23 protein-coding genes (1 of these 23 cut by a window edge) are annotated in these 89,803 nt (G+C 75.0%); 8 read left to right on the top strand and 15 right to left on the bottom strand.

Going from position 1 to position 89,803, the window contains the following annotated elements; translation table 11 throughout:
• Positions 1 to 545: hypothetical protein (locus tag ACFVXH_RS23620; protein ID WP_387826918.1), on the top strand; the 545-nt coding region annotated here is incomplete at its 5' end.
• A 40-nt stretch (positions 546 to 585) separates the two neighbouring features.
• Positions 586 to 2,256, top strand: a complete 1,671-nt coding sequence (locus ACFVXH_RS23615; RefSeq protein WP_387826916.1) for a trypsin-like serine protease — start codon at positions 586 to 588, stop codon at positions 2,254 to 2,256.
• Positions 2,257 to 2,381: 125 nt separating this feature from the next.
• Here the strand turns inward: ACFVXH_RS23615 and ACFVXH_RS23610 are convergent, their stop codons facing one another.
• Entirely contained in the window at positions 2,382 to 2,720 is a 339-nt protein-coding gene (locus tag ACFVXH_RS23610) for a hypothetical protein (protein ID WP_143204776.1), read from the bottom strand.
• Between the two features lie 359 nt (positions 2,721 to 3,079).
• Between ACFVXH_RS23610 and ACFVXH_RS23605 the strand changes: the two genes are divergently transcribed.
• The 6 genes from ACFVXH_RS23605 (at position 3,080) to ACFVXH_RS23580 (ending at position 10,481) form a co-directional block, all read left to right on the top strand.
• A complete protein-coding gene (locus ACFVXH_RS23605) occupies positions 3,080 to 4,921 on the top strand; it encodes an ABC transporter transmembrane domain-containing protein (RefSeq protein WP_387826912.1) in 1,842 nt (613 codons plus the stop codon).
• Entirely contained in the window at positions 4,918 to 6,681 is a 1,764-nt protein-coding gene (locus tag ACFVXH_RS23600; protein ID WP_387826910.1) for an ABC transporter ATP-binding protein, read from the top strand. The genes ACFVXH_RS23605 and ACFVXH_RS23600 overlap by 4 nt, the downstream gene beginning before the upstream one ends.
• Positions 6,682 to 6,912: 231 nt before the next feature.
• Entirely contained in the window at positions 6,913 to 7,821 is a 909-nt protein-coding gene (locus ACFVXH_RS23595) for an ABC transporter ATP-binding protein (protein ID WP_049652929.1), read from the top strand.
• An 11-nt stretch (positions 7,822 to 7,832) separates the two neighbouring features.
• Complete coding sequence (locus tag ACFVXH_RS23590) at positions 7,833 to 8,573, top strand: ABC transporter permease (RefSeq protein WP_049652927.1); 741 nt, start codon at positions 7,833 to 7,835, stop codon at positions 8,571 to 8,573.
• Between the two features lie 4 nt (positions 8,574 to 8,577).
• Positions 8,578 to 9,861, top strand: a complete 1,284-nt coding sequence (locus ACFVXH_RS23585; protein ID WP_380780533.1) for a sensor histidine kinase — start codon at positions 8,578 to 8,580, stop codon at positions 9,859 to 9,861.
• Entirely contained in the window at positions 9,858 to 10,481 is a 624-nt protein-coding gene (locus tag ACFVXH_RS23580) for a response regulator (protein WP_387826905.1), read from the top strand. Before ACFVXH_RS23585 ends, ACFVXH_RS23580 begins: the two co-directional genes overlap by 4 nt.
• Here the strand turns inward: ACFVXH_RS23580 and ACFVXH_RS23575 are convergent.
• The 14 genes from ACFVXH_RS23575 to ACFVXH_RS23510 form a co-directional block, all read right to left on the bottom strand.
• A complete protein-coding gene (locus ACFVXH_RS23575; protein ID WP_387826902.1) occupies positions 10,466 to 11,296 on the bottom strand; it encodes a thioesterase II family protein in 831 nt (276 codons plus the stop codon). The genes ACFVXH_RS23580 and ACFVXH_RS23575 overlap by 16 nt on opposite strands.
• A 10-nt stretch (positions 11,297 to 11,306) precedes the next feature.
• Complete coding sequence (locus tag ACFVXH_RS23570; protein ID WP_387826900.1) at positions 11,307 to 14,468, bottom strand: type I polyketide synthase; 3,162 nt, start codon at positions 14,466 to 14,468, stop codon at positions 11,307 to 11,309.
• Positions 14,465 to 15,625, bottom strand: coding sequence for an HAD-IIIC family phosphatase (locus ACFVXH_RS23565; protein WP_387826897.1), 1,161 nt, complete (start codon positions 15,623 to 15,625; stop codon positions 14,465 to 14,467). Before ACFVXH_RS23565 ends, ACFVXH_RS23570 begins: the two co-directional genes overlap by 4 nt.
• Positions 15,626 to 15,723: 98 nt before the next feature.
• Positions 15,724 to 16,878, bottom strand: coding sequence for an acyl-CoA dehydrogenase family protein (locus tag ACFVXH_RS23560; RefSeq protein ID WP_387826894.1), 1,155 nt, complete (start codon positions 16,876 to 16,878; stop codon positions 15,724 to 15,726).
• Positions 16,875 to 17,147, bottom strand: coding sequence for a methoxymalonate biosynthesis protein (locus ACFVXH_RS23555; RefSeq protein ID WP_049658118.1), 273 nt, complete (start codon positions 17,145 to 17,147; stop codon positions 16,875 to 16,877). Before ACFVXH_RS23555 ends, ACFVXH_RS23560 begins: the two co-directional genes overlap by 4 nt.
• 52 nt (positions 17,148 to 17,199) lie before the next feature.
• On the bottom strand, positions 17,200 to 18,054 hold the full coding sequence (locus tag ACFVXH_RS23550) for a 3-hydroxyacyl-CoA dehydrogenase family protein (protein WP_049658117.1): 855 nt from the start codon (positions 18,052 to 18,054) through the stop codon (positions 17,200 to 17,202).
• Positions 18,047 to 23,707, bottom strand: a complete 5,661-nt coding sequence (locus ACFVXH_RS23545) for an SDR family NAD(P)-dependent oxidoreductase (RefSeq protein ID WP_387826921.1) — start codon at positions 23,705 to 23,707, stop codon at positions 18,047 to 18,049. Before ACFVXH_RS23545 ends, ACFVXH_RS23550 begins: the two co-directional genes overlap by 8 nt.
• 61 nt (positions 23,708 to 23,768) lie before the next feature.
• Positions 23,769 to 37,496, bottom strand: coding sequence for a type I polyketide synthase (locus ACFVXH_RS23540; RefSeq protein WP_387826890.1), 13,728 nt, complete (start codon positions 37,494 to 37,496; stop codon positions 23,769 to 23,771).
• A gap of 9 nt (positions 37,497 to 37,505) precedes the next feature.
• The gene (locus ACFVXH_RS23535; RefSeq protein WP_387826887.1) at positions 37,506 to 46,784 is read right to left on the bottom strand and encodes a type I polyketide synthase; all 9,279 of its coding nucleotides are present in this window, start codon (positions 46,782 to 46,784) and stop codon (positions 37,506 to 37,508) included.
• A 28-nt stretch (positions 46,785 to 46,812) separates the two neighbouring features.
• Entirely contained in the window at positions 46,813 to 65,109 is an 18,297-nt protein-coding gene (locus ACFVXH_RS23530) for a type I polyketide synthase (protein WP_387826884.1), read from the bottom strand.
• The gene (locus tag ACFVXH_RS23525) at positions 65,106 to 74,513 is read right to left on the bottom strand and encodes a type I polyketide synthase (protein ID WP_387826881.1); all 9,408 of its coding nucleotides are present in this window, start codon (positions 74,511 to 74,513) and stop codon (positions 65,106 to 65,108) included. The genes ACFVXH_RS23530 and ACFVXH_RS23525 overlap by 4 nt, the downstream gene beginning before the upstream one ends.
• Positions 74,514 to 74,595: 82 nt before the next feature.
• A complete protein-coding gene (locus ACFVXH_RS23520) occupies positions 74,596 to 88,503 on the bottom strand; it encodes an SDR family NAD(P)-dependent oxidoreductase (RefSeq protein ID WP_387826879.1) in 13,908 nt (4,635 codons plus the stop codon).
• A 352-nt stretch (positions 88,504 to 88,855) separates the two neighbouring features.
• On the bottom strand, positions 88,856 to 89,131 hold the full coding sequence (locus ACFVXH_RS23515) for a hypothetical protein (RefSeq protein ID WP_198959456.1): 276 nt from the start codon (positions 89,129 to 89,131) through the stop codon (positions 88,856 to 88,858).
• 190 nt (positions 89,132 to 89,321) lie between these two features.
• Positions 89,322 to 89,803, bottom strand: the 3' portion of a protein-coding gene (locus ACFVXH_RS23510) for a hypothetical protein (protein ID WP_387826876.1). 58 nt of this gene lie beyond the right edge of the window; the window shows 482 of its 540 coding nt (coding positions 59–540); its start codon lies beyond the right edge, outside the window; it ends in the stop codon at positions 89,322 to 89,324.

Raw genomic sequence — 89,803 nt, 5'->3', positions numbered from 1 at the left:
TCGCTCACCTCTCGATGGAGCCCCAGGTGACCCACACCCCCCTCCGCGACACCAGGAGGACCGGCCGCGCCACCGCGGGCCGGTGGCTGGCCGCCTCCGCCGTGACCGCCACGGCGCTCGTCGGCGCCACCGCGATCGCCGCCGCCGACACCACCCCCGCCGACAACTCCGCCGCACCGCCCGCGGTCGAGGACTTCGCCTACCCGGGCGCCGCCGCGATCACCAAGGTGAAGCTGCTGCGCGGCGACGGCCACATCCTGCTCGGCGACTGCGCCAAGCCCACCCAGATCCAGGTCTGGACCCTGGCCCCGGGCAACCCGGACAACCAGATCTGCTTCACCGTCTCCGGCACCACCGGGTCGCTCTCCCTCCAACTGCCCGAGGTCTTCGCGATCCAGACCGCCGGCGGCCGCGCGGTCCGGGCCGGCCTCACCACCGGCACCACCCAGCAGACCCTCGACGTCCCCAAGGACGGCTTCAAATCGGTCGGCGAAGGCAACAACGGCGCCTCGACCAGCCTCGTCGAACTGACCGTCACCGGCTGACAGCCACCCACTCATCCACCTCTCACATCCGGGAACGCACATGTCTCGCAACTCCTCGCCCCGCAACCTGCGGGCGGGCGCCCTGGCCACCGTCCTCGCCGCCGGCGCCCTGACCACCCTCGCCACGCCCCCGGCCGGCGCCGTGGTCGGCGACGCGGCCGCCAACGGCACCTACGCCTACACCGCGCTCCTGACGATCGGCGACAACCTGCGGGCCTGCACCGGCACGCTGGTCGACCGCAGCTGGGTGCTCACCGCCGCCTCCTGCTTCTCCGACGACCCGGCGCAGCCGCAGGCGCTGGCGGCGGGTGCGCCGAAGTGGAAGACCACCGCGACCATCGGCCGCACCGATCTGACCACCGGCGCCGGCAAGACCGCCGAGATCGCCGAGCTGGTGCCGCGCGCCGACCGTGACCTGGTGATGGCCCGTCTGGCCACGCCCGTGGACGGCATAGCCCCGCTGCGGGTCGCCACCGCCGCGCCCGCCACCGGGCAGACCCTGCGGGTGCCCGGGTACGGGCGTACCAAGGACGAGTGGGCGCCGCTGAAGCTGCACAGCGGTGCGTTCTCGCTGGACACGGTGAGCGCGACCGGGATCGGCACCACCGGTGCGGGCGGTGCGGCGGTCTGCAAGGGCGACACCGGCGCCCCCGTGGTCCGCGAGGTCAACGGCAAGGCCGAACTGGTCGCGGTGGCCTCCCGCTCCTGGCAGGGTGGCTGCCTGGGCGTGCCCGCCACCGAGACCCGCACCGGCGCCTTCAACTCCCGTGTCGACAACATCGCCGGCTGGGTGCAGCAGGTGCGGGCGAAGGCCATCGGTTGGAAGACCCAGGCCCTGGTGCGCAGCGACGCCAACCTGTATCTGGCGTCGCGTCTGTACGACGGTTCGTGGACGCCGTACGAGGATGTTCAGGCGGCGGCGGGGAACATCGGCGGTGTGCGGGCGGTCTCCTCGGCCGGTATCAACGGTGACACCCACGTCATCGCGCTCGGTGGTGACGGGCACCTGCACCACGCCGTGCACAACCTGGACGGCGGCTGGGGCCAGAAGTTCGTCGACATCAACACCACGGTCGCCGACCTCGGCAACATCACCCAGGTCACCATCGCGCCGGTCGGCAACGACCTGCACGTCGTGGTCGTCGCGGACGGCATCCTGTTCCACAGCATGCGGTCCGGCAACGGCCAGTGGAGCTCGTTCAAGGTGGTCACCGAGGTCACCGGTCCGCTCAACGGGATCACCTCCATCTCCGCCGGTGGGGCCGCCGGAGGGGAGCTGCACATCGCCGCCGTGTCGGGCGGGAAGGTCTACCACACCCGCCGCAACGCCGCCGGGAGCTGGTCCCCGTGGGGGTCGGTCGCCGAGGCCGCCGGCGCCACCGCGCCCGTGAGCGCCGTCGCCGTCACCCGCCAGGGCGACGACCTCAACCTCGCCGTGATCGCCAGCGACGGCCAGTACCACACCCTGCGCCACGCCAGCGGCAGCTGGCAGCCGGTCAACTCCCTCGGAAGCGTCCTCGGGAACGTCACCGGCACCGGCATCAGCGCCGCCACCGTCGACACCGACGCCGTCTTCGCCGTCACCACCAACGACAACAAGATCCTGCTGACCAACCGTCACGCCGACGGCAACTGGACCGCCCCCGAGAGCCTCGACCTCACCGCCATCCCCGGCAACCACACCGGCACCGTGATCACCAGCTCCCTCTGACCCCAGGCCTGTCGGTCGGCAGGCCGGCGGGGCACACCTGCTCAGGAGTATGCGAAGCGCCCGGCCGGGAAACCCCGGCCGGGCGCTTCGCGCAGGCGGGTCACCGACGGCCCGCGGTCAGGCGGTCAGGCGGTCAGTGACCGGGCGAGCTCGTCTCCCGCGCCGGTGTTGGAGATCCAGGCACGACTGCCCAGCCTCGGGTCCCAGTCGAGGCGTTCGAGGTCGTCGACGACCAGCTGGACGATCTCCTCCGTCCCCCCGTTCCACGCCTCGAATCCCTCCTCGGCGAGTTCGCCGATCCGGATCGAGCCGTTGCCCACCAGGAAGTGGAGCAGTTCGACGAAGAACGCCTGCCACGGGCGCCCCGCCGCTCCTTCCTTCGCGGCCCAGAGGAGCCGATCGATGGGGACCCAGTCGTCCAGGCCCTCGATCAGCACGTCAGCGAAAACACGGTTCTCAATCACTCGGCAAGTGAACCTTCAAGTCCCGCCCGCTGCCACCGGGGCGCCCGCGTGCCGGTGTCCGACGGACCGTCATACCTCGGTCCGCTGAGGATGGTCGGGCAGTCCGATTTCCGGACAATCCTCCTCGGCCCGTTCACGTGCGGACTTCTTCGAGTACGGTGGCATCCCGGCAGCTCGGCGGCCGAATGCTCCGGCGGCGCCGGCGCGCGGGCGGCGCCGTGACCGCTTCCGGGCGCCACCCCGCCGTCGGTGTGCGGCAGTTCGCTTCCGGGGCCGGCCGTCTCCGCCGGAGTCCGACAGGGCAGCGCCGCCAGGACGTCGTCCCGGGGCCCGGCGAACCTGCCCACGGACGGAGCGCGATGACCGACGGACCGGACCTGCCCACGGGTACCCGCCGGGTCCCGTACACCGACCCCGGAACGCCCGACCACCGGAGCCCGCTGCGGTACCTCTGGTGGCTCGTGTCGATGCAGCGCAGGCGGGTGCTGCTCGGCGCGACCTGGGGGAGCCTGTGGATGTGCGCGCTGATGCTGCCGCCGTACCTGATGTCGCGGACGATCGACGACGGGCTGCGCGCGCGGGACACCGGGGCGCTGGTCGGCTGGGTGGCGGTGGTCCTCGCGGTCGGGGCGCTCATCGCGGTCCTCGGCATGCTGCGGCACCGCACGATGACGTTCATCCGGGCCGACGCCGCCTTCCGGACGGTCCAGGCCGTCACCCGCCACGTGAACCGGCTGGGGACGACGCTGCCGCGCCAGGTGTCGGCCGGCGAGCTGACGCACCTCCAGGCCGGCGACACCGGCCGGATCGCCCAGACGCTGACCATCACCGGGCCCGGCGTCGGAGCGGTGCTCGCGTACCTCGCCGCCGCCGTCCTGCTGGTCCGGATCTCCCCCGTCCTGGCCGCGGTGGTCCTGCTCGGCGTCCCGCTGCTGGCCGTGGTCATCGGCCCGCTGATGGGGAGGCTGCACGGCGCCGAGGGCCGCTACCGCGAGGAGCAGGGGGCGCTGACCGCCCTGGCCGGCGACCTGGTGGCCGGGCTCGGGGTGCTGAACGGCATCGGCGGCAAGCCGATGTTCGCCGGGCGCTACCGGCAGCGCTCCCGGGCGCTGGTGCCGCTCGGCTACCGGGTGGCCTCGCTCACCAGCTGGGTGCAGGCGGTGGGCGCCTGCCTGCCCGTCGTCTTCCTGGCCGTGGTGACCTGGCTCGGCGCGCGGATGGCGGCGGCCGGCGACATCACGGTCGGCGAACTGGTCGCCGTCTACGGGTACGTGGCGGCCCTCCTGGCACCCGTCTCGTTCTTCGTCGAGGGCGCCGACGACCTCCCGCGCGGCCTCGTCGCCGCCCGCCGCGTCATCGACATCCTGGCGCTGCGGCCCGAGTCCTCCGGCGAGCGCACCCGCACGGCGCCGCCCGGCGGTCCGGCGGAGCTGCACGACCCGGAGTCGGGCCTGGTGCTGCGCCCCGGGCAGGTCACGGCCCTGGTCTCCGCACGGGCCGACGAGGCCCGCGCCGTGGTGGACCGGCTGGCCGGCTACACCCCGTCCGGCGCCACCTGGGGCGGTGTCGAGGTCTCCGCGTGGGAGACGGCCGCGCTGCGCCGGCACGTCCTGGTGTCCGACAACGAGTCCTACGTGTTCGGCGGCACCCTGGGCTCCGCGGTGGCGGTCCACGGCGGGCGCACGGCGGCGGAGATCGGGCGCGCGCTGCACGCGGCGGCGGCCGAGGACCTCGTCGGCCTCCTGCCCGGCGGCCTGGACGCACCGCTCCAGGACCGCGGCCGCAACGTCTCGGGCGGCCAGCTCCAGCGGCTGCGGCTGGCCCGGGCCCTGCTCGCCGACCCCGAGGTGCTGCTGCTCGTCGAGCCCACCTCGGCCCTGGACGCGCTCACCGAGGCCGCCGTCGCCGCACGGCTCGGCGCCTTCCGCGCCGGCCGCACCACCCTGGTCGTCGGCACCTCCCCGCTGGTCCTCGGCCGGGCCGACCGGGTCTGCCACCTCGTGGACGGCAGGGTCCGCGCCGCGGGCACCCACGGCGAACTGCTCGCCACCGAGCCCGCCTACGCGGCACTGGTCCTCCGCGGCGACCCCGACGCCCGCCCGGGCCCCGACGCCCGCCCGGACCCCGGCGCCCGCCCCGATGCCGAAGCCCGCCCCGAGGCCGACGCCACCGCAGAGCCCCGGGAAGGAGCATCCCGATGAGCCACGACCACGACGACCCCCACCGGCTCCCCGTCGCCGACCGGGCGACCGTACGGCGGGCCGTCCGGCGCCTGCTCGTCGACGACGGCCGGGCGATGTGCGGGGTCCTCCTCCTCACCTGCCTCGCCGCCCTGGCCGGGGTCGCCGCGCCGTGGTACCTCGGCCGCATCGTCACCCGGGTCGAGAACGGCGAGCTGACGGTCGGCCAGGTCGACGGGCTGGCGGCGGCGGTGCTCGGCTTCGCCCTCGCCCAGCTGCTGCTGACCCGCTTCGCGCGCTACTTCTCGCACCGGTTCGGGGAGCGCGCCCTGGCCCGGCTGCGGGAGGAGGTCGTCGACCGGACGCTGGCGCTGCCCGGCCGGTACGCGGAGCGGGTGGGCACCGGCGACCTGGTGACCCGCTCCTCCCTCGACGTGGGCACGGTGGCCGCCACCCTGCGCAACGCGGCCCCGGACGTCTTCATCGCCGCGGTCCAGGTGCTGTTCGTCCTCGGCGCCGCGTTCCTGCTCGACCCGCTGATCGGGCTGTGCGCGCTGGTGAGCCTGCCGGTCGTCTGGGCGGTGGGCCGCTGGTACCTGCGCCGGGCCCGGGACGCCTACCTCGCCGAGGGCGCCGCCTACGGCGGTGTCGCCGAGGCGCTCAACGCGACCGCCCACGGCGCCCGCACCGTCGAGGCGTTCGGGCTCGGCGCCCGCCAGGACCTCGCCGTGGACCGGGCGGTCGACACCGCCTACCGGGCCGGCGTGCGCACCCTGTTCCTGCGCACCGTACTGTTCCCCGTCACCGAGTTCGCCCACGCGCTGCCCACGGCGCTCGTCCTGCTGGTCGGCGGCCTCGGCTACCTCGACGGCGCGGTGGGCCTGGGCACGGTGGTGGCCGGCAGCCTGTACATGTGGCAGCTGGTCGACCCGCTCGACCGCGCCCTCAACTGGATGGAGCAACTGCAGCGCAGCGGCGCCTCGTTCGCCCGCATCAAGGGCGTCGGCCTGGTGTCGGAGGATCCGCCGGTGCTCGACCGGCGGCCGTCCGACGACCGGATCGAGGTCCGCGGCGTCCGGTACGCCTACCCGGGCTCGCCGGACGTGCTCAAGGGCATCGACCTGGTGGTCCGCCCGGGCGAGCGGCTCGCGGTCGTCGGCCCGTCCGGCGCGGGGAAGTCCACCCTCGGCAGGCTGCTGTCCGGGGTCGACGCCCCGGACGCGGGACACGTCCGGGTCGGCGGCGTGCCGGTCGCCGACCTGGCGGCGGCGGGCGGCCTGGGCGACCGCATCGTCCTCATCACCCAGCAGCACCACGTGTTCATGGGCACCCTCCGGGACAACATGACCATGGCGGCCCCGGACGCCGGTGACGAGGAGATCCTCGCCGCGCTCGCCCTGGTCGAGGCCGGCTGGGTGCACGACCTGCCGGGCCGGCTGGACTGCGCGCTCGGGGCCGGCGGCGTCGAACTCGACGCGGCGCAGGCCCAGCAGCTCACCCTCGCCCGGGTCCACCTGGCCGACCCCCACACCCTGATCCTCGACGAGGCGACCTCCCTGCTGGACCCGACCACGGCGCGGCAGGCCGAGCGGGCGATGGCCGCCGTGCGCTCGGACCGGACGGTCGTCTCCATCGCCCACCGGCTGCAGACCGCCCACGACGCGGACCGCGTCGCCGTCATGGAGTCCGGCCGCATCGTCGAGCTGGGCACCCATGACGAACTGGTCGCCGCCGGCGGGTCCTACGCGGCGCTGTGGCGGTCGTGGAACGGCGAGGGCTGAACTCCCTCCGGCGGTAACAGGAGGACGGTTCACGGGGGTTCCGCCGGACCGGCCCGCGTGGCACCCTGGAGGATCCGGCGGCCGGGCCCGCTGAGCAGCAGCGGGCCCCGCCTCAGGCCCCGCCGAGCAGCCATCAACCGATCGGTTGATGCCGGGCATCCACCGCCGCCCGCCCCAGGTCTGGCCGTCCAGTCGATCCGGCGGACCGGGGCCGACTGCCAGGCTGATGCCATGGCAATCATCGAGGTGGACAGCCTCGTCAAGCGCTACGGCGACAACTCCGTGCTGAACGGGGTCAGCTTCGCCGTCGAGCAGGGCGAGATCTTCGGCATCCTGGGGCCCAACGGGGCCGGCAAGACCACGACCGTCGAGTGCATCGAGGGGCTGCGCACCCCGGACGGCGGCACCATCAGCGTCTGCGGCATCGACCCTCAGCGCGACACCGGCGAGCTGCGGCAGCTGCTCGGCGCGCAGCTGCAGGAGAGCGAGCTGCCCGACAAGCTCAAGGTCGGCGAGGCGCTGGAGCTGTACAGCTCCTTCTACCGCCAGCCGGCCGACTGGCGCGAGCTGGCCGAGATCCTGAACCTCACCGGCAAGCTCGGCACCCAGTTCCGGCGGCTGTCCGGCGGGCAGAAGCAGCGGCTGTCGATCGCGCTCGCGCTGCTCGGCACCCCGAAGGTGGCGGTGCTCGACGAGCTCACCACCGGCCTCGACCCGCAGGCGCGCCGCGACGTGTGGGGCCTGATCGAGCGCATCCGCGACCGGGGCGTGACGATCCTGCTGGTCACGCACTTCATGGAGGAGGCGGAGCGGCTCTGCGACCGGCTCGCCGTGATCGACACCGGGCGGGTCATCGCGATCGACACCCCGGGCGGCCTGGTGTCGCGGGTCGACAAGGGGCAGCGGATCCGGTTCCGGCCGTCCGGGCCGCTGGACGAGACCCGGCTGACCGCACTGGACGAGGTCACCTCCGTCGAGTGGGCCGGCCCGCAGATCGTCGTGACCGGCAGGGGGGACCTGCTGCTCGCGGTGACCACCCTGCTCGCCGGCCAGCGGATCACCGCACTCGACCTGCGGGTCGAGCAGAACTCGCTGGAGGACGCGTTCGTCGCGCTCACCGGCCGCCCCGTCGAATCCTGAGGAGTCCCACCGTGTCCCCCCTGCTCCGGCTCACCGCCACCGAGACCAAGCTGTTCCTCCGCGAGCCGATCGTCGTGTTCTTCGCGCTCGCGTTCGCCCCGATCCTGCTCGTCGTGCTCGGCCTGATCCCCTCGATGCGGGCGAACAGCCCCGAGCTCGGCAACGTGCGGCCGATCACCCTGTACCTGCCGATCGTCGTGTCGATGGGCATCGCCCTGTTCGCGCTCAGCGGCCTGTCCCAACTGTTCGCCTCGTACCGGGAGAAGGGTGTGCTGCGGCGCATGCGGACCACCCCGGTCAAGCCGGGCGTGATGCTCGGCGCGCAGCTGCTGATGGCCACCGTGCTGTCCGTGGTGACGATGCTGGTCATGCTGACCATCGGCAAGCTGGCGTTCGACGTCGACCTGCCCCGCAAGCTCCCCGCCTACCTGCTCAGCTACCTGCTGGTGGCGCTGGCGATGTTCGCGGTCGGCCTGCTCGTCGCCGCGCTCGCGCCGACCGGCCGGAGCGCCAGCGCGATGGGTTCGCTGGTCTTCTTCCCGCTGGTGTTCTTCGCCGGCCTGTGGCTGCCGCGCGCCAAGATGAACGATGTCCTGCTGACCATCAGCGACTTGACTCCGCTCGGCGCCGGCGTGCAATCATTGCAGGACACCACCGCCGGGCACTGGCCGCAGCTGATCCACCTCGCCGCCATGCTGGGGTGGACGATCGTGGCCGGCGGACTGGCCGCGCGATACTTCCGCTGGGAGTAGTGGGTTGAGCATCGAGGCCGAGCTGCGCGCGGAGTTCGATCACTGGGAGCGTACGAAGATCGCGGCCTTCAAGGCGCTCCCGTACGTCCTCCTGGCGATCAGCACCGTGATCACCCTGCTCCAGCTGGTCTGGCGGGTGCCGATGCACTTCACCCTGGTACTCGGGCTCTCCGCCGCCGCCGCGCTCTGGATGCTCTGCTTCCGCACGCTGCGCCCGGAACGGCGGCAGAACCGCCGGCTGATGGGCGTGTACTACACCGGGTTGATGCTGCTGGCCGCCGCCCTGGTGGGCGTCGCGCCCTGGTACGGACTCTTCACCTTCGTCGGCTACCCCCAGGCGTTCGAGTACCTGCGGGGTCGCCGGCGGTACGTCGGCGCCGCCGTCACCGCGATGATCTCGGCGGCGGCGTTCATGGGGGGCGTGGCCGGCATCAACGCCGCCCACATGTGGTGGGCGTGGCTGGCCGTCGGCCTGATCTCCGCGGTGCTGGCCGGGGCGCTGTTCTACTTCGTCGAGATGGCGGACCACCGCAACGACAAGCAGAAGCAGGCCCTCGTCGAGCTGCACGAGGCCAACGCCAAGCTGGAGGCCGCGCTGGCGGAGAACGCCGCCCTCCACGCCCGGCTGATGGTCCAGGCCCGCGAGGCGGGCGTCCTGGACGAGCGGCAGCGGATGGCGCGGGAGATCCACGACACCCTCGCCCAGGGGCTGGCGGGCATACTGACCCAGCTCCAGGCCGCCGAGCAGACCCTGGACGAGCCCCCGACGCTGCGCCAGCACCTGGCGAACGCGACGAACCTGGCCCGCGAGAGCCTCGTCGAGGCCCGCCGGACGGTCCACGCGGTGGAGCCGGCGGTGCTCGCCGAGGCCCGGCTCCCGGACGCGATCGGCGACGTGGCCCGGCGCTGGTCGGAGATCAACCACATCGACGCGGTGCTGACCACCACCGGCGACGCCCGGCCGATGCACACCGAGGTCGAGGTGACGCTGCTGCGCACCGCGCAGGAGGCGCTGGCCAACGTGGCCAAGCACGCGCGGGCCGGCCGGGTCGGCCTGACCCTGTCGTACATGGAGGACCTGGTCACCCTCGACGTGCGGGACGACGGCGTGGGCTTCGATCCGAGCGCCAAGCGGGTCAACGGGTCCACCAGCGGCGGGTTCGGGCTCCTCGGCATGCGCCAGCGGGTGCAGCGGCTCGCCGGGCGGCTGGCCATCGAGTCGGAACCGGGGGGCGGGACGGCGATCTCGGCGGCCGTCCCCGCCATCCCCGCGGGAGGTGCGGAATGATCACCCTGCTGATCGTCGACGATCATCCGGTGGTGCGGGACGGGCTGCGGGGCATGTTCCGGGCCGATCCCCGCTTCGAGGTGCTCGGCGAGGCCGGTGACGGCGCGGAGGCCATCACCGCCGCGGAGGAGCTGCGGCCCGACGTGGTCCTGATGGACCTGCGGATGCCGAGGACCGACGGGGTCACCGCCATCAAGGAGCTGACCGAGCGCGGTGTGCCCTCGCGGGTGCTGGTGCTCACCACGTACGACACGGACAGCGACGTGGTGCCCGCCATCGAGGCCGGCGCCACCGGCTACCTGCTGAAGGACGCGCCGCGGGAGGAGCTGTTCCGCGCGGTGGAGGCCGCCGCGCAGGGGCAGGCGGTGCTCTCCCCCTCGATCGCGACCCGGCTCATGGGCCAGGTCCGACGGCCGGCGCCCGCGCCGCTGTCGGCGCGCGAGCTGGAGATCCTCGAACTGGTCGCCCAGGGGACGACGAACCGCGAGGCCGCGCGGAAGCTCTTCATCAGCGAGGCGACGGTCAAGACCCATCTCCTGCACATGTACGCCAAGCTCGGGGTCAGCGACCGGGCGGCGGCGGTGGCCGCCGGGTTCTCGCACGGCTACCTGACGCCCTGACGACCTGACCGGCGCTCCCGCCGGAGTGCCCGCGGGGCGTCGACGGCCTCGGCCAGGTGGCCGTCCAGCAGGCCGATGACCCGCGGCATCTCCTCGGTGAGGAAGAAGTGCCCGCCGGGGAAGACCTGGAGGTCGAACCCGCCGGTGGTGTGGGCCCGCCAGTCCTCCGCCTCGGCGACCGAGGTCTTGGGGTCGCGGTCGCCCGTCAGGGAGGTGATCGGGCAGCTGACGACGGCGTCCGCGCCGGCCCGGTAGGTCTCGATCGCGCGGTAGTCGGCGCGCAGCGCCGGCATCGCGGCCGCCATCAGGTCCGGGTCGTCGAGGACGACGGACGAGGACCCGTCCAGGCGGCGGATCTCGTCGGTGATCGCGTCGTCGCCGAGCAGGTGCACCCCCTCGGTCGGGCCCAGCCCGATCGCCGGGCCGCGCCGGCCGGAGACGACCAGGCGGGCGGCGGGCCGGCCGGCGGCCTCGCAGCGGCGGGCCACCTCGAAGGCGACGACGGCTCCCATGCTGTGGCCGAACAGCACCAGGGGCAGCTCGGGCTGCCGGGCCAGCACCTCGTGGATCCGGTCGGCCAGGACGTTCAGGTCGGCGATCGGCTGCTCCCGGCGGCGGTCCTGACGGCCCGGGTACTGGACGGCCAGGACCTCGACGCGGTCGGCGGCGGCCAGCGCGTACGGCACCGGGCGGTAGAACGGGGCGGTGCCCCCCGCGTGCGGGAAGCACACCAGGCGGGCGGCGGGCGCCTCCGTCTTCCGGTAGCAGCGCAGCCAGAGGTCGTCGTCGGCGGTGGGGTCGGGTCGGGCGGACATGGTTCTCCGTTCAGTGATCACGGTCGGGGCCGAGCTCGGCCTCGATGAGGGCGAGGAGTTCGTCGTCGGTGGTGTCGGACAGCGCGTCCGCGCCGGTCCCCCGGCCGGGCCCGGCAGCGGACCCGCCGCCGGTCCGGCCGACCAGCGACTCCAGCCGGGCCAGCGCCCGTTCCCGGGCCGCCGGGTCCTCGGCGGCGGCGAGCAGCGCTTCGAGGGCGTCGAGCGCGGCGGGCAGCGGATCGGGGTTCAGGGCGGCGTGCAGGTGGGACGCCAGGACGGCGGGTGACGGGTGGTCGTACACCAGGCCCGGCGGGAGCGCGAGACCGGTGGCGGACGCGAGGCGGTTGCGCAGCTCGACGGCCAGGACGGAACCGAGGCCCTGGGACTTGAAGGTGCGGGTCGGGTGCACGCCCCCGGCACCGTCATGGCCGAGGACGGCCGCGGCGTGGGCACGGACCAGGTCCAGTACGGCGCGCTCGGTGCCCAGCGCCGCGGGGGTCACGGCGGCCGGGGCCGGGGCGCCGGTGTCCGGGTCGGGACGTGCCGGGGCCTGCTGCCCGGCGGCCAGCCAGTAGCGGGTGCGCTGGAAGGCGTACGTGGGCAGGTCCACGGTGCGGCCGGCCGCCGGCAGCACCATGTCCCAGTCGACGGGCACCCCCCGGACGTGGGCCTCGGCCAGCGAGGCCAGCAGGCGGTCCGGGCCGCCGTCCTCGCGCCGCAGGGTGCCGACGGCCGCCTCGGCGGCGATGCCGCCGACCAGCAGCGGGTGCGGGGACACCTCGACGAAGGCGCCGTGGCCGGCGGCGGTGAGCACCCCGACGGCCCGGTCGAACTCGACGGTCTCGCGCAGGCTCGCGTACCAGTACTCCGGGCCCGCCTCGGGGCCGGCCAGCCACTCCCCGGTCAGCGCGGAGACCATCGGGACCAGGGCCGGGCCCGGCTCGATCCCCTTCAGGACGGCGAGGACCTCCTCGCGCAGCTCGTCCACGTGGGCGCTGTGCGAGGCGTAGTCGACGGGGATCAGCCGGGTGCGCACCGCCTCACCGTACGCGTCCGCCAACTCCCGCAGGGCGTCGGGCTCACCGGAGACCACCGTCGCCGAGGGGCCGTTGACGGCCGCGACCGAAAGCCGCTCCCCGAACGGCGCGATCCGCTCCCGGACGGCGTCCACCGCGTCGGCGACGGAGAGCATCCCGCCGCGCCCGGCCAGCGCCGTCAGCGCCCGGCTGCGCAGGGCCACCACCTGGGCGGCGTCGTCGAGGGAGAGGATTCCCGCGACGGCGGCCGCCGCGATCTCGCCCTGGGAGTGGCCCACCACCGCGTCGGGAGCGACACCGGCCGCCTGCCACACGGCGGCCAGCGAGACCATCACCGCCCAGAGCGCCGGCTGCACGACGTCGGCGGCCTCGAAACCGTGAAGGCCCGCCAGGACATCGTCCAACTGCCAGTCCACGTACGGCGCGAGGGCCTCGGCGCACTCCGCCAGCCGCGCCGCGAACACCGGCGAGGCCTCCGCCAGCTCACGGCCCATCCCCACCCACTGGCCGCCCTGGCCGGGGAAGACGAACACCGTCTGCCCGGGGCCCTCGGGGCCGACCGCGCCGGTGACGACGGCGGCGGAGGGACGGCCGGCCGCGAGGTCCGCCAGGGCGTCCAGCGGCCGCGGGCCGAGCAGGACGGCCCGGTGGTCGAGCGCCGCCCGCGTCGTGGCGAGGGACCGGGCGACCTCCCCGGCCGACGCCTCCGGCCGGGCCGCCAGGTGCTCCCGCAGCCGCTCGGCCTGGGCGGCCAGCGCGGCGGGCGTCCGGGCGGAGAGCAGCCAGACGGGGTCGGCGCCGTCCACCACGGACGCGGCGGGCGGGGACGCAGTGGTTGCGGCGGGCGCCGGTTCGGCGGGGGCGGCCTCCAGGACGACATGGGCGTTGGTGCCGCCGATGCCGAAGCCCGACACGCCCGCGCGGGGCGGGTGCGCGGTCTCCGGCCACGGGGTCGGCTCCGTCAGCAGCCGCACCGCGCCGTCCCCCCAGTCGACGGCCGGCGTGGGCTCGGTGATGTGCAGCGACTCGGGGAGCGTGCGGTGCCGCAGGGCGAGGACCGTCTTGATGACGCCCGCGACGCCCGCCGCCGCGAGGGTGTGGCCGAGGTTGGACTTCACCGAGCCGACCAGCAGCGGGCGTCCGTGCGCCCGGTCCGCGCCGTAGGCGGCGAGCAGGGCCCCCGCCTCGACGCGGTCGCCCAGCCGGGTTCCGGTGCCGTGCGCCTCGACGGCGTCGATGTCCGCGGGGGCCAGCTCCGCGTCGGCGAGCGCGGCGTGGATGACCGCGCGCTGGGCCTCGCCGTTCGGGGCCGTCAGGCTGTGGCTGGCGCCGTCGGAGTTGACGGCCGAGCCGCGGACCACCGCCAGCACCCGGTGGCCCAGGCGCCGCGCCCGCTCCAGCCGTTCCAGCACGAGCACGCCGGCCCCCTCGGACCAGGCCACGCCGTCCGCGTCCGCGGAGAAGGGCTTGCAGCGGGCGTCCGGGGCCAGACCGCCCAGCGCGCTGAACGCGACGTGGTAGCCGGGCGTCGTCATCACCGTCACCCCGCCCGCCAGCGCCAGTTCGCACTCGCCGCCGCGCAGCCCCTCGGCGGCGAGGTGCAGCGCCACCAGCGAGCTGGAGGCCGAGGTGTCGACGGTGAGGACGGGGCCGTTGAGGCCGAGGGTGTGGGCCAGCCGCCCGCTGATGACGCTCGGGGCGGTGCCGGTGAACAGCACGCCGGCGAGGTCGGCGGGCGCCTCGTGCAGCGCGGGCCCGTACGGCCGGGCCTCGGCGCCGAGGAACACCCCGGTGCGGGAGCCCCGCAGGGTGGTCGGGTCGATGCGGGCGTGCTCCAGGGCCTCCCAGCCCACCTCCAGGGCGAGCCGCTGCTGCGGGTCCATGGCGTCGGCCTCGCGCGGGGAGAGGTCGAAGAACGCGGCGTCGAAGCGGGTCGCGCTGTCGAGGAACCCGCCGCGGTCGGTGGCGCAGCGCCCGTCGCGGCGCAGCGCGTCGAGGTCCCAGCCGCGGTCGGTGGGGAACGGGCCCGCGACGGTGCGGCGGGCGACGAGGGCCTGCCACAGGTCCTCGGGCGAGTCGATGCCGCCGGGGTAGCGGCAGGCCATGCCGATGACGGCCAGGGGCTCGGCGGTCATGCGCCGGCTCCGCTCGTGGAACCCGTGGAGGCCACGGGGCCGAGGGCGGGAGCCTCGACGCGCACGGTGGTGGGGGCCGGACGGCGGTCCGCCACCAGGTGCCGGAACTCGATGCCCGCACGCCCGGAGCCGGCCGCCCCGGCGTCGGCATCGGCCTCGGCATCGGCATCGGCATCGGCAGAGCGCAGTTCGGCGAGGCAGTCGCACGCCGCGTCGGTGAACCCGGCGAACCGGTAGGCGATCTCCATCATCCGGTTGCGGTCGGTGCGGCGGAAGTCGGCGGCCAGGTGGACCCCGGCCGCCGCCGCCTCGCCGATCAGCCAGTCCAGCAGGACGGCGCCCGCGCCGAAGGACACCACCCGGCAGGAGGTGGCCAGCAGCTTCAGGTGCCAGACCCGCTCGTGGTAGCCGACGAGCAGCACGCCGACGGCGCCGTGCGGGCCGAAGCGGTCGGTGAGGGAGACGGTGAGGACCTCGTGCTCCGGATCGGCGATCAGGGCCCGCAGGTCGGCGTCGGAGTAGTAGACGCCGGTGGCGTTCATCTGGCTGGTGCGGAGGGTGAGTTCCTCGACCCGGGAGAGGTCGGCGTCGTCGGCCCGCTTGATCTCCATGACCAGGTCCAGCGAGCGGAGGAAGGCCTCGTCGGGGCCGGTGAACTCCTCGCGCTCGGCGGTCCGGCGGAAGCCCGCCTGGTACATGCTGCGGCGGCGGGCGGCGTCGACGGTGACGACGGCCGGGCTGAACTCGGGGAGGCCGGTCAGCTCCGCGGCCAGCGCCGCGTCGAAGCAGCGGACCTCGGGGTGGTGGTGGGCGACCTCGGCGCGCTCGGCCGGCTGGTCGTCGATGAAGGCGACCGTCTTCAGGGCGAAGTTCAGCCCGTCCGCGATCTCCTTGACCGACCGGGACTTGGGGTGCCAGCCGATCCGCGGCAGGACGAAGTACTCGGCGACGCCGAGGGCCTCCAGCTGCTGCCAGGCGTGGTCGTGGTCGTTCTTGCTGGCCACGGCCTGGAGGATGCCCCGGGCGTCGAGTTCGACGATGGTGCGGCGGATCTCCTCGGGCAGCACCACCTCGTGGTCCTCCAGGAGGGTGCCCCGCCACAGGGTGTTGTCCAGGTCCCAGACCAGGCACTTGACGAGGGTGGGTGCGTCGGACACGGGGCGCTCCTTCGATTTCCGTTCGTTGCCGTGTTCGTGGTGCGTGTGGTGCGTTCAGTGCTCGTGGTACGTCGTGCCCGTGCGGGGCGGCGGGCGGCTCAGAGCCGGTCGAGGGCGTGCCGGGCGAGGATCAACTGCGAGATCTCGGTGCTGCCTTCGATCAGTTCCATCGCCTTGGCGTCCCGGTAGGCCCGGGCCACCACGTGGCCGTCGGTGAAGCCCCGCGAGGCGAGCACCTGGACGGCCGTCGCGGCGCCGCGAGTCGCGTGGGTGGCGGCGACCTGCTTGGCCAGCACCGCCGTCACCGCCGCGTCCGGGGCGGTGCGGTCCCACTGCTCGGCGGCGTGCCGGCAGACCTGGGTGGCGATCCGCTCCGAGGTGTAGAGCTCGGCGATGTGCCGGGCCACCAGCTGGTGCTCGCCGATCGGGCCGCCGCCCTGCTCGCGGGTGCGGGCGTCCCCGACGGCGGCCGTGAGGCAGGCGCGCAGGATGCCGACGCAGCCCCAGGCCACCGACATCCGGCCGTAGGACAGGCCGACCGTGAACAGCAGCGCGAGCGGCTGGCGCCCGCCGCCGAGCACGGCGTCGGCCGGGATCCGGACGTCGTCGAGCACGATGCGGCAGTGCGTGGCGGCGCGGCAGCCGAGCGGGGCCGCGACGGGCTCGATGCGGACGCCGGGCGCGTCCGTCGGCACCATCGCGGCGGCGCCGTCCGGACCGTCGCCGTAGCGGCCGACGACCATGACGAGGTCGGCGTAGGCGGCCCCGGTGATCCACATCTTCTCGCCGGAGACGATCAGGTCGCCGCTGCCGTCCTCGGCCGGACGGATGCGGGTGGTCATGCCGCTGAGGTCGGAGCCCGCGCCCGGCTCGCTGAAGCCCACGCAGGCGAGCCGGCCGCTCGTCAGCTGCCCGAGGTAGCGCCGGCGCTGCTCGCGGTCGCCGAAGCGGCGGACGACCGCCGCGGCGATCCCCTGGACCGTCATCACGCTGCGCAGCGAGCTGCACAGGGCGCCGACGTGGGCGGTGAGTTCGCCATTCTCCTGGCCGGTGCGGCCGGGCCCGCCGAAGCGGGCCGGCACCTCGGCGCACAGCACCCCCATCGCGCCGAGCTCGCGCAGCAGCTCGACGGGGATCCGGCCGGCCGCGTCCCAGGCGGCCGGCCCGTCGCCGACCAGGGCGTCGATCGCGGCGGTGTCGAAGCCCGTCACGCCCGTACCCGTGGCGGCCGTACCCGTGGCCCCGCCGCTCATGCGTCCCCGGTCTCGCGCAGGCGCAGCACCATGGCCGCCATGGCGCGGATGCTGCGGAAGTTGTCCCGGTTCAGCTCGGCGCCGACGATCTCGATGTCGTACTCGTCCTCCAGGAACACCACCAGTTCCATGGCGAACATCGAGGAGATCGCGCCGGTGGCGAAGAGGTCCTGCTCGACCTCGGGTTCGGCGCCGGTGTGTCCGACGAGGAAGGCGCTCAGCGCCTGCTCGACGGCGGTCGTCCCGGCAGCGGCGTTCGCGGTGGTCATGTGTCCGTACCTTTCGTAGTTCCGTGCTGGCCGTTCGGGGGGAGCCCGGTGCTCAGCCGTACGTGTAGAAGCCCCGGCCGGACTTGCGGCCGTGGTGCCCGTCGCGGACCTTCCGGAGCATCAGCTCGCAGGGGTCGCACTCGGGGTCGCCGGTGCGCTCGTGCAGGACCCGCAGGGAGTCGACGAGGTTGTCGATGCCGATCAGGTCGGCGGTGCGCAGCGGTCCGGTGGTGTGGCCGAGGCAGCCTTCCAGCAGCCCGTCCACCGTCTCGGCGGAGGCGACGCCCTCCTGGACGAGCATCGCCGCCCGGTTGATCAGCGGGTGCAGCAGCCGGTTGACGACGAAACCCGGTGCGTCGTTGACCACCAGCGCCGTGCGGCCGAGCGCGGTCAGCAGCGAGGTGACGGCGGTCATCGTGGCGTCGCCGGTGGCCCGGCCGCGGATCACCTCGACCATGGTGATCAGGTAGGCGGGGTTCATGAAGTGCACGCCGACGAGTTCGTCGCCGCGCGCCACCCAGCCCGCCATCTCGTCGATGGGGATGCACGAGGTGTTGGAGATCAGCAGGGTGCCGGGGGCGACCAGCCCGGAGACCTCGGTCAGCACCTCGCGCTTGACCTCGGCGACCTCCACGACGGCCTCGACGACGGCGGTCGCGTCGGCGATGTCGGCCGGCGCGGTGGTGGTGGCCAGCGTGCCGTGGGCGCGGCCCGCGGGGAGGGCCTCCAGCAGCTGGGCGTGCTTCAGCTTGCGGCGGATCGCCGTCCGGGCCGTGGCCAGGGTCGGCTCGTCGACGTCGACGAGGGTGACGTCGACGCCGTGGCCGAGGGCGAGGGCGGCGATGTTGGTGCCCATGACGCCGCCGCCGATGACGGCGAGGCGGTGCTGTTCGTGACGGTCAGTCATCGTGTCCCTCCCGGGTGGTGGTGAAGTGCTCGTCGAGCCAGGAGTCGACGGCCCGCGCGGTGGTCCCGGCGTGGGCGCCGATCATGGTGAAGTGGTCGCCCGGAACGGTCACCGGGGTGAGGTCGCCGGAGAGGTCCCACGGGAGGCGGACGGCGCCGTCCCCGCCCTCGGGGCCGCCCGGCTCGCCGCCGTGGCGGAGCAGCAGGGTCGGCAGGTCCGCGGTGTACGGGACGTGGCCGCGCCAGTCCTGGACGTAGTAGTGGGCGAGCGCGGTCAGCCAGTCGTCCCCGCCGATGCCGCCCGCGTCGACGCCCCCGGGGTTGCCCAGGAGCACGGCGGCCGGCAGGGTGCCGATGATCTCGTCGGGGGCACCGGCCGACTGCGGGGCGAAGCTGTCCAGCAGCACCAGCGCGGCGGGGCCCCGGCCCAGTTCGGCGAGGCGGGCGGCGAGGGCCTGCGCGACCAGCCCGCCGGAGGAGTAGCCGACGAGGACGAACGGGCCGGCCTCCGGGGCGGTCTCCGGGGCGGCGAGCACCGTCCGGACGCACAGGTCGAGCAGCGCGTCCGGGTCGGCGGCCAGCGGCTCCCCCGCCGTGTAGCCGGGGATCACCGCGGAGAGGACGTGCCGGGGGCGGCGGAGGCCCTGCACCACCCGGACGAACTCCTGGGCGTCGCCCGCGCCGAACGACGGCAGGCAGACGAGCGTCGGCCCGACCGTGTCCGCGGACCGGCGGGTGAGCGGGACCAGGGGCGGGACGCCCGCCAGCTCGTCCGCACCGGCGAAGCGGGGCCGGAACCGGGCCAGCCCGGCGATCATCCGTACGGCGTCGGCCCCCTGGCCGAGGCTGTTCGCCCGCAGGTACAGGGCGGCCAGCGTCTCGGCGGCCGGTGTCCCGGCGGCTCCGGCCCGCTCCGTACCGTCCGTGGATTCCGGCGCGGCGGCCAGCGCGAAGCGGGGCGCGGCCCGCTGCGGTCCGCCGTCCTGGCGCACCGGTCCGTCGGCGAGCCGCTCCCGCAGGTACGCGGCCGTCAGGGCGGGGGTGGGGTGGTCGAAGACCAGCGGACCGCTCAGCCGCAGACCGGTGGCCCCGGCGAGCCGCTTGCGCAGCTCCAGGGCGCTCAGCGAGGTGAACCCCTGCTCCAGGAACGTGGCGTCCGGGTCGACGGCCGCCGCGTCCGGGTGGCCGAGCGCGGCGGCGGCGTGCTCCCGGACCAGCTCCAGCAGGACCGCCTCCCGCTCCCGCGCCGACCGCGCCCCGCCGAGCCGGGCGGACAGCCGGACGGCGGCGGACGACCGCCGCGCACCGGCGCCGTCGTCGCCCGCGAACCCGTCCCCGTCCTCGTCCCCCTGCTCCAGGACCCGGAGGGCGTCGGGAAGCGCGGACAGCAGCGGGCTCGGCCGGTGCAGCGTGTACAGCGGCACGAACCGCGCCCAGTCGACGTCGGCGACGACGAGCAGCGTCTCGTCGTCGTCCAGCGCCTGGGCGAGGCCCTCGATGCCGCGCTCGGGAGCCATCGTCCGCAGCCCGTAGGCGCTCAGCTGCTCACCCGCCTCCCCCGCGCCCATGCCGCCGCCGCCCCACAGGCCCCAGGCCACCGAGGTGGCCGCCAGCCCGGCCGCGCGCCGCCGCTCGGCCAGGGCGTCCAGCGCCGCGTTGGCGGCGCCGTACCCGGCCAGCAGCCCGCTGCCCCAGGTGGCGGCGCCGGAGGAGAACAGCACGAAGGCGTCCAGCTCCAGTCCGCGCTCGGCCGACAGCTCGTGCAGGTGCACGGCGCCACCGACCTTCACCTCGGAGACCTCCTGCAGCCCGGCGTCGGTCAGCGCGGCGACCGGCGCCCCGTGGCCGGTGCCCGCCGAGTGCACCACAGCCGACAGCGCGGGGCCGGTGGCGGCGACGCGGTCCAGCAGCGCGCCGACCGCGGGCCGCTCGGCGACGTCACAGGCGACCACCTCGACGGCGCTGCCGAGAGCCGCCAGTCCGGCCGCCAGCTCGGGCACCCCGGGCGCGGCCGGGCCGGAGCGGCCGGCCAGCACCACGCGCGGGGTGCCGCGCTCGGCCAGCAGCCGCGCCGTCCGGCCGCCGATCAGGCCGGTACCGCCGGTGACCAGCGCCGTCCCGGCGGTCCGCCACGGCTCGGCGGGTCCAGCTTCCGGGCGCGGGGCGCGCACCAGGCGGCGCGCGAACGCCCCCGTGCCGCGCAACGCGACCTGGTCCTCGCCCTCCGGCCCCGCGGCGAGCAGCCCGGCCAGGCGGTCCCCGACCGAGGCGTCGGACCCGACCGGGGTGTCGGACCCGGCCGACGCGTCCGACCCGGCCGGGAGGTCGACCAGGCCGCCCCACTGCTTGGCCTGCTCCAGACCCGCCGTCTGCCCCCACGCCCACACCTGGGCCTGCGCCAGACTGGGCACCTCGCCCGGCAGCGCCGCCACCGCGCCGCGGGTCAGCACCCACAGCGGCACCACCGACCCCGCGTCGAGCAGCGCCTGCAGCAGCGCGCTGGAGGCCGCCAGACCGGCGGGCACCCGGGGCCGACCGGGCAGCGGCGTCTCGTCCAGCGCCAGCAGGGACACCACACCCGCGAACTCGCCGACGCCGCGCAGGACGTCACCGAGGGTCCCGCGATCGGCGGCGCCGGTCTCCAGCACCCGGACCTCGACGCCGCCGGCCCGCAGCGCGCCGGCCACCTCGGCGGCCGTCCCGGCCCCGGCCGGGCCGGCGACCACGAGCCACGTGCCGGACGGCACCGAGGCCGCCGGTGCCGAGCCCGACAGCGCCGAGCCCGCCGGTGCCGCACCCGACGGCCCGTCGAGGGGCTGCCACTCGACGCGGTACCGCCAGCCGGCCACCGCGTCCCGGGCCACCGGCTCCGGGAACACCGGCCAGTAGCGGCGGTACTGGAAGGCGTAGGTCGGCAGGTCGACGGTGCCGCTCCCGGTCCCGGCGGGCAGCAGGGCGGTCCAGTCCACGGGCAGGCCGCGGACGTACGCCTGGGCCAGCGAGAGCAGGAGGCGCCCGGCGCCGCCGTCGTCGCGGCGCAGGGTGTCGGCCACGACCGGGCCGTACGACTCCAGGCTGTCCGCGATGGCCGGGGCCAGCACCGGGTGCGGGGACACCTCGACGAAGGCGCCGTGGCCGGTTCCGGCGAGGGTGTGCACGGCCCGGTCGAACTCGACGGTCTCGCGCAGACTGGCGTACCAGTAGTCCGGCACCAGTTCCGGCCCGGAGACCGTGGCGCCGGTGCTGGAGGAGACCATCGGAATCCGCGCCTCGCGGGGGGCGATGCCCTGGAGGGCGGCGAGGATCTCCTCGCGCAGCTCGTCCACGTGGGCGCTGTGCGAGGCGTAGTCGACCGGGATCATCCGGGCACGCGGCGAATCCCCGCAGGCGTCGGCCAGTTCACGCAGCGCGTCGGCGTCACCGGAGACGACCGTCGCCGACGGGCCGTTCACCGCCGCGATGGACAGGCGGGAACCGTACGGGGCGATCCGCGCCCGCACACCCGCCGCCGGCTCGGCGATCGACAGCATCCCGCCACGACCGGCAAGGGCCTTCAGGGTCCGGCTGCGCAGAGCGACCACCTTCGCCGCGTCCTCCAGCGAGAGGATCCCGGCCACGGCCGCCGCCGCGATCTCGCCCTGGGAGTGGCCCACCACCGCGTCGGGAGCGACACCGGCCGCCTCCCAGACCGCAGCCAGAGACACCATCACCGCCCACAGCGCCGGCTGCACCACATCGGCGGCCTCGAAACCGTGCCGACCAGCCAAGACATCATCCAACTGCCAGTCCACATAAGGCGCGAGAGCCTCGGCGCACTCCGCCAACTTCGCAGCGAACACCGGGGACGATTTGGCCAGCTCACGCCCCATACCGACCCACTGGCTCCCCTGCCCCGGGAAGACGAACACCGTCCGCCCGACCCCGGCCGACGGCACCTCGCCCGTCAGCACCCCGGCCCCGGGCCGGTCCGCGGCCACGGCCTCCAGTTTCGCCGCCAGCTCGGCACGGTCGGCGCCCAGCACCACCGCCCGCCGCTTGAACGCCGTCCGCGTGGTGGCGAGCGACCGGGCCACCTCCGGCAGCGGCAGCTCGGGGCGCGCCAGGAGGTGGTCCCGCAGCCGCCGCGCCTGGTCCGCCAGGGCCTCCTCGGACCGTCCGGAGACGGTGACCGGGAGCACGACGGGCTCCGCGACCAGCACCGGCGGCGCGGCGGGCGCCGACACCGCGGCCGGCTCCGGCGTCCCGTCCGGCTCCGGCGCGGCCGGCCCTCCGGCGGGCGCCTCCTCCAGGATCACGTGCGCGTTGGTGCCGCTGATCCCGAACGCCGAGACGCCCGCCCGACGCGGCTGTTCGCCCGCCGGCCACGCCACGCGCTCCTGGAGCAGGCTCACGTGCCCCGCCGACCAGTCGACGTGCGGGGTCGGCTCCGCCGCGTGCAGCGTCGCCGGCAGCTCCTCGTGCCGCAGCGCCAGCACCATCTTGATCACACCGGCGATGCCGGCCGCCTGCTGGGCGTGCCCGATGTTCGACTTCACCGACCCCAGCCAGAGCGGCCGTTCGGCCGGATGCCCCTGCCCGTACGTCGCCAGCAGCGCCTGCGCCTCGATCGGGTCGCCCAGTGTGGTGCCGGTGCCGTGCGCCTCGACGACGTCCACGTCCCCCGTCGCCAGCCGGGCGTTGGCCAGCGCCGCGCGGATCACCCGTTGCTGAGCGGGGCCGTTGGGCGCGGACAGGCCGTTGGAGGCGCCGTCCTGGTTGACGGCGCTCCCCCGGACCACGGCCAGCACCCGGTGCCCGTTGCGCCGGGCGTCCGACAGCCGCTCCAGCACCACCACACCCGCACCCTCGGCGAGGCCCATGCCGTCCGCGCCCGCCCCGAAGGCCTTGCAACGGCCGTCCCGGGCAAGGGCGTTCTGCTGCGAGAAGCCCACGAACTCGCCCGGGCTGACGATCACGGTCACCCCGCCGGCCAGCGCCAGCGTGCACTCCCCCGCCCGCAGCGACTGCACGGCGAGGTGCAGCGCGACCAGCGAGGAGGAGCAGGCGGTGTCCACCGACACCGCCGGCCCGGTCAGGCCCAGCGTGTACGACACCCGGCCGGACAGCACGCTCATCGCCGTACCGGTGATCAGGTGCGCCTCCGAGCCCGAGAGGTCGCCGCCGGCGGTCGCGTACCCGGAGGGCGCGGCGCCCGCGAACACGCCGGTGGCCGACTCGCGCAGGCTCGCCGGGTCGATCCCGGCCCGCTCGACCGCCTCCCAGGCCGTCTCCAGCAGCAGCCGCTGCTGCGGGTCCATCGCCAGGGCCTCGCGCGGACTGATCCCGAAGAACCCGCCGTCGAAGTCCGCGGCCCCGGAGACGAACCCGGCCTGGACGGTGCTGCTCGTGCCGTCCGCGCCCGGGGCGGCGTCGAAGAGCGCGCCGAGGTCCCAGCCGCGGTCGGTGGGGAACCCGCCGACCGCGTCCCCGCCCGCCACCAGGAGGTCCCACAGGTCCTCGGGGGTGCGCACACCGCCCGGGTAGCGGCAGGCCATCCCGACGATCGCGATCGGCTCCCGCTCCCGCTCGGTCACCTCGCGCAGCCGGGCCCGCGTGGTGCGGAGCTTGGCGGTGGTCTGCTTGAGGAAATCGAGCAGTTTCTCTTCGTTCTGCATGGTGCTGTCGCTCACATTCGACCTCGTTCGGGAGGAGTTGGCGCCGACGGTCCCGGCATGGTCAGTCGAAGTCCGGGTCGTCGAGCTCGTCCTCCAGGAGGGCGAACAGCTCGTCGGCGGTGGCCTCCTGGAGAGCGCGCTCGTCGGCCTCGCCCGTCCCGTCCGCCCCGGTCTCGCGGACGGCGCGGAAGCGCTGGGTCAGCGCCTCCAGGCGGGCGACGATCTCCGCGCGGGTCTCGTCGTCCGACGGGGTGAGCCCGGCGGCCAGCCGCTCGAACTCGTCCAGCACGGCCGTGTGGCCGACCAGTTCCCTCCCGGTCAGCTCGGTGATCAGGAAGTCCGCCACCGCCTCCGGGGTCGGGTGGTCGAAGACCAGCGTCGACGGCACCCGCACCCCGCACGCGCTGTTCAGGCGGTTGCGGAGCTCGACAGCGGTCAGCGAGTCGAAGCCCAGCTCGCGGAACGCCCGGCTCGCCATGATCTCGTCCGCCGAGTCGTGGCCGAGGACCGCGGCGGCGTGCGTCCGCACCAGCTCCACGACGGTCCGGCGCCGCTCGGCGGCCGACAGGCCCGCCAGGCGGGCGGCGAACTCGTTGCGCTGGTCGTCCTCCGGACGGCCGGAGGAGGTGTCCTCCTGCGCCTCCGGGATGGTGTCCAGCAGCGGGCGCGGGCGGGCGGCCGTGAAGACCGGAGCGAACTTCTCCCACTCGACGTCCGCCAGGGCGATGAACGTCTCGTCGTCGGCCAGGATCTCGCCGAGCGCCGTCAGGGCCCGGTCGGTGTCCAGGAAGTTCATGCCCTGCCGCAGCAGCCGGTGCGGGGTGACGCGACCGGGAGCCTGGTCCATCGCCGCGTCGACCGCGTTCCAGTCGCGGGTGTTCCAGACACCCCAGGCGATCGACGTCCCGGGCAGGCCCCGGCCGCGACGGTCCTCGGCGAGGCCGTCCAGGAAGGAGTTGCCCGCCGCGTAGGCGCCGTGGTCGTTGCTGCCCCAGGTCGCCGAGATCGACGAGAACATCACGAACTCGTCGATGCCCAGGTGCGCCGTCGCCTCGTCCAGGTGGACGGCGCCGGCCGCCTTCGCGCCCAGTGCCGCCGCCAGGCCTTCCCGGCTGGTGTCCTCGAGTCGGGCCAGGTACGGCGTGTTCGCCGAGTGCAGGACGGTGGACAGGCCGGGGCCGGAGTCCTCGATCCACGAGACCATCGCCGTGACCTGCGCACGCTCCGTCAGGTCGCACGACACGACCTCGACGGCGGTGCCCGCAGCCGCGACAGTGGCGGCCAGCGCCGCCACCCCGGGCGCCGCCGGACCCGAACGGGAGGTCAGAACGACCCTCGGCGTGCCGTGCTCAGCCAGCCACGGGCCGACACAGACACCGATCGAGCCCGTACCGCCGGTCAGCAGGACCGTCCCCTTCGGGCTCCAGGCCCCGGCCTTGGGCCGGTGCTCTTCGGCCCGCACCAGGCGGCGCAGGAACACACCCGACGGCCGCACCGCGACCTGGTCCTCCCGGCCGTGCGCGAGCACGCCGGCCAGCCGGGCGGCCGCCTCGACGTCCACCACCGGCGGCAGGTCGACCAGACCGCCCCAGCGGTCCGCGTGCTCCAGGCCCACGGCCCGGCCCAGACCCCAGACCTGGGTCTGGATCGGACTGGTCGTCACCTCGCCGGCGGCCACCTGCACCGCGCCGCGGGTCAGCACCCAGAGGGGAGCGGCGATCCCGGCCCGGCCCAGCCTCTGCACCAGGTCGAGGGTGTCGGCGCTGCCGCGCGGAACCCACCCGAACTCGGCGTCCGGCGTCTCGTCCAGGGCCAGGAGGGACACCACGCCCTGGACATCCGCACCGGCACCGGCGATGGCCGCGTCGAGGCCCGCCAGCGTCGTCCGCACGACCTCGGCGCCACGACCCGCCAGCCCGTCGGCCACCGCACCGGCGTCCGGCGCGTCCCCGACCAGCAGCCAGGGCCCGGACAGGACCGCCGAACCGCTGATGGCGGACGGCTGCCAGGTGATCCGGTAGCGCCAGTCGTCCACCGACAGCTTCGTACGCTCCACCGCCGGGGCCTCGGGCCAGTAGCGGCGCCGCTGGAACGCGTAGGTCGGCAGCGCGACGGTCGACCCGTCGCCGAGCACCGCCGCCCAGTCGACGGGGGCGCCCTGGACGTACGCCTCGGCGAGCGAGGTCAACAGGCGCTGGGCGCCGCCCTCCTCGCGGCGCAGCGTGCCTGCGACCACCGGAGAGCGGTCCTCCAGGCTGTCACCGATCGCCGGAGTCAGCACCGGGTGCGGCGAGACCTCCAGGAACACACCGTGGCCCGCGTCGCCGAGGATCCGCACGGCGCGGTCGAACTCCACGGTCTCGCGCAGGGACGCGTACCAGTAGGCGGGGTCCAGCTCCGGGCCGGACAGCCACTCGCCGGTCAGCGCGGAGATCATCGGGACCTGCGCCTCACGAGGCCGGATCCCGTCGAGGACGGTCAGGATCTCCTCGCGCAGCTCGTCCACGTGGGCGCTGTGCGAGGCGTAGTCCACCGGAATCATCCGGGCACGAGGCGAATCCCCGCACGCCTCGGCGAGTTCGCGCAGCGCGTCGGCGTCACCGGAGACGACCGTCGCCGACGGGCCGTTCACCGCCGCGATGGAAAGGCGGGTGCCGTACGACGCGATCCTCGCCCAAACACCCTCCACCGGCTCGGCGATCGACAGCATCCCACCACGACCAGCAAGGGCCTTCAGGGTCTTGCTCCGCAGAGCGACAACCTTGGCGGCGTCATCGAGGGAGATAATCCCCGCGACGGCGGCGGCGGCGATCTCGCCCTGCGAGTGACCCAGCACCGCGTCCGGAGCGACACCGGCCGCCTCCCAGACGGCGGCGAGCGAGACCATCACGGCCCACAGCGCCGGCTGCACCACATCAGCGGCTTCAAAACCATGAAGGCCCGCCAGCACATCGTCCAACTGCCAGTCCACATAAGGCGCGAGAGCTTCGGCACACTCCGCCAGCCGCGCCGCGAACACCGGCGAGGCCTCCGCCAGCTCGCGCCCCATCCCGACCCACTGGCTCCCCTGACCGGGGAAGACGAATACCGTCCGCCCCACCCCGCCAGGAGCCACCGAACCGGTCACCACACCGGACGCGGGCTGCTTCGTCGCCACCGCCGCCAGACGCTCAGCGAGCTCGCTCCGCTCGCCACCGAGCACCACGGCCCGGTGCTCCAGCGCCGCACGCGTCGTCGCGAGCGACCACGCGACGTCGCCGACCGGCAACTCCGGCCGCGCCAGCACGTGTTCACGCAGTCGACCCGCCTGACCCGCGAGCGCCGCAGCGCTCTGGCCGGAGACCGGCCAGGCCGACGCCCCACCCGCGAGCACCGGAAGCACCTCGGCTTCCAGCTCCTCGGCTTCGACGTCGGGCGCCTCCTCCAGGATGAGGTGGACGTTGGTGCCGCTCACACCGAACGCCGACACACCCGCCCGGCGCGGCCGCTCGCCCGCCGGCCACCGCACCGCGTCCTGGAGCAGCCGGACGTTGCCCGTCTCCCAGTCCACGTGGGTCGACGGCTGGTCCGCGTGCAGGGTCTTCGGCAGCATGCCGTTTCGCAGCGCCATCACCATCTTGATCACGCCGGTGACGCCGGCGGCGCACTGGGTGTGGCCGATGTTGGACTTCACCGATCCCAGCCACAACGGCCGGTCCTCGTAACGCTCCTGGCCGTACGTCGCCAGCAGCGCGCCTGCCTCGATCGGGTCGCCGAGCGAGGTGCCGGTGCCGTGGGCCTCGACCGCGTCGACGTCGGAGGGCGACAGCTGCGCGTTCGCCAGCGCCGCGCGGATCACCCGCCGCTGCGAGGGGCCGTTGGGCGCCGCCAGGCCGTTGGACGCGCCGTCCTGGTTCGCCGCGCTCCCGCGGATCACCGCCAGCACCTGGTGGCCGTTGCGCCGGGCGTCCGAGAGACGCTCCAGCAGGACCATGCCCGCGCCCTCGCCCCAGCCGATGCCGTCGGCCTCGTCCGAGAACGCCTTCGACCGGCCGCTGGAGGCCATGCCGCCCTGGCTGCCGAACTCCATGAACGCGCCGGGCGAGACCATCACCGCCACGCCGCCGGCCAGCGCCATCGAGCACTCGCCCGAGCGCAGGGCGAGCATCGCCTGGTGCATCGCCACCAGGGAGGAGGAGCAGGCCGTGTCCACCGTGATGGCGGGGCCGGTCAGGCCCAGGCAGTACGAGATCCGGCCCGAGGCCACGGCGGACACCGTACCGATCAGCCGGTAGCCGTCCAGGCTCCGGTCGTCGGCCGGCAGGCTCGCGTCGTAACCGGCGTGGCTCGCACCGACGAAGACGCCGGTCGCCGAGCCGTGCAGCGACTTCGGGTCGATCCCCGCGCGCTCGATCGCCTCCCAGGACGTCTCCAGCAGCAGCCGCTGCTGCGGGTCCATCGCCAGCGCCTCACGCGGGCTGATCCCGAAGAACCCCGCGTCGAAGTCGGCCACGTCGTAGATGAATCCGCCCTGTCGGCGGTACGCCTGCCGCTGGCCGAACCCCTCCTCGACGGCTTCCCAGCCTCGGTCGGTCGGGAATTCGCTGATCGTGTCGGTCCCCGCGACGAGCAGGTCCCAGAACTGGTCGGGCCCCGTCACACCGCCCGGGTACCGGCAGCCCATGCCGACGATCGCGATCGGCTCGCCGATCGCCGCGGCCACGACCTGGACCGCGCCGTCGGCCTGGGCCGTCTGGCCGCCGGTGCCGACGAGTTCGCCCCGCAGGTAGTCCGCGAGGGCGGTGGCGTTCGGGTGGTCGAAGACCATCGTGGAGGCCAGCTTGACACCGACCTCCTTGGAGAGGCGGTTCCGCAGCTCGACGGCTCCGACGGAGTCGAAGCCCAGCTCCTTGAACGCGCGTTGCGGCAGCACGTCGTCCGCCGAGTCGTGGCCGAGGACCGCGGCCGCGTGGCCTCGCACCAGGTCGGTCAGGACCTGGCGCTGCTCAGCGGCCGGCATTCCGGCCAACCGGCTTGCCCACGCGCCGACTTCCTCGGTGGTGGACTCGACGGCGGCCTCGGCGGCCAGGACCGCACGGACCTCGGGCAGATCCGCCAGCAGGCGGCTCGGCCGGTGCAGGGTGTAGGTCGGCACGAACTGCGGCCAGTCGAAGCCGGCCACCACCATCGCACCCTCACCGGCGTCCAGGACCTGGCCCAGCGCCAGCATGCCCCGACGCCCGTCGATGCCCTCCATGCCGAACTCGCGCAACCGCTCGCCACCCGAACCGGCCGCCATGCCAACGCCGGCCCACAGGCCCCACGCGACCGAAGAAGCCACCAGGCCACGGGAGCGGCGGTCCTCCACCAACGCGTCCAGGTGCGCGTTCGCCGCCGCATAGCCAGCCAGGCCACCGCTGCCCCAGACGCCCGCGCCCGACGAGAACAGCACGAACGCGTCCAGATCCCGACCCGCCGTCAACTCGTCCAGCACCATGGCGCCGCCGACCTTCGCCGACAGCAGCCGCGACAGCTCGGCCACCGACAGCTGCTCCACCGGTGTCCGCCCGCCCGTTCCGGCCGAGTGGACCACCGACGACAGCGCCGGACCCGTCGCATCGATACGGTCCAGGATCTCCGCCACGGAGGCGCGGTCGGCGACGTCACACGACACCACCTCAACTGCCGCACCGCGAGCCGCGATCGAGGCAACCAACTCCGCCACACCGGCGGCACCAGGACCCGAACGGGACGTCAGCACGACCCGCGCCGCGCCACGATCCGCCACCCACTGGGCGGTGATCGCACCCACGCCACTCGTACCGCCCGTCACCAGGACCGACCCACGCGGCGACCACGCCTCGCGCACGACCGGACGGCCGGCACGCACCAACCGCCGCGCCACCACTCCGCCCGCACGCACCGCCACCTGGTCCTCGACACCCGCGAGAACCGACACCAGCCGCGCACCCGTACGCGCGTCCACCGTTGTCGGCAGGTCAATCAACCCGCCCCAGCGACCCGCCAACTCCAGCGCCGCGACGGCACCCAGACCCCACAGCTGCGCCTGCACCGGCCGCACCGCATCACCCGCGACCGCACGCACCGCGCCCCGCGTGACCACCCACAGCGGGGCGGACACACCGAGCCGGCCAAGCTCCTGGACCAGCGCGAGCGTGTCAGCGCCACCACGCGACACCCACGGACCCGCCTCCTCCGGCGACTCGTCCAGCGCCAGCAGCGACACCACACCCCGCAGATCGGAGCACGCGGCCACCGCAGCGGCGACGCCGTCCGGAGCCGAGCGGACCACGGTTGCCCCGTGGTGCTCCAGCGACTCCGCGACGGCAGCGGCATCCGGGGACTCCCCCACCAGCAGCCACGTTCCGGCCAGGACCCCGTTGGACTCGCTCACCGGCGCCCACGACACCCGGTACCGCCAATCGGCAACCGCCGAGCCGGCCCGCTCGCGGCGCCGCCAGTCGGTCAGCGCACCCAGCGCGGCATCCGCCGGGTCCACCCCGAGCAGATCGGCGAGCGCGGTGACATCACCACTCTCCACGGCGGTCCAGAAACCCGCCTCCGCACCGGTGGCCTCGCCCGCTTCGGAACGGCGACCGTCCAAGGCGGGCCAGTAGTGGCGGTGCTGGAACGCGTAGGTCGGCAGCGCGACGGTCGTACCGCCGGCCGTCACCGCCGCCCAGTCGACGGGGGCGCCCTGGACGTACGCCTCGGCGAGCGAGGTCAACAGGCGCTGAGCACCGCCCTCCTCGCGCCGCAGCGTGCCGACCACGACCGGGGACAACGCCTCCAGGGCGTCGCCGATCGCCGGGGTCAGCACCGGATGCGGCGAGACCTCCAGGAACACGCCGTGTCCCGCGTCGCCGAGAATCCGCACGGCGCGGTCGAACTCCACCGTTTCGCGCAGGGACGCGTACCAGTAGGCGGGGTCCAGCTCGGGGCCCGCCAGCCACGCGCCGGTCAGCGCCGACACCATGGGGATACGAGCCTCGGTCGGCGCGATGCCCTGGAGCACGGCGAGGATCTCCTCGCGCAGCTCGTCCACGTGCGCGCTGTGCGAGGCGTAGTCCACCGGGATCATCCGGGCGCGCGGCGAATCCCCGCACGCCTCGGCGAGTTCACGCAGCGCGTCAGCGTCACCGGAAACCACCGTCGCCGACGGACCATTCACCGCCGCGATGGAAAGGCGGGTGCCGTACGAAGCGATCCGCGCGCGCACGCCGTCCACCGGCTCGGCGATCGACAGCATCCCGCCGCGACCAGCAAGGGCCTTCAGGGTCTTGCTCCGCAGAGCCACGACCTTCGCGGCATCGTCGAGGGAGAGAATCCCGGCCACAGCGGCGGCAGCGATCTCACCCTGCGAGTGACCCACCACCGCGTCCGGAGCAACACCCGCCGCCTCCCACACCGCCGCGAGCGAGACCATCACCGCCCACAGCGCCGGCTGCACCACATCAGCAGCCTCGAAACCGTGAAGCCCGGCCAGAACGTCGTCCAACTGCCAGTCCACGTAAGGCGCCAGGGCCGCAGCACACTCCGCCAGCCGCGCCGCGAACACTGGCGACGACGTGACCAGCTCACGCCCCATCCCGACCCACTGGCTCCCCTGACCGGGGAAGACGAACACCGTCCGCCCCACCCCGGCGGCCGCCACCGACCCGGTCACCACACCTGCCGCCGGCTGCCCCGTGGCCACCGCCGCGAGACCCGCCGCAAGCTCGCCCCGCTCGCCGCCCAGCACGACCGCACGCTGCTCGAACACCGATCGCGTCGTGGCCAGCGACCACGCGACGTCGCCCACCGGCAGCTCCGGCCGCGCCAGCACGTACTCGCGCAGCCGACCCGCCTGGCCCGCCAGCGCGGTCGCGCCACGACCGGAGACCGGCCAGGCCACGCCTGCCGCCCCGGTGAGTACCGGGTTCTCCTGGCCCGCCGGCTCAGCCGCCGCCTCGACGGCCGCCGGGGCCTCCTCCACGATCAGGTGGACGTTGGTGCCGCTGATACCGAAGGCGGACACACCCGCCCGACGCGGCCGCTCACCCGCTGGCCACGCCACCGCGTCCTGGAGCAGCCGGACATTGCCCGTCTCCCAATCGACGTGCGAGGACGGCTCATCGGCGTGCAGGGTCTTCGGCAGCACCCCGGCCCGCAACGCCAGCACCATCTTGATCACACCGGCCACACCGGCGGCCTGCTGCGCGTGCCCGATGTTCGACTTCACCGACCCCAGCCACAACGGCCGGTCCTCGAACCGCTCCTGGCCGTACGTCGCCAGCAGCGCACCCGCCTCGATCGGGTCACCCAGCTCCGTGCCCGTCCCGTGCGCCTCGACCACGTCGACATCCGCAGCCGACAGCTGCGCACTCGCCAACGCCGCGCGAATGACCCGCCGTTGGGCCGGGCCGTTGGGCGCGGACAGGCCGTTGGAGGCGCCGTCCTGGTTGACGGCGCTCCCCCGGAGCACGCCGAGCACCTGGTGCCCGTTGCGGCGGGCGTCCGAGAGGCGCTCCAGCACGAGCATGCCCGCGCCCTCGCCGATGCCCATGCCGTCGGCGCCCTCGCCGAAGGCCTTACAGCGGCCGTCGGAGGCCAGCGCCCGCAGGCGCGAGAAGCCGACGAACTCGGCCGGGTCGGCGATCACCGTCACACCGCCCGCCAGCGCCATCGAGCACTCGCCCGACCGCAGGGCCTGGCCCGCCTGGTGCAGCGCGACCAGGGACGACGAGCATGCCGTGTCGACGGTCACCGCGGGCCCGTTCAGGCCCAGCGTGTACGACACCCGGCCGGAGAGCACGCTCAGCGCGTTGCCGGTGATCAGGTGCGCCTCGGCGCCCGGGACGGTGGCACCCGTCGCGATGTAGCCCGACGACGCCGCGCCGATGAACACGCCGGTCGCGGAGCCGTGCAGCGACTTCGGGTCGATGCCGGCCCGCTCGACGGCCTCCCAGGAGGTCTCCAGCAGGAGGCGCTGCTGCGGGTCCATCGCCATCGCCTCGCGCGGGCTGATCCCGAAGAACCCGGCGTCGAACTCCGCGGCCCCGCTGAGGAATCCGCCCTCCACGACGTAGGTCGAGCCCTCGGCGTCGGGGTCGGGGTCGAACAGCGCCTCGATGTCCCAGCCGCGGTCGGCCGGGAACGCGCCGATCGCGTCCCCGCCCGCGACCAGGAGGTCCCACAGCTCCTCGGGTGTCCGGACGCCGCCCGGGTAGCGGCAGGCCATGCCGACGATCGCGATCGGGTCGGTCGACACCGCCGCCGCCGTCACGGCCTGGCTCTCGTCCGCGTCCGTGCCGAACAGCGCGGCCAGGATCTCGTCCGCCAGCGCGGAGGCGCTCGGGTGGTCGAAGATCACCGTGGACGGCAGCCGCAGGCCGCACGCGGTGTTCAGGCGGTTGCGGAGCTCGACGGCGGTCAGCGAGTCGAAGCCCAGCTCCCGGAACGCCCGGCTCGCCACGATCTCGTCCACCGACTCGTGGCCCAGCACCGCGGCCGCGTGCGTCCGCACCAGTTCGGTGACCGTCCGGCGCCGCTCGGCCGCCGACAGGCCGGCCAGCTGGAGCTCGAAGTCACCACGCCCGTCCTCGTCACGACGGACCGTCGTGTCCTCCTGGGCCTCCGGAATGGTGTCCAGCAGCGGGCGAGGCCGCGCGGCCGTGAAGACCGGCGCGAACTTCTCCCACTCGACGTCCGCGAGGGCGATGAAGGTCTCGTCGTCGGCCAGGATCTCGCCGAGCGCAGTCAGCGCCCGCTGGGTGTCGAGGAAGTTCATGCCCTGCCGCAGCAGGCGGTGCGGGGTGACGCGACCGGGAGCCTGGTCCATCGCCGCGTCGACGGCGTCCCAGTCGCGGGTGTTCCACACGCCCCAGGCGATCGAGGTCCCGGGCAGGCCACGGGCGCGACGGTCCTCGGCGAGGCCGTCCAGGAAGGAGTTGCCGGCCGCGTAGGCGGCGTGGTCGTTGCTGCCCCAGGTCGCCGAGATCGACGAGAAGAGGACGAACTCGTCGATGCCCAGGTCCGCCGTCGCCTCGTCCAGGTGGACGGCGCCGGCCGCCTTCGCGCCGACCGCGACGGCCAGCTCCTCCCGGCTGGTGTCCTCCACCCGGGCCAGGATCGGCGCGTTGGCGGAGTGCAGGACGGTGGACAGGCCGGGGCCGGTGTCCTCGATCCACGACACCATCGCCGTGACCTGCGCACGCTCCGTCAGGTCGCAGCTGACGACCTCGACGGCCGAGCCGCCGTTCGCCACGGCGGCGGCGAGCGCCGCCACGCCGTGCGCCGACGGGCCGGACCGGGAGGTCAGAACCACCCTCGGCGCGCGGTGCTCGGCAAGCCAGGGGCCGATGCAGACGCCGATCGAGCCGGTGCCACCGGTCAGCAGGACGGTGCCGCGCGGCGACCAGTCCTCCGACTCGACGCGCCGGGCCTCGGCCCGCACCAGGCGGCGCAGGAACACACCCGACGGCCGCACCGCGACCTGGTCCTCCCGGCCGTCGGCGAAGACGCCGACCAGACGAGCGGCGGCATCGGCGTCCACCACCGGCGGCAGGTCGACCAGACCGCCCCAGCGGTCCGCGTGCTCCAGACCGACCGTGCGGCCGAGACCCCAGACCTGGGTCTGCACCGGGCTGGTCGTCACCTCGTCGGCGGCGACCTGCACCGCGCCACGGGTCAGCACCCAGAGCGGAGCGGTGATCCCGGCCCGGCCCAACCTCTGGACCAGGTCGAGGGTGTCGGCGCTGCCCCGGGACAGCCACGCGAACTCGGCGTCCGGCGACTCGTCGAGCGCCAGGAGCGACACCACACCGCGCACGTCCCCGCCCGCTCCTGCGATGGCCTCGTCGAGGCCCGCGAGCGTCGTCCGCACCGCCTCGGCGCCACGCGCCGTCAGCGCCTCGGCGATCGTGGCCGCGTCGGGGGCGTCGCCGACGACCAGCCAGGTGCCGGACAGGTCCGCCGGGCCGCTCGCGGCAGAGGGCCGCCAGGTGATGCGGTAGCGCCAGTCGTCCACCGACAGCTTCGCGCGCTCCACTGCCGGGGCCTCGGGCCAGTAGCGGCGCCGCTGGAACGCGTAGGTCGGCAGCGCGACGGTCGTCCCGGCGCCGAGCACCGACGCCCAGTCGACGGGGGCGCCCTGGACGTACGCCTCGGCGAGCGAGGTCAGCAGGCGCTGAGCACCGCCCTCGTCGCGCCGCAGGGTGCCTGCGACCACCGGGGAACGGTCCTCCAGGCTGTCACCGATCGCCGGAGTCAGCACCGGGTGCGGCGAGACCTCCAGGAACACACCGTGGCCCGCGTCGCCGAGGATCCGCACGGCGCGGTCGAACTCCACGGTCTCCCGGAGCGACGCGTACCAGTAGGCGGGGTCCAGCTCCGGGCCCGCGAGCCATGCACCGGTCAGCGCGGAGACCATCGGGACCTGCGCCTCACGAGGCCGGATCCCGTCGAGGACGGTCAGGATCTCCTCGCGCAGCTCGTCCACGTGGGCGCTGTGGGACGCGTAGTCCACCGGGATCATCCGGGCACGCGGCGAATCCCCGCATGCCTCGGCGAGTTCACGCAGCGCGTCGGCGTCACCGGAGACGACCGTCGCCGACGGGCCGTTCACCGCCGCGACGGAAAGGCGGGTGCCGTACGGGGCGATCCGGGCGCGGACACCGTCCACCGACTCCGCGATCGACAGCATCCCACCACGACCGGCCAGCACCTTCAGGGTCTTGCTCCGCAGAGCCACCACCTTGGCGGCGTCATCGAGGGACAGGATCCCCGCGACGGCCGCAGCGGCGATCTCACCCTGCGAGTGACCCAGCACCGCGTCCGGAGCGACACCAGCCGCCTGCCAGACGGCGGCGAGCGAGACCATCACGGCCCACAGTGCCGGCTGCACGACGTCAGCGGCTTCGAAACCGTGCCGGCCCGCCAGAACGTCGTCCAACTGCCAGTCCACGTACGGCGCGAGGGCCTCGGCGCACTCCGCCAGCCGCGCCGCGAACACCGGCGAGGCCTCCGCCAGCTCACGCCCCATCCCGACCCACTGGCTGCCCTGACCGGGGAAGACGAACACCGTCCGCCCCACCCCGGCGGCCGCCACCGACCCCGTGACCACACCCGCCGCCGGCTGCCCGGTGGCGACAGCCGTCAGCCCCGCCGCCAGCTCGTTCCGCTCGCCACCGAGCACGACCGCCCGGTGCTCCAGCGCCGCACGCGCCGTCGCGAGCGACCACGCCACATCGCGGACCGGCAACTCCGGCCGCTCCGCCACGTGTTCACGCAGCCGACCCGCCTGACCGGCCAGCGCCGCCACGCTGCGACCGGAGACCGGCCAGGCCACACCCGCCGCCCCGGTGAGCACCGGGCTCTCCTGGCCCGCCGGCTCAGCCGCCGCCTCGACGGCCGCCGGGGCCTCCTCCACGATCAGGTGGACGTTCGTCCCGCTCACACCGAACGCCGACACACCCGCCCGACGCGGCCGCTCGCCCGCCGGCCACGCCACCGGTTCCTGGAGCAGCCGCACGTTCCCGGACGTCCAGTCCACGTGCGAGGACGGTTCCTCGGCGAACAGCGTCTTCGGCAGCACCTCGTGCCGCAGCGCCATCACCATCTTGATCACACCGGCCACACCGGCCGCGCACTGCGAGTGCCCGATGTTGGACTTCACCGACCCCAGCCACAACGGCCGGTCCTCGTAACGCTCCTGGCCGTACGTGGCCAGCAGCGCGCCGGCCTCGATCGGGTCACCGAGCGTCGTACCCGTGCCGTGGGCCTCCACCGCGTCGACGTCGGAGGGCGACAGCTGGGCGTTGGCCAACGCCGCGCGGATCACCCGCCGCTGCGAGGGACCGTTCGGCGCGGACAGGCCGTTCGACGCACCGTCCTGGTTGGCCGCGCTGCCACGGATCACCGCCAGCACCTGGTGCCCGTTGCGCCGGGCATCGGACAGGCGCTCCAACAGCACCATGCCCGCGCCCTCACCCCAGCCGATCCCGTCGGCCTCCTCCGAGAACGCCTTCGACCGACCGCTCGACGCCATACCGCCCTGACGCCCGAACTCCATGAACGCACCCGGCGACACCATCACCGCCACGCCACCGGCCAGCGCCATCGAGCACTCGCCCGACCGCAGCGCCAGGATCGCCTGGTGCATCGCCACCAGCGACGACGAGCACGCCGTGTCCACCGTCACCGCCGGACCGGTCAGACCCAGGCAGTACGAGATCCGGCCCGACGCCACGGACGACACCGTACCGATCAGCCGGTAGCCGTCCAGGCTGGCGTCCTCGACGGGCAGGCTGGCCTCGTACCCGGCGTGGCTCGCACCGACGAAGACGCCGGTCGCCGAGCCGTGCAGCGACCGCGGGTCGATCCCCGCGCGCTCGATCGCCTCCCACGAGGTCTCCAGCAGCAACCGCTGCTGCGGGTCCATCGCCATCGCCTCACGCGGACTGATCCCGAAGAACCCCGCGTCGAAGTCGGCCACGTCGTAGACGAATCCGCCCTGCCGGCGGTATCCGCCCTGGTTGTCGAACGCCTCCCAGCCGCGGTCGGACGGGAACCCACCCACCGCGTCGACGCCGTCGGCCACCAGGTTCCAGAACTCTTCGGGACCGACCGCCCCGCCCGGGTACCGGCACCCCATGCCCACGATCGCGATCGGCTCGCGGGCGCCGGACTCCAGCTCCTTGACCCGCTCACGGGTTTCGAAGTGCTCGGCGGCCAGCTTCCTCAAAGCGTCGAGCAGCTGCTTCTCATCGGCCATCGTGGGTCCTCCTCGACGTCGTCTTGATCTGAGCACCGGAGATCATCACGACGCCCCCAGTTCCTTGTTGATGAAGTCCAGAACCTCGTCGGCCGAGGCTTCGTTGAGCTGTCCGGCCACGGTCTGCCGGGTGGCGGCGGCGCCACCGTCCTCCGCGCCGGCGCCGGGGGCGCCGCGCCGCATCCACCGGGACAGCAGGGTCTGCATGCGCTCGGTGATGTCCTGGCGCGCGTCGGCTCCCCCGTCGACGGAGTCCAGTTCGGCGGCCAGCCGCTCCAGGGTCTCCAGCACCGGATCGCCGTCGTCCGCTCCGCCGGTGCCGACCAGCTCACCTCGTACGTAGTCCGCGAGGGCGGTGGCGTTCGGGTGGTCGAAGACCATCGTGGAGGCCAGTTTGACACCGACCTCCTTGGAGAGGCGGTTCCGCAGCTCGACGGCTCCGACGGAGTCGAAGCCCAGCTCCTTGAAAGCGCGTTGCGGCAGCACGTCGTCTGCCGAGTCATGGCCGAGGACCGCGGCCGCGTGGCCCCGGACCAGGTCGGTCAGGACCTGGCGCTGCTCAGCGACCGGCATCCCGGCCAACCGGCTTGCCCACGCGCCGACTTCCTCGGTGGTGGACTCGACGGCGGCCTCGGCGGCCAGGACCGCACGGACCTCGGGAAGGTCCGCCAGCAGACGGCTGGCCCGGTGCAGGGTGTAGGTCGGCACGAACTGCGGCCAGTCGAAGCCGGCCACCACCATCGCACCCTCACCGGCGTCCAGGACCTGGCCCAGCGCCAGCATGCCCCGACGCCCGTCGATGCCCTCCATACCGAACTCACGCAACCGCTCGCCACCCGAACCGGCCGCCATGCCGACGCCGGCCCACAGGCCCCACGCGACCGAAGAAGCCACCAGACTACGGGAACGGCGATCCTCCACCAACGCGTCCAGATGCGCGTTCGCCGCCGCATAGCCAGCCAGAGCGCCGCTGCCCCAGACACCCGCACCCGACGAGAACAGCACGAACGCGTCCAGATCCCGACCCGCCGTCAACTCGTCCAGCACCACAGCGCCGCCGACCTTCGCCGACAGCAGCCGCGACAGCTCGGCCACCGACAGCTGCTCCACCGGTGTCCGCCCGCCCGTCCCGGCCGAGTGGACCACCGACGACAGCGCCGGACCCGTCGCGTCGATACGGTCCAGGATCTCCGCCACGGAGGCGCGGTCGGCGACGTCACACGACACCACCTCAACTGCCGCACCGCGAGCCGCGATCGAGGCCGCCAACTCCGCCACACCGGCGGCACCCGGACCCGAACGGGACGTCAGCACGACCCGCGAGGCACCACGATCCGCCACCCACTGGGCAGTGATCGCACCCACGCCGCTCGTGCCACCCGTCACCAGGACCGAGCCACGCGGCGACCACGCCTCACGCACGACCGGACGTCCAGCGCGCACCAACCGCCGCGCCACCACACCGCCCGCACGCACCGCCACCTGGTCCTCATCGCCGACCAGGACGGACGCCAGCCGCGCACCCGTACGCGCATCTACGGCAGCCGGAAGGTCGATCAGCCCGCCCCAACGGCCCGCCAACTCCAGCGCCGCGACAGCGCCCAGACCCCACAGCTGCGCCTGCACCGGCCGCACCACATCACCCGCGACCGCCCGCACCGCACCCCGCGTGACCACCCACAGCGGAGCGGACACACCGAGCCGCCCAAGCTCCTGGACCAGCGCAAGCGTGTCAGCACCACCACGCGACACCCACGGACCCGCCTCCTCCGGCGACTCGTCCAGCGCCAGCAGCGACACCACACCCCGCAGATCGGAGCACGCGGCCACGGTCTGACCGATCCGGTCAGGACGGTCCGCAGTGACGACATCGGCACCGTGATCCGCCAACGCCTTCGCCACGACGCCTGCGTCGGTGCCGTCCCCGACCAGCAGCCACGTCCCGGCCAGGACCCCATTGGACTCGCTCACCGGCGCCCACGACACCCGGTACCGCCAGTCCGCGACCGCCGAGCCGGCCCGCTCACGGCGCCGGTAGTCGGCCAGCGCCGGCAGCACCTCACCCAGCCGGTCACCGTCGATGTTCAACGCCGCAGCCAGGCCGTCGGCGTCCCCGCCCTCGACCGCCGCCCAGAACTCGGCGTCGACAGCGGAGACCTCGGCAACCTCGGCCACCGCCTCGGGCCAGTAGTGACGGTGCTGGAACGCGTTCGTCGGCAGATCCACCGTCGAACCACCGCCCAGGAGCCCGGCCCAGTCGACGGGGAGCCCCCGCACATAGGCCTCGGCGAGCGAGGTCAGCAACCGCTGCGCGCCGCCCTCGTCGCGTCGCAGGGTGCCCACGACGACCGGGGAACGGTCCTCCAGGGCGTCGCCGATCGCCGGGGTCAGCACCGGGTGCGGCGAGACCTCCAGGAACACACCGTGGCCCGCGTCGCCAAGGATCCGCACGGCACGGTCGAACTCCACGGTCTCGCGCAGGGACGCGTACCAGTAGGCAGGGTCCAGCTCGGGGCCGGACAGCCACTCGCCGGTCAGCGCGGAGACCATGGGGATGCGGGCCTCGGTCGGCACGATGCCCTGGAGAACAGCGAGGATCTCCTCGCGCAGCTCGTCCACGTGGGCGCTGTGCGAGGCGTAGTCCACCGGAATCACCCGGGCACGCGGCGAATCCCCGCAGGAGTCCGCCAGTTCACGCAGCGCGTCCGCATCACCGGACACCACCGTCGCCGACGGGCCGTTCACCGCCGCGACCGACAACCGGGAACCGTACGGGGCGATCCGCGCCCGGACACCGTCCACCGGCTCGGCGATCGACAGCATTCCGCCGCGACCAGCCAGCGCCTTCAGAGTCTTGCTCCGCAGAACGACGACCTTCGCCGCGTCCTCCAGCGACAGGATCCCGGCGACCGCAGCGGCAGCGATCTCACCCTGCGAGTGACCCACCACCGCATCGGGAGCGACACCCGCCGCCTCCCACACAGCGGCGAGCGACACCATCACGGCCCACAGCGCCGGCTGCACGACGTCGGCGGCCTCAAAGCCGTGAATGCCGGCCAGCACATCGTCCAACTGCCAATCCACGTAAGGCGCCAGGGCCGCAGCACACTCCGCCAGCCGCGCCGCGAACACCGGCGACGACGTGACCAGCTCACGCCCCATCCCGACCCACTGACTGCCCTGGCCGGGGAAGACGAACACCGTCCGCCCCACACCAGCGGCCGCCACCGACCCGGTCACCACACCCGCCGCCGGCTGCTCGGTGGCCACCGCCACGAGACCCGCCGCGAGCTCACTCCGCTCGCCGCCGAGCACGACGGCCCGGTGTTCCAGCGCCGCACGCGTCGTCGCCAGCGACCACGCGACGTCGCCCACCGACAACTCCGGCCGCGCCAGCACGTGTTCACGCAGCCGACCGGCCTGACCGGCCAGCGCGGTCGCGCTACGACCGGACACCACCCACGCCTGGACCCCACTCTCCACCGCCGGGGCGGGAGCCGGGTCGCTCGCGTCGATCGCGGCCGGGGCCTCTTCGATGATCACGTGCGCGTTGGTGCCGCTGATGCCGAACGCCGACACACCCGCCCGGCGCGGCCGCTCGCCAGCCGGCCACTCCACCTGCTCCTGGAGCAGACGGACGTTGCCCGTCTCCCAATCGACGTGCGAGGACGGCTCATCGGCGTGCAGCGTCTTCGGCAGCACACCGGCTTGCAGCGCCAGCACAATCTTGATCACACCGGCCACACCGGCGGCCTGCTGGGCGTGCCCGATGTTCGACTTCACCGACCCCAGCCACAACGGCCGGTCCTCGAACCGCTCCTGACCATAGGTCGCCAGCAGCGCACCCGCCTCGATCGGGTCACCCAGCTCCGTACCCGTCCCGTGCGCCTCGACCACGTCCACGTCCGCCGCCGAGATCCGGGCGTTGGCCAACGCCGCCCGGATGACCCGCCGTTGAGCAGGACCGTTCGGCGCCGTGAGACCGTTCGACGCGCCGTCCTGGTTGATCGCGCAGCCGCGCACCAGGCCCAGGACCCGACGGCCCTTGCGCTGCGCCTCGGAGAGCCGCTCCAGCACGAGCATGCCGGCGCCTTCGCCGATGCCCATGCCGTCCGCGCCCTCGCCGAAGGCCTTGCAGCGGCCGTCGGAGGCGAGCGCCCGCAGGCGCGAGAAGCCGACGAACTCGCCGGGGTCGGCCATCACTGTCACACCGCCGGCGAGGGCGACGTCGCACTCGCCAGACCGCAGCGCCTGCACCGCCTGGTGCAGCGCGACCAGGGACGAAGAGCACGCCGTGTCGACCGTCACCGCCGGGCCCACCAGGCCCAGGGAGTACGAGATCCGGCCGGAGAGCACGCTCAGCGCGTTCCCGGTGATCAGGTGGGCCTGGGCTCCCGCCTCGCCGCTCGCGGCGCCGATGTAGCCGGAGGAAGCCGCGCCGACGAAGACTCCGGTCGCGGAGCCGTGCAGCGACTTCGGGTCGATGCCGGCCCGCTCGACGGCCTCCCAGGAGGTCTCCAGCAGGAGGCGCTGCTGCGGGTCCATGGCGAGGGCCTCGCGCGGGCTGATGCCGAAGAACCCGGCGTCGAACTCCGCTGCCCCGCTGAGGAATCCGCCCTCGACCACGTAGGTCGAGCCCTCGGCGTCCGGGTCCGGGTCGAAGAGCGCGTCGACGTCCCAGCCGCGGTCGGCCGGGAAGGCGCCGATCGCGTCCCCGCCCGCCGCCAGGAGGTCCCACAGCTCCTCGGGCGTCCGGACACCGCCCGGGTAACGGCAGGCCATGCCGACGATAGCGATCGGGTCGGTCGACACCGCCGCCGCCGTCACGGTCTGGCCCTCGTCCGCGTCCGTGCCGAACAGCGCGGCCAGGATCTCGTCGGCCAGCGCCGAGGCGCTCGGGTGGTCGAAGATCACCGTGGACGGCAGCCGGACGCCCACGGCCGCGTTGAGACGGTTGCGGAGCTCGACGGCGGTCAGCGAGTCGAAGCCCAGCTCCCGGAACGCCCGGCTGGCCACGATCTCGTCCACGGAGTCGTGCCCCAGCACCGCGGCGGCCTGGGCCCGGACCAGTTCCACGACGGTCCGGCGCCGCTCGGCCACCGACAGGCCCGCCAGGCGCGCGGCGAACTCGCCGCGCTGCTCGTCGACCGTACGAGGGGCGGTGTCCTCCTGGGCCTCGGGGATGGTGTCCAGCAGCGGGCGCGGGCGGGCGGCCGTGAAGACCGGCGCGAACTTCTCCCACTCGACGTCCGCGAGGGCGATGAAGGTCTCGTCGTCCGCGAGGACCTCGGCGAGCGCGGTCAGCGCCCGCTGGGTGTCGAGGAAGTTCATGCCCTGCCGCAGGAGGCGGTGCGGGGTGACGCGACCGGGAGCCTGGTCCATCGCCGCGTCCACGGCGTCCCAGTCGCGGGTGTTCCAGACACCCCAGGCGATCGAGGTCCCGGGCAGGCCACGGGCGCGACGGTCCTCGGCGAGGCCGTCCAGGAAGGAGTTGCCGGCCGCGTACGCTGCGTGGTCGTTGCTGCCCCACGTGGCGGAGATCGAGGAGAACATCACGAACTCGTCGATGTCCAGGTCGGCCGTCGCCTCGTCCAGGTGGACGGCGCCGGCCGCCTTCGCACCGACCGCCAGGGCGAGCCCGTCGCGGTCGGTGTCCTCCAGCCGTGCGAGGAACGGGGTGTTCGCCGAGTGCAGGACGGTGGACAGGCCGGGGCCGGAGGCCTCGATCCACGTCACCATGCCGGTCACCTGCTCGCGCACCGACAGGTCGCACGACACGACCTCGACGGCCGAACCAGCCTGCGCCAGCGTGGCCGCGAGCGCCGCCACCCCGGGCGCCGACGGGCCGGACCGGGAGGTCAGAACCACCCTCGGCGCACGGTGCTCGGCAAGCCACGGACCGAGGACGACGCCGATCGCACCCGAGCCGCCGGTCAGCAGGACGGTGCCGCGCGGCGACCAGTCCTCCGACTCCACGCGCCGGGCCTCCGCCCGCACCAGCCGGCGCAGGAACACCCCGGACGGCCGCACCGCGACCTGGTCCTCACTGCCATCGGCGAAGACGCCGACCAGACGAGCGGCCGCATCGGCGTCCACCACCGGCGGCAGGTCGACCAGACCGCCCCAACGGTCCGCGTGCTCCAGACCGACCGTACGGCCGAGACCCCAGACCTGGGTCTGCACCGGGCTCGTCGTCACCTCGTCCGGGCCGACGGCCACCGCGCCGCGGGTCAGCACCCACAGCGGAGCCGTGACCCCGGCCCGGCCCAACGCCTGCACCAGCTCGACGGTCTCCGCCAGCCCGCGCTGAACCAACGGGTGCTCGGCGAGCGGCGTCTCGTCCAGGGCCAGCAGCGACACCACACCGGCCACGCCCTCGGCCGGCACCGCGCCAAGCTGCTCCGGGCCAACGGCCGTCACGACCTCGGCACCCTGACCGGCCAACGCCTCGGCGACCGTCGCCGCGTCGGGGCCGTCGCCGACGACCAGCCAGGTGCCGGACAGGTCCGCCGGGCCGCTCGCGGCGGCCGGCTGCCAGGTGATGCGGTAGCGCCAGTCGTCCACCGACAGCTTCGTACGCTCCAGCACCGGGGCCTCGGGCCAGTAGCGGCGCCGCTGGAACGCGTAGGTCGGCAGCTCGACCGCCGTGCCGCCGCCGAGCACCGACGCCCAGTCGACGGGGGCGCCGCCCGTGTACGCCTCGGCGAGCGAGGTCAGCAGGCGCTGAGCACCGCCCTCGTCGCGGCGCAGGGTGCCTGCGACCACCGGGGAGCGGTCCTCCAGGCTGTCGGCGATCGCCGGGGTCAGCACCGGGTGCGGGGAGACCTCCAGGAACACTCCGTGGCCCGCGTCGCCGAGAATCCGCACGGCACGGTCGAACTCGACGGTCTCCCGGAGGGACGCGTACCAGTACGCCGGATCCAGCTCGGGGCCCGACAGCCACGCGCCGGTCAGCGCCGACACCATCGGGATCCGGGCCTCGGTCGGAGCGATGCCCTGGAGAACCGAGAGGATCTCCTCGCGCAGCTCGTCCACGTGGGCGCTGTGGGACGCGTAGTCCACCGGAATCATCCGGGCACGTGGCGAATCCCCACAGGCGTCCGCCAGTTCACGCAGCGCGTCCGCGTCACCGGAAACCACCGTCGCCGACGGACCATTCACCGCCGCAACCGACAGGCGGGAACCGTACGGAGCGATCCTCGCCCGGACGCCCTCCACCGGCTCGGCGATCGACAGCATCCCGCCACGACCAGCCAGCGCCTTCAGGGTCTTGCTCCGCAGAGCGACAACCTTGGCAGCGTCGTCCAGGGAGAGAATCCCGGCGACAGCGGCCGCCGCGATCTCACCCTGCGAGTGACCGACCACAGCGTCCGGTGCGACGCCCGCCGCCTCCCAGACGGCGGCGAGCGAGACCATCACGGCCCACAGCGCCGGCTGCACCACATCGGCGGCCTCGAAGCCGTGCCGGCCCGCCAGAACGTCGTCCAACTGCCAGTCCACGTACGGCGCGAGAGCCTCGGCGCACTCCGCCAGCTTGGCCGCGAACACCGGGGACGACTCGGCCAACTCGCGCCCCATCCCGACCCACTGGCTGCCCTGCCCCGGGAAGACGAACACCGTCCGCCCCACCCCGGCGGCCGCCACCGACCCCGTGACCACGCCCGCCGCCGGCTGCCCGGTGGCGACGGCCGTCAGCCCCGCCGCCAGTTCATCCCGGTCCGCGCCGAGCACGACGGCCCGGCGCTCCAGCGCCGCACGCGTCATCGCGAGCGACCACGCGACATCGCCAACCGACAACTCCGGCCGCTCCGCGACGTGTTCACGCAGTCGGCCCGCCTGACCGGCGAGCGCCGCAGCGCTCTGACCGGAGACCGGCCAGGCCGACGCCCCACCGGCGAACACCGGAAGCACCCGGGCCTCCCGCGCCTCGGGTTCGACGGCCGCCGGGGCCTCCTCCACGATCAGGTGGACGTTCGTCCCGCTCACACCGAACGCCGACACACCCGCCCGACGCGGCCGCTCGCCCGCCGGCCACGCCACCGGTTCCTGGAGCAGCCGCACGTTCCCGGACGTCCAGTCCACGTGCGAGGACGGCTCCTCGGCGAACAGCGTCCTCGGCAGCACCTCGTGCCGCAGCGCCATCACCATCTTGATCACACCGGCCACACCGGCCGCGCACTGCGAGTGCCCGATGTTGGACTTCACCGACCCCAGCCAGAGCGGCCGGTCGGCGGCGCGGTCCTCGGCCTGCCCGTAGGTGGCCAGCAGCGCCTGCGCCTCGATCGGGTCGCCCAGCGTCGTGCCCGTCCCGTGCGCCTCGACCACGTCCACGTCCGCCGCCGACAGCTGCGCGTTCGCCAGCGCCGCACGGATCACCCGCCGCTGCGAAGGCCCGTTCGGCGCCGCCAGACCGTTCGACGCGCCGTCCTGGTTGGCCGCGCTCCCACGGATCACCGCCAGCACCTGGTGCCCGTTGCGCCGGGCGTCCGACAGGCGCTCCAGCAGCACCATGCCCGCACCCTCACCCCAGCCGATCCCGTCGGCCTCCTCCGAGAACGCCTTCGACCGGCCACTGGACGCCATACCGCCCTGACGCCCGAACTCCATGAACGCACCCGGCGACACCATCACCGCCACGCCACCGGCCAGCGCCATCGAGCACTCGCCGGCCCGCAGCGCCAGGATCGCCTGGTGCATCGCCACCAGCGACGACGAGCACGCCGTGTCCACCGTCACCGCCGGACCGGTCAGACCCAGGCAGTACGAGATCCGGCCCGAGGCGACCGCCGACACCGCGCCGATCAGCCGGTAGCCGTCCAGGCTCTCGTCCTCGACGGGCAGCACCGAGCTGTACCCCGACGTGTTCGCTCCGATGAACACACCGGTCATCGACCCGTGCAGCGACTTCGGGTCGATCCCGCCGTGCTCGATCGCCTCCCAGGAGGTCTCCAGCAGCAGCCGCTGCTGCGGATCCATGGCCAGCGCCTCGCGCGGGCTGATCCCGAAGAACCCCGCGTCGAACTCGGTCGCGTCGTAGACGAATCCGCCCTGTCGCCGGTACGTCTGCCCTCGGCCGAACGCCTCCTCGAAGGCCTCCCAGCCGCGATCGGCGGGGAAGGCGCCCACCGCGTCGACACCGCCGGCCACCAGGTCCCAGAACTCCTCGGGACCCGTCACACCGCCCGGGAACCGGCAGCCCGCACCCACGATCGCGATCGGCTCGCTCGACGCCGCAAGGAGCGCGCTGTTCTGCTGCCGGAGCCGCTCGGCTTCCTTGAGGGAGGTGCGAAGTGCTTCGACGAGCCTGTCGTTGGTCGTTTCCATGATCATGTGCTCCGAATCAACGAGGGCGTCAGGAGTCTTTGCCATCGAGGGCTATGCGAATGAGGTCTTCGGCGTCCATGCCGTCGATGGACTCCGTGTCCGTTCGACTGTCCGCGCCGTTGTCCTGGGCCGGGTCGGCGAGTTGCAGCAGCAGGTCCAGCAGGCCGGCCTGCCGGATGCGGGCCAGCGGGATCGCCGAGATGGCCTCCCTGAGGGCCAGCTCGTCCGCGTCACCCTCCGGAGCGGCCTGCTCCGGCATGAACTCGCGCAGGATCTGCTCCGCGAGGGCGGTGGCGTTCGGGTGGTCGAAGACCATCGTGGAAGCCAGCCGGATACCGAGCGCCTTCGAGAGGCGGTTCCGCAGCTCGACCGCTCCGACGGAGTCGAAGCCCAGCTCCTTGAAGGCGCGTTGCGGCAGCACGTCGTCTGCCGAGTCGTAGCCGAGGACCGCGGCCGCGTGGCCCCGGACCAGGTCGGTCAGGACCTGGCGCTGCTCAGCGACCGGCATTCCGGCCAACCGGCCCGCCCACTCGCTGACTTCCTCGGTCGTGGTGGTGCCGGCCTCGGCGGCCAGCACCTCCCGAACCTCGGGGAGGTCCGTCAGCAGACGGCTGGCCCGGTGCAGGGTGTAGGTCGGCACGAACTGCGGCCAGTCGAAGCCGGCCACCACCATCGCACCCTCACCGGCGTCCAGGACCTGGCCCAGCGCCAGCATGCCCCGGCGCCCGTCGATGCCCTCCATACCGAACTCGCGCAACCGCTCACCACCAGAGCTCGCGGCCATCCCGACGCCCGCCCACAGGCCCCACGCGACCGAAGAAGCCACCAGACCACGGGAACGGCGATCCTCGACCAACGCGTCCAGGTGCGCGTTCGCCGCCGCGTAACCGCTCAGGCCACCGCTGCCCCACACACCCGCGCCCGACGAGAACAGCACGAACGCGTCCAGATCCCGACCCGCCGTCAACTCGTCCAGCACCACAGCACCGCCGACCTTCGCCGACAGCAGCCAGGACAGGTCCGAAGGCTCGATCTCCTCGACCGGCCTACGGTCACCGACACCCGCCGAATGGACCACCGACGACAACACCGGGCCCGCCGCATCGATACGGTCCAGGACCTCCGCCACGGAAGCACGGTCGGCGATGTCACACGCCACCACGTCGACTGCCGCACCGCGAGCCGCGATCGAGGCCGCCAACTCCGCCACACCGGCGGCACCCGGACCCGAACGGGACGTCAGCACGACCCGCGAGGCACCACGATCCGCCACCCACTGGGCGGTGATCGCACCGACGCCGCTCGTGCCACCCGTCACCAGGACCGAACCGCGCGGCGACCACGCCTCGCGGACGACCGGACGGCCGGCACGCACCAACCGCCGCGCCAGCACACCGCCCGCACGCACCGCGACCTGGTCCTCATCCCCGACCAGGACGGACGCCAGCCGCGCACCGACGCGGGCGTCCACGGCGGCCGGCAAGTCGATCAGCCCGCCCCAGCGGCCCGCCAACTCCAGTGCCGCCACGGCTCCCAGACCCCAGACCTGCGCCTGCACCGGCCGCACCGCATCACCCGCGACCGCACCCACCGCACCCCGCGTGACCACCCACAGCGGGGCGGACACACCGAGCCGGCCAAGCTCCTGAACCAGTGCGACCGTCGCGGCCAGACCGCCCGGAACCAGCGGGAACGCTTCCTCCGGCGTCTCCTCCAGGGCCAGCAGCGAGACCACACCCCGCAGGTCGGAGTGCGCGGCCACCGCAGCGGCGACACCGTCCGGAGTCGAGCGGACGACCCGCGCACCCGGAAGGTCCAGCGCCTCCGCGACCGCAGCCGCGTCGGTGCCGTCCCCGACCAGCAGCCAGGTCCCGGTCAGCACCCCGCCGGACTCGCTCACCGGCGCCCACGACACCCGGTACCGCCAGTCCGCGACCGCCGAGCCGGCCCGCTCACGGCGCCGCCAGTCGGTCAGCGCACCCAGCGCGGCATCCGCCGGGTCCACCCCGAGCAGATCGGCGAGAGCCGTGACATCACCACTCTCCACGGCGCTCCAGAAACCCGCCTCCGCACCGGTGGCCACCGTGACGTCCGCGCGCTTGCGGTCCGCCTCCGGCCAGTAGTGGCGGTGCCGGAAGGCGTAGGTGGGCAGGTCCACCGTCGAACCGCGGCCGAGTACGGCGGCCCAGTCGACCGGGAGACCCTGCGCGTACACCTCGGCGAACGAGGTCAGCAGACGCTGGGCGCCGCCTTCCTCCCGTCGCAGCGTGCCCGCGACGACCGGGGACAGCGCCTCCAGGGCGTCACCGATCGCCGGCGTCAGCACCGGATGCGGCGACACCTCCAGGAAGACACCGTGCCCGGACTCACCCAGCAGACGAACCGCCCGCTCGAACTCGACGGTCTCCCGCAGCGACGCGTACCAGTACGCCGGGTCCAACTCGGAGCCCGCGAGCCACTCGCCGGTCAGCGCCGAGACCATGGGGATGCGGGCCTCGGTCGGCGCGATGCCCTGGAGAGCCGAGAGGATCTCCTCGCGCAGCTCGTCCACGTGCGCGCTGTGGGACGCGTAGTCCACCGGGATCATCCGAGCGCGCGGCGAATCCCCACAGGAGTCAGCCAGTTCACGCAGCGCGTCCGCGTCACCGGAGACGACCGTCGCCGAAGGACCGTTCACCGCCGCAACCGACAGACGGGAACCGTACGGAGCGATCCGGGCCCGAACACCCTCCACCGGCTCCGCGATCGACAGCATCCCACCGCGACCAGCAAGGGCCTTCAGAGTCTTGCTCCGCAGAGCCACGACCTTCGCCGCGTCCTCCAGCGACAGGATCCCGGCCACAGCGGCAGCCGCAATCTCGCCCTGCGAGTGACCGACCACGGCATCGGGAGCGACACCCGCCGCCTCCCACACAGCGGCCAGCGACACCATCACGGCCCACAGCGCCGGCTGCACCACGTCAGCGGCCTCGAAACCGTGCCGGCCCGCCAGAACGTCATCCAACTGCCAGTCCACGTACGGCGTGAGAGCCGCAGCACACTCCGCCAGCTTCGCCGCGAACACCGGCGACGAAGCGGCCAGCTCACGCCCCATGCCGACCCACTGGCTCCCCTGCCCCGGGAAGACGAACACCGTCCGCCCCACCCCACCGGGAGCCACCGAACCGGTCACCACGCCCGCCGCCGGCTGCCCCGTGGCCACCGCCGCCAGACGCTCCGCGAACTCGCCCCGCTCCCCGCCGAGCACGACGGCCCGGTGCTCCAGCGCCGCACGCGTCGTCGCGAGCGACCACGCCACATCGCCGACCGACAACTCCGGCCGTGCCAGCACGTGTTCACGCAGTCGACCCGCCTGACCGGCCAGCGCCTCGGTGTCCCGTCCGGACAGCACCCACGCCGGGACACCGCCCGACAGCACCGGCACCACGCTCCCGCCGTCACTGTCGACGGGCGTCTCCGCCTCGGCCGGCGCCTCTTCGATGATCACGTGCGCGTTGGTGCCGCTGATGCCGAACGCCGAGACACCCGCCCGACGCGGCCGCTCGCCCGCCGGCCACGCCACCTCGTCCTGCAGCAGCCGGACGTTGCCCGTCTCCCAATCCACGTGCGAGGACGGCTCATCCGCGTGCAGCGTCTTCGGCAGCACACCGGCTTGCAGGGCCAGCACCATCTTGATCACACCGGCCACGCCCGCGGCCTGCTGGGCGTGCCCGATGTTGGACTTCACCGACCCCAGCCACAACGGCCGGTCCTCGAACCGCTCCTGGCCATAGGTCGCCAGCAGCGCACCCGCCTCGATCGGGTCGCCCAGCTCCGTACCCGTCCCGTGCGCCTCGACCACGTCCACGTCCGCGGCCGACAGCTGCGCACTCGCCAACGCCGCCCGGATGACCCGCCGTTGGGCCGGGCCGTTCGGCGCCGTGAGACCGTTCGACGCACCGTCCTGGTTGATCGCGCTGCCGCGCACCACACCGAGCACCCGGTGCCCGTTGCGGCGGGCGTCCGACAGCCGCTCCAGTACCAGCATTCCGACGCCCTCGCCCATGCCCATGCCGTCGGCGCCCTCACCGAAGGCCTTGCAGCGGCCGTCGGCCGACAGCGCGCGCAGCCGCGAGAAGCTCACGAACTCGCCCGGGTCGGCCATCACCGTCACACCGCCGGCCAGCGCCACCGTGCACTCGCCCGACCGCAGCGCCTGCACCGCCTGGTGCATCGCCACCAGCGAGGAGGAGCACGCCGTGTCGACGGTCACCGCGGGCCCGTTCAGGCCCAGCGTGTACGACACCCGGCCGGAGAGGACGCTCAGCGCGTTCCCGGTGATCAGGTGCGCCTGGGCCTCCGCTTCGTCGCCCAGCACCCCGATGTAGCCGGAGGCGGCCGCGCCGATGAACACGCCGGTCGCGGAGCCGTGCAGCGACTTCGGGTCGATGCCGGCCCGCTCGACGGCCTCCCAGGAGGTCTCCAGCAGCAGCCGCTGCTGCGGGTCCATCGCCATCGCCTCACGCGGGCTGATCCCGAAGAAGCCGGCGTCGAACTCCCCGGCGCCGCCGAGGAATCCGCCCTCGATCACATAGGTCGAGCCCTCGGCGTCCGGGTCCGGGTCGAACAGGCCGTCGACGTCCCAGCCGCGGTCGGCCGGGAAGCCGCTGATCGCGTCGCCGCCCGCTGCCAGGAGGTCCCACAGCTCCTCGGGCGTCCGGACGCCACCGGGGTAGCGGCAGGCCATGCCGACGATCGCGATCGGATCGGTCGAGGCCGGTTGCACCACCACCGGGGCGGTCTCCTCCGAGACGCTCCCGAACAGCGCGGCCAGGATCTCGTCCGCCAGCGCGGACGCGCTCGGGTGGTCGAAGATCACCGTGGACGGCAGCCGGACGCCCACGGCCGCGTTCAGGCGGTTGCGCAAGTCCACGGCGGTCAGCGAGTCGAAGCCCAGCTCCCGGAACGCCCGGCTGGCGACGATCTCGTCCGCCGACTCGTGGCCCAGCACCGCGGCCGCCTGTGTCCGCACCAGCTCCACGACGGTCCGGCGCCGCTCGGCCACCGACAGACCCGTCAGGCGCGCGGCGAACTCGCTGCGCTGGTCGTCGACCGGACGGCCGGGGGCGGTGTCCTCCTGCGCCTCCGGAATGGTGTCCAGCAGCGGGCGAGGCCGCGCGGCCGTGAACACCGGCGCGAACTTCTCCCACTCCACGTCCGCGACCGCGATGAACGTCTCGTCGTCGGCCAGGACCTCACCCAGCGCGGTCAGCGCTCGCTGGGTGTCGAGGAAGTTCATGCCCTGCCGCAGCAGCCGGTGCGGGGTCACCCGGCCCGGCGCCTGGTCCATCACCGCGTCCACGGCGTCCCAGTCGCGGGTGTTCCACACACCCCACGCGATCGAGGTACCCGGCAGGCCCCGGCCGCGCCGGTCCTCCGCGAGCCCGTCCAGGAAGGAGTTCCCGGCGGCGTACGCGGCGTGGTCGTTGCTGCCCCAGGTCGCCGAGATCGACGAGAACATCACGAACTCGTCGATGCCCAGGTCCGCCGTCGCCTCGTCCAGGTAGGTGGCGCCGGCCGCCTTCGCGCCCAGTGCCGCCGCCAGGCCTTCGTGATCCGTGTGCTCGACCCGCGAGAGGTACGGGGTGTTCGCCGAGTGCAGGACGGTCGACAGGCCGGGACCGGAGTCCTCGATCCACGCCACCATCGCCGCAACCTGCGCACGCTCCGTCAAGTCGCAGCTGACGACCTCGACAGCCGATCCGCCGTTCGCCACGGCGGCGGCCAGCGCCGCCACACCGTGCGCCGACGGGCCGGACCGGGAGGTCAGAACCACCCTCGGCGCGCGGTGCTCGGCAAGCCAGGGGCCGATGCAGACGCCGATCGAGCCGGTGCCGCCGGTCAGCAGGACGGTGCCGCGCGGCGACCAGCCCGCCGACTCCACACGGCGGGCCTCCGCCCGCACCAGGCGGCGCAGGAGGACACCCGACGGCCGCACCGCGACCTGGTCCTCACTGCCATCGGCGAACACGCCGACCAGCCGGGCCGCGGCATCGGCGTCCACCACCGGCGGCAGGTCGACCAGACCGCCCCAACGGTCCGCGTGCTCCAGGCCGACGGCCCGACCCAGACCCCAGACCTGCGTCTGGATCGGGTTGGTCGTCACCTCGCCGGCTACGGCCTGCACCGCGCCGCGGGTCAGCACCCACAGCGGAGCGGTGACCCCGGCCCGGCCCAGCGCCTGCACCAGGTCGAGGGTGTCGGCACTGCCGCGCGGGACCCACCCGAACTCGGCGTCCAGCGACTCGTCCAGGGCCAGCAGCGACACCACGCCCTGGACATCCGCACCGGCGACGGCCTCGTCGAGGCCCGCCAACGTCGTCCGCACGACCTCGGCGCCACAACTCGCCAGCGCCTCGGCCATCACACCGGCGTCCGCCGCGTCCCCGACCAGCAGCCAGGTACCGGACAGGACCGCCGGGCCGCTCCCGGTCGCCGGCTGCCAGGTGATCCGGTAGCGCCAGTCGTCCACCGACGCCCTGGCCCGCTGCGGGGTGCGCGGCTCCGGCCAGAACCGCTGGCGCTGGAAGGCGTACGTCGGCAGGCCGACGCTCTCACCACCACCGAGCACCGTCGCCCAGTCCACCGGAGCGCCCTGGACGTAGGCCTCGGCGAAGGACGACAGCAGGCGCCCGGCGCCGCCGTCCTCGCGGCGCAGGGTGCCGACCACCACCGAACCGTCGACGTCCTCGACCACGTCGCCCACCGCGCCGGTCAGCACCGCGTGCGGGGACACCTCCACGAACACCCCGTGCCCGGAGGCGCCCAGGATCCGGACCGCCCGCTCGAACTCGACGGTCTCGCGGAGCGAGGCGTACCAGTAGTCGGGGTCCATCTCCGGGCCCGACAACCATGCGCCCGTCAGCGCGGACACCATGGGGATGCGGGCGTCGGTCGGCGTGATGCCCTGGAGAACCGAGAGGATCTCCTCGCGCAGCTCGTCCACGTGGGCGCTGTGCGAGGCGTAGTCCACCGGGATCATCCGGGCACGCGGCGAATCCCCGCACGCCTCGGCGAGTTCACGCAGCGCGTCGGCGTCACCGGAGACGACCGTCGCCGACGGGCCGTTCACCGCCGCCACCGACAACCGGGAACCGTACGAAGCGATCCGCGCGCGGACACCCGCCACTGGCTCGGCAATCGACAGCATCCCACCACGACCAGCAAGGGCCTTCAGGGTCTTGCTCCGCAGAGCGACGACCTTCGCGGCATCGTCGAGGGAGAGAATCCCGGCCACAGCGGCGGCGGCAATCTCGCCCTGCGAGTGACCGACCACGGCATCGGGAGCGACACCGGCCGCCTCCCACACCGCAGCGAGCGAGACCATCACCGCCCACAGCGCCGGCTGCACGACGTCAGCGGCCTCAAAGCCGTGCCGGCCCGCCAGAACATCGTCCAACTGCCAGTCCACATACGGCGCGAGAGCCTCGGCGCACTCCGCCAACTTCGCGGCGAAGACCGGCGAGGCCTCCGCCAACTCGCGCCCCATGCCGACCCACTGGCTCCCCTGACCGGGGAAGACGAACACCGTCCGCCCCACACCGCCAGGAGCCACCGAACCGGTCACCACACCGGACGCCGGCTGCCCCGTGGCCACCGCCACGAGACCCGCCGCGAGCTCACTCCGCTCGCCACCGAGCACGACCGCCCGGTGCTCCAGCGCCGCACGCGTCGTCGCCAGCGACCACGCCACATCGCCGACCGACAACTCCGGCCGCGCCAGCACGTGTTCACGCAGCCGACCGGCCTGACCGGCCAGCGCCGCGACGCTCTGGCCCGACACCGTCCACACCGAAGGCGCGGTCCCGAGGACCTCCGGCGCCGGCTGCTCCGCCGGGCGCTCGGCCTCGACCGCCGCGACCGGTGCTTCCTCGACGATCAGGTGGACGTTCGTACCACTCACACCGAACGCCGACACACCCGCCCGGCGCGGGCGCCCACCCGCCGGCCACTCCACCGCCTCCTGGAGCAGACGGACGTTGCCCGTCTCCCAGTCCACGTGCGAGGACGGCTCGTCCGCGTGCAGCGTCTTCGGCAGCACCTCGTGCCGCAGCGCCATCACCATCTTGATCACACCGGCCACACCGGCCGCGCACTGCGAGTGCCCGATGTTGGACTTCACCGACCCCAGCCAGAGCGGCCGGTCGGCGGCGCGGTCCTCGGCCTGCCCATAGGTGGCCAGCAGCGCCTGCGCCTCGATCGGGTCACCGAGCGTCGTGCCGGTGCCGTGCGCCTCGACCACGTCCACGTCCGCCGCCGACAGCTGCGCGTTGGCCAGCGCCGCACGGATCACCCGCCGCTGCGAGGGACCGTTCGGCGCCGCCAGACCGTTCGACGCACCGTCCTGGTTCGCCGCACTGCCACGGATCACCGCCAGCACCTGGTGCCCGTTGCGGCGGGCATCGGACAGGCGCTCCAGCAGCACCATGCCCGCGCCCTCGCCCCAGCCGATGCCGTCGGCCTCGTCCGAGAACGCCTTCGACCGGCCGCTGGAGGCCATGCCGCCCTGCTGGGCGAACTCCATGAAGGCGGCCGGGGAGACCATCACCGCCACGCCGCCGGCCAGCGCCATCGAGCACTCGCCGGCCCGCAGCGCCTGCACCGCCTGGTGCATCGCCACCAGCGAGGACGAGCACGCCGTGTCCACCGTCAGAGCAGGGCCGGTCAGGCCCAGGCAGTACGAGATCCGGCCGGAGTGGACAGCGGTCACGTTCCCGATCAGCCGGTAGCCGTCCAGGCTGGTGTCCTCGACGGGCAGGACCGAGCTGTACCCCGAGAAGTTGGCGCCGACGAAGACGCCGGTCGCCGAGCCGTGCAGCGACTTCGGGTCGATCCCGCCGTGCTCGATCGCCTCCCAGGAGGTCTCCAGCAGCAACCGCTGCTGCGGGTCCATCGCCAGCGCCTCGCGCGGGCTGATCCCGAAGAACCCGGCGTCGAACTCAGCCGCGTCATGGACGAATCCGCCCTGTCGCCGGTACTCCTGGCCCTTGCCGAACTCCTCCTCGTAGGCGTCCCACCCACGGTCGGTCGGGAAGCCGCCGATGGTGTCGGTGCCGGAGGCCACCATGCTCCAGAACTGCTCGGGGCCGACCGCCCCGCCCGGGTACCGGCATCCCATGCCGACGATCGCGATCGGCTCGCCGATCGCCGCGGCCACGACCTGGACCGCGCCGTCCCGCTGGACCGTCTGCTCGTCCGCGCCGACGAGTTCGCCGCGTACGTAGTCCGCGACGGCGGCGGCGTTCGGGTGGTCGAAGACCATCGTGGAGACGAGCCGGACACCGAGCACCTTCGACAGGCGGTTCCGCAGCTCGACCGCTCCGACGGAGTCGAAGCCCAGCTCCTTGAAGGCCCGCTGCGGCAGCACGTCGTCCGCCGACTCGTGGCCGAGGACGGCCGCCGCGTGACCGCGCACCAGGTCGGTCAGGACCTGGCGCTGCTCCGCGACCGGCATCCCGGCCAACCGGCTTGCCCACTCGCCGACTTCCTCGACGGCGGACTCGACGGCGGCCTCGGCGGCCAGGACCGCGCGGACCTCGGGCAGGTCCGCCAGCAGACGGCTCGGCCGGTGCAGGGTGTAGGTCGGCACGAACTGCGGCCAGTCGAAGCCGGCCACCACCATCGCACCCTCGCCCGCGTCCAGGACCTGGCCCAGCGCCAGCATGCCCCGACGTCCGTCGATGCCCTCCATGCCGAACTCGCGCAACCGCTCACCGCCGGAGCTCGCGGCCATCCCGATGCCGGCCCACAGGCCCCACGCGACCGACGAGGCCACCAGGCCCCGGGAACGACGGTCCTCCACCAACGCGTCCAGGTGCGCGTTCGCCGCCGCGTAGCCGCCCAGGCCGCCGCTGCCCCAGACACCCGCGCCCGACGAGAACAGCACGAACGCGTCGAGATCCCGGCCCGCCGTCAACTCGTCCAGCACCATGGCACCGCCGACCTTCGCCGACAGCAGCCATGACAGGTCCGAAGGCTCGATCTCCTCGACCGGCCTACGGTCACCGACACCCGCCGAGTGGACCACCGACGACAACACCGGGCCCGCCGCATCGATACGGTCCAGGACCTCCGCCACAGAAGCACGGTCGGCGATGTCACACGCCACCACGTCGACTGCCGCACCGCGAGCCGCGATCGACGCCGCCAGCTCCGCCACACCGGCGGCACCCGGGCCCGAACGGGACGTCAGGACGACCCGCGAGGCGCCACGATCCGCCACCCACTGGGCGGTGATCGCACCCACGCCGCTCGTGCCACCCGTCACCAGGACCGAGCCACGCGGCGACCACGCCTCGCGCACGTTCGGACGACCGGCACGCACCAACCGCCGCGCCAGCACACCGCCCGCACGCACCGCGACCTGGTCCTCGACACCCGCGAGAACCGACACCAGCCGCGCACCCGTACGTGCGTCCACGGAAGCCGGAAGGTCGATCAGCCCGCCCCAGCGGCCCGCCAACTCCAGCCCCGCCACGGCACCCAGACCCCACACCTGCGCCTGGACCGGCCGCACCGCATCACCCGCGACCGCACCCACCGCACCCTGCGTGACCACCCACAGCGGGGCCACAACCCCGGCACGATCGAGCGTCCGGATCAGCGCGAGCGTGTCAGCACCACCACGCGACACCCACGGGAACGCCTCCTCCGGCGACTCGTCCAGCGCCAGCAGCGACAGCACTCCGCTCAGGTCGGAGCACGCGGCCACCGCCTCACCCACGGCATCCACCGCAGTACGGGCCACGGTTGCCCCGCGGGACTCCAGCGCCTCCGCGACCGCAGCGGCATCCGGGGACTCCCCCACCAGCAGCCACGTCCCGGTCAACACCCCGCCGGACTCGCTCACCGGCGCCCACGACACCCGGTACCGCCAGTCCGCGACCGCCGCATCGGCCTGGCCCCGGCGCCGGTAGTCGGCCAGCGCCGGCAACATCTCGCCCAGCCGGTCGCCGTCGATGTTCAACGCCGCCGCCAGGCCGTCGGCGTCCCCGCCCTCGACCGCCGCCCAGAACTCGGCATCGATGACGGAGCCCTCGGAGGCCTCGGCCACCGCCTCGGGCCAGTAGTGACGGTGCTGGAACGCGTACGTCGGCAGATCCACCGTCGAACCACCGGCGAGGACCGACACCCAGTCCACCGTGGCGCCCTGGACGTAGGCCTCGGCGAACGACGTCAGCAGGCGCTGCGCGCCGCCCTCGTCGCGCCGCAACGTGCCCACCACGACCGGGGACAACGCCTCCAGGGCGTCACCGATCGCCGGGGTCAGCACCGGGTGCGGCGACACCTCCAGGAACACCCCGTGCCCGGACTCACCCAGCAGACGAACCGCCCGCTCGAACTCGACGGTCTCCCGGAGCGACGCGTACCAGTACGCCGGGTCCAGCTCGGAGCCGGCCAGCCACTCGCCCGTCAGCGCGGAGATCATCGGGACCTGCGCCTCACGAGGCCGGATCCCCTCAAGGACGGAGAGGATCTCCTCGCGCAGCTCGTCCACATGGGCGCTGTGCGAGGCGTAGTCCACCGGGATCATCCGGGCGCGCGGCGAATCCCCGCACGCCTCGGCGAGTTCACGCAGCGCATCGGCGTCACCGGAAACCACCGTCGCCGACGGACCGTTCACCGCCGCCACCGACAACCGGGCACCATACGGGGCGATCCGCGCGCGGACACCCGCCACCGGCTCCGCGATCGACAGCATCCCACCGCGACCGGCCAGAGCCTTCAGGGTCCGGCTGCGAAGAGCAACAACCTTCGCCGCATCCTCCAGCGAAAGAATCCCCGCGACAGCAGCCGCCGCGATCTCACCCTGCGAGTGGCCGACCACGGCGTCAGGAGCGACACCCGCCGCCTCCCAGACGGCGGCGAGCGAGACCATCACCGCCCACAGCGCCGGCTGCACGACGTCAGCAGCCTCAAAGCCGTGCCGGCCCGCCAGCACATCGTCCAACTGCCAGTCCACGTAAGGCGCCAGAGCCGCAGCACACTCGGCCAGCCGCGCCGCGAACACCGGCGACGAAGCGGCCAGCTCACGCCCCATCCCGACCCACTGGCTCCCCTGCCCGGGGAAGACGAAGACCGTCCGCCCGGCGCCGCCGGGAGCGAGTCCGCCGGTCACGACACCGGGCGCGGGCTGCCCCGTGGCCACCGCCGCGAGACCCGCCGCGAGCTCACTCCGCTCGCCGCCCAGCACCACCGCACGCTGCTCGAACACCGATCGCGTCGTCGCGAGCGACCACGCCACATCGCCGACCGACAACTCCGGCCGCGCCAGCACGTGTTCACGCAGTCGACCGGCCTGACCGGCCAGCGCCACCGCACTACGACCGGAGACCCGCCACACCGACGTCCCGCCGGTCAGCACCGGAAGCTCCGGAAGCGCCGGGAGCGCCGGGAGCGCCGGCCCGGGCTCGGACGCCGTCTCGACGGCCGCCGGGGCCTCCTCCACGATCACGTGGACGTTGGTGCCGCTGATCCCGAAGGCCGACACGCCCGCCCGGCGCGGCCGCTCGCCCGCCGGCCACGCCACCTGCTCCTGGAGCAGCCGGACGTTGCCCAGATCCCAGTCCACGTGCGAGGACGGCTGCTCGGCGTGCAGGGTCTTCGGCAGCACGCCGTGCCGCAGCGCCATCACCATCTTGATCACACCGGCCACACCGGCGGCCTGCTGGGCGTGCCCGATGTTGGACTTCACCGACCCCAGCCACAGCGGCCGGTCCCCGGCGCGTCCCTGGCCATAGGTGGCCAGCAGCGCGCCGGCCTCGATCGGGTCGCCGAGCGTGGTGCCGGTGCCGTGTGCCTCGACCGCGTCGACGTCGGACGCCGACAGCTGGGCGTTGGCCAGCGCGGAGAGGATCACGCGCTGCTGCGAGGGGCCGTTGGGCGCGGACAGGCCGTTGGAGGCGCCGTCCTGGTTGACGGCGCTCCCGCGGAGCACGCCGAGCACCTGGTGCCCGTTGCGGCGGGCGTCCGACAGCCGTTCCAGCACCAGCATGCCGACGCCTTCGCCGATGCCCATGCCGTCCGCGCCGTCGCCGAAGGCCTTGCAGCGGCCGTCGGAGGACAGCGCGCGCAGCCGCGAGAAGCCGACGAACTCGCCGGGGTCGGCCATCACGGTCACGCCGCCGGCCAGTGCCACCGTGCACTCGCCCGACCGGAGCGCCTGGGTCGCCTGGTGCAGCGCGACCAGCGAGGAGGAGCACGCGGTGTCCACGGTCATCGCCGGGCCGACCAGGCCCAGGGAGTAGGCGATCCGGCCGGAGAGCACGCTCAGCGCGTTCCCGGTGATCAGGTGGGCCTGTACGCCGGCCTCGTCCCCGACCGCGCCGAAGTAGCCGGACGGGGCCGCGCCGATGAAGACGCCGGTCGCCGAGCCGTGCAGCGTCCGCGGGTCGATGCCCGCGCGCTCGACGGCCTCCCAGGAGGTCTCCAGCAGGAGGCGCTGCTGCGGGTCCATGGCGAGGGCCTCGCGCGGGCTGATGCCGAAGAACCCGGCGTCGAACTCCCCGGCGCCGCTGAGGAATCCGCCCTCCACGACGTAGGTCGAGCCCTCGGCGTCGGCGTCCGCGTCGAACAGCGCCTCGGCGTCCCAGCCGCGGTCGGCCGGGAAGCCGCTGATCGCGTCCCCGCCGGCGGCGATCAGGTCCCACAGCTCCTCGGGCGAGCGCACGCCGCCCGGGTAGCGGCAGGCCATGCCGACGATCGCGATCGGCTCCGAGGGCGCGGCGGCCACCGCGACCACCTGGCCCGGGCCCTCCGCCCCGAACAGCGCGCTCAGGATCTCCTCGGCCAGCACGGAGGCGCTCGGGTGGTCGAAGACGACGGTGGACGGCAGGCGCAGGCCGCAGGCGGTGTTCAGGCGGTTGCGCAGCTCGACGGCGGTCAGCGAGTCGAAGCCCAGCTCGCGGAAGGCCCGCGTCGCGACGATCTCGTCCGCCGACTCGTGGCCGAGGACCGCGGCGGCGTGGGAGCGCACCAGCTCCACGACGCTCCGGCGCCGCTCGGCCGCCGACAGCCCGGCCAGCCGCGAGGCGAACTCGCCGCGCTCGTCGGCGGCCGTCGTGGCGGCCGTCTCGGCCCGGGCCTCGGGGATGGTGTCCAGCAGCGGGCGCGGGCGCGCGGCCGTGAAGACCGGCGCGAACTTCTGCCACTCGACGTCCGCGAGGGCGATGAAGGTCTCGTCGTCGGCGAGCACCTCGCCGAGCGCCGTCAACGCCCGCTGGGTGTCGAGGAAGTTCATGCCCTGCCGCAGCAGGCGCTGGGGCGTCACCCGGCCGGGCGCCTGGTCCATCACCGCGTCGACGGCGTCCCAGTCGCGGGTGTTCCAGACACCCCACGCGATCGAGGTCCCGGGCAGGCCGCGGGCCCGACGGTCCTCCGCCAGCGCGTCGAGGAAGGCGTTGCCGGCGGCGTAGGCGCCGTGGTCGTTGCTGCCCCAGGTCGCCGAGATCGACGAGAAGAGGACGAACTCGTCGATGCCCAGGCCGGCCGTGGCCTCGTCCAGGTGGACGGCGCCGGCCGCCTTCGCGCCGAGCGCGGCGACCAGGCCTTCGCGGCTGGTGTCCTCCACCCGGGCCAGGTAGGGCGCGTTGGCGGAGTGCAGGACGGTGGACAGGCCGGGGCCGGAGGCCTCGATCCAGGCCACCAGGCCGGTCGCCTGGCCCCGGTCCGCCAGGTCGCAGCTGACGACCTCGACGGCCGATCCGCCGTTCGCCACGGCGGCGGCCAGCGCCGCCACCCCGGGCGCCGACGGGCCGGACCGGGAGGTCAGAACCACCCTCGGCGCGCCGTGCTCAGCAAGCCACGGGCCGATGCAGACACCGATCGACCCCGTACCGCCGGTCAGCAGGACGGTGCCGCGCGGCGACCAGTCAGCCGACTCGACGCGCCGGGCCTCGGCCCGCACCAGACGGCGCAGGAACACACCCGACGGCCGCACCGCGACCTGGTCCTCACTGCCGTCCGCGAACACACCGACCAGACGAGCCGCGGCATCGGCGTCCAGCACCGGCGGCAGGTCGACCAGACCGCCCCACCAGTCCGCGTGCTCCAGGCCCACGGCCCGGCCCAGACCCCAGACCTGGGCCTGCACCGGACTGGTCGTCACCTCGTCGGCGCCGACCGCCACCGCGCCACGGGTCAGCACCCACAGCGGGGCCGTGACCCCGGTCTCGACCAGCACCCGGACCAGGTCGACCGTCCCGGCCAGACCGCCCGGAACCGACGGGTGCTCCGCCAGCGGCGTCTCGTCCAGGGCCAGCAGCGACACCACACCGGCCACGCCCTCGGCCAGTGCCGCGTCGACGTCCTCCGGTCCCGCGACGGCGACGACGCTCGCGCCGTGGGCCGTCAGCGCGTTCGCGACCGCCTCCCGGTCGGGGCCGTCGCCGACCAGCAGCCAGGTCCCCGACGGCGTGGCGGCCCGCTTCGCGTCGGCCGCCTGCCAGACGATCCGGTAGCGCCAGTCGTCCACCGAGGTGTCCGGGCCTGCGGCCTGGACGGAGGCCACGGCGCCGAGCCAGTAGCGCCGGCGCTGGAAGGCGTAGGTGGGCAGGTCCACGACCGTGCCGCCGCCCAGGAGCGCGGCCCAGTCGACGGGGAGGCCCCGCACGTAGGCCTCGGCGAGCGAGGCCAGAAGACGCCCGGCGCCGCCCTCCTCGCGCCGCAGGGTGCCCACCACGGCCGAGCCCTCGACGTCCTCGACGACGTCGCCCACCGCGCCGGTCAGCACCGCGTGCGGGGAGACCTCCACGAACGCCCCGTGCCCGGACTCGGCGAGGACGCGGACCGCCCGCTCGAACTCGACGGTCTCGCGGAGCGAGGCGTACCAGTAGTCGGGGTCCAGCTCCGGGCCCGAGAGCCAGGCGCCGGTCAGCGCGGAGACCATGGGGATCCGGGCCTCGGTCGGCGTGATGCCCTGGAGAACCGAGAGGATCTCCTCGCGCAGCTCGTCCACGTGGGCGCTGTGGGACGCGTAGTCGACCGGGATCATCCGGGCACGCGGCGAATCCCCACAGGCATCGGCGAGTTCGCGCAGTGCGTCAGCGTCACCGGAGACGACCGTCGCCGAAGGACCGTTCACGGCCGCGACCGACAGGCGGGAACCGTACGGGGCGATCCGGGCGCGGACGCCCTCCACCGGCTCGGCGATCGACAGCATCCCACCGCGACCAGCAAGGGTCTTCAGGGTCTTGCTCCGCAGAGCCACGACCTTCGCCGCGTCCTCCAGCGACAGGATCCCGGCCACCGCAGCCGCAGCGATCTCACCCTGCGAGTGACCCACCACGGCATCGGGAGCGACACCGGCCGCCTCCCACACCGCGGCGAGCGAGACCATCACCGCCCACAGCGCCGGCTGCACCACGTCAGCGGCCTCAAAGCCATGACGCCCGGCCAGGACATCGTCCAACTGCCAGTCCACATAAGGCGCCAGAGCCGCAGCACACTCCGCCAGCCGAGCCGCGAACACCGGCGAAACCTCCGCCAGCTCACGCCCCATCCCGACCCACTGACTCCCCTGCCCCGGGAAGACGAACACCGTCCGCCCCACACCCGCGGCGTCCACCGAGCCCGTGACCACGCCGGGCGCGGGCTGCCCCGCGGCGACGGCCGTCAGCCCCGCGGCGAGTCCGTCCCGGTCCGGGCCGAGCACGACGGCCCGGTGCTCCAGCGCCGACCGCGTCGTGGCCAGCGACCACGCGACGTCGCCGACCGACAACTCCGGCCGCTCCGCCACGTGTTCACGCAGTCGACCCGCCTGACCGGCCAGCGCCGCGGCGCTCTGCCCCGACACCACCCACGCGGGAAGGCCCTCGCCGGACAGGACGCGCGGCGCGGCGCCCGCCACGACCTCCGGACGGCCCGAGCCCGCCGGCGCCTCCTCCAGGATCAGGTGCGCGTTGGTGCCGCTGACGCCGAACGCGGACACGCCCGCGCGGCGCGGCTGCTCGCCCGCCGGCCACGCCACCGCTTCGCTCAGCAGCCGGACGTTGCCCGAGGCCCAGTCCACGTGCGGCGACGGGTTCCCGGCGAAGAGGGTCTTCGGCAGCACGCCGTGCTGCAGCGCCAGCACCATCTTGATCACACCGGCGACACCGCTCGCGCAGCCGGAGTGGCCGATGTTGGACTTCACCGAGCCCAGCCAGAGCGGCCGGTCGGCGGCGCGGTCCTCGGCCTGCCCGTAGGTGGCCAGCAGCGCCTGCGCCTCGATCGGGTCGCCCAGCGTGGTGCCCGTCCCGTGTGCCTCGACCACGTCCACGTCGGCCGCGGTCAAGCCGGCGTCGGCCAGCGCCGAGTGGATGACGCGGTACTGCGAGGGCCCGTTGGGGGCGGTGATGCCGTTGGAGGCGCCGTCCTGGTTGACGGCGCTGCCGCGGATCACGCCGAGCACCTGGTGGCCGTTGCGGCGGGCGTCGGAGAGGCGCTCCAGCGCGATGATGCCGGCGCCCTCGCCCCAGCCGATGCCGTCGGCCTCGGCGGCGAAGGACTTGCACCGGCCGTCGGCGGCCATGCCGCCCTGCTGGGAGAACTCGATGTACGCGTCGGGCATGACCAGCACCTCGACGCCGCCCGCCAGGGCGAGGGAGCACTCGCCCGAGCGCAGCGAGCGCACCGCGAGGTGGAGTGCCACGAGCGAGGAGGAGCAGGCGGTGTCGATCGTCACGGCGGGGCCGGTCAGGCCCAGCGTGTAGGAGATGCGTCCGGAGACGACGGCGGTCAGGCCGCCGGTCATCTTGTAGCCCTCGGCGCCGCTGCCGTTGCCGCCCACGCCCGAGCCGTACGCGGTGCCGCTGGCGCCGACGAACACGCCGGTGTCGGAGCCCTTCAGGGACATCGGGTCGATGCCGGCCCGCTCGACCGCCTCCCAGGCGGTCTCCAGCAGGATCCGCTGCTGCGGGTCCATCGCCAGGGCCTCGCGCGGGCTGATCCCGAAGAACCCGGGGTCGAAGTCGGCCACGTCGTAGAGGAATCCGCCGACCCGGGCGTACTCCTCGCCGGCGCGCGCGTCCGGGTTGCCGTAGGCGCGCTCCCACTCCGCCCAGCCGCGGTCGGTGGGGAAGCCGCCCATGGCGTCTGTCCCGGCGGAGAGCAGGTCCCAGAACCGGTCGGGGCCGGTGATGCCCCCGGCGTAGCGGCAGCCGAGGCCGACGACGGCGATCGGCTCGCGCTCGCCGGCTTCCAGTTCCTTGACGCGCTCGCGGGTCCGATACAGGTCGGCGGCGAGCTTCTTCAGAGTGTCGAGCAGCTGCTTGTCGCCGCCCGCCGCCTGCGCACCACCGGTCATCACGAAAGCCCCAATTCCTTGTTGATGAAGTCCAGGACCTCGCCGGCGTCGGCGTCGTCCAGTCGCCCGGCCAGCGTCTGCTGCTCCTGCTCGTCCTGCCGTGGTTGCTCGGTGTCGCCCAGCCAGCGGGAGAGCACGTTCCTCAGCCGCAGGGTCACGTCGCGCCGGGCGCCGCTGCCGCCGGGCACCGCCGCGAGCGCGGCCTCCAGGCGGTCGAGCCCGTCGAGCACCGGGTCGGTGCCAGGGGCGGCCCGGGTGTCGTCGGCGGGCGCGGCTCGCAGGCCGAGTTCGCCGTGCAGGTACTCGGCGAGTTCGGCGGGGGTCGGGTGGTCGAAGACGAGGGTGGCGGGCAGCCGCCGCCCGGTGGTGTCGGTGATCCGGTTGCGCAGGTCGACGGCCATCACGGAGTCGAAGCCGAGGTGGCGGAACGGTCGGCCCTTGGGCAGTGCTCCGGCGGTGTGGCCGAGGACGGCGGCGGCCTGGTCGCAGACGATCTCCACGAGTCGGCGCAGCTGCTCCGCGTGGGGCAGGCCGGCGAGTCGGTCGGCCAGGCCGGTGCCGTCCGGTCCGTCGCTCCCGGTGCCGGGGCCTGAGTCCGCGGGTTCCGGTCGGGTCCCGGCGTCGGGCAGGTCGGCGAGGAGGCGGCTGGGACGGCGCAGGGTGAACGTCGGGCCGAACACCGACCAGTCGATGTCGGCGACGGTGACGGCGTCCTCTCCCCCGTCCAGGGCCTGGCCGAGGGCGCGGACGGCGAGTTCGGGCGCCATGGCCCGGACGCCGTAGCGGGTCAGCCGGGTGGTCACGCTGCCGCCGCCCATGCCGCCGCCGTCCCACAGGCCCCAGGAGAGCGTGGTGGCGGGGCGGCCGGCGGCGCGGCGTTCGGCGGCGAGGCCGTCGAAGTAGCCGTTGGCGGCGGCGTAGCCGGCCTGGTCGCTGCCGCCCCAGACGGCGGCGCCGGAGGAGAACAGCACGAAGTCGTCGAGGCCGCGGTCGGCGGTCAGCTCGTCGAGCCAGCGGGCGCCGCCCGCCTTGGGGGCGCAGACCTCGGCCAGCCCGGCCGCGGTGGTCTCGCCGACGGTGCCGCCCTGGCCGACGCCCGCGGTGTGCAGCACCGTGGACAGGGCCGGGCCGCCGGTGGCGTCGATCCGGGCCAGCAGGGCGGCGACCTCGGCGCGCTCGGCGACGTCGCAGGCGACGACGTCGACGCCGGTGCCGCGGGCGGCGAGTTCGGCGGCGCGGGCGGCGACGCCCTCGGTGGCCGGGCCGCGACGGCCGGTCAGCACGACGCGCCGCGTGCCGCGGTCGGCGAGCCAGCGCGCGACGTGCTCGCCGATGGCGCCGGTCCCGCCGGTGACCAGGACGGTGCCGCGCGGGGTCCACGCGGCGCCGTTCGCCGGGGCCTGCGGCTGCGCGGCGCGCACCAGCCGTCGTCCGTACGCGCCGGACGGGCGCAGCGCCACCTGGTCCTCGCCGTCGCCGCCCGTGAGGACGGCGGCCAGGCGCCGCAGGGCGGGGCCGGTGTCCTCGGGACGCCGCGGCAGGTCGATCAGGCCGCCCCACAGGTCGGGGTGGGCGAGGGCGGCCGTCCGGCCGAGGGCCCAGATCTGGGCGTGGACGGGCGGGCCGGCCGGCTCGCCGTCGGTGGCGGCGGCCGCGCCCCGGGTCAGCACCCACAGCGGGGCGGCGGGCGTGTCGTCCCCGTCCCCGCGCCGGTCGGCGACGGCCTGGGCCAGGGCCAGGGTGGCGGCCAGGCCGCGCGGGACGCCGGGGTGGGCGTCGAGCGGCGCGGCCGCCTCGTCGTCGAGGGCGAGGGCGGAGACGATGCCGGAGAGGTCGGCGACACCGGTGGGCAGCGCGGCGGCGAGCGCCTCGCGGTCGGTGGTGTCGATACCGTCCCCGGGCACCGTGAGGACGCGGGCGCCGGCGGCCGTCAGGGCGTCGGCGACGTCCGGCGCGGAGCCGACGAGCAGCCAGGTGCCGGTCAGCGCGGTGCCGTGCTCGGGCAGGGCCGACCAGGCGATGCGGTAGCGCCAGCCGGCGACGGCCGACTCGGCGCGTTCGCGGTGGCGCCAGCCGGTGAGCGCGCCGAGGGCCGGGTCGGCCGGGTCGACGCCGAGCAGGTCGGCGAGGGCAGCGGCGTCACCGCGCTCGACGGCGTTCCAGAAGCCCGCCTCGGCGGGCGTGCCCGCGGTGACCGGCACGGTCGGGGCCTCGGTGGGCTCCGGCCAGAACCGGTCCCGCCGGAAGGCGTAGGTGGGCAGGTCCACAACCGTGCCGCCGCCCAGGAGCGCGGTCCAGGCGACGGGCAGGCCCCGGACGTAGGCCTCGGCGAGCGAGGCCAGAAGACGCCCGGCGCCGCCGTCCTCGCGGCGCAGGGTGCCGACCACGGCCGGGGTCCGGTCCGCGAAGGCGTCGCTGATCGCCGGGGTGAGCACCGGGTGCGGGGACACCTCGACGTACGCCCCGTGGCCCGCGTCGGCGAGGATCCGCACGGCGCGGTCGAACTCGACGGTCTCCCGGAGGGACGCGTACCAGTAGGCCGGGTCCAGCTCCGGGCCGGACAGCCACGCGCCGGTCATGGCGGAGACCATGGGGATGCGGGCCTCGGTCGGCGTGATGCCCTGGAGGACGGCGAGGATCTCCTCGCGCAGCTCGTCCACGTGCGCGCTGTGCGAGGCGTAGTCCACCGGGATCATCCGGGCACGCGGGAACTCCCCGCAGGAGTCGGCGAGTTCGCGCAGCGCATCGGCGTCACCGGAGACGACCGTAGCCGACGGACCGTTCACGGCCGCGACCGACAGCCGGGAACCGTACGGGGCGATCCGGGCGCGGACACCGTCCACCGGCTCCGCGATCGACAGCATCCCGCCACGACCCGCCAGCGCCTTCAGGGTCTTGCTCCGCAGAGCCACCACCTTGGCGGCATCGTCCAGCGAGAGAATCCCCGCGACGGCAGCCGCCGCGATCTCGCCCTGCGAGTGACCGACCACGGCATCGGGAGCGACACCGGCCGCCTCCCAGACGGCGGCGAGCGAGACCATCACGGCCCACAGCGCCGGCTGCACCACATCGGCGGCCTCGAAGCCGTGAAGCCCGGCCAGAACGTCGTCCAACTGCCAGTCCACGTACGGCGCGAGAGCCTCGGCACACTCGGCCAGCCGCGCCGCGAACACCGGCGAGGCCTCCGCCAGCTCGCGACCCATCCCGACCCACTGGCTGCCCTGGCCGGGGAAGACGAACACCGTCCGCCCGACCCCGTCCGGGGCGACCTCGCCGGTGACCACGCCGGGCGCGGGCTGTCCGGTGGCGACGGCCGAGAGCCCCGCCTCCAGTTCGTCCCGGTCCGCTCCCAGCACCACCGCGCGCTGCTCGAAGGCCGACCGCGTCGTGGCCAGCGACCACGCGACGTCACCGACCGGCAGCTCCGGCCGCTCCGCGACGTGCTCGCGCAGCCGGCCCGCCTGACCGGCGAGCGTCTGCCCGTCACGGCCGGACAACACCCACGCCGGGAGGGGTCGCGTCAGGACCGGCGCGAGGTCCTCGGCGGCGTCCTCGGGGACGGTCTCCGCCTCGACCGGCGCCTCTTCGATGATCACGTGCGCGTTGGTGCCGCTGATCCCGAACGCCGAGACACCCGCCCGGCGCGGCCGCTCGCCCGCCGGCCACGCCACCTCGTCCTGCAGCAGCCGGACGTTGCCCGTCTCCCAATCGACGTGCGAGGACGGCTCGTCCGCGTGCAGCGTCTTCGGCAGCACACCGGCTTGCAGCGCCAGCACCATCTTGATCACACCCGCCACACCGGCGGCCTGCTGGGCGTGCCCGATGTTGGACTTCACCGACCCCAGCCACAACGGCCGGTCCTCGAACCGCTCCTGGCCGTACGTGGCCAGCAGCGCACCGGCCTCGATCGGGTCGCCCAGCTCCGTGCCCGTCCCGTGCGCCTCGACCGCGTCCACGTCCGCCGCCGAGATCCGGGCGTTGGCCAGCGCCGCGCGGATGACGCGCTGCTGCGAGGGGCCGTTGGGGGCGGTGAGGCCGTTGGAGGCGCCGTCCTGGTTGATGGCGCTGCCGCGCACCACGCCGAGCACCCGGTGCCCGTTGCGGCGGGCGTCGGAGAGGCGTTCGAGCACCACGATGCCGACGCCCTCGCCCATGCCCATGCCGTCGGCGCCCTCACCGAAGGCCTTGCACCGGCCGTCGGCCGACAGCGCGCGCAGCCGCGAGAAGCCGACGAACTCGCCCGGGTCGGCCATCACCGTCACGCCGCCCGCCAGGGCGACCGAGCACTCGCCCGACCGCAGCGACTGCACGGCCTGGTGCAGCGCGACCAGCGAGGAGGAGCAGGCGGTGTCCACCGTCATCGCCGGGCCCACCAGGCCCAGCGCGTAGGCGATCCGGCCGGACAACACGCTCATCGCCGTGCCGGTCATGCGGTGTCCTTCGGACCCGGCGGTCTCCTCCACCACGCCGAGGTAGGTCGACCGGGCCGCGCCGACGAACACGCCGGTCGCGGAGCCGTGCAGCGACTTCGGGTCGATGCCCGCGCGCTCGACGGCCTCCCAGGAGGTCTCCAGCAGCAGCCGCTGCTGGGGGTCCATCGACAGGGCCTCGCGCGGGCTGATCCCGAAGAAGGCGGCGTCGAACTCGGCGGCCCCGGTCAGGAAGCCGCCCTCGGCGACGTAGGTCTTGCCCTCGGCGTCCGGGTCCGGGTCGAAGAGGCCCTCGGTGTTCCAGCCGCGGTCGGTCGGGAAGCCGCCGATCGCGTCCCCGTGCTCGGCCAGGAGGGCCCAGAGCTCCTCGGGGGTCCGGATCCCGCCGGGGTAGCGGCAGGCCATGCCGACGATCGCGACCGGTTCGGCGGGGGCCGCGACCACGGCGGGCACCGGCCCGGCGCCGGCCGCCGTCTCGGCCCCGAAGAGCCGGGAGAGGATCTCCTCGGCCAGGGCGGCCGGGTTGGGGTGGTCGAACACGACCGTGGCGGGCAGCCGGACGCCCGCGGCGCCGCCCAGCCGGTTGCGCAGTTCGACGGCGGTCAGCGAGTCGAAGCCGAGCTCCCGGAAGGCGCGCGTGGTCGGGACCTCGGCCGCGGAGCCGTGGCCGAGGACGGCGGCGGCGTGCGCGCGGACCAGCTCGACCACCGCGCGGCGGCGCTCGGCGGCGGTCAGGCCGACGAGGGCGCGGAACAGTTCGCCGGTGGCCTCGGCCGGCCGGTCCGACCCGGCGGCGTCCGGGCCCCGGTCCTCCTGCTCCCGGGCCTCGGGGATGGCGTCCAGCAGCGGGCGCGGGCGCGCCGCGCGGAACACCGGCGCGAACTTCTCCCACGTCACGTCGGCGAGCGCGATGAAGGTCTCGTCGTCCGCGAGGGTCTGGTCCAGCGCCGTCAGCGCCCGTTCGGTCTCGAGGAAGTTCATCCCCTGCCGGCGGAGCCGTCGGGGCGTCACCCGGCCGGGGCTGTGGTCCATCAGGTCGTCGACCGCGTCCCAGTCCCGGGAGTCCCAGACGCCCCAGGCGATCGAGGTGCCCGGCAGGCCCCGGGCCCGGCGGTCCTCGGCCAGGCCGTCGAGGAAGGCGTTCCCCGCCGCGTACGGGCCGTGGTCGTTGCTCCCCCAGGTCGCCGAGATCGAGGAGAACAGCACGAACTCGTCCACGTCCAGCGCGGCCGTCGCCTCGTCCAGGTAGGTGGCCCCGGCGGCCTTGGCGCTGAGCGCCGCCGCCAGGCCCTCCCTGGTGGTGTCCTCGACCCGGGCCAGGTAGCCGGTGTTGGCGGAGTGCAGGACCGTGGACAGGTCCGGTCCGGTGGCCTCGATCCGGGCGACGAGGTCGGTGACGTCCCGGCGGACGCCGGTGTCGCAGCTGACGATGTCGACGGCCGTCCCGGCGGTCGCCATCGCGGCCGCGAGTTCCACCGCCCCCTCCGCGGACGGGCCGGAACGGCTCGTCAGCACGACGCGCGGGGTGTCCCGCTCGGCGAGCCAGCGCGCGACGCAGGCCCCGATCGAGCCGGTGCCGCCGGTCAGCAGCACGGTGCCGCGCGCCCGCCAGGGGGCGCGGCCGGCCGGCCGCGGCTCGGCCCGCACCAGGCGGCGGGCGAGCGTGCCGGAGGGGCGCAGGGCGACCTGGTCCTCCGTGCGGTCCGCGAGGACCGCGACCAGCCGGGCGCCGGTCCGCGCGTCGAACTCCGGCGGGAGGTCGACCAACCCGCCCCAGCTGTCCGGGAGTTCCATACCGATGACGCGGCCCATGCCCCACAGCTGGGTCTGCACGGGGGCGGTCGTCACCTCGTCCGGTCCGGTCTGCACCGCGCCCCGGGTCAGCAGCCACAGCGGGGCGTCGACGCCGGTCCGGCGCAGCGCCTGGACGAGGTCGACCGTCGCGGCGGTGCCGCGCGGGATCCACGGGTACGCCGGGTCGTGGCCCTCCTCCAGCGCCAGCAGGGACACCACGCCGGACACGGGGCCGGTGACGGCCTGGTCGAGGGTCTCGACGCCGGTCCGGACGACCTGCGCGCCGTGGTCGGCCAGGGTGCGGGCGCACGCGTCGGCCACGTCCCCCTCGCCGACGAGCAGCCAGATGCCGGACAGGGCCGGTACGGCGGCCGGGTCCGCGTCCGCGGGCTGCCAGCGGATCCGGTAGCGCCAGTCGTCGACGCCCGCCGCGCCCGCCGGCCGGGCCGGGGCCGCCGGCCAGTACCGCTGGCGCTGGAAGGCGTAGGTCGGCAGCGCGACGGTCGTGCCGTCGCCGAGCACCGCCGCCCAGTCGACAGGGGCGCCGCCCGTGTACGCCTCGGCGAGCGAGGTCAGCAGGCGCTCGGCGCCGCCCTCGTCGCGGCGCAGGGTGCCCACCACGGTCGGGGAGCGGTCCTCCAGGCTGTCGGCGATCGCCGGGGTCAGCACCGGGTGCGGGGAGACCTCCAGGAACACGCCGTGTCCGGCCTCGCCGAGGGTCCGTACGGCACGGTCGAACTCGACCGTCTCGCGCAGGGAGGCGTACCAGTACGCCGGATCCAGCTCCGGGCCGGACAGCCACGCGCCGGTCAGCGCGGAGATCATCGGGACCTGCACCTCGCGGGGGGCGATGCCCTGGAGCACGGCGAGGATCTCCTCACGCAGCTCGTCCACGTGGGCGCTGTGCGAGGCGTAGTCCACCGGAATCATCCGGGCACGCGGCGAATCCCCGCACGCCTCGGCGAGTTCGCGCAGCGCGTCGGCGTCACCGGACACCACCGTCGCCGACGGGCCGTTCACGGCCGCGACCGACAGCCGGGAACCGTACAAAGCGATCCGCGCGCGGACACCCGCCACCGGCTCCGCGATCGACAGCATCCCGCCACGACCCGCCAGCGCCTTCAGGGTCTTGCTCCGCAGAGCAACGACCTTGGCGGCATCGTCGAGGGAGAGAATCCCGGCCACAGCGGCGGCGGCGATCTCGCCCTGCGAGTGACCCACCACAGCGTCCGGAGCAACACCGGCCGCCTCCCACACAGCGGCGAGCGAGACCATCACGGCCCACAGCGCCGGCTGCACCACATCGGCGGCCTCGAAACCGTGAAGGCCCGCCAGCACATCGTCCAACTGCCAGTCCACATAAGGCGCCAGAGCCGCAGCACACTCGGCCAGCCGAGCCGCGAACACCGGCGACGAAGCGGCCAACTCACGCCCCATCCCGACCCACTGGCTCCCCTGCCCCGGGAAGACGAAGACCGTCCGCCCGGCGCCGCCGGAGGCCACCGACCCGGTCACCACACCCGCCGCGGGCTGTCCCGTGGCCACCGCCGCGAGACCCGCCGCGAGCTCACTCCGCTCGCCGCCCAGCACCACCGCACGCCGCTCGAAGGCCGACCGCGTCGTGGCCAGCGACCACGCGACGTCACCGACCGGCAGCTCCGGCCGCGCCAGCACGTGCTCGCGCAGCCGGCCCGCCTGACCGGCCAGCGCGGTCGCGTTGCGGCCCGACACCACCCAGGCCGACGCCGCCGTCGGCAGGACGGGCGCCGGGCGCTCCTCGTCCGGCGTCGGCTCCTCGTTCACCGCCGGCTCCCCGGCCGTCGGCGCGGGCGCCTCCTCCAGGATCACGTGGACGTTCGTCCCGCTCGCGCCGAACGCCGACACACCTGCTCGGCGCACCCGCTCGCCCGCCGGCCACTCCACCGGTTCCTGGAGCAGCCGGACGTTCCCCGAGGCCCAGTCGACGTGCGAGGTCGGCTCCCCGGCGTGCAGGGTCCTGGGCAGGGTGCCGTGCCGCAGGGCGAGCACCATCTTCATCACGCCGCCGACGCCGGCGGCCTGCTGGGCGTGGCCGATGTTGGACTTGAGCGAGCCGAGCCACAGCGGCCGGTCCTCGTCGCGGCCCTGTCCGTAGGTGGCCAGCAGCGCGCCGGCCTCGATCGGGTCGCCCAGCTCCGTGCCCGTCCCGTGCGCCTCGACCGCGTCGACCTCGGCGGCCGTCAGGCGGGCGTCGGCGAGGGCGGCCCGGATGACCCGGCGCTGCGCGGGCGCGCTGGGCGCCGTCAGGCCGTTCGACGCGCCGTCCTGGTTCATCGCGCTGCCGCGGATGACCGCCAGGACGCGGTGGCCGTTGCGGCGGGCGTCCGACAGGCGCTCCAGCAGGACGAGTCCGGCGCCCTCGCCCCAGCCGGTGCCGTCGGCGTCCTCCGAGAACGGCTTGCAGCGTCCGTCGGAGGCGAGGCCCTGCTGGCGGGCGAAGTCGGCGAACATCACCGGGGTGGACATCACCATCACGCCGCCGGCGAGGGCGAGCGAGCACTCGCCCGTGCGCAGCGAGCGGGCCGCCAGGTGGACGGCGGCCAGCGAGGAGGAGCAGGCCGTGTCGACGGTCACGGCGGGCCCGTTCAGGCCCAGGGTGTAGGAGACCCGGCCGGAGAGCACGCTGATCGCGCTGCCGGTGACCAGGTGGCCCTCGTCGTGGCCGTGTTCGCGCGCGTACCAGTCGTAGCCGGACGCGCTGGCGCCGACGAACACGCCGGTGTGCGAGCCGCGCAGGGCGCGCGGGTCGAGTCCGGCGTGCTCCAGGGTCTCCCAGGCGACCTCCATCACGAGGCGCTGCTGGGGGTCCATCGCGAGGGCCTCGCGCGGGCTGATGCCGAAGAAGCCGGGGTCGAACTCGGCCGCGTCGGGGAGGAAGCCGCCGCGGGTCTCGTAGCCGTGGGTGGCCGCCTCGCCCGGGTCCCAGCCGCGGTCGGCGGGGAAGTCGCCGACCGCGTCGGTGCCGGTGGCGACCAGGTTCCAGAGCTCGTCCGGCGTGCGCACGCCGCCCGGGTAGCGGCAGCCCATGCCGACGACGGCGATGGGCTCGCCGGTCACGGTCTCCAACTCGCGGACGCGCTCGCGGCTCTCGTGCAGCTCGGCCGTGACGCGCTTCAGGAAGTACCGGAGCTTGTCCTCGCTCACGCGTTCCACCTCGGGGTGCTCGGGCTGTGGGTACTCGGTCTGGGCAGCGCTCGGGCGGCCCGCGGGAGGGTCGGCGGTACGGTCATTCGATGCCGAACTCCTTGCCCAGGAGGTCGAAGACCTCGTCGTCGTCCGCGGCGGCGAGGCGCTCGGAGACGTCCTGGCCGGCGGCGGTGCCGGCGCCGTTGCCGCCGCCGGTGGCGGGGCCGCCGGCGCGGCGCTGGAGTCGTTGCCACTTGGCGCTCAGTGCGGCGAGCTGCGCCGCGACGGCCTCCTCGTCCCCGTCCGTCCCGTCGCCGTCCTCGCCGAGCCGGTCCAGCAGGCCCGACAACGAGGCGTCCAGCCGGTCGAGTTGGGTGCGTACGGAGTCCGGGCCGGCGCCGAGCTCGCGCAGCAGGTGCGCGGCGAGGGCGGCGGACGTCGGGTACTCGAAGACGACGGTGGAGGGCAGGGTGACGCCGGTGGCGGCGGCGAGCCGGTCGCGCAGTTCGATGGCGGTCAGGGAATCGAAGCCGAGGTCCCGGAAGGCGCGTTCGGCGTCGATGTCGGCGGTGCTCCCGTGCGACAGCACCAGGGCCGCCTGGGCGCGCACCAGGTCCGTCACCGCGGCCGGCCGGCGGGCGGCGGGCAGGGCGAGGACGGTGCGGGCGAACTCGGGTGCCGTGCCGCCGTCGGCCGGGCCTGCCGGTTCGGCCGCCGGGGCGGCCGCTTCCGGCAGGTCGGCGAGGAGCGGGCTCGGGCGGTGCAGGGTGAAGGCGGGCGCGAAGGTCCGCCAGTCCACGTCGGCGATGGTGACGAGCGCGTCGCGTCCGTCCATGGCCTGGCCGAGCGCCCGGACGGCGGTGCCCGGGTCCAGGACGCCCAGGCCGTGCCGGACGGAGGACCGGGCGCCGGCGCCGCCGTCGGCCCAGGGGCCCCAGGCGACCGAGGTGGCGACCTGTCCGCGGGCCCGGCGCTGCTCGGCGAGGGCGTCGACGAAGGCGCTGCCCGTGGCGTAGCCGGGCACCAGGGCGCTGCCCCAGGTCGCGGCGACGGAGGAGAACAGGACGAAGTCGTCCAGGTCGAGGTCGGCGGTCAGTTCGTCGAGCCAGCGGGCGCCGGCGGACCGGGCGCCGGCGACGTCGGCGAGCTCCCGTGCCGTGGTGTCGGCGACGGCGGTGGCCTGTCCGGCGCCGACGGCGTGCACGACGCCGCGCAGGGCGGGGCCGCCGTCGGCGGTGATCTGCCGTAGCAGGCCGCCGAGTTCGGCGCGCCGGGTGGTGTCGCAGGCGGCGATGGACAGGGCGGCGCCGGAGGCGGCGACGTCGGCGGCGAGCCGGGCGACGTCGGCGGTCAGCGGTTCGCCGGCGGCGAGGACGACGCGTTCGGCGCCGCGCCCGGCGAGCCAGCGGCCGACCTCGGCGCCGATGGCGCCGGTGCCGCCGGTGACCAGGACGGTGCCGCGCCCGGGCCGGGGGGTGGCGGCGGCCGCGGCGGCGCGGACCAGGCGGCGGGCCAGGATGCCCTGCGGGCGCAGGGCCGTCTGGTCCTCGGCGACGGCGCCGGACAGCAGGGCGGCCAGCCGGGTGCCGGTGCGGTCGTCCCAGGCGCCGGCGGGCGGCAGGTCGACCAGTCCGCCCCAGTGCCCGGGGTGTTCGAGGCCGGCGACCCGGCCCAGTCCCCAGACCTGGGCCTGGGCGGGGCTGCCGCTCTCGCCGGGGCCGGTGGCCACGGCGCCGGAGGTGAGCACCCACAGCGGGGTGCCGGGGGCGCCGGCGCCGAGCTGCTGGATGAGGTCGAGGGTGGCGGCCACGCCCCGGGTCATGGTCGGGTGCCCCTGGTCCGGGGACTCGTCCAGGGCGAGCAGGGAGACCACGCCGGCGGGCGCCGGGTGGGCGGCGAGGGCGGTGCGGTCGGCGTCCGGCAGGGTGCGGACGTCGGTGGCGCCGTGCTCGGCCAGGGCGCGGGCGACCTTCCGGGCGGTCTCCGGGTCGGCGGCCGCGCCGACCAGCAGCCAGCTGCCGGTCAGTTGCGGGGGCGCGGGGTGCTCGGCGGTCCGGGTCCAGGTGATCCGGTAGCGCAGGCCGGTCAGCGCGTCGTCGGGCGCGGGGGCGGCGGGCCGGGCCGGTTCGGGCCAGTAGCGGCTGCGCTGGAAGGCGTAGGTGGGCAGGTCCACGAGGGTGCCGGGGCCGTGCACGGCCGCCCAGTCGACGGGTGCGCCGGCCACGTAGGCGGTGGCGAGCGAGGTGAGCAGGCGGCGGGCGCCGCCGTCCTGGCGCCGCAGCGTGCCGGTGACGACCGCGGCCTCGCCGAGGGTGTCCCGGACGGCGCCGGTCAGCGCGGGGTGCCCGGACACCTCGACGAACACCCGGTGCCCGCTGTCGCCGAGGGTCCGTACGGCCCGTTCGAACTCGACGGTGCCGCGCAGGCTCGCGTACCAGTAGTGGGCGTCCAGCTCCCGGCCGTCCTGCCACTGCCCGGTGTACGCGGAGACCAGCGGGACGTCGGCCGCGCGGGGCTCGATGCCGGCGAGCGCGGCGAGGATCTCCTCGCGCAGCTCCTCCACCTGGGGGCTGTGCGAGGCGTAGGCGATCGGGACGCGGGTGGTGCGGCAGGTGGGCGGGCAGGCGGCGGCGAACTCGTCGAGCGCGTCGGGGTCGCCGGAGACCACGCAGGAGCGGGGGCCGTTGACGGTGGCGAGCGCGAGCCGTCCCTCGAAGCCGGCGAGCCGTTCGCGCACCGTGTCGGCGGGCTCGGCGACGGAGAGCAGGCCGCCGCGTCCGTCCAGGGTGCGCAGGGCCCGGCTGCGCAGGGCGGCGACCTTCGCGCCGTCCTCCAGGCTGAGGGCGCCGGCGACGGTCGCCGCGGCGATCTCGCCCAGGGAGTGGCCGACGACCGCGTCCGGGGAGACCCCGGCGGCCTGCCAGACGGCCGCCAGCGCCACCGAGACCGCCCAGACGGCGGGTTGGAGCACGTCGGCGGCGAGGAAGTCGTGCTCGCCGGCCAGCACGTCCGCGAGGTCCCAGTCGACGTACGGGCTCAGGGCCCGCGCGCACTCGTCCAGCCGGTCGCGGAAGACCGGTGAGACCTCGGCGAGTTCGCGGCCCATGCCGATCCACTGGCTGCCGTGGCCGGGGAAGACGAACACGGTGCGGCCGGTGCCGCCGGGCGCGACGGAGCCGGTGACGGCGTCGGGCGAGGCCTGTCCGGTGGCCACCGCCGCGGCGGCGGGCAGCAGTTCGGCGTGGTCGGCGCCCAGCAGCACGGCGCGGTGGTCGTGCGGCGGGCGGGTGGTGGCGAGCGACCAGGCCACGTCGCCGACCGGCAGGTCGGGGCGGGCCAGCGCGGACTCGCGCAGCCGGCCCGCCTGGGCGGCGAGGGCGCGCGGGTCGCGGGCGCCGACCGGCCAGGCGACCGGTCCGCCGGTCAGCACCGGGGCGGGGCCGGCGTCCGGCGTCGCGTCCGGCGTCGCGGGCGCGGGCCGGGCGGGGGCCTCCTCGATGATGACGTGGGCGTTGGTGCCGCTGACGCCGAAGCTGGAGACGCCGGCCCGGCGGGGCCGCTCGCCGTCCGGTGCCCAGGCGACGGGCCGCTGCAGCAGGGCGACGTGCCCGGCGGTCCAGTCGACGTGCGGGGTCGGGGTGTCGGCGTGCAGGGTGCGCGGCAGCGTGCCGTGCCGCAGGGCCAGGACGATCTTCATGATCCCGGCGACGCCGGCGGCGGCCTGGGTGTGGCCGATGTTGGACTTCACCGAGCCCAGCCACAGCGGCCGGTCGGCGGGCCGGTCCTGGCCGTAGGTGGCGAGCAGGGCCTGGGCCTCGATCGGGTCGCCGAGTTCGGTGCCGGTGCCGTGCGCCTCGACGGCGTCCACGTCGGCGGCGGTGAGGCCGGCGCCGGCCAGCGCGGCGCGGATCACCCGCTGCTGGGAGGGGCCGCTGGGGGCGGTGAGCCCGTTGGAGGCGCCGTCCTGGTTGACGGCGCTGCCGCGGACCACGCCGAGCACCTGGTGGCCGTTGCGGTGGGCGTCGGAGAGCCGTTCGACCGCGAGGACGCCGACGCCCTCGGCCATGCCCATGCCGTCGGCGCCCTCGCCGAAGGCCTTGCACCGGCCGTCGGCGGCCAGGCCGCGCTGCTGGGAGAAGCCGACCAGGTCGCGCGGGGTGGGCATCACGGTGACGCCGCCCACCAGGGCGAGGTCGCACTCGCCGGCCCGCAGCGCCTGGGCGGCGGAGTGCAGGGCGACCAGCGAGGAGGAGCAGGCCGTGTCGACGGTGAACGCCGGGCCCTCCAGGCCGAGGAGGTAGGAGACCCGGCCGGACAGCACGCTGGTGGCGGTGCCGATCATGGCCTGGCCCTCCAGGCGGTGGTCGGCGTGGCCGGCGGCGCGGGCGGTGAGGTGGTCGTAGCCGGAGCCGAAGCCGCCGACGAACACGCCGGTACGGCTGCCGCGCAGGCCGGTGGGGTCGATGCCGCCGCGTTCCAGGGTCTCCCAGACGACCTCCAGCAGCAGGCGCTGCTGCGGGTCCATGGTGACCGCCTCGCGCGGGCTGACGCCGAAGAACCCGGCGTCGAACTCGGCGGCCTCGTGCAGGAACCCGCCCTCGCGGGCGTAGAAGGTGCCGGGCCGTTCGGCGGTGGGGTCGTAGAGGGCGGCGAGGTCCCAGCCCCGGTCGGTGGGCAGGCCGGTGACGGCGTCCTGTCCGGCGTCGAGCAGCTGCCACAGCTGCTCGGGGGTGTGGATGCCGCCGGGCAGGCGGCAGCCCATGGCGACGATCGCGACCGGGTCGGCGAGCGGGTCCGCGCCGGTGGCGCGCGGTGCGGCCGGGGCGGCGGTGTCCGGTCCGCCGCCGACCAGCCGGGTGCGCAGGTGCGCGGCGAGCACCTGCGGGTCCGGGTAGTCGTACAGCAGGGTGGCGGGCAGCGGCAGGCCGGCGGCGGTGCTGAGCCGGTTGCGCAGTTCGACCGAGGTGAGGGAGTCCAGGCCGAGTTCGCTGAAGGCGCGGCCGGGCTCGACGTCGGCGGCCGAGGCGTACCCCATCACGGTGGCGGCCTCGTCCCGGACCAGGTCGCAGAGCAGCCGGTCCTGCGCCTCGGCGGAGGTCAGCGCCGACAGCCGGACGGCCAGCGGGTGCTCCGCCTCGGCGGCGCGCGGCGCCGGGTCCGCGACGTCGGCCGCGTCGGCGGCCCGGATCTCGGGCAGGTCGCGCATCAGCGGGGCGCGGCGCAGCTGTTCGGGGCCGCGGGCGGTGGCCATCGCGGCGAAGTCGACGGCCATCAGCGACAGTACGGCCAGCCGGGGGTCGGGGTCCTCGACGGCGGCGGCGAGGGCGCGGACCGCGTCCTCGGGCTCCATCAGGACCTCCCACTTGTTGCGGGCGAGCCGTCGGCGGGCGCCTTCGCTGGCCTGGCCGACGCCGCCGCCCGCCCACGGGCCCCAGGCCAGCGAGGTGGCGGGCAGGCCGCGGGCGCGGCGCTGCTCGGCGAGGGCGTCCAGGTAGGCGTTGGCGGCGGCGTAGTTGCCCTGGCCGCCGTTGCCGAAGGTGGCGGAGATGGAGGAGCAGAGGACGAAGGCGTCGAGGTCCAGGTGGGCGGTCAGCTCGTCGAGGTGGGCGGCGCCGCCGGCCTTGCCGTCGAAGGTGCGGGCCAGGCGGGCGGCGTCCAGGCGGTCCAGGACGCCGTCGTCCAGGGCGCCGGCGGCGTGCAGCACGGTGGACAGGGCCGGTCCGGTGGCGGCGACGCGGTCGAGCACGGCGGCGAGCGCGGGGCGTTCGGCGGTGTCGCAGGCGAGGACGTCCACGGCGGCGCCGGCGGCGGCGAGTTCGGCGGCGAGCGCGGCGGTGCCGGCGGCGGCGGGGCCGGAGCGGCTGGTGAGGACGAGGCGGCGGGCGCCGCGCTCGCGGGCGAGCCAGCGGGCGGCGTGGCCGCCGATGTGGCCGGTGCCGCCGGTGACGAGGACGGTGCCGCGGGGGGCGAGCGGCCGTCGGTCGGCGGGGCGGGGCGGCCTGGGGGCGTGGGCGAGGCGGCGGGGCCGCAGGCCGTCGGCGCGCAGCGCGACCTCGTTCTCGTCGCGGGCGGCGAGGACGGCGGCCAGGCGGGCGGCGGCCCGCTCGTCCCACTGCCCGGGCAGGTCGACCAACCCGCCCCAGCGGTCGGGGTGTTCGGCGGCGACGGTGCGGCCCAGGGCCCAGACGGGGGCCTGCTGCGGGTCGGCGGCGCCGGTGCCGGGGTCGGTGGTGACGGCGCCGGCGGTCAGCAGCCACAGCGGGGCGGGGACGGCGGCGTCGCCGAGGGCCTGGACCAGGGCCAGGGTGGCGGCGAGGCCGCGGGCCACGGCGGGGTGGGCGGTGAGCGGGGCGGTGTCGAGGGCGAGCAGGGAGAGCACGCCGGCGGGCCGGGCGCCGTCCAGTGCGGCGGTGAGCCGGCGCGCGTAGTCGGCGCGGTCGGCCTCGGCGGTGTCCAGCTCGACGGTGACGGTCCGGGCGCCGCGCTCGGCGAGGGCCGCGGCGCAGGGGTGGACGGGGTGTCCGGCGGGGGTGGGCACCAGCCAGGTGCCGGTGAGCAGCGCGGGGGCGGGCTCGGGGGCGTGGGCCCACTCGGCGAGGAAGCGCCAGTCGTCGGTGGGGTCGGCGGCCGGGCCGTGGGCGACGGGGGCGGCCGCGGCCGGGCGGGCCGGCGGCCAGAAGCGGCGGTGCTGGAAGGCGTAGGTCGGCAGTTCGACGCGCCGCGCGGCGTCCCGGACGTCGGCGGGGGCGGGCAGCACGGCGGTCCAGTCGACGGGCAGGCCGTGGACGTGGGCGGTGCCGATCGAGCGCAGCAGCCGGTCGGCGCCGTCGTCGTCGCGGCGCAGCGTGTCGATCACCAGCGGGTCGGGCAGGTCGGTGCGGGCGGCCAGCGTCTCCTGGACGGCCGGCAGCAGCACCGGGTGGGCGGAGACCTCGACGAAGGTGCGGTGGCCGGTGGCGGCGAGGGCTTCGACGGCCTCGGCGAAGCGGACGGTCTGCCGGACGTTGGCGTACCAGTACCGCGGCCCCAGCTCCTCGCCGTCCACCAGCCGTCCGTGGACGGTGGAGAACAGCGGGACGGCGGCGGGGCGCGGCCGGATGTCGGCCAGCAGTCGCGGCAGGGTCTCCGCCAGCGGCTCGCACAGCCGGGAGTGCGCCACGAAGTCGGTGACGGGCACGCGCCAGCGCATCGCCTTGCGCTTGCGCAGCACGCGTTCGAACTCGACGAGCGCGTCGGGTTCGCCGGAGACGACGGTCGTGGCGGGGGCGTTGACGGCCGCGACGGCGAGCCGGTCGCCGAAGGGTTCCAGGAGTTCGCGCACCAGCTCGACGGGCAGCACCACGGAGAGCATGCCGCCCTCGACGCCGAGGCCGGTCAGCGCGGCGGCGCGGACGGCGACGATCCGGGCGGCGTCCTCCAGGGTGAGCGCGCCGGCGACGGTGGCGGCGGCGATCTCGCCCTGGGAGTGGCCCACCACCGCGTCGGGGACGACGCCGGCCGCCCCCCAGACGGCGGCGAGCGAGACCATCACGGCCCACAGCAGCGGCTGCATGACGGCGGCGCCGTCGGGCGCGGGGGCGTCGGGCTCGCCCGCGAGCACGGCGTGCGGGTCCCAGTCGACGTACGGGCGCAGGGCCCGCGCGCACTCGGCGAACCGGGCGGCGAACACCGGCGACTGCGCGGACAGCCGCCGGCCCATGCCCTCCCACTGGCTGCCCTGGCCGGGGAAGACGAACACCGTCCGGTCCTCGCGGGCGGCGCTCTCGCCGGTGAGGGCGTGCTCGGTGTCCTGGCCGGTCATCAGGGCGGCCAGACCCCGGCCGAGTCCGGCGGGGTCGGCGCCGACGACGACGGCGCGGTGCTCGAAGGGGCTGCGGGTGGTGGCGAGCGCCCGGGCCACGGCGGCGGGCGGCGGGGTGTCGGCGGCGAGGGCGTACGCGTGCAGGCGGCCGGCCTGCGCGGCCAGGGCGTCCCGGCCGCGGGCGCTGACCGGCCAGGCGGTGACGTCCGTACCGGCGGCGAGCAGCGGCGGTCCGGCCGGGGCGGCCGGGTCGTCCTGCGGCGGGTCGGCGGGGGCGGGGAGGTGTTCGGGGGCCTGTTCGATGAGGACGTGCACGTTGGTGCCGCTCATGCCGAACGCGGAGACGCCGGCGCGGCGCGGCGCGTCCTGCGGGGTCGTCCAGGGCCGCTGCTCGGTCAGCAGCCGTACGGCGCCGGACTCCCAGTCGATCTCCCGGGACGGCTCGTCCGCGTGCAGGGTGCGCGGCAGCGTGCCGTGCCGCATGCCGAGGACCATCTTGACGAGGCCCGCGAGGCCGGCGGCGGTCTGGGTGTGGCCGATGTTGGACTTGGCGGAGCCGAGCCACAGCGGCCGGTCGGCGGGGCGGTCCCGGCCGTAGGTGGCCAGCAGGGCGTGGGCCTCGACGGGGTCGCCGAGGGGGGTGCCGGTGCCGTGCGCCTCGACCGCGTCGATCTGGTCGGGGGTGAGGCCCGAGGCGTCCAGGGCGGCGCGGATCACGCGCTGCTGGGAGAGTCCGCTGGGGGCGGTGAGGCCGTTGGAGGCGCCGTCCTGGTTGATGGCGGTGCCCCGTACGACGGCCAGCACGGGGTGGCCGAGGCGCCGTGCGTCGGAGAGCCGTTCGACGGCGATGGTCGCGGCACCCTCGGACAGGCCCATGCCGTCGGCTCCGGCGGCGAAGGGCTTGCAGCGGCCGTCGGGGGCGAGGCCGCGCTGCCGGGAGAAGCCGACCAGCTGGCTGGGGGTGGACATCACCATCACGCCGCCGACCAGGGCGAGTTCGCACTCGCCCGCGCGCAGCGCCCGGCCGGCCAGGTGCAGGGCGACCAGGCCGGAGGAGCAGGCGGTGTCGATGGTGAGGGCGGGGCCCTCCAGGCCGAGGGCGTAGGCGACGCGGCCGGAGATGATGCTGCTGGAGTGGCCGGTGACGAGGTACCCCTCGGCGGCCGGGTCGCCGTCGGCCAGGCCGTCGCCGTAGCCGGTCAGGGTGGCGCCGGCGAAGACGCCGACGGGGGTGCCGCGCAGCGATTCGGGGGCGATGCCGGCGCGTTCGAGGGCTTCCCAGGAGGTCTCCAGCAGCAGGCGCTGCTGGGGGTCCATGGCGAGGGCCTCGCGCGGGTTGATGCCGAAGAAGGCGGCGTCGAAGTCGGGGGCGTCGTGCAGGAAGCCGCCGCGGTGGGTGACGGACTTGCCCTGGCGGGCGGGGTCGGGGTCGTAGAGGTCCGGGTCCCAGCCGCGGTCGGTGGGCAGGCCGCCGATCACGTCGGCGCCGGAGGCCAGCAGGTCCCAGTACTGGTCGGGGGTGGTGACGCCGCCGGGGAACCGGCAGCCGATGCCGACGATGGCGAGCGGCTCGTCGGGGTCGGCGGCGGCGCCGTCCCGGGCGGGCGCGGCGGCGTCGGTGCCGGCGCCGGTGCCGAGGCCCGTCGCGGCGAGGTGGGCGCCGAGCGAGGCCGGGGTGGGGTGGTCGAAGACGATCGTGGACGGCAGCCGCAGGCCGGTGGCCGTGGCCAGCCGCTTGCGCAGTTCGACGGCGGTCAGCGAGTCGAAGCCCAGGTCGCGGAAGGCGCGGTGGCCGGCGATGTCGCCCGCGTCGCGGTGGCCGAGGACGGCCGCCGCGTGGGAGCGGACCAGGTCGGTGGCCAGGCGCTCCCGCTCGGGGGTGCCGGCGGCGCCGGCCAGGGCGCGGGCGAAGTCGTTCCCGGTGGTGTCCGCGCCGTCGGCGGCGGCCGTGGGCGCCCCGGTGGCGGCCGCGCCGCCGTCGAGGGCCCGGCGGGCGGCGGGGATGCGGTCCAGCAGGGCGCTGCGGCGGGCCGCGGTGAACACCGGCGCGAAGTCGTCCCAGGCCATGTCGGCGAGGGCGAGGTAGGGGCCGGTGGCGCCGGCTCCGTCGGCGAGGACGCGGCCGAGCACGTCCAGCGCGCGGTCCGGGTCCAGGAACCGGGTGCCCTGGCGGCGCAGCACGTCGCCGGTGATGGTGGCCGGCCCGTGCGGGCCGAAGGCGTCCGGCGCGGTCCAGTCGCGGGTGTCCCACACGCCCCAGCCGAGCGAGAGCGCGCCGGCGCCGCGTGCCGCGCGCCGTTCGGCGAGCGCGTCGAGGTGGGCGTTGGCGGCGGCGTAGGCGCCGTGCTCGGCGCTGCCCCAGGCGGCGGCGATCGACGAGAAGAGGACGAACTCGTCGGCGTCGGCGACCAGTTCGTCGAGGTGGTCGGCGCCGGCCGCCTTGCCGGCCAGGGAGGCGGCCAGGCCCTCGGGGTCGGTGTCGTCGAGGCGGGTGAGGTGGAAGGCGTTGGCCGCGTGCAGCACGGTGGACAGCCGCGGGCCGGTGGCGGCGACGCGGTCGAGCAGGGCGGCGAGCGCGGAGCGGTCGGCGAGGTCGCAGGCGAGCACGTCGACGGCGGTGCCGGCCTCGGCGAGGGCGGCGGCGTGGGCCGCGAGCCGCGGGCCCGGCCCGGAGCGGGTGGGCAGCACGAGGCGCGCGGCGCCGCGGCCGGCCAGCCAGGCGGTCAGGTGCGGGCCGATGGAGCCGGTGGCGCCGGTGACGAGCACCGTGCCGCGCGGGGACCAGCCGCCGTCCGGCCCGGCCGGGCCGGGGGCGGTGCGGGGCGCGTGGACCAGCCGCCGGGCGAAGGCCCCGGCGCGGCGCAGCGCCACCTGGTCCTCGGCGCCGTCGGCGAGCACGGCGGCCAGCCGGGCGGCGGCCCGCTCGTCCCACTGCTCGGGCAGGTCGACCAGTCCGCCCCAGCGGTCGGGGTGCTCCAGCGCGGCGACCCGGCCGAGCCCCCAGACCTGGGCCTGGACGGGGGCGGGCGGGGCGTCGTCGGCGGCGACCCGGACGGCGCCGCGGGTGAGCGCCCAGAGCGGGGCGTCGATCCCGGCGTCGCCGAGGGCCTGCACCAGGGCCAGGGTCGCGGCGGTGCCGTGCGGGACGGCGGGTGCGCCGGGAAGCGGCCTGGGGTCCAGCGCGAGCAGCGACAGCACGCCGGCCGGCTTCGCGGGCGCCCCGGGGAGGGCGGCGAGCGCGGCCGTGAGCTCGGCGGCGAGCGCCTCGCGCAGCACCGCGTCGGTGCGCAGCACGACGGCCTCGGCGCCGTGCGCGGTCAGGGCCTCGACGTGCCGGGCCGGGTCGCCGTCCTCGCGGGCGACGACCAGCCAGGTCCCGGCCAGGGCGGGGGCGGTGGGGCCGAGCGGCTCCCAGGCCGTGCGGTAGCGCCAGCCGTCCTCGGCGGCGGTGACCGCCGCCTGCGGCGCGGCCTCGACCCGGCGGGGCCAGTAGCGGCCGCGCTGGAAGGCGTAGGTGGGCAGGTCGGCCCGCTCGGCGCGGGGCAGGACGGCGGTCCAGTCCACGGGCGCGCCGTGGGCGTACGCCTCGCCGAGGGAGGCGAGCAGCCGCGCGGCGCCGCCGTCGTCGCGGCGCAGCGTGCCGACGACCACGGGGTCGCGGTCCGCCAGTTCCTCGCCGACGGCCATGGCCAGCACGGGGTGCGGGGACACCTCGACGAAGGTGTCGTAGCCGTCGTCGCCGAGCGTGCGCACGGCACGGGCGAACTCGACGGTCTCGCGCAGGCTGGCGTACCAGTAGGCGGGGTCGAGCTCCGGCCCGGCGAGCCACCGGCCGTCCATCGCGGAGACCATCGGGATCCGGGCCGTACGGGGCTCGATCCCCTCCAGCGCGACGGTGACGTCCTCGCGCAGCTCCTCGACATGGGCGCTGTGCGAGGCGTAGTCCACCGGCAGGACGCGGGTGCGCACGTCGGGGTGGAGCGCGGCCAGCTCGTGCAGCGCGTCCGGGTCGCCGGCGACCACCGTGGCGGACGGGCCGTTGACGGCCGCGACCGACAGGCGCTCCCCGAACGGCTCCAGCCAGCCGCGGACGGTGTCGGCCGCGCCGTCGACGGCCATCATCCCGCCGCGCCCGGCGAGGGCGGTCAGGGTCCGGCTGCGCAGGGCGACGACCTTGGCGGCGTCCGCCAGGGACAGGCTCCCGGCGACGACGGCGGCGGCGATCTCGCCCTGGGAGTGGCCCACCACCGCGTCGGGGACGACGCCGGCCGCCTCCCAGACCGCGGCCAGCGAGACCATCACGGCCCACAGCGCGGGCTGCACGACGTCGGCGGCCTCGAAACCGTGAAGGCCCGCCAGCACATCGTCCAACTGCCAGTCCACGTACGGCGCGAGGGCCTCGGCGCACTCGGCCAGCCGGGCCGCGAACACCGGCGAGGCCTCCGCCAGCTCGCGGCCCATGCCGACCCACTGGCTGCCCTGGCCCGGCAGGACGAAGACCGTCCGGCCGGTGCCCTCGGCGCGGGTCTGCCCGGTCACGACGTCCGCGGCGGGCTCCCCGGCGGCGAGCGCGGCCAGGCCCCCGGCCGACTCCGGGTCCAGCAGCACGGCGCGGTGCTCGAAGGCGGTCCGGGTGGTGGCGAGCGACCAGGCCACCTCGGCGGCCCGCGCCCCGGGGCGGGTGGCGAGGTGGGCGGAGAGCTTGCGGGCCTGCGCGGCCAGCGCCTGCGGGGTGCGCCCGGACAGCACCCAGGCGCTCGCCCCGGGCAGGACGGCCGGGGCGGCGGCCCGCGCCGGCTCCACGGCCGGGGCCTGCGGCTCGGGCGCGTCCTCCAGTACCAGGTGGGCGTTGGTGCCGCTGATGCCGAACGCCGAGACGGCCGCGCGCCGGGGGGTGTCGTCCGCGGGCCGGGGCCAGTCCACCGGCCGCTGCAGCAGCCGCATCCGGCCGGCCGTCCAGTCGACGTACTCCGAGGGCCGCTCGGAGTGCAGGGTGCGGGGCAGCACGCCGTGCCGCAGCGCCATCACCATCTTGATCACACCGGCGACACCGGCCGCGGCCTGGGTGTGGCCGATGTTGGACTTCACCGAGCCCAGCCACAGCGGCCGGTCGTCGGCGCGGCCCGCCGCCTGCCCGTAGGTCTCCAGCAGGGCCTGGGCCTCGATCGGGTCGCCCAGCCGGGTGCCCGTCCCGTGCGCCTCCACGGCGTCCACGTCGGCCGCCGTCAGCTGGGCGTTGTCCAGGGCGGCCCGGATGACGACGCGCTGCGAGCTGCCGTTGGGCGCGGTCAGCCCGTTGGAGGCGCCGTCCTGGTTGACCGCGCTGCCGCTGATCACCGCCAGGACGGGGTGCCCGTTGCGGCGCGCGTCCGACAGCCGCTCCAGGACGACCATGCCGGCGCCCTCGCCCCAGCCCGTGCCGTCGGCGTCCGCCGAGAAGGGCTTGCAGCGGCCGTCGGCGGCCAGGCCCTGCTGGCGGGAGAACTCGCGGAACAGCACCGGGGAGGACATCAGGGTCGCGCCGCCCGCCAGGGCCAGGTCGCACTCCTCGGCGCGCAGCGCCTGCACCGCCAGGTGCAGGGCGACCAGGGAGGAGGAGCAGGCGGTGTCCACCGTCACGGCGGGGCCGACCAGGCCGAGGGTGAAGGAGATCCGGCCGGAGAGCACGCTGTTGGCGGTGCCGGTCAGCAGGTGGCCGGTGGCCTCCGCGAAGTCCAGTCCGGCGTCGCTCCCGTAGGCCGCGGCGGAGGAGTAGACGCCCGTGAACACGCCGGTGCGGGAGCCGTGCAGGGTGGCCGGATCGATGCCGGCGCGCTCGACGGCCTCCCAGGAGGTCTCCAGCAGCAGCCGCTGCTGCGGGTCCATGGCGAGGGCCTCGCGCGGGCTGATCCCGAAGAAGGCGGCGTCGAACTCGGCCGCCTCGTACAGGAAGGCGCCCTCACGGGTGGTGGAGCCCGGCAGGTCAGGCGAGTCGTAGAGCCCCGCGGTGTCCCAGCCCCGGTCGGCGGGGAAGCCGGCGACGGCGTCGGCGCCGTCCGCGACCAGCCGCCACAGCGCCTCGGGGCTGTCGACGCCGCCGGCGTAGCGGCAGCCCATGCCGACGACGGCGATGGGCTCGTGCCTGAGCCGGTCCAGTTCCGTCCGGGTGCTGCGCAGTTTGGCCGTCACGACCTTGAGGTAGTCGCGAAGCTGCTGTTCGTCGGCCATGGCGGCCCTGCTCCCCCCGTAGTGAACTGCGAGTCGACGTGCTGACCGCGCGCGTGCACGACGAGCGCGGCCCTGCCACTGGAGTACGTGTTCTTCACGGTGCTGCCACCGCACCGCTCCCGCCGGGCGGGCGGGCACGCGGAAGACCGCGGCCGACCGCTCCTCGCGGCGGCCGCGCTCCTCCCCCGGTGCCCGGCGGTGCTGCGGCGCGGATCCCGCGCGCCTGCCGCGGGACCACTGTCCGGCTCCCGCGCGGTTGCCGCGGGAACGGCGCCCGGCTCCCGCGCGGTTGCTGCTCGGCCTCCGCGCAGGAGTCGGCCTCAGTCCCCGCGGGGCGGGGACGTGCGTGCCGTCAGGAGACGGCCTCGGCCGCCTCGTTGACGGCCTCCTCGCCGCCCTCGGCCGCGGCCGGCTGGGCGGGCACGCTCAGGCCCGGGACGGACAGGTCCGGGACGGCCTTGACGGCCTCGAAGCCGGCCTCGATGGCCTCGGCGAGCGTGGCCGTGACCCCGTCCTCGAATTCGATCCGGGTGACCGGGACGTCGGCGTTCGTCGGGAGGGTGTCGTCGACGAACGCGATGTCGGCGCGGCTCGCCTCCTTCAGGGTGACCTTCTCCTGATCGTTCACTTCTCGGTTCAGGACAAGCGAGAATCGGTGCGTCATGATTGGCCGCTCCTCTGGTGGATGCGAGATTATATTTCAGGCAAGGCGCAGGAATACTGCAGGCCGACTTCGACTTTATCGGCGGTCCGACAAAGGCACAAGATCCGATCGGAATTACGGCGGGGATTAGAAATCTATTAACGCCGACGGGAAATCAGCCGGTCCGGCCGAAACCCCCCACGAAGCCATTCCCCCCGGCCGGCGCGGCACCCTTCGGGGAAACCCCCGGCGCAATGGCGGCCCGCTTCACCGGGACGGGCTCCTCACCGCGCTCCAGCCGCCGCCGCACATCGAGCGCCGTCGCGGGCGACACCCCGGCCGTCCTGGCCAACTGGCGCAGCGAGGCCTTCGGGTTCTCCCCGAGGAGCTCCGCCACGCGCAGCCGGCCGGCCGCGCCGTTCAACGGGCGGGACTTGCCGTCCCGGCCGATCCGGAATCCGGATTCCGCCACGGATTCCGACAGGCGCCGCAGCTCGGCAACGGTTCGCGCGCCAAGGCCGGTCGACTCCGCGACCGCCCGGTCGGACAGCGAGGGATGGGCCTGGAGGATCCGCAACGCCGCCTCGGCGCGCGCGGCCCGCTCCGCCGGCCGGCCGCCCCCGGAGGCCGTTTCGGATGCTCCGACCGGACCTCCCG

Origin of the sequence: Kitasatospora sp. NPDC058184, from assembly GCF_042883725.1 — a bacterium.
GTDB lineage: Bacteria > Actinomycetota > Actinomycetes > Streptomycetales > Streptomycetaceae > Kitasatospora.
This window is presented reverse-complemented; position numbering and strand designations above follow the sequence as displayed.

What these genes read in the sequence shown, in the direction of transcription:
- ACFVXH_RS23615 (WP_387826916.1), top strand. Translation starts at nt 586, where the DNA reads ATGTCTCGCAACTCCTCGCCCCGCAACCTGCGGGCGGGCGCCCTGGCC.
- ACFVXH_RS23605 (WP_387826912.1), top strand. Translation starts at nt 3,080, where the DNA reads ATGACCGACGGACCGGACCTGCCCACGGGTACCCGCCGGGTCCCGTAC.
- ACFVXH_RS23600 (WP_387826910.1), top strand. Translation starts at nt 4,918, where the DNA reads ATGAGCCACGACCACGACGACCCCCACCGGCTCCCCGTCGCCGACCGG.
- ACFVXH_RS23595 (WP_049652929.1), top strand. Translation starts at nt 6,913, where the DNA reads ATGGCAATCATCGAGGTGGACAGCCTCGTCAAGCGCTACGGCGACAAC.
- ACFVXH_RS23580 (WP_387826905.1), top strand. Translation starts at nt 9,858, where the DNA reads ATGATCACCCTGCTGATCGTCGACGATCATCCGGTGGTGCGGGACGGG.
- ACFVXH_RS23575 (WP_387826902.1), bottom strand. Translation starts at nt 11,296, where the DNA reads ATGTCCGCCCGACCCGACCCCACCGCCGACGACGACCTCTGGCTGCGC.
- ACFVXH_RS23570 (WP_387826900.1), bottom strand. Translation starts at nt 14,468, where the DNA reads ATGACCGCCGAGCCCCTGGCCGTCATCGGCATGGCCTGCCGCTACCCC.
- ACFVXH_RS23560 (WP_387826894.1), bottom strand. Translation starts at nt 16,878, where the DNA reads ATGAGCGGCGGGGCCACGGGTACGGCCGCCACGGGTACGGGCGTGACG.
- ACFVXH_RS23555 (WP_049658118.1), bottom strand. Translation starts at nt 17,147, where the DNA reads ATGACCACCGCGAACGCCGCTGCCGGGACGACCGCCGTCGAGCAGGCG.
- ACFVXH_RS23550 (WP_049658117.1), bottom strand. Translation starts at nt 18,054, where the DNA reads ATGACTGACCGTCACGAACAGCACCGCCTCGCCGTCATCGGCGGCGGC.
- ACFVXH_RS23545 (WP_387826921.1), bottom strand. Translation starts at nt 23,707, where the DNA reads ATGCAGAACGAAGAGAAACTGCTCGATTTCCTCAAGCAGACCACCGCC.
- ACFVXH_RS23535 (WP_387826887.1), bottom strand. Translation starts at nt 46,784, where the DNA reads ATGGAAACGACCAACGACAGGCTCGTCGAAGCACTTCGCACCTCCCTC.
- ACFVXH_RS23520 (WP_387826879.1), bottom strand. Translation starts at nt 88,503, where the DNA reads ATGGCCGACGAACAGCAGCTTCGCGACTACCTCAAGGTCGTGACGGCC.